At 69.7% G+C, this 115343-nt stretch carries 98 protein-coding genes and 1 pseudogene (2 of these 99 only partly in view); 57 read left to right on the top strand and 42 right to left on the bottom strand.

Going from position 1 to position 115343, the window contains the following annotated elements; translation table 11 throughout:
• The 16 genes from OG828_RS16965 to OG828_RS16890 form a co-directional block, all read left to right on the top strand.
• On the top strand, positions 1-482 hold the 3' portion of the coding sequence (locus OG828_RS16965) for an arsenate reductase/protein-tyrosine-phosphatase family protein (RefSeq protein WP_328356899.1). 187 nt of this gene lie to the left of the window's left edge; 482 of the gene's 669 nt are visible here — the last part of the coding sequence; its start codon lies off the left edge, out of view; the stop codon is at positions 480-482.
• A 155-nt stretch (positions 483-637) separates the two neighbouring features.
• Complete coding sequence (gene glyA / locus OG828_RS16960) at positions 638-1876, top strand: serine hydroxymethyltransferase (RefSeq protein WP_328438524.1); 1239 nt, start codon at positions 638-640, stop codon at positions 1874-1876.
• A 487-nt stretch (positions 1877-2363) separates the two neighbouring features.
• Positions 2364-2819: a hypothetical protein gene (locus tag OG828_RS16955; protein ID WP_328356893.1), complete on the top strand. Its 456-nt coding sequence runs from the start codon at positions 2364-2366 to the stop codon at positions 2817-2819.
• Positions 2820-2899: 80 nt separating this feature from the next.
• Entirely contained in the window at positions 2900-3295 is a 396-nt protein-coding gene (locus OG828_RS16950) for a hypothetical protein (protein ID WP_328438522.1), read from the top strand.
• Between the two features lie 118 nt (positions 3296-3413).
• Positions 3414-3623: a hypothetical protein gene (locus OG828_RS16945; RefSeq protein ID WP_328438521.1), complete on the top strand. Its 210-nt coding sequence runs from the start codon at positions 3414-3416 to the stop codon at positions 3621-3623.
• Positions 3624-3966: 343 nt separating this feature from the next.
• On the top strand, positions 3967-5325 hold the full coding sequence (locus tag OG828_RS16940; RefSeq protein ID WP_328438520.1) for an MraY family glycosyltransferase: 1359 nt from the start codon (positions 3967-3969) through the stop codon (positions 5323-5325).
• A 300-nt stretch (positions 5326-5625) separates the two neighbouring features.
• Positions 5626-6072: a hypothetical protein gene (locus tag OG828_RS16935; RefSeq protein WP_328371913.1), complete on the top strand. Its 447-nt coding sequence runs from the start codon at positions 5626-5628 to the stop codon at positions 6070-6072.
• A gap of 210 nt (positions 6073-6282) precedes the next feature.
• Positions 6283-7128 carry a F0F1 ATP synthase subunit A gene (atpB, locus tag OG828_RS16930; RefSeq protein ID WP_301984304.1) on the top strand — a complete coding sequence of 282 codons (846 nt, stop codon included), beginning with the start codon at positions 6283-6285 and terminating at the stop codon, positions 7126-7128.
• Between the two features lie 75 nt (positions 7129-7203).
• On the top strand, positions 7204-7425 hold the full coding sequence (atpE, locus tag OG828_RS16925) for an ATP synthase F0 subunit C (protein ID WP_004925497.1): 222 nt from the start codon (positions 7204-7206) through the stop codon (positions 7423-7425).
• A gap of 42 nt (positions 7426-7467) precedes the next feature.
• Positions 7468-8019, top strand: a complete 552-nt coding sequence (locus tag OG828_RS16920) for a F0F1 ATP synthase subunit B (RefSeq protein WP_328356878.1) — start codon at positions 7468-7470, stop codon at positions 8017-8019.
• On the top strand, positions 8016-8831 hold the full coding sequence (locus tag OG828_RS16915; RefSeq protein ID WP_328356875.1) for a F0F1 ATP synthase subunit delta: 816 nt from the start codon (positions 8016-8018) through the stop codon (positions 8829-8831). Before OG828_RS16920 ends, OG828_RS16915 begins: the two co-directional genes overlap by 4 nt.
• Before the next feature lie 123 nt (positions 8832-8954).
• The gene (gene atpA, locus OG828_RS16910) at positions 8955-10547 is read left to right on the top strand and encodes a F0F1 ATP synthase subunit alpha (RefSeq protein WP_328356872.1); all 1593 of its coding nucleotides are present in this window, start codon (positions 8955-8957) and stop codon (positions 10545-10547) included.
• A gap of 21 nt (positions 10548-10568) precedes the next feature.
• Positions 10569-11483, top strand: a complete 915-nt coding sequence (locus OG828_RS16905) for a F0F1 ATP synthase subunit gamma (protein WP_328356869.1) — start codon at positions 10569-10571, stop codon at positions 11481-11483.
• Positions 11483-12919 (top strand): F0F1 ATP synthase subunit beta, encoded by a 1437-nt coding sequence (gene atpD, locus OG828_RS16900; protein WP_210572607.1) that lies wholly within the window; start codon positions 11483-11485, stop codon positions 12917-12919. The genes OG828_RS16905 and atpD overlap by 1 nt, the downstream gene beginning before the upstream one ends.
• Positions 12920-13181: 262 nt before the next feature.
• Positions 13182-13556, top strand: coding sequence for a F0F1 ATP synthase subunit epsilon (locus tag OG828_RS16895; protein ID WP_189942660.1), 375 nt, complete (start codon positions 13182-13184; stop codon positions 13554-13556).
• Between the two features lie 129 nt (positions 13557-13685).
• Entirely contained in the window at positions 13686-14132 is a 447-nt protein-coding gene (locus OG828_RS16890; RefSeq protein WP_301984312.1) for a DUF2550 domain-containing protein, read from the top strand.
• Positions 14133-14137: 5 nt separating this feature from the next.
• Here the strand turns inward: OG828_RS16890 and OG828_RS16885 are convergent, their stop codons facing one another.
• From OG828_RS16885 to OG828_RS16875, 3 genes are all read right to left on the bottom strand, one after another.
• Positions 14138-15964 carry a glycoside hydrolase family 18 chitinase gene (locus OG828_RS16885; protein WP_328501612.1) on the bottom strand — a complete coding sequence of 609 codons (1827 nt, stop codon included), beginning with the start codon at positions 15962-15964 and terminating at the stop codon, positions 14138-14140.
• Between the two features lie 163 nt (positions 15965-16127).
• Positions 16128-16769: a response regulator transcription factor gene (locus tag OG828_RS16880; protein WP_328501611.1), complete on the bottom strand. Its 642-nt coding sequence runs from the start codon at positions 16767-16769 to the stop codon at positions 16128-16130.
• Positions 16766-17962, bottom strand: a complete 1197-nt coding sequence (locus tag OG828_RS16875) for a sensor histidine kinase (RefSeq protein WP_328501610.1) — start codon at positions 17960-17962, stop codon at positions 16766-16768. Before OG828_RS16875 ends, OG828_RS16880 begins: the two co-directional genes overlap by 4 nt.
• Positions 17963-18114: 152 nt before the next feature.
• Here OG828_RS16875 and OG828_RS16870 point away from each other — a divergent pair, with 152 nt between their 5' ends.
• A complete protein-coding gene (locus OG828_RS16870) occupies positions 18115-18744 on the top strand; it encodes a hypothetical protein (RefSeq protein WP_328438517.1) in 630 nt (209 codons plus the stop codon).
• A 45-nt stretch (positions 18745-18789) separates the two neighbouring features.
• Here OG828_RS16870 and OG828_RS16865 read toward each other — a convergent pair whose 3' ends face one another.
• The gene (locus OG828_RS16865) at positions 18790-19362 is read right to left on the bottom strand and encodes a cob(I)yrinic acid a,c-diamide adenosyltransferase (RefSeq protein WP_328356843.1); all 573 of its coding nucleotides are present in this window, start codon (positions 19360-19362) and stop codon (positions 18790-18792) included.
• A 163-nt stretch (positions 19363-19525) separates the two neighbouring features.
• Between OG828_RS16865 and OG828_RS16860 the strand changes: the two genes are divergently transcribed.
• From OG828_RS16860 to OG828_RS16850, 3 genes are all read left to right on the top strand, one after another.
• Complete coding sequence (locus OG828_RS16860; protein WP_301984318.1) at positions 19526-20374, top strand: 3-hydroxyacyl-CoA dehydrogenase family protein; 849 nt, start codon at positions 19526-19528, stop codon at positions 20372-20374.
• Between the two features lie 150 nt (positions 20375-20524).
• Positions 20525-20848, top strand: a complete 324-nt coding sequence (locus OG828_RS16855; protein ID WP_210572623.1) for an STAS domain-containing protein — start codon at positions 20525-20527, stop codon at positions 20846-20848.
• Between the two features lie 260 nt (positions 20849-21108).
• On the top strand, positions 21109-23568 hold the full coding sequence (locus tag OG828_RS16850; protein WP_328501609.1) for an ATP-binding protein: 2460 nt from the start codon (positions 21109-21111) through the stop codon (positions 23566-23568).
• 85 nt (positions 23569-23653) lie between these two features.
• On the opposite strand, the gene nucS is transcribed toward OG828_RS16850, so the two are convergent.
• Positions 23654-24325 (bottom strand): endonuclease NucS, encoded by a 672-nt coding sequence (gene nucS / locus OG828_RS16845; protein ID WP_210572626.1) that lies wholly within the window; start codon positions 24323-24325, stop codon positions 23654-23656.
• 244 nt (positions 24326-24569) lie between these two features.
• Between nucS and OG828_RS16840 the strand changes: the two genes are divergently transcribed.
• A complete protein-coding gene (locus OG828_RS16840) occupies positions 24570-24962 on the top strand; it encodes an SCO5389 family protein (RefSeq protein ID WP_210572627.1) in 393 nt (130 codons plus the stop codon).
• An 84-nt stretch (positions 24963-25046) separates the two neighbouring features.
• On the opposite strand, the gene OG828_RS16835 is transcribed toward OG828_RS16840, so the two are convergent.
• The gene (locus OG828_RS16835) at positions 25047-26075 is read right to left on the bottom strand and encodes an LLM class flavin-dependent oxidoreductase (RefSeq protein WP_328501608.1); all 1029 of its coding nucleotides are present in this window, start codon (positions 26073-26075) and stop codon (positions 25047-25049) included.
• A gap of 289 nt (positions 26076-26364) precedes the next feature.
• Between OG828_RS16835 and OG828_RS16830 the strand changes: the two genes are divergently transcribed.
• A complete protein-coding gene (locus OG828_RS16830; protein WP_328356825.1) occupies positions 26365-26697 on the top strand; it encodes an ATP/GTP-binding protein in 333 nt (110 codons plus the stop codon).
• Positions 26698-26705: 8 nt separating this feature from the next.
• On the opposite strand, the gene OG828_RS16825 is transcribed toward OG828_RS16830, so the two are convergent.
• From OG828_RS16825 to mce, 7 genes are all read right to left on the bottom strand, one after another.
• Positions 26706-27572: an ABC transporter permease subunit gene (locus OG828_RS16825; RefSeq protein ID WP_328356822.1), complete on the bottom strand. Its 867-nt coding sequence runs from the start codon at positions 27570-27572 to the stop codon at positions 26706-26708.
• Positions 27569-28828: an ABC transporter ATP-binding protein gene (locus OG828_RS16820; RefSeq protein WP_328501607.1), complete on the bottom strand. Its 1260-nt coding sequence runs from the start codon at positions 28826-28828 to the stop codon at positions 27569-27571. The genes OG828_RS16825 and OG828_RS16820 overlap by 4 nt, the downstream gene beginning before the upstream one ends.
• A gap of 112 nt (positions 28829-28940) precedes the next feature.
• The gene (locus OG828_RS16815; RefSeq protein WP_328356816.1) at positions 28941-29711 is read right to left on the bottom strand and encodes an ABC transporter permease; all 771 of its coding nucleotides are present in this window, start codon (positions 29709-29711) and stop codon (positions 28941-28943) included.
• 2 nt (positions 29712-29713) lie between these two features.
• Positions 29714-30667 carry an ABC transporter ATP-binding protein gene (locus tag OG828_RS16810; protein WP_328356813.1) on the bottom strand — a complete coding sequence of 318 codons (954 nt, stop codon included), beginning with the start codon at positions 30665-30667 and terminating at the stop codon, positions 29714-29716.
• A gap of 164 nt (positions 30668-30831) precedes the next feature.
• A complete protein-coding gene (locus OG828_RS16805; protein ID WP_210572646.1) occupies positions 30832-31770 on the bottom strand; it encodes a cellulose-binding protein in 939 nt (312 codons plus the stop codon).
• Positions 31771-31953: 183 nt separating this feature from the next.
• Positions 31954-35769: a polarized growth protein Scy gene (scy, locus tag OG828_RS16800; protein ID WP_328501606.1), complete on the bottom strand. Its 3816-nt coding sequence runs from the start codon at positions 35767-35769 to the stop codon at positions 31954-31956.
• Positions 35770-35980: 211 nt separating this feature from the next.
• Entirely contained in the window at positions 35981-36421 is a 441-nt protein-coding gene (mce, locus tag OG828_RS16795) for a methylmalonyl-CoA epimerase (RefSeq protein WP_210572649.1), read from the bottom strand.
• Between the two features lie 147 nt (positions 36422-36568).
• Here mce and OG828_RS16790 point away from each other — a divergent pair, with 147 nt between their 5' ends.
• The 4 genes and pseudogenes from OG828_RS16790 to OG828_RS16775 all read left to right on the top strand — a co-directional run bounded on the left by OG828_RS16790 (position 36569) and on the right by OG828_RS16775 (position 40725).
• Positions 36569-37771 carry an acetyl-CoA C-acetyltransferase gene (locus OG828_RS16790; protein ID WP_328356802.1) on the top strand — a complete coding sequence of 401 codons (1203 nt, stop codon included), beginning with the start codon at positions 36569-36571 and terminating at the stop codon, positions 37769-37771.
• 34 nt (positions 37772-37805) lie between these two features.
• The gene (gene meaB, locus OG828_RS16785) at positions 37806-38762 is read left to right on the top strand and encodes a methylmalonyl Co-A mutase-associated GTPase MeaB (RefSeq protein WP_328501605.1); all 957 of its coding nucleotides are present in this window, start codon (positions 37806-37808) and stop codon (positions 38760-38762) included.
• Between the two features lie 227 nt (positions 38763-38989).
• Positions 38990-39313 (top strand): annotated as a pseudogene (locus OG828_RS16780) (winged helix-turn-helix domain-containing protein); the annotation flags it as partial.
• Complete coding sequence (locus OG828_RS16775; RefSeq protein ID WP_328501604.1) at positions 39310-40725, top strand: sensor histidine kinase; 1416 nt, start codon at positions 39310-39312, stop codon at positions 40723-40725. The pseudogene OG828_RS16780 and the gene OG828_RS16775, both read left to right, overlap by 4 nt.
• An 8-nt stretch (positions 40726-40733) precedes the next feature.
• Here OG828_RS16775 and OG828_RS16770 read toward each other — a convergent pair whose 3' ends face one another.
• From OG828_RS16770 to OG828_RS16755, 4 genes are all read right to left on the bottom strand, one after another.
• The gene (locus tag OG828_RS16770) at positions 40734-41210 is read right to left on the bottom strand and encodes a MarR family winged helix-turn-helix transcriptional regulator (RefSeq protein ID WP_210572664.1); all 477 of its coding nucleotides are present in this window, start codon (positions 41208-41210) and stop codon (positions 40734-40736) included.
• A 92-nt stretch (positions 41211-41302) separates the two neighbouring features.
• On the bottom strand, positions 41303-42058 hold the full coding sequence (locus OG828_RS16765; protein WP_210572975.1) for an AIM24 family protein: 756 nt from the start codon (positions 42056-42058) through the stop codon (positions 41303-41305).
• A gap of 35 nt (positions 42059-42093) precedes the next feature.
• A complete protein-coding gene (locus OG828_RS16760) occupies positions 42094-42744 on the bottom strand; it encodes an AIM24 family protein (protein ID WP_328501603.1) in 651 nt (216 codons plus the stop codon).
• A gap of 1 nt (position 42745) precedes the next feature.
• Positions 42746-43378, bottom strand: a complete 633-nt coding sequence (locus OG828_RS16755; protein ID WP_301987603.1) for an AIM24 family protein — start codon at positions 43376-43378, stop codon at positions 42746-42748.
• Between the two features lie 194 nt (positions 43379-43572).
• On the opposite strand from OG828_RS16755, the gene OG828_RS16750 reads away from it, so the two are divergent.
• The 7 genes from OG828_RS16750 (at position 43573) to OG828_RS16720 (ending at position 50836) form a co-directional block, all read left to right on the top strand.
• Positions 43573-43917, top strand: a complete 345-nt coding sequence (locus tag OG828_RS16750) for a DUF3817 domain-containing protein (protein ID WP_328501602.1) — start codon at positions 43573-43575, stop codon at positions 43915-43917.
• Complete coding sequence (locus OG828_RS16745; RefSeq protein WP_328438509.1) at positions 43914-44207, top strand: MTH1187 family thiamine-binding protein; 294 nt, start codon at positions 43914-43916, stop codon at positions 44205-44207. The genes OG828_RS16750 and OG828_RS16745 overlap by 4 nt, the downstream gene beginning before the upstream one ends.
• A 162-nt stretch (positions 44208-44369) precedes the next feature.
• The gene (locus OG828_RS16740; RefSeq protein ID WP_328501601.1) at positions 44370-45122 is read left to right on the top strand and encodes a hypothetical protein; all 753 of its coding nucleotides are present in this window, start codon (positions 44370-44372) and stop codon (positions 45120-45122) included.
• Complete coding sequence (locus tag OG828_RS16735) at positions 45119-45799, top strand: DUF4166 domain-containing protein (protein ID WP_328501600.1); 681 nt, start codon at positions 45119-45121, stop codon at positions 45797-45799. The genes OG828_RS16740 and OG828_RS16735 overlap by 4 nt, the downstream gene beginning before the upstream one ends.
• A complete protein-coding gene (locus OG828_RS16730; protein WP_328501599.1) occupies positions 45796-46446 on the top strand; it encodes a TetR/AcrR family transcriptional regulator in 651 nt (216 codons plus the stop codon). Before OG828_RS16735 ends, OG828_RS16730 begins: the two co-directional genes overlap by 4 nt.
• A 631-nt stretch (positions 46447-47077) precedes the next feature.
• The gene (locus OG828_RS16725) at positions 47078-48889 is read left to right on the top strand and encodes a glycosyltransferase family 2 protein (protein ID WP_328501598.1); all 1812 of its coding nucleotides are present in this window, start codon (positions 47078-47080) and stop codon (positions 48887-48889) included.
• 3 nt (positions 48890-48892) lie between these two features.
• Positions 48893-50836, top strand: coding sequence for a kelch motif-containing protein (locus tag OG828_RS16720; RefSeq protein ID WP_328501597.1), 1944 nt, complete (start codon positions 48893-48895; stop codon positions 50834-50836).
• Positions 50837-50853: 17 nt separating this feature from the next.
• On the opposite strand, the gene OG828_RS16715 is transcribed toward OG828_RS16720, so the two are convergent.
• Complete coding sequence (locus OG828_RS16715) at positions 50854-51858, bottom strand: glycoside hydrolase family 6 protein (protein ID WP_328356761.1); 1005 nt, start codon at positions 51856-51858, stop codon at positions 50854-50856.
• Between the two features lie 103 nt (positions 51859-51961).
• On the bottom strand, positions 51962-52948 hold the full coding sequence (locus tag OG828_RS16710; protein ID WP_328501596.1) for an ArsR/SmtB family transcription factor: 987 nt from the start codon (positions 52946-52948) through the stop codon (positions 51962-51964).
• A 78-nt stretch (positions 52949-53026) separates the two neighbouring features.
• On the opposite strand from OG828_RS16710, the gene OG828_RS16705 reads away from it, so the two are divergent.
• The 6 genes from OG828_RS16705 (at position 53027) to OG828_RS16680 (ending at position 65065) form a co-directional block, all read left to right on the top strand.
• The gene (locus tag OG828_RS16705) at positions 53027-54277 is read left to right on the top strand and encodes an MFS transporter (RefSeq protein ID WP_328501595.1); all 1251 of its coding nucleotides are present in this window, start codon (positions 53027-53029) and stop codon (positions 54275-54277) included.
• A 10-nt stretch (positions 54278-54287) separates the two neighbouring features.
• Positions 54288-54797, top strand: coding sequence for a MarR family winged helix-turn-helix transcriptional regulator (locus OG828_RS16700; RefSeq protein ID WP_328356752.1), 510 nt, complete (start codon positions 54288-54290; stop codon positions 54795-54797).
• A gap of 43 nt (positions 54798-54840) precedes the next feature.
• A complete protein-coding gene (locus OG828_RS16695; protein ID WP_328356749.1) occupies positions 54841-55173 on the top strand; it encodes a DUF3817 domain-containing protein in 333 nt (110 codons plus the stop codon).
• Between the two features lie 73 nt (positions 55174-55246).
• The gene (locus OG828_RS16690; protein WP_328501594.1) at positions 55247-56947 is read left to right on the top strand and encodes an acyl-CoA mutase large subunit family protein; all 1701 of its coding nucleotides are present in this window, start codon (positions 55247-55249) and stop codon (positions 56945-56947) included.
• A 305-nt stretch (positions 56948-57252) separates the two neighbouring features.
• Positions 57253-64635 carry a polymorphic toxin type 27 domain-containing protein gene (locus OG828_RS16685; protein ID WP_328501593.1) on the top strand — a complete coding sequence of 2461 codons (7383 nt, stop codon included), beginning with the start codon at positions 57253-57255 and terminating at the stop codon, positions 64633-64635.
• Positions 64636-64651: 16 nt separating this feature from the next.
• Entirely contained in the window at positions 64652-65065 is a 414-nt protein-coding gene (locus OG828_RS16680; RefSeq protein ID WP_328501592.1) for a hypothetical protein, read from the top strand.
• Between the two features lie 350 nt (positions 65066-65415).
• Here the strand turns inward: OG828_RS16680 and OG828_RS16675 are convergent, their stop codons facing one another.
• The 3 genes from OG828_RS16675 to tnpA all read right to left on the bottom strand — a co-directional run bounded on the left by OG828_RS16675 (position 65416) and on the right by tnpA (position 67421).
• Positions 65416-66141, bottom strand: coding sequence for a hypothetical protein (locus OG828_RS16675; protein WP_328501591.1), 726 nt, complete (start codon positions 66139-66141; stop codon positions 65416-65418).
• 98 nt (positions 66142-66239) lie between these two features.
• Entirely contained in the window at positions 66240-66878 is a 639-nt protein-coding gene (locus OG828_RS16670) for a TetR/AcrR family transcriptional regulator (RefSeq protein WP_328501590.1), read from the bottom strand.
• Between the two features lie 114 nt (positions 66879-66992).
• The gene (tnpA, locus tag OG828_RS16665) at positions 66993-67421 is read right to left on the bottom strand and encodes an IS200/IS605 family transposase (protein WP_328501589.1); all 429 of its coding nucleotides are present in this window, start codon (positions 67419-67421) and stop codon (positions 66993-66995) included.
• Between the two features lie 48 nt (positions 67422-67469).
• Here tnpA and OG828_RS16660 point away from each other — a divergent pair, with 48 nt between their 5' ends.
• The 6 genes from OG828_RS16660 (at position 67470) to OG828_RS16635 (ending at position 73652) form a co-directional block, all read left to right on the top strand.
• Entirely contained in the window at positions 67470-68684 is a 1215-nt protein-coding gene (locus OG828_RS16660) for an RNA-guided endonuclease InsQ/TnpB family protein (RefSeq protein WP_328501588.1), read from the top strand.
• A gap of 248 nt (positions 68685-68932) precedes the next feature.
• Positions 68933-69916, top strand: coding sequence for a tetratricopeptide repeat protein (locus OG828_RS16655; RefSeq protein ID WP_328501587.1), 984 nt, complete (start codon positions 68933-68935; stop codon positions 69914-69916).
• Between the two features lie 649 nt (positions 69917-70565).
• Positions 70566-71198, top strand: coding sequence for a DUF6230 family protein (locus OG828_RS16650; RefSeq protein ID WP_328501586.1), 633 nt, complete (start codon positions 70566-70568; stop codon positions 71196-71198).
• 117 nt (positions 71199-71315) lie between these two features.
• Positions 71316-71861, top strand: a complete 546-nt coding sequence (locus OG828_RS16645; protein ID WP_210581651.1) for a DUF6114 domain-containing protein — start codon at positions 71316-71318, stop codon at positions 71859-71861.
• Positions 71851-73191 (top strand): hypothetical protein, encoded by a 1341-nt coding sequence (locus tag OG828_RS16640; protein WP_328501585.1) that lies wholly within the window; start codon positions 71851-71853, stop codon positions 73189-73191. Before OG828_RS16645 ends, OG828_RS16640 begins: the two co-directional genes overlap by 11 nt.
• 125 nt (positions 73192-73316) lie before the next feature.
• Positions 73317-73652 carry a hypothetical protein gene (locus OG828_RS16635; RefSeq protein ID WP_328501584.1) on the top strand — a complete coding sequence of 112 codons (336 nt, stop codon included), beginning with the start codon at positions 73317-73319 and terminating at the stop codon, positions 73650-73652.
• A gap of 41 nt (positions 73653-73693) precedes the next feature.
• Here OG828_RS16635 and pyk read toward each other — a convergent pair whose 3' ends face one another.
• The 3 genes from pyk to pta form a co-directional block, all read right to left on the bottom strand.
• Complete coding sequence (gene pyk, locus OG828_RS16630; RefSeq protein ID WP_328356716.1) at positions 73694-75121, bottom strand: pyruvate kinase; 1428 nt, start codon at positions 75119-75121, stop codon at positions 73694-73696.
• Between the two features lie 74 nt (positions 75122-75195).
• On the bottom strand, positions 75196-76413 hold the full coding sequence (locus OG828_RS16625; protein WP_328438495.1) for an acetate kinase: 1218 nt from the start codon (positions 76411-76413) through the stop codon (positions 75196-75198).
• The gene (gene pta, locus OG828_RS16620) at positions 76410-78500 is read right to left on the bottom strand and encodes a phosphate acetyltransferase (protein WP_328501583.1); all 2091 of its coding nucleotides are present in this window, start codon (positions 78498-78500) and stop codon (positions 76410-76412) included. The genes OG828_RS16625 and pta overlap by 4 nt, the downstream gene beginning before the upstream one ends.
• A 209-nt stretch (positions 78501-78709) precedes the next feature.
• Between pta and OG828_RS16615 the strand changes: the two genes are divergently transcribed.
• A complete protein-coding gene (locus OG828_RS16615; protein ID WP_328356707.1) occupies positions 78710-79735 on the top strand; it encodes an ATP-dependent 6-phosphofructokinase in 1026 nt (341 codons plus the stop codon).
• A 7-nt stretch (positions 79736-79742) separates the two neighbouring features.
• On the opposite strand, the gene OG828_RS16610 is transcribed toward OG828_RS16615, so the two are convergent.
• From OG828_RS16610 to OG828_RS16585, 6 genes are all read right to left on the bottom strand, one after another.
• Positions 79743-80456: an XRE family transcriptional regulator gene (locus OG828_RS16610; RefSeq protein ID WP_328356704.1), complete on the bottom strand. Its 714-nt coding sequence runs from the start codon at positions 80454-80456 to the stop codon at positions 79743-79745.
• Positions 80457-80791: 335 nt separating this feature from the next.
• Complete coding sequence (locus tag OG828_RS16605; protein ID WP_328501582.1) at positions 80792-81631, bottom strand: carbohydrate ABC transporter permease; 840 nt, start codon at positions 81629-81631, stop codon at positions 80792-80794.
• A gap of 4 nt (positions 81632-81635) precedes the next feature.
• The gene (locus OG828_RS16600) at positions 81636-82583 is read right to left on the bottom strand and encodes a carbohydrate ABC transporter permease (protein WP_328356698.1); all 948 of its coding nucleotides are present in this window, start codon (positions 82581-82583) and stop codon (positions 81636-81638) included.
• A 16-nt stretch (positions 82584-82599) separates the two neighbouring features.
• Positions 82600-83973, bottom strand: a complete 1374-nt coding sequence (locus tag OG828_RS16595) for an extracellular solute-binding protein (RefSeq protein ID WP_328501581.1) — start codon at positions 83971-83973, stop codon at positions 82600-82602.
• 200 nt (positions 83974-84173) lie between these two features.
• Positions 84174-84863 carry a response regulator gene (locus tag OG828_RS16590; protein ID WP_328356692.1) on the bottom strand — a complete coding sequence of 230 codons (690 nt, stop codon included), beginning with the start codon at positions 84861-84863 and terminating at the stop codon, positions 84174-84176.
• The gene (locus OG828_RS16585; RefSeq protein WP_328501580.1) at positions 84860-86491 is read right to left on the bottom strand and encodes a sensor histidine kinase; all 1632 of its coding nucleotides are present in this window, start codon (positions 86489-86491) and stop codon (positions 84860-84862) included. Before OG828_RS16585 ends, OG828_RS16590 begins: the two co-directional genes overlap by 4 nt.
• 187 nt (positions 86492-86678) lie before the next feature.
• Between OG828_RS16585 and OG828_RS16580 the strand changes: the two genes are divergently transcribed.
• Positions 86679-88055, top strand: coding sequence for a cation:dicarboxylate symporter family transporter (locus OG828_RS16580; protein ID WP_328356685.1), 1377 nt, complete (start codon positions 86679-86681; stop codon positions 88053-88055).
• A 115-nt stretch (positions 88056-88170) separates the two neighbouring features.
• On the opposite strand, the gene OG828_RS16575 is transcribed toward OG828_RS16580, so the two are convergent.
• Complete coding sequence (locus OG828_RS16575) at positions 88171-89052, bottom strand: aldo/keto reductase (protein WP_328501579.1); 882 nt, start codon at positions 89050-89052, stop codon at positions 88171-88173.
• 1 nt (position 89053) lies between these two features.
• Positions 89054-89965 carry an NAD-dependent epimerase/dehydratase family protein gene (locus OG828_RS16570; RefSeq protein ID WP_328501578.1) on the bottom strand — a complete coding sequence of 304 codons (912 nt, stop codon included), beginning with the start codon at positions 89963-89965 and terminating at the stop codon, positions 89054-89056.
• Between the two features lie 45 nt (positions 89966-90010).
• Here OG828_RS16570 and OG828_RS16565 point away from each other — a divergent pair, with 45 nt between their 5' ends.
• The 4 genes from OG828_RS16565 to OG828_RS16550 all read left to right on the top strand — a co-directional run bounded on the left by OG828_RS16565 (position 90011) and on the right by OG828_RS16550 (position 93656).
• The gene (locus OG828_RS16565; RefSeq protein WP_328438487.1) at positions 90011-90520 is read left to right on the top strand and encodes an Lrp/AsnC family transcriptional regulator; all 510 of its coding nucleotides are present in this window, start codon (positions 90011-90013) and stop codon (positions 90518-90520) included.
• Between the two features lie 29 nt (positions 90521-90549).
• Positions 90550-90936 (top strand): MerR family transcriptional regulator, encoded by a 387-nt coding sequence (locus OG828_RS16560; protein WP_328371906.1) that lies wholly within the window; start codon positions 90550-90552, stop codon positions 90934-90936.
• Positions 90937-90950: 14 nt separating this feature from the next.
• The gene (locus OG828_RS16555; RefSeq protein WP_328356673.1) at positions 90951-91265 is read left to right on the top strand and encodes a thioredoxin family protein; all 315 of its coding nucleotides are present in this window, start codon (positions 90951-90953) and stop codon (positions 91263-91265) included.
• 168 nt (positions 91266-91433) lie between these two features.
• Positions 91434-93656 (top strand): HelD family protein, encoded by a 2223-nt coding sequence (locus OG828_RS16550; protein WP_328356670.1) that lies wholly within the window; start codon positions 91434-91436, stop codon positions 93654-93656.
• A 21-nt stretch (positions 93657-93677) separates the two neighbouring features.
• Here OG828_RS16550 and OG828_RS16545 read toward each other — a convergent pair whose 3' ends face one another.
• Positions 93678-94886 (bottom strand): ROK family transcriptional regulator, encoded by a 1209-nt coding sequence (locus OG828_RS16545; RefSeq protein WP_328501577.1) that lies wholly within the window; start codon positions 94884-94886, stop codon positions 93678-93680.
• 147 nt (positions 94887-95033) lie between these two features.
• Between OG828_RS16545 and OG828_RS16540 the strand changes: the two genes are divergently transcribed.
• The 5 genes from OG828_RS16540 to OG828_RS16520 are packed head-to-tail and all read left to right on the top strand — an operon-like array spanning position 95034 to position 100313.
• Positions 95034-96371, top strand: a complete 1338-nt coding sequence (locus OG828_RS16540) for an ABC transporter substrate-binding protein (RefSeq protein WP_328438484.1) — start codon at positions 95034-95036, stop codon at positions 96369-96371.
• Positions 96368-97348, top strand: coding sequence for a carbohydrate ABC transporter permease (locus tag OG828_RS16535; RefSeq protein WP_328501576.1), 981 nt, complete (start codon positions 96368-96370; stop codon positions 97346-97348). Before OG828_RS16540 ends, OG828_RS16535 begins: the two co-directional genes overlap by 4 nt.
• Positions 97345-98196 (top strand): carbohydrate ABC transporter permease, encoded by an 852-nt coding sequence (locus OG828_RS16530; RefSeq protein WP_328356659.1) that lies wholly within the window; start codon positions 97345-97347, stop codon positions 98194-98196. The genes OG828_RS16535 and OG828_RS16530 overlap by 4 nt, the downstream gene beginning before the upstream one ends.
• A gap of 51 nt (positions 98197-98247) precedes the next feature.
• On the top strand, positions 98248-99276 hold the full coding sequence (locus OG828_RS16525) for a Gfo/Idh/MocA family protein (RefSeq protein WP_328501575.1): 1029 nt from the start codon (positions 98248-98250) through the stop codon (positions 99274-99276).
• Complete coding sequence (locus tag OG828_RS16520) at positions 99273-100313, top strand: Gfo/Idh/MocA family protein (RefSeq protein WP_328501574.1); 1041 nt, start codon at positions 99273-99275, stop codon at positions 100311-100313. The genes OG828_RS16525 and OG828_RS16520 overlap by 4 nt, the downstream gene beginning before the upstream one ends.
• 7 nt (positions 100314-100320) lie before the next feature.
• Here the strand turns inward: OG828_RS16520 and glgB are convergent, their stop codons facing one another.
• The 5 genes from glgB to OG828_RS16495 form a co-directional block, all read right to left on the bottom strand.
• Positions 100321-102918: a 1,4-alpha-glucan branching enzyme gene (gene glgB, locus OG828_RS16515; protein WP_328501573.1), complete on the bottom strand. Its 2598-nt coding sequence runs from the start codon at positions 102916-102918 to the stop codon at positions 100321-100323.
• Between the two features lie 61 nt (positions 102919-102979).
• Entirely contained in the window at positions 102980-104362 is a 1383-nt protein-coding gene (locus OG828_RS16510) for a maltokinase N-terminal cap-like domain-containing protein (RefSeq protein ID WP_328501572.1), read from the bottom strand.
• Between the two features lie 96 nt (positions 104363-104458).
• Positions 104459-106159 (bottom strand): maltose alpha-D-glucosyltransferase, encoded by a 1701-nt coding sequence (gene treS, locus OG828_RS16505; RefSeq protein ID WP_328438477.1) that lies wholly within the window; start codon positions 106157-106159, stop codon positions 104459-104461.
• On the bottom strand, positions 106159-108255 hold the full coding sequence (locus tag OG828_RS16500; protein WP_328501571.1) for an alpha-1,4-glucan--maltose-1-phosphate maltosyltransferase: 2097 nt from the start codon (positions 108253-108255) through the stop codon (positions 106159-106161). Before OG828_RS16500 ends, treS begins: the two co-directional genes overlap by 1 nt.
• A gap of 254 nt (positions 108256-108509) precedes the next feature.
• Positions 108510-109709: a S8 family peptidase gene (locus OG828_RS16495; RefSeq protein ID WP_328501570.1), complete on the bottom strand. Its 1200-nt coding sequence runs from the start codon at positions 109707-109709 to the stop codon at positions 108510-108512.
• A 218-nt stretch (positions 109710-109927) separates the two neighbouring features.
• Between OG828_RS16495 and OG828_RS16490 the strand changes: the two genes are divergently transcribed.
• Positions 109928-112546, top strand: coding sequence for a glycosyltransferase family 1 protein (locus OG828_RS16490; protein ID WP_328501569.1), 2619 nt, complete (start codon positions 109928-109930; stop codon positions 112544-112546).
• Positions 112547-112549: 3 nt separating this feature from the next.
• On the opposite strand, the gene OG828_RS16485 is transcribed toward OG828_RS16490, so the two are convergent.
• The 3 genes from OG828_RS16485 to OG828_RS16475 form a co-directional block, all read right to left on the bottom strand.
• The gene (locus tag OG828_RS16485; RefSeq protein ID WP_328438473.1) at positions 112550-113059 is read right to left on the bottom strand and encodes a DUF1990 family protein; all 510 of its coding nucleotides are present in this window, start codon (positions 113057-113059) and stop codon (positions 112550-112552) included.
• Positions 113060-113128: 69 nt separating this feature from the next.
• Positions 113129-114790, bottom strand: coding sequence for a M4 family metallopeptidase (locus OG828_RS16480; protein WP_328356629.1), 1662 nt, complete (start codon positions 114788-114790; stop codon positions 113129-113131).
• Positions 114791-115007: 217 nt separating this feature from the next.
• A protein-coding gene (locus tag OG828_RS16475) for a M4 family metallopeptidase (protein WP_328501568.1) crosses the window boundary here: on the bottom strand, positions 115008-115343 show its 3' portion. The gene runs 1716 nt beyond the window's last position; only the last 336 of its 2052 coding nucleotides appear in the window; the start codon falls outside the window, past its right edge; it ends in the stop codon at positions 115008-115010.

The following is a 115343-nucleotide window of genomic DNA, read 5'->3' as shown; positions in this document are numbered from 1 at the left end:
TCGTGGAGAGCGCGGGCACCTGGGGCCATGAGGGCGCGCCCATGGAGGCCAACGCGGAGGCCGTGCTGGCCGAGTTCGGCGCGGACCCCTCCGGCTTCACCGGGCGGGAACTGCTGGACGACCACGTCATCCGCGCCGACCTGGTGCTGACCGCCACCCGCGACCACCGGGCGCAGGTCATCTCCATGGGGCACTCCGCCGGCCTGCGCACCTTCACCCTCAAGGAGTTCACCCGCCTGGTGAAGGCGATCGACCCCGCGACGCTCCCTCCGCTGGAGGACGGCATGGTCGCCCGCGCACGCGCCCTGGTCCGCGCCGCAGCAGCTCTACGCGGGTGGCTCCTGGCCCCCACAGCGGAAGCGGACGAGGTCTACGACCCCTACGGCGCCCCACTCACGTTCTTCCGCTCCATCGGCGACGAGATAAACCAGGCGCTGGATCCGGTGGTGACAGCGCTGACGGGGGTCCCGGCACGGACCTGACGCGAGGGGCGCGTCGGGGAAGGGGCTGAACCAGGTGCTGGATCCGGTCGTCACCGCGCTCACCGGTGTACCCGCCAGGACGTGACGACCGAGCGCCTCTGGGGTCCTGGGCCTACATTGGTGCTACGTCAGTGTCGACGCCCCGGGAGCCCACCATGACGGTCACCCATACCCTCGAGGCCGATGTGCTGCGCCGCCAGGACCCCGAGCTGGCCGGGATCCTGCTGGGGGAGCTGGAACGGCAGTCGACGACACTGCAGCTGATCGCCGCCGAGAACTTCACGTCACCGGCGGTGCTGGCGGCGCTAGGGTCGCCGCTCGCCAACAAGTACGCGGAGGGCTATCCCGGGGCCCGGCACCACGGCGGCTGCGAGATCGTCGACGTCGCCGAGCGCGTCGCCGTCGACCGGGCCAAGGCGCTGTTCGGGGCGGAGCACGCCAACGTGCAGTCCCACTCCGGATCGTCGGCCGTCCTCGCCGCGTACGCCGCCCTGCTGCGCCCCGGCGACACCGTCCTCGCCCTGGGCCTGCCGCACGGCGGCCACCTCACCCACGGCTCGCCCGCGAACTTCTCCGGCCGCTGGTTCGACTTCGTCGGCTACGGCGTGGACGCGGAGACCGGGCTCATCGACCACGACCAGGTGCGCACCCTCGCCCGCACCCATCGGCCCAAGGCGATCGTGTGCGGGTCCATCGCCTATCCGCGGCACATCGACTACGCCCTGTTCCGCGAGGTCGCCGACGAGGTGGGCGCCTATCTCATCGCCGACGCCGCGCACCCGATCGGGCTGGTCGCCGGGGGAGCGGCGCCCAGCCCGGTGCCGTACGCCGATGTCGTCTGTGCCACCACGCACAAGGTGCTGCGGGGCCCGCGCGGCGGGATGATCCTGTGCGGCCACGAACTGGCCGAGCGGGTCGACCGGGCCGTGTTCCCCTTCACCCAGGGCGGCGCCCAGATGCACACCATCGCCGCCAAGGCGGTCGCGTTCGGCGAGGCCGCCACTCCCGCCTTCACCGTGTACGCCCATCAGGTCGTCGCCAACGCGAGGGTCCTCGCGGCGGGACTGGCCGCCGAGGGGTTCGTCGTCACCACGGGCGGGACGGACACGCATCTCATCACCGCCGACCCGGCGCCCCTCGGCGTCGACGGACGGACCGCGCGGGGCCGGCTCGCCGCCGCCGGGATGGTCATGGACTGCTGTGCGCTGCCGCACGGCGACGCCCGCGGCCTGCGGCTGGGCACGGCGGCGGTGACGACTCAGGGCATGGGGGAGGAGGAGATGGGCTCCATCGCCGCCCTGTTCGCAGGCGTGCTGCGCGGCACGGTCGAGAGCCAGCGGGCGCGTGAAGAAGTGCGGGAGCTGGCCGGTAGATTTCCGCCGTATCCGGGTTGAACAAGACGGTCATGCATCGTCGGTAGCGTGCTTGCGTACGCGCGGCAGGCCGCATCGCTGGCGCCCACTGCCCGCTTCCGCTGCCTGGAGGCGAGCCTCCTGTGATCCGCCGGTTACTGATGATCACTGCACGAGTTCGCCCTGCTCCACCAGTTCAATCGCCTCGCCATCCGATGGGAACGACGCCTCGAACTCCACGACGCCTTCCTCTCTCACGAGTGGTATGCGACCGAGATGCCGCACCGAAAGATAGTGACGCGCTTCACACTCCATACGGAGCGTGAGCGGAATCGATCACTCCGTCCCACCTTGCCCCCTTAACCCCATCTTGGATAACCGCGAACACATCAGAGAGTCGCAGGCAGTAAGCAAGGCTGACCGGCGAAGTGCCTAAAACACTGGTCGAGAATGAACTCCCGGTATACGGTTCTGATCGCCGCCGGGAATTGACCACCGCATTGCATGCCTGTGCGACGAAAACGGTTTGGTGTTCCGTAAGACCCAATGGGGGAGAAAAATGTTTCGCAAGCCGCGCCTGCGCCATCTTGTAACTCTGGCGATTGCCGTGCCCACCGCAATGATACTCGCCTCCGGTAGTGCGCAAGCCGCCGGAAACACGACCGTTGTCTACACGGACGATGGGGGCAGCATTATGGGCGGAAAGGCGATCTTGTTTGGCAAGGCGAGCCCGGAACGACTTCAGGCCTGCGATACAGAGACGGATGGCCACAGCGTCATCGCCCTGGTGTCGTGGAACGACAACGGTCCTCGGGGTGCGGAAATCGTAGACTCCGACGGATCGTCGGATTTCTGCGACAACAAGCCCGGGAACATAAAGCAGGTTAATATCCCGGAGGGGACCGCGGTCCTCGTTACGGCGTGCCTTTATGAGTCGGGATCCAAGCAGAGGTGGGACTGCGACAGCAAGACAGGCGCAGCGTGATCAGCAGCCTCTCCGCTGGCGCTGACTCGGATCCGTCCCCTGAAGCACATATTCGCCGCCGAAACGAAAGAGGAACGGCTATGGCTAAATCGTTCACCCGGATTGCAGTTGCCGGCGCATCCCTCGCCTTGGTCTGCGCTGGAGCTACGCCGGCCTGGGCTGCGGATGCGGGAGTTCAGTGGGAAAACAAGGTGATATCCCTTTCCGGCGGGCGAGGCGACATGGCCTTCCATGACGATGGTGACGTTTTCGAGGTCTGTGACACCAAAGCCGATGGCGCGGGTGTCACTGGCTATGTGTACGAGAAGGACCCCGTAACGCTGAATGTCAGGCTGGTACGGTCCGTCAGTGATGGTGGAGACGCCGGCTGCGGCAAGATCAGCAACTACGACGTCGGCAGATGGCAGATTTACATGCTCCTTGAGAGCCATGCTGCTGGTGTGCCCTCCGTAAAATCTGGGTGGTTCAGGGAGTAAGCGACAGAGCCAGAGCCACTTTCAAGTGGCCTGGCGGCCGGTTGCCCCGTCTCTCATACACCGAAGCTCCGGTTGGAGCGGGTGACTTCTCAAGTCGCCCTGCCGAACCGGAGCTTCGATGTGCCGTCAGTCCGCCGACGTCTGCCTGCTCAAGTCGCCCCTGCTCGATCCGCGGCACCGGCGCGGGAAGCGCGTCGCGCCGAGCAAGAGCGCCCGCGGCTCCGACCTGACGGGGGTGACCGTGACCGCAGATGCCCTGCACGGCCGGCGCGGCCACGCCCGCTACCTCGTCGAGGACAAGAAGGCGCGCATCACGCGCTGCGCGTGAAGAAGAACCAGGCCGGTCTATACGAAGGGACACGGCCTCCAAGGCCCGCACCGAGCACGGCCCGGAGAGCATGGCCACCTTGCGCAGCTTCGCGATGAACTGCCTCCGTGCCGCCCGTCCCCTGGCCCTCCTCGGGCTCCACTGACCAGCACAGACGCGCGAACAATCGGACTTTGAAACCGCCTGACGTATGACCGCTTCGATGCAGTCGTGTTCTCACCATTAGTTGGCGGAACGGGACGATACGTCGGCCGCCGGCCGTGCTCACTCCGTGCCGGGCGGGCCAACAGGTGCGGGGGCTAAGGTGTGATGCAGACAGTCCGGTGACATCTGTGGGGAAGCCTTGCGTGAATACCTGCTGACGCTCTGCATCACGGCCGCGGTGACGTACCTGCTGACAGGGCCGGTACGGAAATTCGCGATCGTGGCCGGAGCGATGCCGAAGATCAGGGCCCGTGACGTGCACCGGGAACCCACTCCGCGGCTCGGCGGTATCGCCATGTTCTTCGGCCTGTGCGCGGGCCTGTTGGTCGCCGACCACCTCACCAACCTCAGCGAGGTCTTCGACACGTCGAACGAGCCCAGGGCACTGCTGAGCGGCGCCGCGCTGATCTGGCTGATCGGCGTCCTGGACGACAAGTTCGAGATCGATGCCCTGATCAAGCTGGGCGGTCAGATGATCGCCGCCGGCGCCATGGTCATGCAGGGTCTGACGATCCTGTGGCTGCCCATTCCCAAGGTCGGCACAGTCGCGCTGACCCAGTGGCAGGGCACTCTGCTGACAGTCGCCCTGGTTGTCATCACCATCAACGCGGTCAACTTCGTGGATGGCCTCGATGGCCTCGCAGCCGGCATGGTGTGCATCGCGGCGGCGGCGTTCTTCATGTACGCCTACCGCATCTGGTACTCGTACGGCATCGAGGCGGCTGCTCCGGCGACCCTCTTCTCAGCCATTCTGATGGGCATGTGCTTGGGGTTCCTGCCGCACAACATGCACCCGGCGCGGATCTTCATGGGCGACTCGGGCTCGATGCTCATCGGGCTGGTACTGGCGGCGGGCGCCATCTCGGTCACGGGACAGGTCGACCCGGACAACCTCTTCGGCGGCTCCGAGCGCAGCGCGGTGCACCAGATGGTGCCCCTGTACATCCCGCTGCTGATGCCGCTGACCATCATCGCGATCCCCGCGGCCGACCTGATCCTTGCGATCGTGCGGCGGACCTGGCGCGGCCAGTCGCCCTTCGCCGCCGACCGCGGGCATCTGCACCACCGGCTCCTGGAGATCGGGCACTCGCACAGCCGCGCGGTGCTGATCATGTACTTCTGGTCGGCGCTGATCGCCTTCGGCGCGCTCGCCTACTCCGTGAACTCGGCGTCCTCCATGTGGATCGTCCTCGGTGTGGTCTTCCTCAGCGCCATCGGCCTGGCCCTCCTCCTGCTCCCACGCTTCACACCCCGCACCCCGCGCTGGGCTGAGGCGTTCGTACCGCCGCGGTATCGGCGGAGCGGGGCCATCGCCGAGCCCGCGGCCACCACCCCGCAGACCGCCGCCGAGGCCCCGGCCGACGAACTCCTGCCGGAGGAGGAGCCCCGCACCCCGGTCGCCGCGGGCGTCTCCCGGGTCAACGGAGTCAATGGCTCGACCGCTCTCGGCGCCCGTCCGCGCTTCCTGGACCGGCGCAAGGCCGGTACGTCGCGCTGACGCTCAAGGTAAGAATCTGACTAGAGCATTGCCAACTCGTGGGGGAACGAAGATCCCCAATACCAGACAAAGCGGTGCTGGATCTGCACAGACGCGCAGTGTCACTCTCATGTGTGACACCCAGCACAGCCATTAGGTAAAGACCTCATCAAATAGTTTGTGATACGGTTCACGAGAACCCCGGGACACAGTCGAAGGGCCGCAGTGCGACGGCCCATTGGCGTGAGGACCACTCCCCACCCGGGGCTACGCTCGTCCATGACGACACCCCTGCCCCCCTGCGAAAGCGGAGTTGCCGCCATGCCGTCCAATGACGTCCGGATCCTGCTCCAGGCCGCTGTGCCCACAGCTGCCGTCGGCGCGATCGCCGCCGTCGTCAGCGGCGTGGTCGCCGGTGGCAAAGGGGCGGTCGGGGCCGTCGTCGCGACGCTGGTGGTGATCCTCTTCATGGGGATCGGTCTCTACGTTCTGCAGCGCACTGCCAAATCGCTTCCGCACCTTTTCCAGGCGATGGGCCTGATGCTCTACGCGGCACAGATTCTTCTGCTGTTCATCTTCCTCGCCGCGTTCAAGAACACCACCCTGTTCAACCCCCGGGCCTTCGCCCTCACGCTCGTCGCCGGCACCCTCGCCTGGATCGCCGCGCAGGCGCGTGCCCACATGAAAGCCAAGATTCTCTACGTCGAACCGGACTCGTCCGCCCCCAAGAACGGCGACAAGCCCGAGAAGACGGGGCACTCGTCGTGAGGGGTAGGGCCGGGATAAAGGCGCATGACAGACCCTGCTATCGTCCGGTGCCAACTGCGGCATCGCGGGCGCGGGCATCTGAGCTGACGCCTGCTCACACGCAGGGCGAGATGCCCCACAGCCGCCCCCACATCCGTAACACCAGTCCCGTGCCGAACCGCGGCCGCGTGCCGCGCCGACACAACGAGGTTGCCGTACCTATGCGCCACGATGAAGGAGCCCGCGGTGAGTGCTGACCCGACGCAGGCCCTCGCCTTCGACACGAACTGCCACCTCTTCGACGGATGTGGCTTCGACACTGTCGCCCCGGGCCTGCACTCGTTCCTGTTCGAGCCGCTCATGGGCGACGCGGACGGCAACGCCTTCTATTTCAACAAGCCGATGCTGCTCGCCCTGCTGGGTTCGATCATCGTGGTGGGCTTCTTCTGGGCCGCGTTCGCCCGGCCGAAGGTCGTCCCCGGCAAGCTCCAGATGATCGCCGAAGCCGGCTACGACTTCGTACGCCGCGGCATCGTCTACGAGACGATCGGCAAGAAGGAGGGCGAGAAGTACGTTCCGCTCGCCGTCTCCCTCTTCTTCTTCATCTGGATGATGAACCTCTGGTCCATCGTCCCGGTCGCCGCCTTCCCGGTGACGTCGATCATCGCCTACCCGCTGGTCCTGGCGCTGATCGTCTACATCCTGTGGGTCTCGCTGACCTTCAAGCGGCACGGCTTCGTCGGAGCCTTCAAGAACTTCTCCGGCTACGACAAGTCGCTGGGCGCGGTGCTCCCGCTGTCCATGACCATCGAGCTCGCCTCGAACCTGCTGGTCCGTCCGTTCACGCACGCGGTGCGACTCTTCGCGAACATGTTCGCGGGGCACACGCTGCTGCTGCTGTTCACCATCGCCAGCTGGTACATGCTCAACGGCATCGGTATCGCCTACTCAGGTGTCTCGTTCGTGATGGTCATCGTGATGACCGCCTTCGAGCTCTTCATCCAGGCGGTTCAGGCGTACGTCTTCGTCCTCCTGACCTGCACCTTCATCCAGGGCGCGCTCGCCGAGCACCACTGAGCACCGCCCCGCAACACCCCCATAGCCGTCCGGTGGCCAACCCCCACCGGTCCGTAAAGAGAAGGAAGAACTGGCATGTCCAACCTTGCTGCTGTCACCGGTGACCTCGGTTCCGTCGGTTACGGTCTTGCGGCCATCGGCCCCGGCGTCGGCGTTGGCATCATCTTCGGTAACGGCACCCAGGCCCTCGCCCGCCAGCCCGAGGCGGCCGGTCTGATCCGCGCCAACCAGATCCTCGGCTTCGCCTTCTGTGAGGCGCTCGCCCTGATCGGTCTCGTCATGCCGTTCGTCTACTAAGACGAGCCCTGACGACCGACCCTGTCGACGAAAGGCACTGATGTGAACTCCGCCCTGGTTTTGCTGGCGGCTGAGGGTGAGAAGGAGAACCCCCTCATCCCGCCGTGGCCGGAAGTTGTCATCGGCCTCATCGCTTTCGTCATCGTCTTCGGCTTCCTCGCCAAGAAGCTCCTCCCGACCATCAACAAGGTTCTGGAAGAGCGTCGCGAGGCCATCGAGGGCGGTATCGAAAAGGCCGAGGCCGCGCAGACCGAGGCCCAGAGCGTCCTTGAGCAGTACAAGGCCCAGCTCGCCGAGGCCCGGCACGAGGCCGCGCGACTGCGCCAGGAGGCGCAGGAGCAGGGCGCCACGCTCATCGCCGAGATGCGCGCGGAGGGCCAGCGGCAGCGTGAGGAGATCATCGCCGCCGGTCACGCGCAGATCGAGGCCGACCGCAAGGCCGCCTCGTCGGCGCTGCGCCAGGACGTCGGCAAGATCGCCACCGACCTGGCCGGCAAGCTCGTCGGCGAGTCCCTCGAGGACCACGCCCGGCAGAGCCGTGTGATCGACCGCTTCCTCGACGAGCTCGAGGAGAAGGCCGAGGCCACCCGATGAACGGAGCGAGCCGCGAGGCCCTGGCAGCCGCACGCGAGCGTCTCGACGCGCTGACGGACAACACGTCCGTGAACGCCGGCTCGCTCGCCGACGAGCTGGCCGCCCTCACCGCGCTGCTGCACCGCGAGGTGTCGCTGCGTCGGGTCCTGACCGACCCGGCGCAGACCGGCGAGGCCAAGGCCGACCTGGCCCAGCGCCTCATCGGCGGTCAGGTCAGCGGCGAGGTCGCCGACCTGCTGTCCGGCATGGTGCGCTCCCGCTGGTCGCAGTCGCGCGACCTGGTGGACGCACTGGAGGAGCTGGCCAACATCGCCGACTTCACCGCCGCCCAGAAGGCGGGCACGCTCGACGATGTCGAGGACGAGCTGTTCCGGTTCGGCCGGATCATCTCCTCCAACACCGAGCTGCGCGCCGCGCTCACCAACCGGTCCGCGACGACCTCCGCCAAGAGCGAGCTGCTGCGCAGCCTGCTCGGTGGCCGGGCCGCCGCGACCACCGAGCGTCTGGTGACGCGCCTTGTGACCGTGCCGCGGGGACGTAGCCTGGAAGCGGGACTGGAGTCCCTCTCCAAGCTCGCCGCCGAGCGCCGCGACCGGATGGTGGCCGTGGTCACCTCGGCAGTACCGCTGAGCGACGGCCAGAAGCGGCGCCTGGGTGCCGCCCTGGCAAAGCTCTACGGCCGTCCGATGCACCTCAACCTGGACGTGGACCCCGACGTTCTCGGCGGGATCCGGGTGCAGGTCGGTGACGAGGTCATCAACGGCTCGATCGCGGACCGCATCGAGGACGCCGGCCGCCGCCTGGCGAGCTAGCAGCAACTTCATAAGCAGTACGTGTACCTACGGCCCGGTTGGGCCGTGCAGAGGATTCCTGGGGGTCGCCCCCAGACCCCCAAGTTGAAACTTCGGGCCCAACAAGGAGAGCAGGGAACCCAGATGGCGGAGCTCACGATCCGGCCGGAGGAGATCCGGGACGCGCTGGAGACGTTTGTCCAGTCGTACAAGCCGGACGCGGCCTCGCGCGAGGAGGTCGGTACGGTCACCCTTGCCGGCGACGGCATCGCGAAGGTCGAGGGTCTTCCCTCGGCCATGGCCAACGAACTGCTGAAGTTCGAGGACGGCACCCTCGGCCTCGCGCTCAACCTGGAAGAGCGCGAGATCGGCGCCATCGTCCTCGGTGAGTTCAGCGGCATCGAGGAGGGCCAGCCGGTGCAGCGCACCGGTGAGGTGCTCTCCGTGGCTGTCGGCGAGGGCTACCTCGGCCGCGTGGTCGACCCGCTCGGCACCCCGATCGACGGCCTCGGCGAGATCGAGACCGACAGTCGCCGCGCCCTCGAGCTGCAGGCCCCGGGCGTCATGGTCCGTAAGTCGGTGCACGAGCCGATGGAGACCGGCTACAAGGCCGTCGACACGATGACCCCGATCGGCCGTGGTCAGCGTCAGCTGATCATCGGTGACCGGCAGACCGGCAAGACCGCTCTGGCCGTCGACACGATCATCAACCAGCGCGACAACTGGCGCACGGGCGACCCGAACAAGCAGGTCCGCTGCATCTACGTCGCCATCGGTCAGAAGGGCTCGACCATCGCCTCCGTGCGTGGTGCCCTCGAAGAGGCCGGCGCTCTGGAGTACACGACCATCGTCGCCGCCCCGGCGTCCGACCCGGCCGGCTTCAAGTACCTGGCGCCGTACACCGGTTCGGCCATCGGCCAGCACTGGATGTACCAGGGCAAGCACGTCCTGATCATCTTCGACGACCTCTCCAAGCAGGCCGACGCCTACCGCGCCGTGTCCCTGCTGCTGCGCCGCCCGCCGGGCCGTGAGGCCTACCCGGGTGACGTCTTCTACCTGCACTCCCGTCTGCTGGAGCGCTGCGCGAAGCTGTCCGACGAGATGGGCGCCGGCTCGATGACCGGTCTGCCGATCGTCGAGACCAAGGCCAACGACGTCTCGGCGTTCATCCCGACCAACGTCATCTCCATCACCGACGGCCAGTGCTTCCTGGAGTCCGACCTGTTCAACGCCGGTCAGCGTCCGGCCCTGAACGTCGGTATCTCGGTCTCCCGAGTCGGTGGCTCCGCCCAGCACAAGGCCATCCGGCAGGTTTCCGGCCGTCTGCGCGTGGACCTCGCCCAGTTCCGTGAGCTGGAGGCGTTCGCCGCCTTCGGTTCCGACCTGGACGCCGCGTCGAAGGCGCAGCTGGAGCGCGGTCAGCGCATGGTCGAGCTGCTCAAGCAGCCGCAGTACCAGCCGATGGCCACCGAGGACCAGGTCGTCTCCATCTGGGCCGGCACCACCGGCAAGATGGACGAGGTGCCGGTGAACGACATCCGCCGCTTCGAGAAGGAGCTGCTGGAGTACCTGCACCGCAAGGAGCAGGGCCTGCTCACCTCCATCCGCGAGGGCGGCAAGATGTCCGACGACACGCTGCAGGCCCTGGCCGACGGGGTCGCGGAGTTCAAGAAGCAGTTCGAGACCTCGGACGGCAAGCTGCTGGGCGAGGAATCGGCCGTCAGCGTCTCCAAGTGACGTAAGGAAGGGACCTGACTCATGGGAGCCCAGCTCCGGGTCTACAAGCGTCGCATCCGATCCGTCACCGCGACCAAGAAGATCACCAAGGCGATGGAGATGATCGCCGCCTCGCGCGTCGTCAAGGCGCAGCGCAAGGTGGCGGCGTCCACGCCGTACGCGCGGGAACTGACCCGCGCGGTCACGGCGGTCGGTACCGGCTCGAACACCAAGCACCCGCTGACCACCCAGGCCGACACGGTCACCCGGTCCGCGGTGCTGCTCCTGACGAGCGACCGTGGTCTCGCCGGTGCCTTCAACTCCAACGCCATCAAGGCGGCGGAGCAGCTGACCGAGCGCCTGGAGCGCGAGGGCAAGCAGGTCGACGTCTACATCGTCGGCCGGCGCGGTGTCGCCCACTACAACTTCCGTGAGCGCAAGATCGCGGAGTCGTGGACCGGGTTCACGGACCAGCCGTCGTACGCGGACGCCAAGAAGGTCGCGGCCCCGCTGATCGAGGCCATCGAGACGGAGACGGCCGAGGGCGGCGTGGACGAGCTCCACATCGTCTACACCGAGTTCGTGTCGATGATGACGCAGACGGCGCAGGACGCGCGCCTGCTGCCGCTCAGCCTCGAAGAGGTCGCACAGGAGGCGCCGAAGGGCGAGATCCTCCCTCTGTACGACTTCGAGCCCTCGGCGGAGGACGTCCTCGACGCCCTGCTGCCGCGGTACGTGGAAAGCCGTATCTACAACGCGCTGCTCCAGTCGGCCGCTTCGAAGCACGCCGCCACGCGGCGCGCGATGAAGTCGGCCACCGACAACGCCGGCGACCTCATCGAGAACCTCACCCGGCTTGCCAACCAGGCCCGCCAGGCCGAAATCACCCAGGAAATCAGCGAGATCGTCGGAGGCGCGAGCGCCCTGGCCGACGCGACCGCGGGGAGTGACTACTAATGACCACCACTGTTGAGACCGCGACGGCTACGGGCCGCGTCGCCCGGGTCATCGGCCCGGTCGTCGACGTGGAGTTCCCCGTCGACGCGATGCCGGAGATCTACAACGCCCTCCACGTCGAGGTCGCCGACCCGGCGCTCGCGGGCGAGAAGAAGACGCTGACCCTGGAGGTCGCCCAGCACCTGGGTGACGGCCTGGTCCGCGCCATCTCCATGCAGCCCACCGACGGCCTGGTCCGTCAGGCGCCGGTGACCGACACGGGCAAGGGCATCACCGTCCCGGTCGGCGACTTCACCAAGGGCAAGGTGTTCAACACCCTCGGTGAGGTGCTGAACAGCGACGACACCTACGACGGCGAGCGGTGGTCCATCCACCGCAAGGCCCCCGCCTTCGACCAGCTCGAGTCCAAGACCGAGATGTTCGAGACCGGCCTGAAGGTCGTCGACCTGCTGACCCCGTACGTCAAGGGCGGCAAGATCGGTCTGTTCGGTGGTGCCGGTGTCGGCAAGACCGTGCTGATCCAGGAAATGATCATGCGTGTCGCCAACCTCCACGAGGGCGTCTCCGTCTTCGCGGGCGTCGGCGAGCGCACCCGTGAGGGCAACGACCTCATCGCGGAGATGGAAGAGTCCGGCGTTCTGGACAAGACCGCGCTGGTCTTCGGTCAGATGGACGAGCCCCCGGGCACCCGCCTTCGTGTGGCCCTGGCCGGTCTGACCATGGCGGAGTACTTCCGCGATGTGCAGAAGCAGGACGTGTTGTTCTTCATCGACAACATCTTCCGCTTCACCCAGGCCGGTTCCGAGGTGTCCACCCTGCTCGGCCGTATGCCGTCCGCGGTGGGTTACCAGCCGAACCTGGCGGACGAGATGGGTCAGCTGCAGGAGCGGATCACCTCGACGCGTGGTCACTCGATCACCTCGATGCAGGCGATCTACGTCCCCGCGGACGACCTGACCGACCCGGCCCCGGCCACCACGTTCGCCCACCTCGACGCGACGACGGTTCTCTCCCGTCCGATCTCCGAGAAGGGCATCTACCCGGCCGTGGACCCGCTGGACTCCACGTCCCGCATCCTGGACCCGCGCTACATCGCGCAGGACCACTACGACGCCGCCATGCGCGTCAAGACGATCCTGCAGAAGTACAAGGACCTCCAGGACATCATTGCGATCCTCGGTATCGACGAGCTGGGCGAGGAGGACAAGCTCGTCGTCCACCGTGCCCGTCGCGTGGAGCGCTTCCTGTCCCAGAACACCCACGCCGCCAAGCAGTTCACCGGCGTGGACGGTTCGGACGTACCGCTGGAAGAGTCGATCGCCGCGTTCAACTCGATCTGCGACGGTGAGTACGACCACTTCCCGGAGCAGGCGTTCTTCATGTGCGGTGGTCTCGAGGACCTGCGCAAGAACGCGAAGGAGCTGGGCGTCTCCTGAGCGAGCGCCTGCGGCGGGCTGAACTGGTCTCGCAGCAGGAACCGCCTCTTGGGTGAGAGGGGTGGAGCGGCGCCTCGCGGGCTTGCCCTGCGGGGTGCGGTCCGCCCCTCTCATCACGCCTACGCTGCATTGCCTGGGGGCCAACCCCCAGACCCCCGGCCGAGCCCTGGGGCGGGGCCCGACACCTTGGTGCTCGGCGCCCCACTAGACTTGTACCTAACACCCGGCGATAAGAGCCGGGTGGTGACCCGAGGAGCCACCCTTGGCTGCTGAGCTGCACGTCGCGCTGGTCGCGGCCGACCGAGAGGTCTGGTCCGGCGAGGCCACCCTGGTCGTCGCGCGCACCACGTCCGGCGACATCGGCGTCATGCCCGGTCACCAGCCGCTGCTCGGTGTGCTGGAGTCGGGCCCGGTGACCATCCGTACGAGTGATGGTGGGACGGTCGTCGCCGCGGTGCACGGCGGTTTCATCTCGTTCGCGGACAACAAGCTGTCGTTGCTGGCCGAGATCGCCGAGCTGTCGGACGAGATCGATGTCCAGCGCGCCGAGCGAGAGCTCGAACGCGCGAAGGCGGAGGGCGATGCCACCGCCGAGCGGCGCGCAGACGTACGACTGCGTGCGGCGGCGGCGAGCTGACACCGCTCACCGTGTGATGACGTCACTCAGCCGCGGCTGGAACCGGAGCGATCCGGTACCAGCCGCGGCTGAGGCGAATATGGGTGTTTTTTCCATTCCGTTACCGAGGAGACGAGGAGGTCGGTGCCGATGGTCCTCGCTCTGACTGTGTGCGGAATTGTCGTCGCCCTCGTGGTGGTGGGGCTGTTCGTCTTCGGCCTGCGCCGCAGGCTCATCCAGCGCTCCGGCGGCACCTTCGACTGCTCCCTGCGCTGGGACGTCCCGGAGAAGACCGACACCAGCGGCAAGGGCTGGAGCTACGGCGTCGCCCGCTACAACGGCGACCGCGTCGAGTGGTACCGCGTCTTCTCCTACGCCTACCGCCCCCGCCGCATCCTGGAGCGCGCCGCGATCGAGGTCGCCGGCCGCCGCCTCCCCGAGGGCGAGGAGGAGCTTGCGCTGCTCTCCGACGCGGTGATCCTCACCTGTCTGCACCGGGGCACGCGCCTGGAACTCGCGATGAGCGAAGACGCGCTGACCGGTTTCCTCGCGTGGCTTGAGGCAGCCCCGCCCGGTCAGCGCGTCAATGTTGCTTAACGGGTCTACTTCAGCCCGTTGTTGATCGCGGTCAGCAGCTCGCCATTGCCGGTGTCACCGCTGAACTCCCAGAAGAACGCGCCGCCGAGGCCCTGGTTCTTGGCCCACGTCATCTTTCCGGCGATCGTCGACGGGGTGTCGTAGGACCACCAGTTGTTGCCGCAGTGCGCGTAGGCGGTCCCGGCGATGGTGCCGGTGGCGGGGCAGGAGTTCTTGAGCACCTTGTAGTCCTCGATGCCCGCCTCGTACGTTCCCGGGGCCGCGCCGGTCGCCGTGCCGCCGGGGGCGGACTGGGTGACGCCGGTCCAGCCGCGGCCGTAGAAGCCGATGCCGAGGAGCAGCTTGGCTGAGGGGACGCCCTTGGCCTTGAGCTTGGCGATCGCGTCGGCGGAGTTGAAGCCCGCGGCCGGGATGCCGGAGTACGAGGTCAGGGGCGAGTGCGGAGCGGTCGGGCCGTCCGCGTCGAAGGCGCCGAAGTAGTCGTACGTCATCACGTTGTACCAGTCGAGCGAGGCCGCGGCGCCGCCGTAGTCGGCCACGTCGAGCTTGCCGCCGGAGGAGCCGTCGCCGGTGATGGCGGCGGTGACGAGGTAGTTGGAGCCGAACTCCGTGCGCAGCGCCGACATGAGGTTCTTGAACGCCGCCGGCCCGCTGGTGTCGCAGGTCAGGCCGCAGGCGTTCGGGTACTCCCAGTCCATGTCGATGCCGTCGAAGACGTCGGCCCAGCGCGGGTCCTCGACGACGGCCTTGCAGGACTTGGCGAACGCGGCCGGGTTCTGTGCGGCCTGGCCGAAGCCGCCGGAGTAGGTCCAGCCGCCGAAGGAGTACAGCACCTTGATGTGCGGGTACTTGGCCTTGAGCTGGCGGAGCTGGTTGAAGTTGCCGCGCAGCGGCTGGTCCCACGTGTCGGCGGTGCCGCTGACGGACTGGTCGGCGGTGTAGGCCTTGTCGTAGGCGGCGTAGGTGTCGTCGACGGTGCACTGACCGTTCTTGACGTTGCCGAACGCGTAGTTGATGTGCGTGATCTTGGACGCCGAACCCGAGGTCACCAGGTTCTTGACGTGGTAGTTGCGGCCGTAGACACCCCACTCGGTGAAGTAGCCGAGCTTGACCTTGTCGCCGGTCGGCGGGGGTTCGGTGGTGCCGCCGGTGGTGCGGACCGCGCGGGCGCCGGAGACCGGGCCGGTCTGGTCGGCGGTGTCGCGGGCCTGGACGGTGTAGGAGTAGTCGGTTCCGGCGGTCAGGCCGGTGTCGGTGTACGACGTCGAGGTCACCGTCGCGACCTTGGTGCCGCCGCGCAGGACGTCGTAGTTCTTGATGCCCTTGTCGTCGGTGGCCGCGCTCCAGCTCAGTCTCACCGAGGTGTTGGTGATGTCGGAGGCGGCCGGGGTGCCGGGGGCGGACGGCGGGTTGTCACCGGGGACCGTGGGGCCGCCGTCACAACTGCCGCTGTTCAGCTTGCAGTTGGCGGGGGCGCCGGAGCCCTTGCCGTTGAAGCCGAAGGAGATGGAGGCGCCGGGGGAGAGGGTGCCGTTCCAGGACTTGTTCTTGGCGGTCCAGTGGGTGCCGGAGGAGGTGACGTCGGCGTCCCAGGCAGAGGTGACGGACGTGCCGGAGGGGAAGTCCCACTCGACGGTCCAGGAGTTGATGGTGGTGTCGCCGGTGTTCTTGACGGTCCACTTGCCCTCGAAGCCGGTGCCCCAGTCCTGGGTCTTGGCGTAGGTGGCGGTGGCGGAGGTGGCCGCCTGGGCCGGGCTGGCGAGGCCGACCAGTCCGGCGAGAGGGAGCAGCAGGGTCGCGAACCCTGCCACGACTCTGTGTCTGAAGCGCATCGTGCGCCTCCTCAGGGGGTGTTGGGGGCGGGACTGAGCCTTCACGCCCACGGTGCCGCGAGAATAGAAAGGTCTGGACCACAGGTCAATAGGTCCAGACCAGTTGGTCTTGAATGGCTCTGGAGCGGCTCTTGATCGGCTCCTGCGCGGCGGCCCCGTTCCGCTAGATCCCCAACTCCTGTGCCAGCACCGCCGCTTGCACCCGGCTGCGCAGCTCCAGCTTCCCCAGCAGCCTGCTGACGTGCGTCTTCACGGTCGCCTCCGCCATGTCGAGGCGGCCGGCGATCTCGGCGTTCGACAGTCCCTCGCCGAGACAGGACAGCACCTCGCGCTCGCGCCGGGTGAGGGTGTCAAGCGCCGCCGGTTCGGGCTTCGGTTCCCGTGCGGGGCGGGCGGCGAACTCGGCGATCAGGCGCCGGGTGACGGCCGGGGCGACGATGCCCTCGCCGCGCGCCACCGTCCGTACCGCGTCCAGCAGATCCTTGGCGTCGGTGTTCTTGAGCAGGAAGCCGGACGCGCCCGCCCGCAGCGCCCCGAAGACATACTCGTCGAGGTCGAAGGTGGTCAGGACCAGCACATCCGCCAGCCCTTCGGCCACGACCTGCCGGGTCGCCGACACCCCGTCCAGGCGCGGCATCTGAACGTCCATCAGCACCAGGTCCGGCCGCAGTACACGGGCCCGCGCGACCGCCTGCTCGCCGTCCGCCGCCTCGCCGACCACCTCGATGTCGGACGCGCTGCGCAGGATGAGGACGAGACCGGCGCGCACGGCCGACTGGTCCTCGGCGACGAGCACTCGGATCATTCGGGGTCTCCTTGCGGATGGTCGGTGACGGGGAGCGTGACGTGTACGGCCCAGATCTTGCCGTCCGCGGAGTCCTCGGGGCCCGCCTCGAACGTGCCGCCCAGCAGGGCCGTCCGCTCCCGCATGCCGACGAGTCCGGCGCCGGAGCCGGGGGCACGGGGGCCGTCCTGACGGCCGTACGGGCTGATCGCGGCGATGGCCAGCGAGCCGTCCCGCTGCCTCAGGGTGACCGTGACCCGGCCGGGCCCCGCGTGCTTGAGGGCGTTGGTCAGGCACTCCTGGACGATGCGGTACGCCGCCAGCTCCACCGGGGCGGGGAGGGAGTCGGCGTGCTCGGTGTCGAGGCCGACGTCGAGGCCGTTGGCGCGGGCGCCCTCGACCAGCGAGCCGAGCCCGTCGAGCGTCGGGGCCGCGGTGGGTTCCAGGTCGCCGCTGTCGTCGCGCAGGATGCCGATCAGCCGCCGCATCTCGGCGAGCCCTTCGACGCTGTTCTCGCGGATGACGGCCAGGGCGTCCTGGGTGGTCTTCGGGTCGTCCAGGGAGAGCGCGGCGGTGGAGTGGATGGCGATCGCGGAGAGATGGTTGGCGACCATGTCGTGCAGCTCCCGGGCCATCCGGGCGCGCTCGGCGGTGACCGCCTGGGTGCGGTCCATCTCGGCGAGCAGCGCGGTCTGCTCGGCACGCAGCCGGGCGGCCTCGGCGGCGTCGCGGTGGTTGCGGACGATCCAGCCGGTGGCCGCGGGGGTGTACGCCACCAGCCCGACGACCACGCCGACCAGCAGCGCCTCGGGCTTGCGCCAGGTGGCGAGGGACACCAACGTCCCGACCACCGTCATCACCCCGGTGATCCACAGCACCCGGCGGGCGGCGGCGGGTGGGCTGTACAGGACGGCCGCGTAGACCAGGTCCGTGAACATCACCCAGGTGACCAGGTTGCCCTGGGTGATGGTGTCGACGGTGAGCGCGGCGACGCCGATGAGGAGGCCCGTACGCGGACAGGTGCGGCGCAGCAGCTCGCAGCCCGCCATCACGACGAGCGGTACGAGGATGGGCCAGCGTCCGTCCCAGAGGATGATCGGATCCCTGGGCCCCCGGACGCCGAGGCCCACGCCCCAGAGCAGCAGCCCGCCGAGCAGACCGGCGCAGGCGATGCGCACGTCGTCCGGGTGCGGGCGGGGGAGCGGGACGGCCATGACTCCATCCAACACGGCGCCGCGCTTGGGCGCCTGATGCCCGGGAACGGTCCGGGACTGCATCTTTCGATGTACGGGGAGTTCGTCACCGGCGACGACGCAACGGCCCCGGCCCGCCGGGAGCCTTGAAGGGTGACCGAAGGGAGTGAGCCGTGATCGTCGCGTTGATCATCGCCTGTGAGGTGGGGTTCTGGGTGCTCCTCGCCCTGGGCCTGGCCGTCCGCTATCTGCTGAAGTGGCGCCGTACGAGCGTGGTGCTGCTGCTGTGCGAGCCCGTGCTCGAGCTGGTCCTGTTCGTCGCGACGGCGATCGACCTGAAGAACGGCGCCGAGCCCAGCTGGGAACACGGCGTGGCGGCGCTCTACATCGGCTACACCGTCGCGTTCGGCCACTACACGATCCGCTGGCTCGACGGCCACGCCGCCCATCGCCTGGGCGGCGGCCCGCCCCCGCCGAAGCCGCCGCGCTACGGCCGCGCCCGCGCCCGGCACGAGGCGAAGCTGTGGCTGCGGGCGGTGTTCGGCGGCGCGGTGGCCCTCGCGCTCCTCCAACTCGCCGTCTGGTACGTCGGCGACTCCGGGGACGTCAGCTCCCTGCGCTCCTTCCAGTGGGTGGCGGTGCGCACGGTCGGCATCTACGGCCTGATCGCCCTCTCCTACACGGTCTGGCCCCGGAAGGAACCGGCGTCAGCGCTCCCCACCCGGGACCCACAGCACGTCCCCGACGTCCTTGTTGGCCGTCCGCGCAAGGATGCTGCATCTCCCGGGGGACACTCCAACTGATGGCCGCTGCGCGGCGGGCCGGACCCCCGGCCGGAGGGCGTTTCCTCAGCGTTCGCCGCCGGGGACCCACAAGACGTCTCCCGCGCCCTTGTTCGCGGTCCTCGCCAGGATGAAGAGCAGGTCCGACAGCCGGTTGAGGTAGGTCGCGGTGAGGGGGTTCATGACCTCTCCGTGCACCTCCAGCGCGGCCCACGTCGACCGCTCCGCCCGCCGTACGACCGTGCAGGCCTGGTGGAGCAGGGCCGCGCCCGGGGTGCCGCCGGGGAGGATGAAGGAGCGCAGCTTCTCCAGCCGTTCGTTGAAGCGGTCGCAGTCCGCCTCCAGCTTGTCGATGTAGAACTGCTCGACCCGGAGCGGCGGGAACTCGGGCTTCTCCACCACCGGCGTCGACAGGTCCGCCCCCACGTCGAACAGGTCGTTCTGCACGCGGGTGAGGACCTTGACGATCTCCTCGTCCAGCCCGCCCAGCGCGATCGCCGTCCCGATCACCGCGTTCGCCTCGTTGGCGTCGGCGTACGCGGAGATCCGCAGATCCGTCTTGGGCACCCGGCTCATGTCCCCGAGGGCGGTGGTGCCCTGGTCGCCGGTCCTGGTGTAAATGCGCGTCAGATTGACCATATGGCCAGCGTAGTTACAAGTCGGCGGTACTCCACGGTGTGATGTGCGTCAGGAGACACGTGACGCGCGTTACTAACCGATCACACAGCGCCCTCACTGCCGCTAGGGTCCGCCCGAGAGGCATAAATAAAGAGGCTGTGAGTATTCAAAGGGGAGTCGCACAGTGGCACGGAAGCTCGCCGTCATCGGCGCCGGCTTGATGGGTTCCGGCATCGCCCAGGTCTCCGCGCAGGCGGGCTGGGACGTCGTTCTGCGCGACGTCACCGATGAGGCGCTGAAGCGGGGCACCGACGGGATCAAGGCGTCGTACGACAAGTTCGTGAGCAAGGGCAAGCTGGAGGCGCACGACGCCGACGCCGCCCTCGCCCGGATCACCGCGACCACCGATCTGGACGCCGCCGCGGACGCCGACATCGTCGTCGAGGCCGTCTTCGAGAAGCTGGAAGTCAAGCACGAGATCTTCCGCGCCCTCGACAAGCTGGTGAAGGACGACGCCGTCCTCGCCTCCAACACCTCCGCCATCCCGATCACCAAGATCGCGGCCGTGACGGAGCGCCCGGAGCGGGTCGTCGGTACGCACTTCTTCTCACCGGTGCCGATGATGCAGCTGTGCGAGCTGGTCCGCGGGTACAAGACGAGCGACGAAACCCTCGCCACCGCACGGGAGTTCGCCGAGTCCGTGGGCAAGACCTGCATCGTCGTCAACCGGGACGTCGCCGGGTTCGTGACCACCCGTCTGATCTCCGCCCTCGTCGTCGAGGCCGCGAAGCTGTACGAGTCGGGCGTCGCGACCGCCGAGGACATCGACCTCGCCTGCAAGCTGGGCTTCGGCCACGCGATGGGACCGCTGGCCACCGCCGACCTGACGGGCGTCGACATCCTGCTGCACGCCACCAGCAACATCTACACCGAGTCCCAGGACGAGAAGTTCGCTCCGCCCGAGCTGATGCGCCGGATGGTTGACGCCGGTGACATCGGGCGCAAGAGCGGGCAGGGGTTCTACAAGCACTGAAACCGCACATGCCCCTGGAGCATCACTCCGTGGGGTGAATTCGGTATCGGTTCGCTTACAGATGGCAACCTCGGACCGCTTCTCACAGTCAGAGGTTGCATCACCGGGCATCACCACGCGGAGACAACAGACGCACCACGGGGAGCGCATATGTTCATCAGGGGCGACCACGCCGAGCTGGTCGTCGGGGGCCGCCTCGACGTCCGCAGCGCGGCGGACGCCCGTACGGTCCTGCACTCGGCCGTCGACGACGGAGCCGGCGATCTGGTACTGGACCTGTCCGAGCTGGACTCCTGGGACGCCACCGGACTCGGTGTGATCATGGGGGCCCACCGACGGGCCGGCCGCTGCGGCCGGCGCCTGGTGCTGCGCGACGTACCGCCGCAGATGCAGCGCCTGCTGGTGGCGACCCGGCTGCACCGGATCCTGGCGATCGAGGGCGGCATCGGGGTGGAGTCGCTGCCCCGCGTGTGACACCCGGCGTCAGTGGTACGCGGTGGGTCGGACGTTGCGGATGTGACACGTACGGCGCGCACAATCCTCACGAGACCGCGACGTCCCGGACCGCGCGGGACCCCGGACTGTCGTAGATACTGTGCGAAGGTTTAGGGTTCGGTCGCCCGCTCCCAGTCATCCCTTCGAGCGGGCCCGGACCAGAAGCGATACAGCGCGGTGTGCAACAGGCCGGGAGGGGCCGGTGCCGGCACACGACGCTTTTGGGGGGCTTGGAACCTATGGACTCGAACAACCGGGGACTCGAGGAGTACGGCCGCGACGGCGACGGTGACACACCGCCCCAGCGCCAGCCCAGGGAATCCCTCTCACCGGACTTCGGACAGCACTCACCCGCACTCGCCCGCACCGTGCAACTCGTGTCGGGCGACTTCCTGCTCACCGTCAATCCCGTCGACGGCAGCGAGATCGAGGCCTGCCCGCCGGGCGAGCGGCCCAGTCGGCCCGCCAAGTTCACCGCGGCCGAGCGCGCCGAGGTGGACCGCGCGGCCATGCCGCCCGTACCGCCCGGTCCCAGCCGGCCCGCACAGCCGCTGCTGGCCCGCCAGGAGGAACGCGAGCGGCTCGTACGGCTGCTCGCCCGCGGCCGCTCCGTACGGCTCACCGGCGCCGCCGGCTCCGGCCGCACCGCCCTCCTCGACGTGGTCGCCGAGGACTGCGCGGACCTCGCCCCCGACGGCGTCGTCCGTCTCAACGGCAACCACCGCACGCCGAACGACCTGCTCCACGACCTCTTCTACGCCGTCCACAACGCGCCGCTGCACCGCCCCGACCGGGACGAACTGCGCGAACTCCTCCGGGAGGTCGGCGCGGTCGTCGTCCTGGACGACATCGAGTTCGGCGGCGCCGCGCTCGACGAACTGCTGGACGCGACCCCGGAGTGCGCCTTCCTGATCGGCGCCACCCCGGACGTGCCCGCGCCGTCCGCCGACTCGGCCGTCGAGGAGGTCTTCCTCAGCGGCCTCGACCGCGCGGGCGGGGTGGAACTGCTCGAGCAGGCCGTCGGCCGTGTCCTCACCGAGGACGAGGCGAACTGGGCCGGCGACCTCTGGTTCGAGTCCGAGGGGCTGCCGCTGCGCTTCGTCCAGGCCGGTGCCCTGCTGCGCCAGCGCGACGGACTGCGCGCCGGCGCCGAGGCCTTCGACGAGTTCGGTGTCTTCCAGGACGCCCCGGTCGACGCGCCCTTCGAGGCCGGCGACGGTCACGACGTACCGCTGCCGTCGCTCGCCGAGGGAGCCGCGCCCGCCGCGCTGCTCGCCTCCCGGCTGAGCGAGTCGGCGCGGGCCACCCTGCGGTTCGCCGTCGCGCTCGGCGGCGAGGTGCCGCACCAGGCGCATCTGCCCGCCCTCGTCGGCGACACCCACGCGGACGCCGCCCTCGGCGAGCTGCTGAGCTGCGCCCTGGTCTCCCCGGTCGGCTCCCGCTACCGGCTGGCCGCCGGGGTGCAGACCCAGCTCGAGGCCGTCGGATACGGCGACGACGTACCGGCCCGCGCCCTCACCGCCGCCCAGCACTACGCCTGGTGGGCCGGACATCCCTCGGTCACCCCGGAGCGGGTGTGCGCCGAGGCGGACGCCGTGCTCGCCGCTCTCGGTGTCCTCGCACCGGTGACCACGCCCCCGGCGGAGGGGGAGGAGAGCGTCACCGTGCAGCTGGCCCGCACGGCCGCGCCCGCGTTCGCCGCGGGCCTGCACTGGAGCGCTTGGGAGCGGGCCCTGCGCTATGGCTCCGAGGCCTCCCGGCTCACCGGCGAGGTGTCCGAACAGGCCTACTTCCACCACGAGTTGGGCATCCTCGCGCTCTGCGCGGGACAGCTCGACCGGGCCCGCGCCGAGCTGGAGGCCTCCATCGGCCTGCGCGGAGCGGTCGCCGACAAGCGCGGCACCGTCGCGGGACGCCGCGCCCTCGCCCTGGTCGCGGACCGCTCCGGCACGCCGATCGGTGTCGCCGCCATGGCCGGGGAGGAGGTGCCGGACGCCCGCTACGAGGAGTCGCAGTCACCGCCCGGCGGCACCCCGGCGGCGTTCCCGCCGCTTCAGCCGCCCGCCTCCGAGCCCGCGACCCTCGTCACCCACCGCTCCCCATCCGGCCCGGCGGCGCACAAGGGCCGCGGCGGCCTCCGTGGCCTCGCCCGGCGCAACCTCGTGGCCGCCGGCGCGGGCGTCCTCCTCGCGGCCGTCCTCGGCACGGTCGTGACCCTCGGCGCCACCTCCGACAACGACCCGACCACCCCGTCCAACGAGGTCGGCCCCAACCCGTCCGTCAGCCAGGGCGTCGGCAACGACAGCATCGGCGCCGACAAGGCGGACGACAACGAAGACGACGACGACTCCGGTGGCGTCGGCGCGGCGACCGGTACCCCGACCGAACCGGCGCCGACGGACACGGACACGGGCGAGCCTTCGGACGACCCGAGCGGGACGAAGAAGCCGGGAGGCGGGGGCAACACGTCGCCGTCGCCGACGAAGACCCCGTCAGACACGCCTACGACGAAGCCGCCTACGTCTTCGAAGCCGCCGACGTCTCCGACTCCGACGCCGACTCCGACGTCTCCCAGCCCGACGCCGACCACATCCATGCCGTCGCCGCCCCCGTCCAACTCCACCACCGCCAGTTCAAGCGCCCCCGCCGAGACCACCAGCGAGGCAAGCAGCCCCAGCAGTTCGGTCGACGGCATCTGACGTCCCGCGCAGCGCACGAGGGCCGGGTCCGTTTCACACGGACCCGGCCCTCGTCGTCGTAGAAAACTCGGAAACCTCAGAACCCTCAGAACAGCCGCAGCTTGTCGTCCTCGATGCCCCGCATCGCGTCGTAGTCCAGGACCTGGCAGCCGATGCCGCGGTCGGTGGCGAGGACGCGGGCCTGGGGCTTGATCTCCTGGGCGGCGAAGATGCCGCGGACCGGGGCGAGATGGGGGTCGCGGTTGAGGAGTTCCAGGTAGCGGGTGAGCTGTTCCACGCCGTCGATCTCGCCGCGCCGCTTGATCTCGACCGCGACGGTCTGGCCGTCGGCGTCGCGGCAGAGGATGTCCACGGGGCCGATGGCCGTCATGTACTCGCGGCGGATCAGGGTGTAGCCCTCGCCGAGGGTGTCGATGCGGTCGGCGAGCAGTTCCTGAAGGTGTGCTTCCACGCCGTCCTTGATCAGGCCGGGATCCACGCCCAGTTCGTGCGAGGAGTCGTGCAGGACCTCCTCCATGGTGATGATGAGCTTCTCGCCCGCCTTGTTGATGACGGTCCAGACGCCTTCGTCGTCGCCCTCGCCCTCTTTCAGTGTGCAGGGCGGCGACATCCAGTTCAGAGGCTTGTAGGCCCGGTCGTCCGCGTGAATCGAGACGCTGCCGTCCGCCTTCACCAGGATCAGGCGGGGCGCCGAGGGGAGATGAGCGGTGAGCCGGCCCGCGTAGTCGACGGAACACCGGGCAATGACGAGACGCATGGTCGGCAACGCTACTCGACGGCTCCCTGTGCACGCGATTCGCCCTGGTGTACCCCTGTTCGTTTGTGGCCGATTGTGCGCCTATTGAGACCGCTGCATGTACGCAATCTGCTGGTGCCGTCACCGTACGTTGCTTACCGTATTAAACGGGAGGTCGCGGTGTGTGTACGCAGCGTGCTCGGTATCGCGAACTCCCTGCCCTGTCCGGCAACCCCTGTGATCCGGGGGTGCGAGAGGAGAACCCATGTCGCTCGACGTCTCACCGGCCCTACTCGAACAGGCCGAGCGAGGCGAGGTCGACGAAGCGGAATTCGTCGACTGCGTCCGGACCTCCCTGCCCTACGCGTGGGAGATGATCAGCTCCCTGGTGGCCCAGCTGAAGGTGGACGGCGGTGCGTTCGCCGACAACCAGACGCCCCCGCCGGACGAGCAGGCACGCGGCCAGCTGCTGCGTGCGCTTGCCAGTGACGCGATCCGCGGCGCGCTGCAACGGCACTTCGGTGTCCGGCTGGCCTTCCAGAACTGCCACCGGGTGGCGGTGTTCCCGCTCGACTCCTCGGTCGACGAGAAGCTGGCCCGCTTCACCTCGGTCCGCAGTCAGCTGCTCAATCAGTCGCCGGAGTTCCGGGACTGCTGAGGAGCGAGCCGCTTTGCTTGCCGCTCCGTACGCGGGAGGTGCATTCAGTACTGGAGCGGCAAGCTCCCCGCCGGGCAGGCCCGTTCACCCGAGGTGCGGGAGCACTTCGGCGCCGAGCCGGCGGACGTTCTCCTCGGTGGCCGCGAGGTCGCCCGAGCCTTCGACGAGCAGCGCGAAGCGGTTGATACCGGTCCGCTCGCTGGTCGCCGCGAGGCGGTCGGCGCACAGCCGCGGGGTGCCCACCGGGTGCAGTCCGCAGAGGAGTTCAGTGTAGGCCAGCGGGTCGCGCATCTGCCGCGCCCGGCCGTCGACCGTCACGTGGGCGTCCAGGCCCTGCTTCAGCCAGCCCGGCATCGCCTTCAGCAGCGTCTCCACCGCTTCGGAGCGCCGGTCGGCGATCTGGCAGATGCCGGCGGAGACATGGGCCGCGCCGAGGATCTCGTCCGCCGGCCGCCCGCACGCGCGCGCGTGCCCTCGCCACAGGGCGATCATCTCGGCCTTCTCCTCGTCCCCGACGTGCATCCCGAGCAGCATCGGCAGCCCGCGCTCGGCGGCCAGCCGCACGCTCGCCGGTGAGGTGCACGCGAGGACGACCTCGGGGCCCGGGGCGCCGGTCAGGGACTCCGACGGCCTGGGTACGACGGCCACTTCACGGAAGGCGAAGCGGTCCCCGTCCGCCCCCACCGAGGGTTCGCTGAGCCAGCGCAACAGCAGATCGAGTGATTCCGGGTACGCCTTCTCGTACGCCTTCAGACCCGAGCCGAACACCTCCAGGTCGACCCAGGGCCCGCCGCGCCCGACGCCCAGCGAGAAGCGCCCGCCGCTCGTCATGTGCAGCAGCGCGGCCTGCTCGCCGAGGGCGACGGGGTGGACGGTGGGCAGCACGCTGACCGCCGTACCGACCCTCAGGCGTCGGGTGCGGCCGAGCAGTAACGCGGCCAGCGTGATCGCCGAGGGGCAGGTGCCGTACGGCACGAAGTGGTGCTCGGCCAGCCATACCGCGTCGAGCCCCGCCTCCTCCGCCACCTCGGCCGAGCGGACCGCGCGGTGCAGCGCCTCCCCCTGGCCCTGGCCCGGGAACTGGGCCGCCAACACGAAACTTCCTACGCGCATTGCTTTTCCTGCTTCCTTGGCTCCGACACGGAGCTCCCCCACCGGGCATAACCGTCTGACACGTGCCGAGGACACGGCCTGGCGAAGAGATTTGCGGATTGTCTGGAGAATCGATCAAGAAACGGGCCGAGGACGGTTCGAGGACGGGTCGAGGAGGGGTCGACAGGGGATCGGGAAGGGAAGGGCCTGGAGGGGGACTTGCGATGATTGGTGCTCTACGCGTACCCCTGACTGCGCCGCGTAGGCTGTTTCTGGCCCGTGCTTCCTGTATAGCCCCGTGAGGTGTTCCGTGTCCCCGCGTCGCAACCGACCCAAGGGCAGTGAGTCGTCCGGCCGGAGCGCCGAGGACGACCGGCCGGGCCGGTACGGCGGCTGGGAGTCGAGGGAGAGCTGGCGGGGCGAGGAGTGGAACGTGCGGCACGTGGCCGGGGCCAGTGCGCAGGGCAAGATGTACCGCTGCCCCGGCTGCGACCAGCTGATCCCCTCCGGTGTCCCGCACGTGGTCGCCTGGCCGGACCACTCGGGCGTCGACGACCGCCGCCACTGGCACAAGGCGTGCTGGAACGCGAAGGACCGCCGCACCACACGGGTGCAGCGGTCCAGGAACGCGCCGAAGTTCTGACGGGACTCTCAGACGTCCCGCCGCTCCAGCAGGGCATAGGCACCGACGAACGCCACTGCCGTCACGCCGAGGACGATCCACAGCGGGTCCCAGCCGGACGGGCCGGTCTCGGTGAGGGAGTTGGAGTAGAAGACGCTGAGCTGGTTCGGGATCGAGTACTCGAACAGGGCTTCCTGCAGGTCCCGCAGCGACTGCGAGAACATGAACAGCGCGATGACCAGCGGGGCCAGGACGACGCCGATCATGACGGTGATGGCGCCGGCCGAGTGCCGGATGATCGAGCCGATGATGAGCGAGAGCAGTCCGAGCAGCGCGATGTAGAGGGACACACCGAGCGTGCCCTTCAGCCATTCTGCGCCGGACGGATCCCGTGCGTCGGTCACCATGCCCACCTGGGCGACGGCCACGAACGTGGTCGCCACCAGCGTCACCACGAACGCCACCGTGAAGAACACGATCGCCTTCGCGGCCATCACCCGCCCGCGCGAGGGGCACGCGGTCATCGTCGTACGGATCATGCCCGTGCCGTACTCCGAGGCCGTGGTCAGCACCCCGAGGGTGATGATGCACATGACGCCGAGGAGCACTCCGAAGAAGCCCAGGGCCAGCGGGTTCTCGTCGCCCAGGCCGCTGTCGGCCGCGTTGGCGACCAGCGCGCCGGCCGCCAGCCCGATGCCGACGACGAGCAGCACGAACACGCCCAGCGTCCACATCGTGGAGCGCACCGACCGGATCTTGGTCCACTCCGAGGCGAGGGCGTGCCCGAGGTGCGTCCGGACGACGGGGATCGGCGAGGTGTACGTCGGGTACGGCGAACCGGGGGCAGCCTGCCACGCGGGCGCGGCCTGCTGCGTCGGGGGCTGGGGCGTGCTCATCGGGCGTCCTCGGGCTTGGTCGGGGCGGCGGCGGGCTGCGCGGGGGCGGCGGGGGGCTGGGCGGGCGCGGCAGCGGGCTGCTGGGGTGCGGGCGCCGACTGCGAGGGCGCGGGCTGCTGAGCCGGCGGCGCGGGCTGGGCGTACGGGTTGGGCTGTCCCGGGCCGGGGGCGGCAGGAGCGCCGTACAGGCCCTGTCCCTGCGCGGCCGGCGGGGCGAACGGCTGCCCGCCCTGCTGGGGCGGCGGCGGGGCGTACCAGCCGGGCTGGCCCTGGCCCGGTACCGGCATCGGCGGCTGCGCGCCGGGCGGCAGGGGCTGCATCAGCCCCTCCTTCTGGTCGACCGTCGAGCGGTAGTCGACGGCGCCCTGCGTCATCCGCATGTACGCCTCCTCCAGCGAGGCCTGGTGCGGCGACAGCTCCCACAGGCGTACGTCCGACTCGTGCGCGATGTCGCTGATGCGGGGCAGCGGCAGCCCGGTCACCCGCAGCGCGCCGTCCTGCTCGGGCAGCACGTGCCCGCCCGCCTCGGTGATCGCGGTGGTCAGCTTCTCGCGCAGCTGCGGCTCGGTGTCGGGCGTGCGCACGCGCGCGAAGTCGGCGGAGTTCGCCGAGATGAAGTCCGTGATGCGCATGTCGGCGAGCAGCTGCCCGCGGCCGATCACGATGAGGTGGTCGGCGGTCACCGCCATCTCGCTCATCAGGTGCGAGGAGACGAAGACCGTACGGCCCTCCGCCGCGAGCGCCTTCATCAGGTTGCGCACCCAGAGGATGCCCTCGGGGTCGAGGCCGTTGACCGGCTCGTCGAACAGCAGCACCTGGGGGTCGCCGAGCAGCGCGGCGGCGATGCCGAGGCGCTGGCCCATGCCGAGGGAGAAGTCCTTGGAGCGCTTCCTGGCCACGTCCTGCAGGCCGACCACGCCGAGCACCTCGTCCACGCGGCGGGCCGGGATGCCGGACAGCTGGGCGAGGCAGAGCAGGTGGTTGCGGGCGGCCCGGCCGCCGTGCACGGCCTTGGCGTCGAGCAGCGCGCCGACCTGGCGGGGGGCGTTGGGCAGCTTGCGATAGGGGTAGCCGCCGATCGTCACCTGCCCCGAGGTGGGGTTGTCCAGGCCGAGGATCATCCGCATCGTCGTCGACTTGCCCGAGCCGTTCGGCCCGAGAAAGCCGGTGACGGCCCCGGGCCGCACCTGGAAGGAGAGGTTGTACACAGCGGTCTTGTCGCCGTAGCGCTTGGTCAGGCCGACTGCCTCGATCATGCTCCGCACCCATCAAAAAGGTTCAGGACAGCGGGGCACACGCCCCCCGTAAGGGTTAGGAGGATATCCGGGCACTGACGGTTCCCTTCAAGATGAAGCAAAACCGTAAGGTTCAGGCGTCCCGTTTCTTCAGCAGTACATAACCGCCCACAAGCGCCACGACCACCCACAATGCCATGATCGCGAGCCCGCCCCAGGGGCCGTACGGGGCGTCGTCGTCGACCGGTGTGACCACCTGCATGATCTTGCTGCCGGCCTGGTCGGGCAGGTACTGGCCGATCTTCTTCGTCGCCGAGACGTTGCCGAGGATGTTGGAGATGAGGAAGAAGAACGGCATCAGGATGCCCAGCGACAGCATCGGTGAGCGCAGCATCGCGGCGACGCCCATCGAGAACATCGCGATGAGGGTCATGTAGACCCCGCCGCCGATGACCGCGCGCAGCACGCCCGGGTCGCCGATGGAGGCCTTGAGGTCACCGAGCATCGCCTGTCCCAGGAAGAACGTGACGAAGCTGGTGACGAGGCCGACGGCCAGGCAGAGGCCGGTGGCGACCGCGATCTTGCTGACCAGGAAGGTGCCGCGCTGCGGCACCGCGGCCAGCGAGCTGCGGATCATGCCGGTGCTGTACTCGTTCGAGACGACGAGCACGCCGAACACGATCATCGCCAGCTGACCGAGGCTCATGCCCGCGAAGCTGATGAAGGTCGGGTCGAAGGAGAGCTGGTCCTGCCGGCTCATGTTGTCGAACTCGCTCTTCGACAGGGCCGAGATCAGGATGCCGAGGCCGATGGTGACCACCACGGCGAGGGAGAGCGTCCAGACGGTGGACGCGACGGAGCGGATCTTCGTCCACTCGGAGCGGATGACCTGGGTCGCCGCCATGCTCAGGCCTCCCTGTTCCAGCCGTTGCCCCACGGTTCTTGCCGGGGGGCTTCGGAGTGTGCGTGGTATTCCACCGATTCGGCGGTCAGCTGCATGAACGCCTCCTCCAGGGAGGCCTGCTGCGGGCTCAGCTCATGCAGCACGATCTGGTGCTGCGCGGCCAGCTCGCCGATCTGCTCGGACTTGCTGCCGTCCACCTCGAGGGTTCCGTTGCCGGTCTCCACGACGGTGACCCCGGCTCCGTGCAGCACATCGAGCAGCCGCTCGCGCTGCGGAGTGCGGATCCGGACGTACGACCGGGAGTTGCGGGCGATGAAGTCGGCCATGGTGGTGTCGGCGAGCAGCCGGCCCTGGCCGATGACGACGAGGTGGTCGGCGGTCAGCGCCATCTCGCTCATCAGGTGCGAGGAGACGAAGACCGTACGGCCCTGTGCGGCCAGCGACTTCATGAGGTTGCGGATCCAGTGGATGCCCTCGGGGTCGAGCCCGTTGACCGGCTCGTCGAACATCAGGATCCGCGGGTCGCCGAGGAGCGCGCCGGCGATGCCGAGCCGCTGGCCCATGCCCATCGAGAAGCCCTTGGTCTTCTTCTTCGCGACCGCCGTCAGTCCGACCGTCTCCAGCACCTCCCGCACCCGGCTGCTCGGAATGCCGTTGCTCTGCGCCAGGCACAGAAGGTGGTTGTAGGCGCTGCGCCCGCCGTGCCAGGCCTTGGCCTCCAGCAGGGCGCCGATGTACGTCAGCGGATCCTTCAGCTGGTCATAGTGCTTGCCGTCGATGCGGACGTCCCCGCCGGTGGGGTGGTCGAGCCCGAGAATCATCCGCATGGTGGTGGACTTGCCCGCACCGTTCGGCCCGAGGAACCCCGTGACGATTCCCGGTCTGACGGTGAAGGAGAGGTTGTTGACCGCCACCTTCTCGCCGTACCGCTTGGTCAGCCCCTCGAGCTCAATCATGCGGCCACGCTAAATCGGGCGTTCGGCGGATGCCACCCGGACTGGCAAACCGAAGCCGACGGATGTGGCAACAATCGCCGAAGCCGTCACCCGCGAAGCGGATGTGACAAAGGCCCGCATCCCCTGCGCAGGGATGCGGGCCTCGGCCGTACTAACTCACTCGCTCACCGGGTCTGCTGAGCCGGCACCCCGCGGGAGATCGGCTCGTCCTCGGCGGCGGGCGCACCGGTCGCGGCCACCGCGGCACCCGTGAGGGTCGCCAGCATCTCGCGCACGTTGGTCAGCTGGGCGTTGATGCTGTCGCGGCGGTTGGTGAGGGCGGCCAGCTCGCGCTCGGATTCCGAACGGATGCGGTCGGCCTTGGCGTTGGCGTCGGCCACGATGTCCTCGGCCTGGCGCTGAGCCGTCTCCACCGTCTGGCGGGCGCGGCGCTCGGCGTCCGTGCGCAGCTTCTCCGCCTCCAGGCGCAGCTGCTCCGCGCGGTGCTCGATCTCGGCGAGACGCTTCTCGGCCTTGGCCTGACGGGAGGCCAGGTCGCGCTCGGACTGCTCGCGGCGCTTGGCGAGGTTCGTCTCGAAGTCGGCGGCGGCCTGCGCGGCCTTGGCGCGGGTCTCCTCGAAGAGGGCGTCCGCCTCCTCGCGCTTGGACTGCGCGTCCTTCTGCGCCTCGGCACGCAGCTGGGCGGAGTCACTCTTGGCCTTCTCGACGATCCGGACGCCTTCGTCCTCCGCCTTGGCCTTGCGCTCCGCAGCGAACGATTCTGCGTCGTTGCGGACCTGCTGGGCCGACGACTCGGCGAGTTCGCGGTGCTGTTCGGCTGCGCGGCGGGCCTCCTCGCGCAGATCCTTGGCCTCTTCCTCGGCGAGGCGAAGGATCTTCTCGACTCGCGCGCCGAGGCCCGCGTACGACGGCTCGGCGTCGTTCACCTGAGCCTGGGCGTTCTGCGTTTCGAGGTGGAGCTCCTCGATGCGCTTTTCCAGAGCGGTGATGCGGGCGAGAGCGCTGTCACGGTCGGAGACGAGCTTGGAGATCCGTTCGTCCACCTGAGCGCGGTCGTACCCACGCCGCACAAGCTCGAAGCCGTAGGGGGAAGTGTCGCTCATGGGGTTCCTGTCGAAAGAGACCGGTGAGGTGATAGGTGGAATCCTAGGGGCCGAAGCGGTGTGTCATCGAGCGGATGCGTGTTTGATCTGGAGAATGACACCCCTTTTGGGTGGCTAACCCTCAGACGGCTTGCCAAAGACTTGGTCAAAGGCCCCAGAAGACACCGAAACTCCTCGACTGCGCTAGCTCTCCGGCGACTTGCCACCCGATCGGGGGGCGCCGACCGTCGCACCCGCCTTGACCGCGCCGTCCTTGCCCGCGGACGGCGCTTCGAAGGACTCGAGCGCCTCCAGGACGTCCTGGACGCGGGAGATCTCGGCGTTGATGTCCTCGCGGCGCCGCACCAGCGTCTCCAGCTCGCGCTTGCCCTCCTCGACCGTGCGCTTCGCCTCGCGGATCGCCTCGGCCTTGAGCTCCTCGGCCTCCCTGACGAGCGTCGCCTTCTTCTGCTCGGCCTCCTTGAGCAGCCCCTCGGCCTTCTTGACCGCGGCGATACGGACCTTGCCCGCCTCGGAGTTGGCCTCCGAGACCAGCTCCTTGGCCTTCGCCTGCGCCTTGGCGAGCTGTTCCTCGGCGGCCTTGATGAGCGCGTCGCAGCGGTCGCCCGCCGACTTCATCGTCTCGGCCGACTCACGGCGGGCCCGCTCGTGCAGTTCCTCGATCTCCGTCGTGATGCGGTCGCGCAGCTCCTCGGCGCGCTCCCGGATCGCGGTGGCGTCCCGGCGGGCGCCGACGAGCAACTCGTCCGCGTCCGTACGGGCCTTCTCCACCATCGCGTTGCCCTCGACGGTCGCCTCGGACACCAGCCGGTCGGCCTCGCTGCGGGCGGCGCCGACCATCGTGTCGGCCTGCGCCTCCGCCTCGGCCGTCGTCTTGTGCGCCTGCTGCTGCGCCTCGGTGAGCAGCTTGTCCGCCTCGGCCGTGGTCTCCGTGATGAGCTTGTCGACCTGCTCGGCGGCCTCGGAGCGCCGCTTGTTGGACTCCTTGCGGGCCTCGTCGAGGGCGCGCTCGGCCTCCTCGCGTGCGCCGTTGACCAGCCGCTCGGCCTCCGCTTCGGCCTCCGCCTTGACCCGCGCCGACTCGGCCCGGACCCGCTCGGCGTGCTGCTGGGCCGCGCCGACGGTGTCGGCGGCCTCCGCGCGCAGCCGCTCCGCGTCGCTGGTCGCGTCCGACAGCCGCTGCTCGGCCTGGGCGGCCGTCTCCGTGGCCAGCCGCTCCGCCTCGGACCGCGCCTCGGTGATGAGGGTGTCCGCCTGCGTCGCCGCGTCCGACCGGATGCGGTTGGCGTCCTCGCGGGCGTCCGCCCGGGTGCGCGAGGCGTCCTGCTCGGCCTGCTCGGTGAGGTCCGACACCTCGGTGCGCACCCGCTGGGCGTGCTCGGCCGCGTCCGAACGCAGCCGCTCCGACTCCGCGATCGCCTCCGAAACGGTGCGCTCCGCAAGGGACTTGGCGGCCTCCGTCTCCTCGGCAGCCTCGCGCCGGACACGGCCCGCGTCCTCGCTGGCCCGCTCCCGCTCGGCGTAGGCGTCCGCGCGAACCCGGTCGGCCTCCTCCTGCGCCTCGCGCCGGGTACGGTCCGCCGCGTGCTCGGCGGCGGAGCGCAGCCCGGTGATCTCCTCCTGGGCCTGCTCGTGCAGCCCGACGACCGAGTCCCGTACCTGCTGGGCGTGTTGCTCGGCGGCCGACACCATCTCGGTCGCGCGCCGGTCGGCCTCCTCGATCAGCCTCAGCGCCTCGGTCTGCGCCTCCTCCACGCGGTTGCGCGCGGAGGCCAGCAGCTCCTCGCTCTGCTCGCGGGCCCGCTGCCGCTCCTGGTCCGCCTCCTGACGCGCGGAGCCGAGGAGTTCCTCGGCCTCGCGGCGGCGCCGGGCGGCCTCCTCCTGGGCGGCGGCCAGCGTCTCCGTGGCCTCCGTGCCGAGCCGCTCGGCGGCGGCCTGTGCCTCCGCGCGGACCCGGTCGGCGGTGTCCTGGGCCTCCGACTTCAGCCGCTCGGCCTCCGCCGCGGCCTCCGACCGCAGGCGTACGGCGATGGCCTCGCCCTCCGCGCGGGAGGCGGACGCGTCCGACGCGGCCTCGTCCCGCAGCCGTTCGGCCTCCGCCTCGGCCTGCGCCTGGAGCGTACGGATCCGTTCGGCGGCCTCGGAGCGCAGCCGCTCCGTCTCCTCGGCGGCCTCGCGGCGGATCCGCGCGGCCTCCTCGCGGGCGTCGGCCAGCGCCTGCTCTGCCGCCGCGAGCCGCTCCTCGGCCTCCGTGTGCAGCAGGGCCAGTCCCTCGGCGGCCTCGGCGCGGCGGGCCTCTATGGCGCGCTCGGTCTCCTCGCGCAGCTCACGCGAGGCCCGCTCGGCGTCCGCCTTGATGCCCTCGGCCTGCTCGACGACCTCCTCGCGGTGCCGCTCGGCCTCCTGGCGGGTGCGCTGCAGGGTCTCCTCGGCCTGACGGCGCAGCGTCGTCGCCCGCTCGATCGCCTCCGTACGGACCTTCTCGCTGTCCGACTGGGCGGTCTGGCGCAGCTCGTCGGCGTCGGCCCTCGCCTTGGAGAGCAGCTCCTCGGCGGTCTTGGCCGCCTCCTCGATCTGCTGGACGGCCTCCTTGCGGGCCTCCGCGCGGATCTTCTCGCCCTCGGCGACCGCGTCGGCGCGCAGCTGCTCGGCCTCGCCGCGCAGCCGGCGGGCCTCCTCCTGCAGCTCGACCGTCTTGGCGCGGTACTCCTTGGTGTCGTCCTTCGCCGAGCCCTTGAGCTGCTCGGCGATGTCATGCGCCTCGGCGCGCAGCCGGTCGGCCTCGGCCTCCGCCTCGCGGCGGATCCGCTCGGCCTCCTCGGCAGCCGCCTTGGTGGTGTTCTGCGCGTCCTCCTGCGCCTTGTTGAGGACGTCCTCGGCGGTCTTGGCCGCCTTCGACAGCTGGGTCGCGCTCTCCTCGGCGGTGAGGGTGCGGGCCTTCTCGGCGGCTTCCTCGACGATCCGCTCGGCCTCGGCACGGGCGTCCGAGACGATCTGCTCGGCGTCCGTCTTGGTGGCCTCGGCCTCCTTGGTGGCCTCGCTGACCAGCCGGGCGACCTGCTCCTTTGCCGTACGCGTGCGCTGCTCGTTGGCCGCCTCGGCGCTGGAGAGGGCCTTGGCGGCGGCCTCCTTGGCCTCGGTGAGCACCTTCTCGGCCTCGGCCTGCGCCGTGCGCAGCGCCTTCTCGGCCTCCGCCATCCGCTGCTCGGCGGCCCGGCTCATCTCGGTGGCCTGACGGCGGGCCGACTCCGACTCGTTCGTCGTGGAACTGCGCAGCTGCTCGGCGTGGTCCGTGGCCTCCTGGGCCTGGGTGGACGCCGCGTTCAGCAGCCGCTCGGCGTCCGTGCGGGCGCGGCGCAGCAACTGCTCGGCCTCCGCGCGGGCCGTCTCGGCCTCGCTGGTCAGCCGCTGCCGGGCCTCGGCGGTGAGCCGCTCGGCCTCGGCGCGGGCGGTGGCCATGGCCTTCTCGGCCTCCGCGCGGGACTCCTCGAGGAGCCGGCGGGCCTGCTGCTCGCTGCGGGCGCGCAGCTGTTCGGCCCATGCCACGTTCTCGTTGACGTGCGACTCGACGGTCTGCCGGCGCTCGGCCAGCTCCTGGTCGAGCTGCTGGCGGCGGGTGACCGCCTCCTGGTGCAGCTCCGCCTGGAGCCGGGCGGCCTGCTCGGCGTGCTCCTGGAGGATCCGCTGGGTCTGCGCCCGGGCCTGGCTCATCTCCCGCTCGGCGTCGAGCCGCAGCTGGTCGGCCTGCATCTGGGCGTTGCGCAGCAACTGCTCGGCCTGGTAGCCGATGTCGCCGCCCTCGTAGGCGGGCCGGGACATGAGGGTGCGCCGCGCCTCGTGCAGCTTGGCGCGCAGCACCTCGACCTGGTAGCCGAGGTCCTCGGCGTGCTGGATCGCCTTTTCCCGCTCGGTCTTCAGCCGATCCATCTCGGCCTCGAACCGAGAGAGGTGGTCGACGTCAGCCGCCGGCTCTCGCTCCTGGCTTTCGTAGCCCCGCACTGCGCGGTCCCATCCGTCCCCTGGTCGCAAGTCTCTCCAAACGAGCACCGTCCATCCGCCGAACGGGGCCCCCGGGGAATGGTGTCAGATCAACGGCGGAGCACGGGCTGCCGCCCCGACGCTCGCCCCCCGAAACCCGGACCCCGGCCAGCGGTCACCACAGGGTTGAGCGGCGACCGCCCCCAACCCTACCGGCCCATATGTACGGCGGTCAGTGCTCAGGTGACTCAACAGGCGCCGAAGTGACCAGTTCTGTCAGGACGCCATGGCAATCCTTTGGGTGCAGGAACGTGATCCGTGACCCCATGGAGCCGCGTCGGGGCTCTTCGTAGAGCACGCGTACGCCCTTGTCCTTGATGTCCGCGGCGTCGGCGTCGACATCCGCTGTGCCGAAGGCGATGTGGTGGACGCCCTCCCCGTTCTTCGCCAGCCACTTCGCGACGGTGGAGTCCTCGCGGGTGGGCTCCAGGAGCTGGAGGTAGGACGCCCCGCCGTCGGACGTATCGTTGATCTTGAGCATGGCCTCGCGTACGCCCTGCTCCTCGTTGATCTCGGAGTGGAACACCTCGAAGCCATACGTGGCCCGGTAGAACTCGACGGTCTTGTCGAGGTCGAAGCAGGCGATCCCGATGTGGTCGATTCGCGTCAGCATGAAGTCAGTGCAGCGCTACGGGAGCGGTTACGCAACGTGCGCGCGATCACACCGACTGCCGGATGACGCGGTGGACTACCGCTCAGTACATTCGAAGTAAACCCTCGTTCACTCCTCAGCTGTGCAGCTGAAAGGGGATCGCACCTCATGTCTGGAACGAACACCACGACATCCGTCATCGTCGCGGGTGCCCGCACTCCGATGGGCCGGTTGCTCGGCTCGCTCAAGTCGTTCTCCGGGGCCGAGCTTGGCGGCTTCGCGATCAAGGCCGCCCTCGACCGTGCGGGGATCGGCGGCGACCAGGTGCAGTACGTGATCATGGGCCAGGTGCTCCAGGCCGGGGCAGGGCAGATCCCGGCACGCCAGGCCGCGGTCAAGGCGGGCATTCCGATGAACGTCCCGGCGCTCACCGTCAACAAGGTGTGCCTGTCCGGCCTCGACGCGATCGCGCTCGCGGACCAGCTGATCCGCGCCGGCGAGTTCGACGTGATCGTGGCCGGCGGTCAGGAGTCCATGACCAACGCCCCCCATCTGCTCCCGAAGTCCCGCGAGGGATACAAGTACGGGGCGATCGAGATGCTCGACGCCATGGCGTACGACGGTCTGACCGACCCGTGGGAGAACGTCCCCATGGGCCAGTCGACCGAGAAGCACAACACGAAGCTGGGCATCGCGCGCCCCGAGCAGGACGAGATCGCCGCCCTGTCCCACCAGCGCGCCGCGGCCGCCCAGAAGAACGGCGTCTTCGAGGCCGAGATCACCCCGGTCGAGATCCCGCAGCGCAAGGGCGAGCCGGTCGTCTTCAGCCAGGACGAGGGCATCCGCGCCGAGACGACGGCCGAGTCGCTGGGCAAGCTGCGCCCGGCGTTCGCCAAGGACGGCACGATCACCGCGGGTTCGGCCTCGCAGATCTCCGACGGTGCGGCGGCCGTGGTCGTGATGAGCAAGACCAAGGCGCAGGAGCTGGGCCTCGAGTGGATCGCCGAGATCGGCGCCCACGGCAATGTGGCCGGTCCGGACAACTCTCTCCAGTCGCAGCCGTCGAACGCGATCCTGCACGCCCTGAAGAAGGAGGGCCTGGAGGTCGCGGACCTCGACCTCATCGAGATCAACGAGGCGTTCGCGGCGGTCGCCGTCCAGTCAATGAAGGACCTCGGAGTGTCCAGCGAAAGGGTGAACGTCAATGGTGGCGCGATCGCCCTGGGCCACCCGATCGGCATGTCGGGCGCCCGCCTCGTGCTGCACCTGGCGCTGGAGCTGAAGCGCCGGGGCGGCGGTGTCGGCGCAGCCGCGCTGTGCGGCGGCGGCGGGCAGGGTGATGCGCTCGTCGTGCGGGTACCCAAGGCCTGATGTCGATTTCGAAGGCGAGCTGAACGGAGCTGTGATGCAGGACGTCTCCACGCTGGTGGCCCAGGCCAGAGAAGGCCGGCCGCGGGCCGTGGCCCGGCTGATCTCCCTGGTGGAGGGGGCGTCCCCGCAGCTCCGCGAGGTCATGACGGCGCTGGCCCCGTTGACGGGCAACGCGTACGTCGTCGGCCTCACCGGCTCACCGGGTGTCGGCAAGTCGACATCTACGTCGGCGATGGTGACGGCGTATCGCAAGCAGGGCAAGCGGGTCGGCGTGCTCGCCGTCGACCCGTCCTCGCCGTTCTCCGGCGGCGCCCTGCTCGGCGACCGCGTCCGCATGTCGGAGCACGCCTCCGACCCCGGCGTCTACATCCGCTCCATGGCGACGCGCGGCCACCTGGGCGGCCTCGCGTGGTCCGCGCCGCAGGCGATCCGCGTACTGGACGCGGCCGGCTGCGACGTGATCCTGGTCGAGACCGTCGGCGTCGGCCAGTCGGAGGTCGAGATCGCCTCGCAGGCGGACACGAGCGTGGTCCTCCTGGCCCCCGGCATGGGCGACGGCATCCAGGCGGCCAAGGCCGGAATCCTGGAGATCGGCGATGTGTACGTCGTCAACAAGGCCGACCGCGACGGCGCCGACGCGACCGCCCGCGAACTGAACCACATGCTCGGCCTCGGCGAGTCCCGGGGCCCGGGCGACTGGCGCCCCCCGATCGTCAAGACGGTCGCCGCCCGTGCCGAGGGCATCGACGAGGTCCTCGAAGCGCTGGAGAAGCACCGCGCCTGGATGGAGGAGCACGGCGTCCTCGCCGAGCGCCGCCTCGCCCGCGCCTCCCGCGAGGTCGAGACCATCGCCGTCACCGCCCTCCGCGAACGCATCGGCGACCTCCACGGCGACCGCCGCCTGAGCGCGCTGGCGGAGCGGATCGTGGCCGGGGAACTGGATCCGTACGGGGCGGCGGACGAGCTGGTGGCGGGGATCACGGCGGGCTGACGATCGCTACGCGGCCGGCGCCTTCAGCGGACGGCCGGAGCAGCGCCCCCGAAGGGGCGCGGGGCTGTATCGATATGCGGCTCCGCCGCGTGGGCGCGACCAGCCACGACGGGCCCGCAGCCGAACGACGGCCGAGCGTTCGTCAGTCGTCGCTGCGGTCGTCGTGGTCGTCGTCGGCACGGTCCGACTTGTCGTGACGGTCGTCGGTGTCGTCGTCCGCCCTGCCGGCCCTGATGCGGCGACGGCAGGGCGCCGGGGCCTCGCCCGTGCACGTCCACGGCGAGCTGAAGGTCGACACCGCCGCCCGCCGGGTCTTCCTGGCAGAGGACGAAGTCGCTCTGACCGCCAAGGAGTTCGCGGTCCTGGAGCAGCTCGTGCTGCGGGCCGGCGAGGTGGTGTCCAAGGCCGAGATCCTGGAGCACGTCTGGGACTTCGCGTACGAGGGCGACCCGAACATCGTCGAGGTGTACGTCAGCACCCTGCGGCGCAAGCTGCGCGCCGGGCTCATCCGGACGGTGCGCGGCGCCGGCTACCGGCTGGAGACGGCGTGAGACGACGGCTCTTCGGCTCGGTACGCTCCCGGGCGACACTCGGCGCCACCCTCGTCGTCGCCGTGGCACTGCTCGCGGCCGGTACCGCCGTCCTGCTGTCCCTGCGGTCCAACCTCGTCGGCGAGGCGGGCACGCAGGCCGAGCGGTCCGCGCGGGAGGTGGCCGCCGACCTCGCGGCCGGGACGGCGTACGACCAGCTCTCCCTGGACGACGACCAGCCGGTCCAGGTCGTCGACGCGGACGGCAGGCTCGTCGCGGCCAGCGAGAAGCTGGAGCGGATCAGCGGGACGGGCACGGACGCGGTACGGCCGCAGACGCCGGGGCGCAGCCCGGTGGCGGGCGACGACGACGATGACGACGACGCCGACGACCAGTCCCTGGAACCCGGTGAGATCGGTCGGAATGCCAAGTTCCACGACGGTTCCGCGACCATCGAGGGGGAGACGGCCGACTACCGGTTCGCCGAGGTCCCTGTGGAGGTCCCGGGCAAGGGTGCGCTGACCGTCTACGCGGGCGCCCCGCTGTCCGCCGAGCAGAGCGCCGTCAACACCGCGCTGACCGTCATGCTGATCGGCTTCCCGCTGCTGCTCGGCGTCGTCGCGGGCGTGACCTGGCTGGTCACCCGGCGTGCGCTGCGCCCGGTCGAGGGCATCCGCGGCGAGATGGCCGCGATCACCGCCTCCGAGGACCTGGCGCGCCGCGTGCCGGTGCCGGACACGCACGACGAGGTGGCCAGGCTCGCCCGGACGACGAACGAGACGCTGGCCGCCCTGGAGGCCTCCGTGGAGCGCCAGCGGCGGTTCGTCGCCGACGCCTCCCACGAGCTGCGCAGTCCGATCGCGTCGCTGCGCACCCAGCTGGAGGTGGCCGCCGCCCACCCGGAGTTGCTGGACCTGGACGGGGCGGTCGCCGACACCGTACGACTGCAGCACCTGGCCGCCGACCTGCTGCTGCTGGCCCGGCTCGACGCGGGGGAGGGGCCGGCCGGCACACGGGTGGACCTCGCCGCGCTGGCGCGGGAAGAGGCCGCCGGCCGGGCAGGCGTGACGGTCGAGGCCGCCGATGCGGTGGAAGTGGCTGGATCACGCGGGCAGCTGGGGCGGGTGCTGGCCAATCTGCTGGACAACGCGCAGCGGCACGCCGGATCGGCGGTCACCGTGGCCGTGCGGCGGGACGGGGAGCGTGCGGTGGTCGAGGTGGCCGACGACGGTGACGGGGTGCCGGAGGCCGACCGGGAGCGCATCTTCGAGCGGTTCGTACGGCTGGACGCCGCCCGCAGCCGTGACGACGGCGGCGCGGGGCTGGGCCTCGCCATCGCCCGGGACGTCGCCGTACGCCACGGCGGCACGCTCACGGTGCGGGACGCACCGGCAGGCGGAGCCCTGTTCGCACTCCGCCTGCCGCTTGCCTGATCAGGGCGTCAGGGGCGCCCTCGCTGCCCGCGCAGGTGCTCTGCGATCGGCTTCAGCGCCTTGTCGAGCTCGGTCAGTGCCTCGGGGGACAGCAGATCGATGAAGTGCCTCCGCACAGACGCCACATGATGGGGCGCGACCTTCTGCATCGTCTCCATGCCGTGCTCGGTCAGCACCGCGTACAGCCCGCGGCGGTCGGACTCGCAGTTCTCGCGCCGCACCAGGTCCGCGTTCTCCATGCGGGTGATCTGGTGTGAGAGGCGGCTCTTGGACTGGAGGGTGGCGGACGCGAGGTCGCTCATCCGCATCCGTACGCCCTCCGACTCGGAGAGATTCACCAGGATCTCGTAGTCGTTCATCGTCAGGCCGAACGGCTGCAGGTCCTTCTCGAGCTGGTACGTCAACAGCCTGTTGACCTCCAGGTGGGTGCGCCAGGCGCACTGCTCCGCATCGGTCAGCCAGCGCGTGGCCGTCTCGGTCTCCATGAATGAAGTCTACCTAAAATGTTGAAAGGCGAACTAGTGAGGGTGGTGTGACTGCGTGCACGCGTTCGACGTCACACTCCGCAGACTACCGCTCACAGCCCGAAGCGACGCTGGAGGTCCCCCAGCTGTCCGGGAAGACGCGGTGCGCCGGCTTGCTGTCCGGGCCCTGTCTGTCCCCCATGGCCACCGGGTACGCCGGCCTGCTGCGGGACCGCCCCCGTGGCCTGCTCGGCCATCAGGGTCTCGGTGGACTGCAGCAGGACCGTACCCGCTCCCACGAACTCGAACTGATGCTCCTCTCCGGAGGCCCCGCCGAGGCCCGTCATCGCACGTAGACCGCCCATCAGGCCCGTCATATAGCCGTGGTCGTAGTGATGGCACGGCGACGGGCAGTCGGCCCAGCCGACGAGCGCCTGCGGGTCCACCCGGATCGGCGGTTCCATGAACACCACCGGGCCGTTAGATGCGGCTATGAACTTGCCGGTTCCGATCAGCGTCAGAAAACCCGGAACGATCGACTGCTTGAGCGCGAGACTTGGCTGAAAAGCGAGGAGGTTGCCCGAGCGAATGGTCAGATTGCCGTTCTCGAGGTCGTACGGATTCACGTCGAAGGCCCGGTCGGCGAGGAGCATCTTGCCCGAACCCTCCGCCACGACCCAGTCGCTCGCGTGCAGAGGCGAATGAAACGACGTACGGACAAGACGGTCCAAACGGCCGTGCCCGATGCCGTTGAAGTCGATCGAGCCGTAGTAGGCGATCATCTTCCCCTTCTGCAGGAACCACTGGGAGCCCTTGAGCTCCACGCAGAAGGTGTACGCGTTCACGTTGTCGTCGGCGGGCAGGGTCATCGGGTCGTGGACGACGACGCCCGGGGTTCCGTAGGTCACAGCTTCTCCTCCGAGGCCTGGACGTACACCGCGCCGTTGCCGCTCAGCTCCAGCTGGAACGCCTCGCCGGAGCCGCGGCCCACCATGTCCCGCCAGCCCAGGGCCGTGGACAGCTTGTTGCGTACGTCGCCGTGGTGGGCGACGTAGGCTTGCGGGTCGACATGGACGGGACGCTGGGGGGTGATCGGTATCTCGAAGACACCGCCGTGCGCCATCACCGCGACCGCGCCCTGCCCCTTGAGGGTGGTGGTGAACAGCCCCTGGCCCGACACCTGGCCCCGCACCATGCCCATCACGCCGCCCTGCGACCCCAGGAACATCGTGCCCTGCTGAAGCGTGCCCTCGAAGGCGAGCAGCCGGTCCGCCTCCACACACAGCGTGTCGCCGGCGAGGTGGATCACCTGGACGTGGTGGCCGCCGTGCCCGAACAGCACCGTGCCGCTGCCCTCGACGGTCATCAGGGGCGTGTCCTCGTTGGCGACCCGGCGCCCGATCATCGACATGATCCCGCCCTGGCCCCCGGCCGTGTTGGGCGTGAAGGACACCTCTCCCTTGTAGGCGAGCATGGCGCCGCGCTGGCTGAACAGCCGCTGGCCGGGCATGACGGTCGCCTCGATCATTTTCGAGTTGATCTCACGGAAGCCCATGTCACACATCCCCCGCGACGGTGTTCCGCTCACTGGGCTGGACATACACGAGCCCATCGCCCTCGAAGCGGATCTGGAAGGCCTCACCGCCGCCCTCGCCCATGAACGTGCGGAACGTCACACCCGACTGGAACGACTGCCGCAGATTCCCCTGATGCGCCACATAGGCCCCCGGGTCGACGCTCAGCGGATACTGCGGGCTCACCCGCAGCGCCACAGCCGGCCCGTCGGACATGATCGCCGCCTGACCGTGGCCCTCAACCGTCGTGGTGAACAGCCCGTTGCCCTGCGAGGCGCCGCGCACCCCCGTGAAGGACGTGCCCGTCCGCAGCCCGGAGTCGGTCGCCAGCAGGTTGCTGGACTCCACGTACAGCTTGTCCCCCTGGAGACTCACGAGGTTGATCTCGGACGCCCGGTCCGCGAACCAACAGGTCCCCTGCCCCCTCACCTCCATCACCGTCATCTGCTCCCCGGTGATCCGCCGCGTCACCATCCCGCGGATGCCCTCACCGCCGCCGCTCAGCTTCTTGAAGGCCATCTGCCCGTCGTACGCGACCATCGAGCCGTTCTTCGCCTTCACGGCGTCCCCGGTCATGTCGACGGCGAGCACCTTGCTGCCTTGAAGTCGGAACATCGCCACGGTGCGAAGGTAGCCGCAGCCGGTGTCCACCAACAGGTCCCACGGGTGGAGATCGACCCTGACCGCACCCCTAGGGGCGGAGCGGGCCCCACCCCCGGCCACGCGCACCCACAGTCGTTTGCCACAATGGGAGGACGTTTGTGCTCGTGTTCACAAGCAGTCGACGCCTCTCCCACCGAAGGTGACCCGTGGACCTCAAGACCGCCGCCGCCCTCCGCCGCCTCCGCCTCGTCTCGGTCCCCGAGGCGGTGTCGTTCCTGATCCTGCTCCTCTGCTCGGTGCTGAAGCGGACCACCGAATTCGACGCCGTCCGCCCGATGGGCATGATCCACGGCGTCCTCTTCATCCTGTACGTGATCTTCTGGGCGGACGCCTGGAACCGCACCAAGTGGCCGAAGAAGACGGCGGCGCTCTACTTCGTCCTCTCCGTCCTCCCGGCCGGCGGCTTCTTCGCCGAGCGCAAGCTCAAGCGCGAGGCCGAGAACGCGGTGATCGCCTCCCGCGCCCGCAACGAAGGAATCGTGAACGCGTGATCGTCGCCTTCTCCGTGACGCCGCTGGGTGTCGGCGAGGACGTGGGGGAGTACGTCGCCGACGCCGTCCGCGTGGTCCGCGAGTCGGGCCTGCCCCACCGCACGGACGCGATGTTCACCTCCGTCGAGGGCGACTGGGACGAGGTCATGGACGTCGTCAAGCGAGCGGTCGCCGCCGTAGAGCAGCGCGCCCCGCGCGTGTCCCTGGTCCTCAAGGCGGACATCCGCCCCGGCGTGACCGACGGTCTCACCTCCAAGGTGGAGACGGTGGAGCGACACCTGGCCGAATAGCCGGCACGCACACCAGCACCGAACCCCGGCCCGACACGGGCCGGGGTTTTCTCGCCCCATCCCTTTGAGCGATCGCTCAAACAGCTGCTACGCTCCCGCCCAAGACAGTTTGAGCATCCGCTCAAAAACAAACCCACTCCGCGCTCACCAGGGGGATGAACGATGGGTCTCTACATAGAGGCATTCATACGCGCCGACCTCGACGACCTCTGGACCCACACCCAGGACCCCTCCCAGCATCAGCGCTGGGACCTCCGCTTCACCGAGATCGACTACCTCCCGCGCACCGAGGGCGAGCCGCAGCGCTTCCGCTACGCCACACGCGTGCTGCCCTTCCTCACCATCGCCGGCACCGGAGTCTCGGCCGGCGAGAAGGAACGCCCCGACGGCACCCGCACCTCGGCCCTGCGCTTCGCCTCCCGGCACCCCCTCTCCCTCCTCGCGGAGGGCAGCGGCTACTGGCGCTACGTCCCCGACGGCGACGGAGTCCGCTTCCTCACCGGCTACGACTACCGCCCCCGCTGGGGCGCCGTCGGCGCACTGGTCGACCGCCTGGTCCTCCGCCCTCTGATGGGCTGGGCGACGGCATGGTCCTTCGACCGCCTACGCCTCTGGCTGGAGCGCGGGATCACCCCCGAGCGAGCCCTCCTGAACTGGCTGGCGGAGATGACCGTACGAGCCCTGATCCTCACGCTCTCGGCCACGGCCCTGCTCAAGGCCTCCTCTCTCACCCTCTTCGGCCCGTTCGCGCCGACGATGGCGTACGTCTACCCCCTCTTCCTGACGCTCGCCATCTGCACGGCCCTCCTCAAGTCCCCCCTCGCCTGCACGCCCGCCGCCCGCCGCTGCCTGCGCACCCCGCCCACGCGCGCGGGTGCCCCGCGTGTCCTGCGCACGCTGAAGGAGCTGTCATGACGTCGATCTTCCGCGCGGTGATGGGCACGGACTTCGACCGCCTCCACCCCCAACTGCAACGCCGCTTCTCCGTGGGCCTCTCAACCGGCGAGGCGTGTACGGGACAAGGCGTCATGGACCGCATCTGGCACGGCGGCCCCTGGCTCAAACCCTTCCTCACGCTCGGCACCACCCGGAACATCCTCGTCCCGCGCACCGGCCGGAACGTCCCCTTCACCATCGAGAACGTCCCCTACGTGGACACCTACGGCCGTGAGACGGTGACCTTCGTGCGCACCTTCGACCTGCCCGGCGGCCCCCGCCGCTTCGACGCCCAGATGGTGCTGAGCCCCAAGGGCGACCGCATCCTCGACTACCTCGGCACCCACCAGCACCTGGCGACCGACCTCCACTTCACCGCGGAGCCCGACGGCTCCCTCCTCATCAGCTCAGGCGAACACCGCTTCCGGGAGGGCCCGGTGGACGTACGCGTCCCCGAACTGATCGGCGCGACGGCGCAGGTACGTGAGAGTTACGACGACGACACGGCCCGTTTCCGCATCCAAGTCCAGGTCGTGAACCGCTACTTCGGCCCGCTGTTCGGCTACGAGGGTTCATTCAAGGCGACGTACACAAACACACAACGATGCGGTGTACGCCCCGGACTCCGCCCCGTCCGCGAGGAGTCACGCGCATGAGCCCCGAGACGGCGAAGTCCCTCGAAACCAAGACCAAACTCCTCGAGGGCGCGCTGCGGACGCTCACCGAGCAGGGCATCGCCAAGACCTCCGCCCGCACGGTGGCGGCCGCCGCCGGGGTCAATCAGGCGCTGGTCTTCTACCACTTCGGTTCGGTGGACGAGTTGCTGGCAGCGGCATGCAGATACGGCGCGGAGCAGACAGTGGCGCGCTACCGCCCCCGCCTGGCCACCGTCACGTCCCTCTCCGAACTCCTCACCGTCGGCCGGGAGATCCACGAACAGGAACGCGCCGGAGGTCATGTCGCCCTCCTCGGCCAGCTCCTCGCCGGCGCCCAGACCCACGAGAACCTCGGCCCGGCCACGGCGGCGGGGCTCGACCTGTGGATCGTCGAGATCGAGAAGGTCCTCACCCGGGTCCTGACGGCGACACCCTTCGGGGAGTTCGCGAACCCCGCGGGGCTGGCGCGCGCGGTTGCCGCGTCCTTCGTAGGCATCGAACTGTACGAAGGGGTGGACGCGGCCGGGGCGACCGCCGCGCTGGACGCCCTGGAGCAACTCGGGTCTCTCGTCGGGGCGTTGGAGGAACTGGGGCCCGTCGCGCAACGAGCAGTACGCCACCACCTACGCCGGACCAGCCGACGCTGACGCCCCGGCACCCGGCGCGGTGGCTGGGGTGGGGGCGTTCGCGCAACCCGGCGCTGACGGGGCACCGCCTGCGCCCACCCGTGCCGCCCCAGGCGGCACGCATGCCCGCAGCTTGGGCGGGACAGCAGCCCGCAGCTGGGGCGGGCACGGCCGACCGCCCCAGCGTTCCGCGCACCCGCAGTCGCCCACGCGCCCGGACGGCCCGGCGTCCTGCTGCGCACGCGACCACGGACCCGCGGTCGCCCACGGCGGGAAGGGGACGCGGTGGGGGTGTCCGCCCGCAGCGGTTGTCGCGTCAACACGGGCACCTCTGTCACCGACCGAGCCGCGACGTTCCGAGGACGGACACCCCCACCGCGGCCCCGACCCACCCCACACCGAAGGCGCTACGCGCACCCCCACTCACCCGCACCCCCCGCCGGGAGGCATCCCACCGACCCCGCCGCACAGACCCCACAACCTGCACCCCCGCCGCCGCCGCAAGCACCCCCACAACCCCGCACCCCCATACCCGCCCCACCGCCGGAGGCACCGGCACCCACCTGGACGCGTCCAGTTCGACACACCCCCAAAACTCCACTTTTGTATGGGTATCGACTAGTTCGATCACCCCACACAACTGGAGGACGCTGTGCGGCAGCCGGAGGGCTACGACTACGACACCCACAGCCGACTGGCAGGACCGCTCACGGAGCCGTCGGACAAGGCGTACCGGGTCCAGTACATATCGCTCCTCGCCCGCGAGCCGCACCGAATACGGGCGATCCTGCTCATGACCCTCGCGCCGATCCTCACCGGCGCCCTCCTCGTGTACCTCGTATGGCCCAGCCACTGGGTGGACCGCGACGGCGGCGACGAGTGGCTGGCCGCCCTGGACGTCACCATGCTGATATCCATCGGCCTCATCGAGCTTTTCATGGTCGTCAACGTCGCCTCCGTCGCCCACGCCACCATGGTCGCCCGCGACCCCGTCCCGGTCTTCCCCGAACCCGGCACCCGCGTCGCCTTCCTCACCACCTACGTCCCCGGCAAGGAACCCCTAGACATGGTCCGCGCCACCCTCGAAGGCGCGACCCGCATCCACCACCCCGGCCCCCTCGACGTCTGGCTCCTCGACGAGGGCGACGACGCCCAGGCCAAAGCCCTCTGCACCGAACTCGGCGTGCGGCACTTCACCCGCCGAGGCGTCCCCGAGTGGAACCGACCGGACGGCGTCCACAAGGCCCGCACCAAGCACGGCAACTACAACGCCTGGATCGCGATGCACGGCGCGGAGTACGACTTCTTCGCCTCCGTCGACACCGACCACGTCCCGCTCCCCAACTTCCTGGAGCGGATGATGGGTTACTTCCGCGACCCGGACGTCGCCTTCGTCGTAGGCCCCCAGGTGTACGGCAACTACCACAACCCGGTCACCAAGGCGGCGGAGTCCCAGCAGTTCCTCTTCCACGCGCTGATACAACGCGCGGGCAACCGCTACCGCGCCCCCATGTTCGTCGGCACGAACAACGTCGTACGCATCGAAGCCGTGAAGCAAATAGGCGGCCTCTACGACTCGATCACCGAGGACATGGCCACCGGCTTCGAACTGCACCGCACCCGCAACCCCCGAACCCGCAACCACTGGCGCAGCGTCTACACCCCCGACGTCCTCGCGGTCGGCGAGGGCCCCGCCTCCTGGACGGACTTCTTCACCCAGCAGATGCGCTGGTCACGCGGCACCTACGAGACGCTGATCAAGCAGTACTGGAGGGCCCCGGGCAAGATGCCCCCCGGCCGCTTCCTCTCGTACACGCTCATGCTGGTCTACTACCCGATGACGGCGGTCAACTGGTTCCTCGGCATCCTCAGCTGCGTCCTGTTCCTCTGGTTCGGCGCCTCCGGCACCCAAGTCGCCGCCTCGGTCTGGCTGATGCTCTACAGCGACGCCGCCGCCCTCCAGATCGGCCTCTACCTCTGGAACCGCCGCCACAACGTCTCCCCGCACGAACCCCAGGGCTCCGGCGGCCTGGCCGGCATGGCGATGTCGGCCCTCTCGGCGCCCATCTACCTCAAGTCCTTCGGCGAGGCCGTCCTCCGCCGCCCCAGCCGCTTCGTGGTGACACCGAAGGGCGACGACGCCAGCCCGGACCGCCTGCTCACCTTCCGCATCCACCTCTTCTGGGCGGGCCTTCTCGCGACCTCCCTCACCGCGTCCGTGATCCTCGACAACACGCACGCGGCGATGCGCACCTGGGCGCTCCTGGCCACGGCGATCTCCCTGGCACCGGTCGCCGTATGGTGCTCCACCCTGCTCAAGGAGCGCAGGCAGCCCCCGCCGCTGCCCGTCCTGCACGCCCCGCCCCGCAGAGGCGAAGAAGCCGAACCCGCGCTCGCCGGCAACAGCGCGGGCGCCACGGTCTCCAGCACCACGGTCTCCAGTTCCACGACGGGAGGCAACTAGGCCATGCCCTACAAACCCTCGCAGAAGACCAAGAAGACCGTCCTCGGCATCGGCGGCATCGCCGTCCTGCTCAGCCTGAACGCCCCCGCCGCACTGGACTTCGCGGGCGAGCGGTACCACGCGTACAAGATCGCCCAACCCGGCTACCGGGCCCAGTACGGCAGTTGGAGCCAGGTCGACATCCCCGAGGAGTACCGCACCAACGCCATCCACGCGGCGCTTCTGCACACCGGCAAGGTCCTGATCGTCGCGGGCTCCGGCAACGAGCAGAAGAAGTTCGACAAGGGCGAGTTCGACACCGTCCTGTGGGACCCGAGGACCGACACCTTCAAGAAGATCCCCACCCCCGACGACTTCTTCTGCGCCGGCCACGCCCAACTCCCCGACGGCCGCCTCCTGGTGGCCGGCGGCACCGCCCGCTACGAACTCCTCGACGGCGAGGTGGAACGCGCCGCCGGCGGTATGCGCGTGAAGAACGAGAGCCCCGACAAGGAGGTGTTCCTGAAGAGGGGCACGGTCTTCCGCTCTCCCGCCGGAGTCGAGTACGTCTCCCGCTTCGACGTCACGGTCCCGAGAGCCCAGGCGGTCACCGACCGCCGCACCGCCCGGACCCGGGTCACCGCGAGCGAGGTCCGCGTCTTCGTGGAGGCCGCCGAGAAGGGCCCGCTGTCCGTCACCGAGAACCAGGCCCAGTACGAGATCGTCGGCCTGACCGGCAAGGACGCGAACAACACCTACGGCCTCTCCGAGCGGATCAGCTTCGACAAGCAGGACTTCCAGGGCATCCGCGCCGCCTACGAGTTCGACCCGAAGTCCGAGCGGTACGTCCCGGTCGACCCGATGGACAAGGCCCGCTGGTACCCGACGCTGGTCGGCCTGGAGGACGGCCGGGTCCTCGCCGTCTCCGGCCTGGACGACCTGGGCAAGATCGACCCAGGTGACAACGAGATCTACGACCCCAAGACCAAGAAGTGGTCACCGGGCCCCAAGCGGTACTTCCCGACGTACCCCGCCCTCTTCCTCACCAAGGGCGGCAAGCTCTTCTACCCGGCCTCGAACGCCGGTTACGGCCCCGCTGACAGGGGCCGCAAGCCGGGCCTGTGGGACCTGCGGACCAACACCTTCCAGTACGTGCCGGGCCTGCGCGACGCCGACCAGACCGAGACGTCGGCCTCCCTCCTGCTCCCGCCCGCGCAGGACCAGAAGGTGATGATCCTCGGCGGCGGAGGCGTCGGCGAGTCCAAGAAGGCGACCCCGCGCACCGCCGTCATCGACCTGAAGAAGGACAACCCGGTCTTCGAGGACGGCCCCGACCTTCCCCAGGGCACCCGCTATCTGAACAGCGTGATCATGCCCGACGACACCGTCTTCACCTCCAACGGCTCCGCGGACTACCGGGGCCGCAGCGCCAGCAACATCCTCAAGGCGCAGTTCTACGACCCGAAGGCCAACGCCTTCCGCGAGGCCGCCGCACCGACGGTCGGCCGCAACTACCACTCCGAGGCGCTGCTGCTGCCCGACGGCCGGGTCGCCACCTTCGGCTCCGACCCGCTCTTCGACGACCAGCAGAACACCAAGCTGGGCCACTTCGAGCAGCGCATGGAGATCTTCACGCCGCCCGCCCTGCACAAGAACGGCAAGCAGCGCCCCGTACTCGACCGAGGCCCGCAGACACTCGACAGCGACCACCGCGCGACATTCACCACCGCCCACCCCGAACGGATCACCGCCGCCCGGCTCATGCGCCCCAGCGCGGTCACGCACACCACGGACGTGGAACAGCGCTCCATCGCACTCGACCTCACCAAGACCGGCACCTCGGTCACGGTCGACGTACCGAAGGACCCGACCCTGGTCCCGCCCGGCTGGTACATGCTCTTCGTGACGGACGCGCAGGGCACACCGTCGGAGGCGAAGTGGATCCAGGTGAAGCAGCCGACCGACTAGCCACGTGAAGCAGCCGACTACGCCTGGGAGTTGCGCGCCAGCCCCAGCGCGTACTCCGGCCACCACTGCCCCGCCGCCGGCCCGCCCCCGCACGTCCCGTCCGACTCCCCGGGCCGCTTGACCCAGAGATAGGCGTCCAGGGCGGGCTCGCCGGTGTCGAAGGTGGGCGGGGTGCCCAGCGCCCTGCCCGGCGGGTTGCACCAGGCGCCGGGCAGGGGCCCCTTGCCGTTGCGGCTGGTGTCGATGACGAAGTGCTTGCCGCCCAGGTCCTTCGAGAGCTTCAGGCCGTACTTCTTGGTGACCTCGTCGGTCTGGAAGTTGGAGACGTTGAGGGCGAAGCCGTCGGCGCGCGCGACGCCCGCCCGGTACAGGCGCTGGACCAGCTGGGCCACCTTCGGGGGCTCCTTGATCCAGGCCGGGTTGCCGGCGTCCAGGTACACCTTCGTGTTCGGCTGCCGCTTCAGCCGGTCGATCGCCTCGCCGAGCAGCTTCTCGCGCTCACCGTGGTACTCGCCGGGCGTGCAGCCGTCCACGACATGCGCGACCGCGTCGGGCTCGAGCACCACCACGGCCTTCGCCTTGCCCAGCGCGGCCGCGAACTTCCCGATCCAGGCCCGGTAGGCGCCCGCGCTCGTGGCCCCGCCCGCCGAGTGCTGCCCGCAGTCCCGGTGCGGGATGTTGTACGCCGTGAACACCGCCGTCCGCCCTTCCTGGAGCGCGGCCGCGGCGGCCGAGCCGACCACCGCCGTCGGGTCGGTTTCACCGGCCGGCCAGAGCGCGACGGGCCGCTCGGCGATCCGCCTCAGCAGTTCGGCGTCCTCGGTACGGCCTTCCTTGCGCCACGTCTCGATCTGCTGGGCGGCCGGGCTCGCCGGGTCGACCCAGAACGGCGAGGAGCCGGGATCCGCCTTCCCGGAGGCGGCGCCGGCGACGGAGGCCTCGTCGATGTCGGCCGCGGACGTGCAGCCCGCCGCGAGTCCGAGCACCGCGAGAGCCGCGAGGGCGTGGATCAGCCGGGGCATGCTGCTCCCTAGGGCGAAAGTGACGTTCAGTTACAATTCATAAGCAATCGTTGCATAGCTGTGCGAATCACGATGGAAAAGACATGGCCGCGCCAGGCCCCGGCTAGTGATCACCGCCGCCGGACGCCAGCGCCATCCCCAGCGGTGTCTGCTCGTACAGCACCTGATGCCCATACCGCCGCGCGCTGAGCAGCCCGGCGTCGCGCAGCACCGTCAGATGCGCCGAGACGGACGACGGGGCGAGGCCGAGCCGGTGGGCGAGGGCGGTCGTGGTCGCGGGTTCGTCGAGCGCGGCGAGGACGATCGCCCGGCCGCGTCCGAGGAGTCGTACGAGCGCGTCCGGCGTCCGTCCGTCCGGCTCCGCCCACAGACCGCCGATGCCACGCGCCGGATAGACCAGCGTGGGCTGCCAGGGCGGATCGAAGGTGCTGACGATGTCCGGCCAGACGAAAACGCTCGGCATCAGGACCAGGCCCTGTCCGCCCAGCCGTCGTTCGTGCTCGCCCCGCGTCTGAACCGTCAGCGTCCTGGCCTGCCAGCCGCAGCGCCGGTTGATCTCCGGCAGCAGCCCGCCCAGGCCCACCTCGGCCAGCCGCCGCGAGTGGAACGCCACGTCCGCCTCCAGCAGTGCCCGCAGCCGAGGCCAGTCCGGTTCGACGAGCGTGTGCCAGACCTCCTCCAGGGCGTCCGACAGCTCCCTGATCATCCGCGCCGGATCCGCCAGCCAGGCCCGGCCCCGAGGCGACTGAAGCGCGCCCGGGGTGTCCGCGAGGGACTTGGCCGTGTCCGCGCGGGCCGCCTCGGGATCGGCGGCGCGCACCGCGGCGATCTCCTCCTCGAAGGTCGCCGCCGCGGTCGGCGGCGGGCACAGCCAGTCGGGGGAGTGGCCGCGCTGCGGCATCAGCAGCCACAGGGGCGTCAGGTCGAGCCCGGCCGCGGCCGTACGGATCCGGCGCAGCCAGAGCGCGTGATAGCCGTGCCGCTCGGGTCGCTTGAGCGTGCGCACCGCGTCCTGCGTCTCCCACAGCGGCGATATGGCGAAGCGGCAGCGGAGGAAGTCGTCCTCCCCGAAGTGCAGACGCGACGGCACGACCCGAGCACCCCCCGGAAGATTCGGCTGGAGCCGAAACTCTACGGTCCCGCGCCCGGCACCAGCAGTCTGCTGCCCATGCCGGACCAGACCCTCGTCGAACCCACGCCCCTCGGCTACGGCCGTCTCTTCGCCGTCCACGAGTTCCGCGCCGTCTTCGCCGCGCACGCGCTCTCCCTGCTCGGCCTGGTCGTCAGCGAGCTGGCGCTGTCCGTCCTCGTGTACGACCTGACCGGCTCGCCCCTGCTGAGCGCGCTCACGTTCGCGCTGGGCTTCCTGCCGTACTTGGCGGGCGGAACCCTGCTCGCCGGCGTCGCCGACCGCTTCCCGGCCCGGCGGGTGCTGGTGGTGTGCGACCTGGTGTGCGCGGGGTGCGTGGCACTGATGGTGCTGCCGGGCGCGCACATCGCCGTCCTGCTCGCGCTGCGCTGCGCTGTCGCGGTCGTCTCGCCGGTGTTCCAGGGCACCCGGATGGCGACCCTCACGGACATCCTCGGCGACGGCGACCTGTTCGTGCTCGGCCGCTCCCTGCTGCGGATCGTCTCGCAGAGCGCGCTGCTCGCCGGGTACGGGCTCGGCGGCCTGCTCCTCGTCGTGGTCTCCCCGCGCCAGGCACTCCTGATCACCGTGGGCACTTTCTGCGCCTCGGCCACCCTGCTGCGCTTCGGCACCAGGCGCCGCCCCGCGCGGGCGGGCGGCGGGAGCACCCTCATGAAGGACTCCCTCAAGGGCGCCCGCCAGGTGCTCGCCGACCGCCGGGTCCGTGTCCTGCTCCTCCTGTTCTGGCTGCCGCCGATGTTCACCGTCGTACCGGAGGCGCTGGCGGCCCCGTACGCCGACGACCTCGGCGCCGGTTCGACCGGCCTCGGACTGCTGATGTGCGCGCTGCCGGTCGGCACGATCGCCGGCGAGCTGTACGCGGGCGCCCGGCTGCGCCCCGCCGCCCGCGAGCGGATCACGCTCCCCCTGGTCTGCTGCACCCTCCTGCCGTACGCCGGCTACGCCCTGCACCCCGGCCTCGCCGTCTCCCTGCTGCTCCTGCTGGTCTCCGGGGCGGGCTCGGCGTACACCCTGGGCCTGGACCAGTGGTTCGTCCGGGCCGTGCCCGACGAGCTGCGCGGGCGGGCGATGACGCTGCTCACCGCGGGGCTGATGACGATCCAGGGCGTCGGGATGGCGCTGGCGGGCGTCGTCGCGGAGTTCGCCGGGGTCACCGGGACGGTCGCGGGCGCCGGGATTCTGGGGACCGTCTGCTGTGTGCTCCTCGCCGCCGAGGCCCGGCGGACCGAAGGGCGAGACGGGGCTGACCGCCATATGACCGGCCGGTAAGGTCTGGGGCGTGCCGAAGCCGCTCAGCCTTCCCTTCGACCCCATCGCCCGCGCCGACGAACACTGGAAGCAGCGCTGGGGAAACGTACCCTCCATGGCCGCGATCACCTCGATCATGCGGGCCCAGCAGATCCTGCTCGCCGAGGTCGACGCGGTGGTCAAGCCGTACGAGCTGACGTTCGCGCGCTACGAGGCACTGGTGCTGCTCACCTTCTCCAAGGCCGGCGAGCTGCCGATGTCCAAGATCGGCGAGCGGCTCATGGTGCATCCGACGTCCGTGACGAACACGGTGGACCGGCTGGTGAGGTCGGGCCTGGTGGAGAAGCGGCCCAACCCGAACGACGGCCGCGGCACCCTCGCCACCATCACCGACAAGGGCCGCGAGGTCGTCGAGGCCGCCACCCGCGACCTGATGGCGATGGACTTCGGACTCGGGGTGTACGACGCCGAGGAGTGCGCCGAGATCTTCGCGACGCTGCGGCCGCTGCGGGTGGCCGCCGGCGACTTCGAGGAGGGGTAACCCGGGGCAAGATCTCCCGGAACCGGCCGTTACGCTCGACGGCATGAAAAAAAGCGTGCTGACCCGCTACCGCGTCATGGCCTACGTCACCGCCGTCATGCTGCTCGTGCTGTGCACCTGCATGGTGTTCAAGTACGGCTTCGACATGGGCGAGGACGTCACCTTCGTGGTCTCGCAGGTCCACGGCATCCTCTACATGATCTACCTGGTCTTCGCCTTCGACCTCGGCTCCAAGGCCAAGTGGCCGTTCGGCAAGCTGCTCTGGGTGCTCCTGTCGGGAACCATCCCCCTCGCCGCGTTCTTCGTGGAGCGCAAGGTCACTCGCACGGTCGAGCCGCTGGTCAGCGGGCCCGTTCCGGCCGCCGCGAAGGCGTAGCCCCACCGCCGTACCCATTCGTACGGCGGTCTGCCATCGACATTTACTTGGACGTCCTAGTAAATTCGAAGGTATGGACGCTGACGCCATAGAAGAAGGCCGCCGTCGCTGGCAGGCTCGCTACGACGCCTCGCGCAAGCGCGACGCAGACTTCACCACGCTCTCCGGCGATCCCGTGGAGCCTGTCTACGGGCCCCGGCCAGGGGACACGTACGAGGGCTTCGAGCGGATCGGCTGGCCCGGGGAGTACCCCTTCACCCGCGGTCTCTACCCGACCGGCTACCGCGGCCGCACCTGGACCATCCGCCAGTTCGCCGGCTTCGGCAACGCCGAGCAGACGAACGAGCGCTACAAGAAGATCCTCGCCAACGGCGGCGGCGGCCTGTCCGTGGCCTTCGACATGCCGACCCTCATGGGCCGCGACTCCGACGACCCGCGCTCCCTCGGCGAGGTCGGCCACTGCGGGGTGGCCATCGACTCGGCGGCGGACATGGAGGTCCTGTTCCAGGACATCCCGCTGGGTGATGTCACGACGTCGATGACGATCAGCGGCCCGGCCGTCCCGGTCTTCTGCATGTACCTGGTGGCGGCCGAGCGACAAGGCATCGACCCCTCCGTCCTCAACGGCACGCTCCAGACGGACATCTTCAAGGAGTACATCGCCCAGAAGGAGTGGCTCTTCCAGCCCGAGCCACACCTGCGCCTCATCGGCGACCTGATGGAGCACTGTGCGTCGAAGATCCCCGCGTACAAGCCGCTGTCCGTCTCCGGCTACCACATCCGCGAGGCCGGATCGACGGCCGCGCAGGAGCTGGCGTACACCCTTGCCGACGGCTTCGGCTACGTCGAACTGGGCCTCTCCCGCGGCCTGGACGTGGACGTCTTCGCCCCCGGCCTCTCCTTCTTCTTCGACGCCCACGTCGATTTCTTCGAGGAGATCGCCAAGTTCCGCGCCGCGCGGCGCATTTGGGCGCGCTGGATGCGGGACGTGTACGGCGCCCAGTCCGAGAAGGCCCAGTGGCTGCGCTTCCACACGCAGACCGCCGGCGTCTCCCTGACGGCGCAGCAGCCGTACAACAACGTGGTCCGTACGGCGGTCGAGGCGCTGGCAGCGGTGTTGGGCGGCACCAACTCCCTCCACACCAACGCCCTGGACGAAACCCTCGCACTCCCCTCCGAGCAGGCCGCCGAGATCGCCCTGCGCACGCAGCAGGTACTGATGGAGGAGACCGGCGTCGCCAACGTGGCGGATCCGCTGGGTGGTTCGTGGTTCGTCGAGCAGCTGACGGACCGGATCGAGGCCGAAGCCGAGAAGATCTTCGACCAGATCAAGGAGCGGGGCCTGAGGGCCCACCCCGACGGCCAACACCCGATCGGACCGATCACCTCCGGCATCCTGCGCGGCATCGAGGACGGCTGGTTCACCGGCGAGATCGCCGAGTCCGCCTTCCAGTACCAGAAGTCCCTGGAGAAGGGCGACAAGCGGGTCGTAGGCGTCAACGTCCACCATGGCTCGGTCACCGGCGACCTGGAGATTCTGCGGGTGAGCCATGAGGTGGAGCGCGAGCAGGTCCGGACGCTGGCCGACCGCAAGACCGCCCGCGACGACGCGACGGTGCGCTCCACGCTGGACGCGATGATCGCGGCGGCACGGAACGGCGGCAACATGATCGAGCCCATGCTGGAGGCGGTGCGCGCGGAGGCGACGCTGGGGGAGATCTGCGGGGTGCTGCGGGAGGAGTGGGGGGTGTATACGGAGCCTGCCGGGTTCTGAGGGCGGGGTAAAGAGATGTTCAAATGAACGTCTCTTCTGTCCCTTGTGATGCGATCTGGTGATCTTAGTGAAGATCCCGTGACCTTCCCGTGAAGGGGTATGTCGTGAGAGCGTCGCTGCGTAAGCGGCGGCGCCGGTTCGTGGGGGGCGATCGCTGGCGCGTGCCGCACCGGGGGGTGTCGTAGGCGACAGTTCTGCTGTCATGCCCATGCTTGATGCTGCCGAACATCGAAGAGATTGTTGGGCACACCTGCATGCCATTGTTCAGAGACGTCCGCAGACGCCGACGAGGTTTATGCGATGCCGTGACGAGAGGCATCAGCGGGACGGCTCTCGTCACCGCGGCGGCCGTACTGATGGGGCTGGTCCAGGCCTCACCGGCGGCGGCAGACACCACGCCGGAAGAGGACGACGGGTACTACCGCAACAGCGTCGGCGAGACCCAGCGGCTCGACCGCTGCCTCACCGGGGTGGCGCTGCACTACGGCGGCGCCAAGATGAAGGCCAAGGCCATCGAAGGCCTGACGGGCACCGCGGAGCAACTCCGTGCCGTCGTCGGTGAGGTCGGCTCGATGGGCCTGTACCCGCTGGGCGTGGCCAGGGACGCCGACACCGAGGCCTCCTTCGGCTACCGCGACGCGTCCAACGCCCGCACCGACGCGCTCAACACTGCCAACAAGCCCTACGTCGAATCCGCGTACACCAGTGACGACATGGAGTGGCACGCGCCCAAGTTCGACGCGGACGTACGCCAGTTCACCCTGTTCACGCAGGGGGAGATGGCGGGTCGGCTCGGCTGGGACGGTCACACGAAAGCCGGTGCCGAGGCCGTCGCTCGGGCCAGGGAGATCGCCGCGCAGGTCAACGGCCAAGACACCTGGAACGACGCTGCCGCGGCGGACATGCTCAGTGATTCCGAGCTGAGCAACACTCTGTACTTGCGCGGCACCACCGCCAGCGACATTGCGTCCTACCTGCGGCACGGCGGCTTCCTCGGTTCAGCGCCCGCCGAGGGCTCGGCCGAGTACCGCATCGAGGTCGAGGCACTCAAGCAGGCCTGGGCCACATGCGACAGCCAGAACCCGGTCGACGCCCGGCGTGTGCTCAACGGCCCGGTGATGACGGCGATGGGCGAATGGGAGGTTGAGTACGCCTCCCAGGCCACGCCGCGCGCCACCATCATCCAGGCGGAGGCGGACGCCGCAAAGGCCACCCGCGAAGCCACCGATGACATGGTCGAGGCGATCGGGCAGGCCTGGCTGGCCGAGCAGATCCTCAACTGGCGCAAGTACTGGCAGGACCGGCTCGCTGCCGACCCCGACTCCCTCGGACAGCCCGACCAGGCGCTATACGACCAGGCCGACGCCGACTTGGCCCGTGCCCGTGGCAACGTGGCCGCACTCGTCACCTCGGCCGAGCAGTACGCTGCGACCGCTGCCAGCGCCGCCCAGAAGGCCGCGACCGCCCAGCAGGAAGCCTGGGCCATCGCCGACACGGACAACGTCCCGCGCGGTCGTGGCCTTATGTACGCCCAGCAGTCGGTCCAGGTCGCCCGCGCTTCCGGAGCCGCCGCCGAGGCCGCTGCAAAGGCGACCCGCACTGCGCTGGAGGCCGCCAACGCCACTGTGGCCGACAGCGACACCCTGCTGGCCAAGGCACAGACCGAATCACACGCGATCAACACCGAGTTCCGCCGGATCGCCGCGCAGGAAGCCGCCGCCCAGGCGAAGGCCGCCGCCGACACCGCGGACGCCGACGCCAAGGCTGCCGCCAACAGTGCCGCCCAGGCGAAGGCCGCCCAGGCCACCGCTGAGACGAAGGGCGAGAAGGCCCGCGAGGCCGCCGCCACCGCGCAGACCCAGCGTGCAAAGGCCGAACTGGAGCACGCCACGGCCGTTGCTTCCCGTGTCACGGCCGCCGCCGAGCGCACCAAGGCGCAGGAGGCCGAAACCCGGGCGGAGACTCAGAAGACGGTCGCCGAGGAGGCCAAGACGGCCGCTGAGACGGCCGCCGCGACCGCCAAGGACAAGCGCACCACGGCCAACGAGAAGGCCAAGGCCGCGAAGGCTGCGCGCGAGGCCGCCGTAGCCGCCGCACAGAAGAAGCAAGCCACCGCTGCTCGCGCCGCAGCTCTGCAGGCCGCCGCCGCTGCTGCTGGAGGCACCGAAGCGGCCACCGAGACCCGTGAGGCGGCCGACAAGGCACGCAGCGCCGCGGACCAGGCGGCGACCGCCGCCACCGCCGCGCAGACCGCCTCCCAGGAGGCCACCACGGCTGCGGTGACTGCCCGCTCCGCCGCCACCAAGGCGGAAGCCGCCGCGGAACGCGCCCAGGCCGGCGCCGGCGGGGCATGGTCGGCGTACCTGACGGCGACCGGTGCCGCCGCGACCGCGCACGCCGAGGCTGCCAAGGCCTTGGACGCATCCCAGGACGCCTCCTTCCGGGCCGACAGCGCCGCCACAGCCTCGGCGAACGCCACCGAACTGGCCAAGAAGGCAGGCGAGGAGTCCGCCGCCGCCGGTACCGAGGCAGGCGCCGCTGTCAAGACTGCCGCGACCGCGGCCGGCCGCGCCTACGCCGCCGGACAGTCCGCGCTCGCCGCCCGCGACAGCGCGAACGACGCCATCGCCGCGGCCAACGAGGCCGTTGCGGTGGGAACTCCGTATCGGGAGAAGGACGCTTCGGCCGCGTTCGCCGTACTCGTCGGCCAGTCCTCGAAAACGCTCGCGGAGCAGCAGGCCGCCGCAGCCGAGGCCAAGGCCGCCGAGGCCACCGAAGCCGCTCAGGCCGCACAGCGGGTGGCCGACCAGGCGATCGGCGACGCCAAGCTGGCCGCCGAAGCCGCCGCTCAGGCCGCCGCGGACTCGGCCCGCGCCGCCCGGGCCGTGACCCGGGCCCAGACGTCCGCGACGGAGGCCGCGACCGCGCAGAAGGCAGCGCAGAAGGCCGCTGAAGCCGCCTCCGGGTACGCCCAACAGGCAGGTACGGACGCCGTCAGCGCCCGCCTCACCGCCAACGACGCAGAGACCGAGGCCACCCGGGCCGACCGCGAGGCCACCGAGGCGGAGCGCGACGCCGTGACGGCCGGGGACGCCGCCGGGCGGGCGGCGGGCTCCGCCAGTGACGCCGAGAACGCGGCAACGAAGGCGGAGCAGGACGCCAAGGACGCGGAGACGAAGGCGGCCGACGCCGCCGCCGACAGCACCGCGGCCGAGGACGCCGCCGCCAAGGCCGAACAGGAACAGCGCGAACAGAACGAGGCCGACCTGGAGGAAGCCCTCGAGGACGGCAACACGCCCATCAAGGGTGGTGCCAACAACTGGCCCGCCCTCGGGAAGCAGGAGGAGCAGATCCTCCTCGCCGAGTGTGGTCAGACCTGCGTCGATGAGTACCGCGACGGACTCGTCGCTGTATCGGTCGACGTCGTCGAGTGGACAGCCGCCAACGGTGGTCAGATCCTCCTCGACCAGCTCGGCGCCACCAAGGTCAAGGACTGCTTGGCTCTGGACGGCACCGAGAGCTGCCTGTGGTCTCTGGTGGACATTCCGTCCTCCGCCGTGATCGTTGGCCGGATCCCCGCCCTCTCCGAGGCCATCGAGAAGGTCAGCACCGGCATTCGGCAGATCTTCATCGACGCCTACGACGCCCAGCGCAGGCTCACCGAGTTGACCCAGGTCATCAGCGACGTCCGCAGCACGCCTCGCCTGGAGCAGTGCGTGGCTGGTGTCGCGCTGCACGTCGGCGGCGCCAAGATGAAGGCCAAGGCCATCGAGGGCCTGACCGGCACCGCCGACGAACTGCACGCCGTCGTCGGGGACATCGGCTGGATCGGACTCGAACCCCTGGGCCAGGCCAGCGACCAGGACCGCACCGCGGCCCGCGCCTACCGGGACGCCTCCGCCGCCCGCAAGGCCGGTCTGCAGGACGCCAACAGGCCGTACGCGATGACGTCGTTCAGCGACGACATCTCACTGCACGCACCTGAGTTCGACGCGGATGTCCTGCAGTTCACTCTGTTCACACAGGAGAAACGCGCTGGCCGACTCGGCTGGGACGGCCACAGCAACGCTGGCGCCGACGCGGTCGGGCGGGCCAAGGAGATCACCGAGGAGAACCAGGGCAAGGATTCCTGGAACGACTACGCGGCGGGAGCCATGCTGCGTGAGTCGAGCCTCAACAACACCCGCTTCTCCGGCGGCACCACTGCCACCGACATCGCCTCCTACCTGAGGCACGGAGGCTTCCTCACCGAGGCGCCCGGTGCAGACTCCGCCGAGTTCCGCTTCGAGGTGGAAAACCTCAAGCAGGCGTGGTCGTCCTGCGACCACCAAGACCCGGTCGACCCGCACAACGCCCTCGCCGCGGTCGTCTCCCAGGCGACCGCCGAATGGAACGCGGAGTACGCCGCCCAGGCCGCTCCGCGCGCCGCGATCATCCAGGCCGAGGCCGACGCGGCGGCCGCCACCCGCGCCGCCACCGACGACATGATCGCAGCCATTGGCCAGGCGTGGCTCGCCGAGCAGATCCTGCTCTGGCAGAAGTACTGGCACGACGAGCTGAAGGCCGACCCGAACAGCATCCACAAGCCCAAGCAGAAGCTGTTCGACCAGGCCAACACCGACCTCGCCCGCGCCCGCGGCAAGGTGCAGGCCCTGGTTGCCTCCGCCAAGAAGCAGGCCGCCGCCGCGTCCGCCGCCGCCACGCGCGCGGTCACGGCACAGCAGCAGGCCTACAACATCGCCGACGCCAACCAGACGCCGCGCGGCCGGGGCCTGAGCTACGCCCAGCAGTCGGTGCAGGTGGCCCGAGCCTCCGGGGCCGCCGCGACCGCCGCCGCCAAGGCGACGGAGACGGCCCTGAACGCGGCCAACGCCACGGTCTCCACCTCGCAGGCGCTGCTGGCGCTGGCGAAGACCGAGGCGCACGCGGTCAACACCCAGTTCCGCCGCATCGCCGCCCAGGAGGCCGCCGCCCAGGCGAAGGCCGCCGCCGACAGCGCCGACGCGTACGCCACCTCCGCCGCCAACAACGCGGCCACCGCGAAGAAGGCCAAGGAGGACGCGGCCCGCGAGGAGAAGGAGGCCCGCCAGGCCGCCGCCGACGCGCAGCGGACCCGCGCCGTCGCCGAGCTGGAGCGCGCCAACGCGGCGGCCTACCGGGCCACCGCCGAGCACGAGCGGGACATCGCCTCCGGCCACGAGGCCGACGCCGTCGCCCAAGGCCGGATCGCGAGCGATGCCCGCGGCTCGGCCGAGGCGTCCGGCACGGTCGCCTCCAACAAGCGGAAGGTGGCCGAACAGGCCGAGAGGGACGCCGTCGCTGCCCGCGACGACGCCCTGGAGGCGGAGCAGCGGCGCGATTCGCTGATCGCGAAGGCCGAGGCCCTGGAGGCAAACGCCGCCGCCGACGAGGGGACGGAGGCGGCCACGGCGTCCCGTGCCGCCGCCACCGACGCCCGCTCGGCCGCGAACACCGCCACCACGGCGGCCACCAATGCCCGCGCGTCGGCGAACGCGGCCACGGCCGCCGCCGTCAGGGCGCGCGAGGCCGCGACCCAGGCACAGGGTGCCGCGTCCCGGGCCCGGGCCGCGGCCGACGCCACCTGGGCGTCGTACCTGGTCGCCGCCGGTTCCGCCGCGACCGCGCACGCGAAGGCGGCCGAAGCCATCGACGCCTCCGAGGCGGCCGCGGCCGACGCGAAGGGCGCCAAAGAGGAGTCCGATAAGGCGAAGGCGGCGGCCAAGACCGCCAAGACCGAGGCTGCGGCCGCCCGTACCGAGGCGCAGCAGACCGCGAACTGGGCGGCGGTGACCGCCGGCAAGGCCCAGGCGGCCGTGGCGTCCTCGCTCGCGGCCCGCGACTCCGCCGCCGCCGTGACCCGGCCGGCGCAGGAGGCGATCGCCCTCGGCACGCCTTACCAGGAGGAGGACAGCTCCGCCGCGTTCGCGGTCCTGACGGGGCAGTCGTCCCTGACGGTGGCCCAGCAGCAGGCGGCCGCCGCGGCTGCGACGGCCGGTCTCGCCGAGAAGTTCTCGGCCGAGGCGAAGGCCCTCGCGGCGCAGGCCGCGGCCGACATGAAGCTGGCCCTGGAGGCGTCAGCCGCTGCCGCTGCCGACGCGCTGCGCGCCGCCAAGGCGTACCAGCGGGCGCAGGCCTCGGCCAACCAGGCCGCGGCCGACGCCAAGGCCGCGCAGGGCTCGGCTGAACGCGCAGACGGCTACGCGATGTCTGCCGGTGAGGACGCGTTGGCGGCGAACTGGGCGGCGAACGAAGCCGAGCAGGACGCCGTCGCCGCCGACAACGCGGCGACGGAGGCGGAGAAGGACGCCGCCCACGCCCGCAAGGTCGCCAGCCAGGCGGAGACCGACGCGGCCGCCGCCCGTACCGCCGCCAACAAGGCGGAGGTCGACGCGGCCGCCGCCGAGAAGGCCGCCGCGGGCGCCCGTGAGGCGGCCGAGGAGGCCCAGAGCGCGGCGGACCGGACGGAGACGACCGGTAACACCGAGCAGATCCAGCAGGGCGTCACCACCGGCATCGGCGGGGTGTGGGCCGTCCTCGACCACATCGAGTACATCGGCGACCCGAAGAACGTCGTCAAGGAGAACTGCAACCCGATCCTCCACTTCGGTGACTGCAAGATCACGGCGGACGTCACGTACAGGTCACACGTCGAGCTGTACATGTGCCTGGCGGAGTCGTTCACGGGCAACTGCCCAGCCGCCGACACGCTCTACCTCGGCCCCGAGGTGACCAAGCCGGAGACGAAGAAGCTCAGCTACACGCTGACGATGACCGAGTTCAACTCGGGCATCGACCCGATCGACGTCCTCCTCGGGGACTTCATCGGCTGCGCCAAGCTGATCACGCCGGGTCTGTCCGGCGGAAGCTGGGGCGACTGCGCCTGGGCGGCCAGCTGGTTCGTCGCGGGCGTGATCTTCCGGACGGCGAAGGCCGCGGTGATGGCGATGGACGCCGCCATCAAGACGGGCGTCGGGTTCATGGCCGCCTTCCAGTCGCTCCGCACCATCGGTCTGACCGAGGCCGCCGTCCAGGGCATCGTCCGCCGGATCTTCCAGCGGGTCGGTGTGGCGTGCGAGGTGGCGGACACCGCGACCTTCAAGGGCGCGTCGTACTCCGTCATGGCGGCGTCGTCCGACGACGAGATCGTCAAGAAGTGCCAGGAGATCCTCAAGGATCTCGTGAAGGACGGTGATCACATCGTCCTCGGCATCAACGGTGGCAAGAACAACCCCGGTTCGGACAATCTGGCCCCCGTTGTCGGTGGCCAGACCTTCAACGGCAAGCCCTACGACATCGAACTGCCCGAAAGCATGGGCCAGGGGGTGCGCCCCATCTGGACGGTGGGTGTGGAGCGGGCGGTGAGCAACCCCAACGTGAAGATCACGGTGTCCCTGGACGGCGTCGAAGGCGCCAAGGACTTCAACGACGCGCTGAAACTGCTTCTGGCACGAGGGGAGACGATCCCGGGCGGCGAATGGAAGCTCATCCGGTCCACCGGCTACGGAACCGCGTGGGAGATGATCAAGCTCCGTTCGGCAGTCCGACGGGGAGAGCGTAACTGGAGGTCCATCGAGTGGCGCATCTGGAACCCTGAGAGGAAGAAGTACGACGTCGTTGAGCCGGAGCGCTTCAGGTATCCCAACGGAGAGCTGGTGCCCGACGAGTGAGAAGGAAAGAGTGGTCATGACGGATTTCGTCCGAGAGGGGCGGCTCTTCAAAGTGAGCGGGTTCAACCCCTCGCACCGCCAGCTCTTCCTGACCAGTGAGGCCCTGCGCGAGGACCGGACTACGACGAGGGTCGAGGTCTATATCGGGCATGTGGAACTGATGTTCCTGAAGCCTTTCTACGGGAACGGACTCCACATCCGACGGGCGACCGCCGAGGAGTTCGCCGTGCTCAGCGAACGGCACGGCATTCCGGCGGAGGACGCCGCCTACACCTGGATGCTGGAGCAAGACGGCGACAGTTTCGTCGTCGGCGGTCACCCGTCCTGGCGGGAGGCGGAGTACAAGCTGATGGTCGACCGGACGTCGTTGTACGACGCGAGCAAGCCCTGGCCGCCGGAGTACCCGGTGGAATCGGGGCACGTCACCTGAGTGAAAAGGGAAGGGGCCTCCCCGGTGCACAAAGCACCGGGGAGGCCCCTTCGTTTTGCATTCCCGCGTACCCGCTCAGAGGGGGATCGCCGCCCGATTCTGGTCCGGCATGTTGGCGGTAACCAACGGCTTCATCGCCCAGTGTCGGACCTTCAGGCCTTCGACCTTGTCCCTCTTCGCTGCAGGCGGATATCAGGAGAGCGCTGGACAGGATGGCGGCCGCAGTAGGTAGCCTTCGTTGGCGAGTTGGAACAGTCGATTACGCGTGTACGCAAATTGGATCGGTGATGTCGGTCATTCCCTCGCCCTGACGTCTGTGGACAACTTCTCCGAGAACCGGAATTATGTCGTCAGCCCAGCTTCTCCAACTGCGCCTCGATCGCCGCCTCCGGAATCGCGCTCTTCTCCGGTGTCAGCATGTTCACCCCGTAGAAAGCGGCGATCACCCCGCCCTTGCGGACGATGGTGTATGTCATCGGCACGGACTGCTTGGCGACGACGTTCGTGATGCGGTAGCCGACCGCCTCGTCGCCGAGGGACGGGTCCTTGAGCTGTTTCACGTTCTTGTAGGTCAGGCCCAGTGTCTTGAAGCCCTTGGCGCACTTCTTCAGAGACGTGCGCAGTTCGGACATGACGCGCTCGGCGTTCTTCTCCGAGTGGGAGGCCAGCCACATCGAGCCGACGGTGGCGTTCGTGGCCTGCGAGGGATCCAGGGAGCGGTGTTCGGTGCTCACCGCCTTGATGTGGGTGTAGCCGCCAGCGAGGCTCGCGAGGGGCTGGCACTCGGGCTTGTCGGCCTCCATGTCCTGTCCCGCCACCGCGTCGGCCTCGGCTATCTTCTTGAATTCGAAGCCCGTGCTCTTCCCGGAGATCGCCGCCTTTTCCAGCGACTGCGGGTCCATCGCCCCGATGCGCTTCGCCTCGGCCGCGGCCTTCTCGTCCGCGCTCGTCGGCGAGGTCTTCGCGCTCGGCGACGCCTTTTTGTCGGCCGAGTCGTCGGAATCGCCGCTGCACGCGGATATCACCAGCAGCGCCGGCAGCGCGGCGGTGACCGCGAGAGCCTTTCGTAATCTCATGCTCATTCCTGACATTTCTCACAGGGTAAAGCGTTGGCGGAAGCATCTTACCGACGGAATGCAGCTTTCCTCATTACGTTTTGACTACTGCGTTTCGGCTACACGGACCCGTCCGCGTCCGCGGCCCCCGGAAGTCCCAGCAGCAGCACGCGCGTCAGGCTGCGCACCCATGCCGCGTCGGCCGGCTCCGAGCTCACCAGGCAGCGGTGGACCACCGAGCCGGCGACGATGTCGAAGATGAGGTCCACGGTTCGGGCGGCATCGAGTGGGTCGGTCTCCGGGGGGAGTTCGCCGCGGGACTGGGCGCGGGAGCGGCCCTCCAGGACCAGCCGCTTCTGCCGTTCGACGATCGACTCGCGGATGCGCCCGCGCAGCGCGTCGTCCCGTGTCGACTCCGAGATCACAGCCATGAGACCGCTCTGCGCCTCCGGCCGCGCCAGGATCGCCGCGAACTGCAGCACCACACCCTCGATATCGGCGGCGAGGCTGCCGCGGTCGGGGAGTTCGAGTTCGTCGAAGAGCTCGGCGACCGCGTCGACCACGAGTTCGTTCTTGCCGGCCCAGCGGCGATAGAGCGTCGTCTTCGCAACCCCCGCCCGCGCCGCCACGTCTCCTAAGGTGAGCTTCGACCAGCCCAGCTCCACCAGGGCCTCCCGCGTGGCCGCGAGGATCGCGGTGTCCGCGGCGGCGCTGCGCGGGCGTCCTGTGGCCCGTGGGGCGGAAGTGGGGCTCTGCATCCCCAGACCATCCTTGATCTTGCGTGGGTGACCCCGGCTTCAGCCGGGGAGGGAAACGCATCTTCGGCCCGGAGGCGCGAAGCGCCGGCGTTCGCGTCGCCTCTGGGATGACGGTCAGGTGGGCCGTTTCTGGCTTTCGATGTACTGGCGGATCACGGTCAGTGGAGCCCCGCCGCAGGACGCCGCGAAGTATGAGCGGGACCAGAATACGGAGCCCATGCCGATGTGGTTGATCCGGCCGGTGTATTCGGCCCGCAGGTAGCGGGAGCTGACTCCCTTGAGGCTGTTGATCAGCTTCGACAGGGCGACCTTCGGCGGGTAGTGCACGAGAAGGTGCACGTGGTCCTGCTCGCCGTTGAACTCCCGCAACTGCGCATCGAAGCTGACGCACACCTCACGCATGATCTCCTCGCACCGCTTGAGCATGGCGTCATCGAAGACTTCGCGCCGATGCTTCGTGACGAACACCAAGTGCGCGTGAAGGCTGTAGGTGACGTGACGTCCCGTGCGGACATCGGGGTTTGGTTCCCAGCGCGGTGACATACGCCAAGTGTATTAAGCTCTTCGAGCCGAAGTGGAAAGGGGGGCCGGATGATCCGTGCGTACAAGTTCCTCATGCGGCCCACCGCGGGCCAGGCCGCTGCGCTCGCCGCGATGCTGGCTGATCACTGCTCGCTCTACAACGGCGCGTTGCAGGAACGCCGGGACGCCTACCGGCACGTGTCGAAGACGAGCGTCACGTACGGGCAGCAGTCCGCGCAGCTCAAGGAGATCCGCGCCTTCGACCCGGAGCGTCAGGGCCGCTGGTCTTTCTCCTCCCAGCAGGCGACGTTGCGCCGGCTGGAGAAGGCGTTCCAGGCGTTCTTCCGTCGGGTCAAGGCCAGTGAGACCCCCGGCTATCCGCGTTTTCGGGGTGTCAACTGGTTCGACACGGTGGACTTCCCCAAGGACGGGGACGGCTGCCGCTGGGACTCCACCCCGCACGATCGGGTCACCCGAGTCCGCTTCCAGGGCGTCGGCCACGTCAAGGTCAACCAGCACCGGCCCGTGGTCGGCAAGGTCAAGACCGTGTCCGTCAAGCGCGAGGGCAAGCGCTGGTACGTCGTGCTGACCGCCGAGCAGGCCCAGCCCGAGCCGCTGCCCCCGACGGACAGCGTGGTCGGCATCGACATGGGCATCGCCTCATTCCTCACCACCTCAGGCGGTGAGCACGTCGCCAACCCCCGTCACGGTCGCAAGGCCGCCGCGAAGCTCGAAGCCGCGCAGCAGGCCCTGTCCCGTTTCCCGCGCGTGCGCCGCGACAAGCGCACCGCCAACCACCAGCGGGCCGTGGACCATGTCGCCAAGCTGCACCGCAAAGTCCGCCGCCAGCGGCTCGACCACGCCCACAAGGCCGCTCTCGACCTCGTGCGGGAACACGACTTCATCGCGCACGAAGACCTCAAGATCCGCAACATGGTCAAGGCCCCCGCGTCGAAGTCTGACCCAGACCAGCCGGGCAGCTTCCTGCCCAATGGTGCCGCGGCGAAGGCCGGGCTCAACCACTCGATCTCGGATGCCGGATGGGGGGTGTTCCTGACGATTCTGCACGCCAAGGCTGAAAGCGCCGGACGGGAAGTGATCGCCGTGGACCCCCGCAACACCTCCCGGACTTGCCCCGAATGCGGGCACGTCTCAGCGGAGAACCGGCCCACCCAGGAGAAGTTCCACTGCGTTTCCTGCGGCCACTGGGCGCACGCGGACACGGTGGGCGCCCTGAACGTTCTACGGGCCGGGCTGGTCCGTCGCGACGCCAATCCGGCATAGCGAGAAGCCCCCTCATTCATGAGGGGGAGGAGTCACAACCGGCGGTTCCTGTGAGGCGTGAGGCCAGAGGCCGAGGCCGTGAGGGAGATCACCGGGGCGGAGTACCGCGGAGGCACTCGGTGCCATTACGCTACGGGTCGTAGCGAAACCATTGGCGTGGGGTGGGGACCCGGCGTCGAAACGAAGACTGTGCGACCGGCTTTCTCAACGCTTTTCACACACACGCGAGAACGGGGGAGGATAGACGCATGCAGCCACGGAACATGTCCATGAGCGGAGTCGTCGACCTCGCCGCGGTGAAGGCGGCCCAGGAGGCCAAGGCGAAGGCGGAGCAGGCGCGCGCCGAAGCGGCCCGGCAGGGCGGCGGGGGAGGAGCCGTCTCCCCGGCCGACCTCGTCATCGATGTCGACGAGGCCGGATTCGAGCGCGATGTCCTCCAGCGGTCCACCGAGGTACCGGTCGTCATCGACTTCTGGGCCGAGTGGTGTGAGCCCTGCAAGCAGCTGAGCCCGGTCCTGGAGCGGCTGGCCGTCGAGTACAACGGGCGCTTCGTCCTTGCCAAGATCGACGTCGACGCCAATCAGATGCTGATGCAGCAGTTCGGGATCCAGGGGATTCCCGCCGTCTTCGCCGTGGTGGCGGGACAGGCGCTGCCGCTCTTCCAGGGGGCCGCCGGCGAGGCGCAGATCAGGCAGACGCTCGACCAGCTCGTGCAGGTCGCCGAGCAGCGGTTCGGCCTCACCGGCCTGGCCGTCGACCCCGAGGCCGACCCCGGCGCCGCCGAACAGCAGCAGGCTCCCGCGGTACCGGCGGGGCCGTACGACGCCCTGCTGGAAGCCGCCGTACAGGCCCTGGACGCGGGCGACTTGGGCGGTGCCGTACAGGCGTACAAGAACGTGCTGAGCGACGACCCGGGCAACATGGAGGCCAAACTCGGCCTCGCCCAGGCCGAGTTGCTCCAGCGGGTGCAGGGGCTCGACCCGGCGCAGGTGCGCAAGGACGCCGCCGACAAGCCGGGTGATGTGCGGGCGCAGGTCGCCGCCGCCGACCTGGATCTGGTGGGCGGTCATGTCGAGGACGCGTTCGGACGGCTCATCGACACCGTGCAGCGCACGGCGGGCGAGGAGCGGGAGGGCGTACGGGTGCGGCTGCTCGAACTCTTCGAGGTGGTCGGCGCCGAGGATCCGCGAGTCGTCGCGGCGCGCAGGGCGCTGGCGCGCGCCCTGTTCTGACCGGGGCGAGGGCCCTGTTCTGACCAGTCGCTAAACGCCGGGGCATGTGATGCCCGAGTGAAAGATTCGCCGACAGGGGACCAGTGCGGCCGCGCTTTACCAAATCTTGGTAATCGCGGCCGCTGTTACTGCGAGTAAGTCGGAGCCGTTGATCTGTCGGAATCTGTCCAACGATCAACGGCTTTGTCCATCCCCCAGGATCCACCCAGCGTTGCCACCCGAGACCCGAGGGTCGTTGTTCGGTTATCCGGCCGTTACTAGTGAGTAACGAACCCCCTTGTGCGGGCGGCGAGAATGCACCACGATCGGCGACGCTCGGTCCATTCCCGTACCCCGACAGCCGGTTGGGTCGACGGGAGTCAAGGGTCCCCACCGAGTAGAGCCGGCGGCAGTGGCGCCGGCTCTTGGGCAGGGGGGTCTTCGCTTACCGGCGAAGCCTGTCCAGCAAGGTTGTGCGTGATGCGTGTCAGGCGCGACCAGTGGTTGTCGCTCGGGGGTGATCGCCGGTGATCGAGGCGCGTTTCGCGCTTCCGGGCGCGGGCGCTCCCCTTCCCGAGGACGTAGCACTTCTCCCATCCCTGCCCGGCTGGGCCGTCGACTCGACAGGCGCAGCCAGGGCCAGGAGATGTACGTCCGAGAAGGAGGAAATATGGAGTCCCAGGTGCGTGGCGGGACCAGATGGAAGCGGTTCGCTGTGGTGATGGTGCCCAGCGTCGCCGCCACGGCGTGTATAGGTATCGCTCTCGCGCAGGGCGCCCTCGCCGCGTCGTTCAGCGTGTCGGGGCAGTCGTTCAAGGTCACGGCCGACAAGCTCGTCGGCAAAGGCTTCTCCCAGTACGGGGCCATTGACGCGGGGACCACCCTCGACGGCAAGAACACGGCTCACCCTGTCGCGGTCTCGGCCTTCAAGACGGCCTCGATCACGAACATGTGCCAGTCCGTGGTCACGCCGAACATCCCGCTGCTCGGTTCCGTCAGCCTGACGCTGAAGGCGGGCGGCGGCGGTACGCCGGTCAAGGCCGAGAACCTGTACATCGACGTCGAGGAGCTTGAGGCGAACGCCGTCTTCAAGAACATCGACATCGGCGTTGCCGCCAAGGACGCCAAAAAGGGTCCTGGCATGAAGGAGAACGAGACATCGAACCCGTTCGGGTTCGCGCAGCAGGCCGACGAGGCCACGCTGACCGACGTGAAGCAGACGGCGTGGGCGACCACTGCCGGAACCTTCAAGCTCAGCGGCCTGAAGATGTCGCTGTCGACGGGTGTCAAGGAGTGCTACTAAGCACTCCATGACGGGCGGGGGAGCCGATGGCGCCCCCGCCCGTCACCGTAGAAGCGGAATCTTCACACCCAGTACAACTCACCACCACAGCAAAGCCGCACCAGGGAGCTGTTTTCCATGAGCGCCGAGACTCCTGCCGCCACCGGCCAGTTCAGCCGCCGGAGGCTGCAGTTCCGCGCCTGGCGGGGCACCCGGCCGTTCTGGGCCGGGCTGTTCGTCCTCCTCGGCGGAATCCCTATCGCTTACTTCCCGTACGCCAATCTGAAGATCGGGCATCTGACGCTGGCGATGGCGACCACCGCGGGCGCCGGGTCCCTGATCATCGGCGTGCTGCTCGTCGTGCTCGGCATCAGCCTCTGGTTTCAGAAGCACGTACGCACCTTCGCGGGCGTAGCGGCGATCCTGCTGGCCCTGGTCTCCATCCCGGTGTCCAACATTGGTGGCTTCCTCATCGGCTTCCTGCTGGCGATGGTCGGCGGCGCGATGGCAGTGGCCTGGGTGCCGGGTGAGCCGCCGGCGCCGGAGGCGGAGGAGACCGGGAAGGGCGAGGGCGACGCGCCCGAGGGCCTGACCGGTCCGAGCGCCGATCCGCTGGGTGAGCCGATCGACCTGTCAGGAACGAGCCCGGCGAACGGGGCGAACGGGAGGCACAGTGCCGGCTGACGAGGTGACCCACGGGACTGAGGTGGACAAGTCCCGTGTGAGAACCGGGCCGCGCCATGCGGCACCCAAGAAGCCGCTGTTCACCAGGTTCCAGATGCCGGCCGGGAAGGCGATAGCCCTGGCGGCGATGCCTACGGCGGTCCTCATGGGGATGGGGTTCACACCGAAGCTGGCACTCGCCGAGGACCAGCCGACGTCCAAGAGCCTCACGGCGGACGAGTACAAGGAATGTGTCGCGGCCCTCGAGGACGAGGCGTCGGCGAGCGCTAGCCCGTCGCCGTCCGCCTCGGCGAGCGAGTCCGAGGAGGCGGAGCCGTCGCCGTCGGAGTCCTCGACCGGGGACACCGGGACCTCGGACTCCACGGAGGGCAACTCCTCGCAGGGCAACTCCTCGGGCGGCAAGGACTCTTCGTCGGATTCAGGTTCCGACGACGAGCCCACGCCGACGCCGTCGGCCTCCGCGAGCGGCTCGGGCGACTCGGAGTCGGGCGGCGACGCCGCCACGCCGAGCCCCTCGCCGTCGGAGAGCGGCGGCGGCCTGCTGGAGGACATCGGCGACGCGATCTCCGACATCTTCACCGGCGGTCAGGACGCGTCGGCGAGCGCGAGCCCGTCACCGTCCGCCACCCCGTCGGCGTCCGCCTCCGAGAGCGCCAAGTCCTCGTCGTCCGACGCCGTCAAGGAGACCACCGAGAAGGTCACCGACACGGTCGAGGACACCGTGAAGGACACGACCGACACGGCGTCGAAGGCGGCCGAGGAGAAGCAGGAGGCGGTCAAGGAGGCGGCCGAAGCGGCCGGGCAGGCCACCGAGTCGGCCACCCCGAGCCCGTCCGCGAGCGCCACCCCGGACGCCGACGGCTGTCCGGTCGCCACGGACGAGGAGGGCGGCGTCGACAACACGGTGCCGCTGCCCGACGACCCCTGGTACCTGGACGCCAGTTCGTTGACCCTGAGGGGTGCGGACTACCAGGGCATCGTCGAGGTGAGGACCGCCAACGGCACCAAGAAGAAGGTGCTGAAGTACGTCATCTCAGACGGCACCGACATCGGCGACCTGCACCAGACGGTCAAGGACAAGCAGTCCGGCAAGACCTACCACGTGCAGGCGGCCAAGGGCTCGACGTCCACGATCACCGGCGGCAAGACGGTGATGTACACCGAGAGCATCTCCGGCAACCTGCTCGGTCTGATCCCGCTCACCTTCGACCCGGAGCATCCGCCGCCGCTGAACATCCCGCTCATCATCTTCACCAACGTGAAGGTCGTGCAGGCCGGCCAGTTCGGCGGCGACCTGACCGTCCCCGGCCTGCACAGCTGGCAGGACTGAACGCCGGGACCGGCCGAAGCGCCACCCTCTTGAGTCCTCTCCGGGAGCCGCAAAAGGCTGTGCCCCTGCCGGGTTTCGACCCGGCAGGGGCACAGTCGTGTTGACCGCTTACAAGGGAGAGACACTTGAGAACACAGCTGAAGCTGAGCAGCGGGGGGTACTACGGTGACACGGAGCTGACCCGGTTGGTCGGCGCGGGTCGGGAGCCGGTCGAGGCCCTTGTGGAACGCCTGGCCGGACGGCACACGGAGTCACGCGACTTCCGCCTCACCATCGAGGAACTCCACATGGTGCACAGCGCGTTGACCGCCGCGCCCACCATGTTCCTCGAGCGCGGTGGCCTCTTCTCGGAGGAGCCGTTCAACATCCGCCTGGGCTTCTATCGGGAGAACTTCTACGCCCTGGCGTCTGCCGTCCTCCAGGCGGTGGCCGAGGCCGTGACACCACGAGGGCGCCCCTGACCCAAGAGGCGCCCTCTCAAGCCCCTTGCAGGGCACCCGCGTTACTTAGCCGCCCCGCCCAAGTGATGCACCCGCACCATGTTCGTCGTCCCCGGCACCCCAGGAGGCGACCCCGCGGTGATGATCAGAGTGTCGCCGGCGTTGAAGCGGCCCAGCTTCAGGACCTCGCCGTCGACCAGGTCGACCATCTCGTCGGTGCTGTTGACGAAGGGGACGACGTGGGACTCGACGCCCCAGCTGAGGGTGAGCTGGTTGCGGGTGGACTCGTCCGTGGTGAAGGCGAGGATCGGCTGGGAGGCCCGGTAGCGGCACAGGCGGCGGGCCGTGTCGCCGGACTGGGTGAAGGCGATCAGGCCCCTGCCGCCGAGGAAGTCGGCGATCTCGCAGGCGGCGCGGGCGACCGAACCGCCCTGCGTGCGCGGCTTCTTGCCGGGGACGAGCGGCTGGAGGCCCTTCGACATCAGCTCCTGCTCGGCCGCGACGACGATCTTCGACATCGTCTTGACCGTCTCGATCGGGTAGGCGCCGACCGAGGACTCGGCGGACAGCATCACCGCGTCCGCGCCGTCCAGGATCGCGTTGGCCACGTCGGAGGCCTCGGCGCGGGTCGGGCGGGAGTTGGTGATCATCGACTCCATCATCTGGGTCGCCACGATCACCGGCTTGGCGTTGCGCCGGCACAGCTCGATCAGGCGCTTCTGCACCATCGGGACCTTCTCGAGCGGGTACTCGACGGCCAGGTCACCGCGGGCCACCATGACGGCGTCGAACGCCATCACGACGCCCTCCATGTTCTCCACCGCCTGCGGCTTCTCCACCTTGGCGATGACGGGGACCCGGCGGCCCTCCTCGTCCATCACCTTGTGGACGTCCTCGACGTCCTTGGCGTCCCGCACGAAGGACAGGGCGACCATGTCGCAGCCCATGCGGAGGGCGAAGCGGAGGTCATCGACGTCCTTGTCGGACAGCGCCGGGACGTTGACGGCCGCGCCGGGCAGGTTGATGCCCTTGTGGTCGGAGACGACACCGCCCTCGATGACGATGCTCTTGACCCGCGGGCCCTCGATGTCCAGCACCTTCAGCTCGACGTTGCCGTCGTTGATCAGGATCTGGTCGCCGCGGGAGACGTCACCGGGCAGGCCCTTGTAGGTCGTCCCGCAGATCTGCTTGTCGCCCGGGACGTCCTCGGTGGTGATGACGAACTCGTCACCGCGCTCCAGCTCCACCGGGCCCTCGGCGAAGGTCTCCAGCCGGATCTTGGGGCCCTGCAGGTCGGCGAGGACGCCGATCGCGCGGCCGGTCTCCTTGGACGCGGCGCGGACACGGTCGTACCGGCCCTGGTGCTCGGCGTGGGTGCCGTGGCTGAAGTTGAAGCGGGCCACATTCATGCCGGCTTCGATCAGCGCGACGAGTTGTTCATGGGAGTCGACCGCGGGGCCGAGAGTACAGACGATTTTCGAACGGCGCATGGGGGCGATCCTATCGGTTTGTTTCGCTGCGGAATATTCCGTCTGGCGGAAAGTGCAAAGGGGCGGGATGCCGCTCAGGTGAGATTCCGAGAATCGTTTACGAGCGCGTACGTCTGTGTCGCAATCTCCAGTTCCTCATCGGTCGGCACCACGGCTACGGCGACCCGCGCGGACTCCGGCGAGATCAGCCGCGGCTCGTCACTCCGTACGGCGTTCAGCTCGCTGTCGACGGCCAGTCCCAGCGCCTCCAGGCCCGCCACGGCAGCTTCCCGCACCGGGCTCGCGTTTTCCCCGACTCCCGCTGTGAAGGCGACCGCGTCCACCCGTCCGAGTACGGCGTAATAGGCGCCGATGTACTTCTTCAGCCGGTGAATGTAGATGTCGAAGGCCAGCTTCGCCTGTTCGTCACCTTCGTCGATCCGGCGGCGGATCTCCCGCATGTCGTTGTCCCCGCACAGACCGATCAGCCCACTCTTCTTGTTGAGAAGAGTGTCGATCTCGTCCGTGGACATTCCGCCAACACGCATCAAATGGAAGATGACGGCAGGATCCATGTCCCCGGACCGCGTACCCATCACCAGCCCCTCCAAAGGCGTCAGCCCCATGGAGGTGTCGACACATCGACCGCCCTCGACCGCCGAGGCGGACGCCCCGTTTCCGAGGTGCAGGACGATCACATTGACCTCGGAAGGGTCCTTGCCCAGCAGCTTCGCGGTCGCCCGGGAGACGTACGCGTGCGACGTCCCGTGGAAGCCGTACCGGCGGATCCGGTGCTCGTCGGCGGTCTTCACGTCGATCGCGTAGCGCGCCGCCGACTCCGGCATCGTCGTGTGGAACGCGGTGTCGAAGACGGCGACCTGGGGCAGGTCGGGGCGCAGCGCCTGGGCGGTGCGGATGCCGGTGAGGTTGGCGGGGTTGTGCAGCGGGGCGACCGGGATCAGCCGCTCGATCTCGGCGAGGACGGCGTCGTCGATCACGGTCGGCTCGGTGAAGAGCTTCCCGCCGTGCACCACCCGGTGGCCGATCGCGGCCAGCTCCGGCGAGTCGAGGCCGAGCCCGTCCTTCGCCAGTTCTTCCGATACGGCCTTCAGCGCGGCCTCGTGGTCGGCCATCGGGCCGGTCCACTCACGGGACTCGCCGGTCGCGAGGGGGGTGTGCTTGAGCCGCGACGTCTCCTCACCGATCCGCTCGACCAGGCCCACCGCCAGCCGGCTGCCGTCGCGCATGTCGAGCAGCTGGTACTTCACCGACGAGGAGCCGGAGTTGAGGACGAGGACACGCGTCGAGCTCACTGTGCGGTTGCCTTCTCGCTGGGGGTCTGGGCCTGGATCGCCGTGATGGCGACGGTGTTGACGATGTCCTGGACGAGGGCACCGCGGGAGAGGTCGTTGACCGGCTTGCGCAGACCCTGGAGGACCGGGCCGACGGCGATCGTGCCGGCCGAACGCTGCACGGCCTTGTAGGTGTTGTTGCCGGTGTTCAGGTCGGGGAAGATCAACACGCTGGCCTGACCGGCGACTTCGGACTCCGGCAGCTTGGTGCGGGCGACGGTCGGCTCCACGGCGGCGTCGTACTGGATCGGCCCCTCGATCTTCAGGTCGGGACGCCTCTCCCGTACCAGCTCGGTCGCCTCGCGCACCTTGTCGACGTCGGCGCCCGAGCCGGACGTACCGGTCGAGTACGACAGCATCGCGATCCGCGGCTCCACGCCGAACTGCTGGGCGGTCGCGGCGGACTGGATGGCGATGTCGGCGAGCTGCTCGGCGTTCGGGTCGGGGTTGACTGCGCAGTCGCCGTAGACGAGGACCTTGTCGGCGAGGCACATGAAGAAGACGGAGGAGACGATCGACGCGTCCGGCTTGGTCTTGATGATCTCGAAGCCGGGGCGGATCGTGGCCGCCGTGGAGTGGACCGAGCCGGACACCATGCCGTCGGCCAGGCCCTCCTGCACCATCAGCGTGCCGAAGTAGTTCACGTCGGAGACCACGTCGTACGCCAGCTCCACCGTCACGCCCTTGTGGGCGCGCAGGGCCGCGTACTGCTCGGCGAAGCCGTCGCGCAGTTCGCTGGTGGCCGGGTCGATCAGCTGGGAGTCGCCGAGGTCGATGCCGAGGTCGGCGGCCTTCTTGCGGATCTGGTCGACCGGGCCGAGGAGGGTGAGGTCGCAGACGCCGCGGCGCAGCAGCACCTCGGCGGCGTGCAGGACGCGGGGCTCGGTGCCCTCCGGGAGGACGACGCGGCGCATGTCGGAGCGGGCCTGTTCGAGGAGCTTGTGCTCGAACATCATGGGGGTGACGCGGTCGCTGCTGGGGGCGCTGACCCGCTTCAGCAGGTCGCCGGTGTCGGCGTACCGCTCGAACAGGCCGAGCGCGGTCTCCGCCTTGCGCGGGGTGGCCGCGTTCAACTTCCCTTCCAAACCGAAGAGTTCGGCGGCGGTCGGGAAACTGTTGCCGGAGACCGAGAGGACCGGGGTTCCGGGGGCGAGGCGGGCGGCGAGGGTGAGGATCTCGTCGCTGGGCACTTCGTTGAGCGTCAGGAGTACGCCGGCTATGGGCGGGGTGCCGGCGCTGTGCGCGGCGAGCGAGCCGACGACCAGGTCGGCGCGGTCGCCCGGCGTGACGACCAGGCAGCCCGGGGTCAGGGCGCTCAGGAAGTTGGGCAGCATCGCGCCGCCGAAGACGAAGTCGAGCGCGTCACGGGCGAGCCCGGAGTCGTCGCCGAGCACCACCTTGGCACCGAGGGCGTGACTGATCTGGGCGACGGTCGGCGCGGAGAGGGCGGGCTCGTCCGGCACGACGTAGCAGGGCACCGGCAGCCGGTCGGTGAGCCGTTCGGCGATGCCGTCACGGTCCTCGCGGGCGACCCGGTTGGTGACCATGGCGAGGACGTCGCAGCCGAGGCCGTCGTAGGCGCGGTAGGCGTTGCGGGTCTCGGCGAGCACGGACTCGGCGCTCTGCCCCCGGCCGCCGACCACCGGGATCACGGACGCGCCGAACTCGTTCGCCAACCGGGCGTTGAGGGACAGCTCGTCCGGGAACTGGGTGTCGGCGTAGTCGGTGCCGAGGACGAGGACGACGTCGTAGTCCCGGGCGACGAGATGGAAGCGGTCGACGAGGGTGGAGACCAGCTCGTCGGCTCCCTGCTCGGCCTGGAGCGCGGACGCCTCGTGGTAGTCCATGCCGTAGACCGTCGCCGGGTCCTGCGAGAGCCGGTACCGGGCGCGCAGCAGCTCGAACAGCCGGTCCGGTCCGTCGTGGACGAGGGGGCGGAAGACGCCCACCCGGTCGACCTGCCGGGTCAGCAGTTCCATGACCCCCAGCTCGACGACCTGGCGGCCGTCGCCGCGGTCGATACCGGTCACGTACACGCTGCGCGTCACGCGTGCTCTCCGTTTCGTCTGCTGGGGTGTGTTTTGGCCTGTTTTATGGCTCACAAAAATCGCCCACCGGGGTGAGCAGAACCCTCTTGACAATACCCTTGTCGGTGGATAAGGCGCCCGCCGGCTTTGGGGAAGTCGGGTCCCCCTGGGCGACGTGAAACAATCGGACTGGCTCACCGGTGTCAACAGCGAGCAGGAGACACAGCACGATGCGTATCGGAGTTCTCACCGCAGGCGGCGACTGCCCCGGCCTGAACGCCGTGATCCGGTCGGTCGTGCACCGAGCGGTCGCGCACTACGGCGACGAGGTGATCGGTTTCGAGGACGGTTACGCGGGACTGCTCGACGGCCGCTTCCGCAACCTCGACCTGGACGCGGTCAGCGGCATCCTCGCCCGCGGTGGCACCATCCTCGGCTCCTCCCGCCTCCAGCGCGACCGACTGCGCGAGGCCTGTGAGGGGGCCGAGGACGAGATGCGCGAGTTCGGCATCGACGCGCTCATCCCGATCGGCGGCGAGGGCACGCTGACGGCGGCACGCATGCTGTCGGATGTGGGCCTGCCGGTCGTCGGCGTACCGAAGACGATCGACAACGACATCTCGTCCACGGACCGCACCTTCGGCTTCGACACGGCGGTGGGCGTGGCCACGGAGGCGATGGACCGCCTCAAGACCACCGCCGAGTCGCACCAGCGCGTCATGGTCGTCGAGGTCATGGGCCGGCACGCCGGCTGGATCGCGCTGGAGTCCGGCATGGCCGCCGGCGCCCACGGCATCTGCCTGCCCGAGCGGGCCTTCGACCCGGGCGACCTGGTCAAGATGGTCGAGGAGCGCTTCGCCCGCGGGAAGAAGTTCGCGGTCCTGTGCGTGGCCGAGGGCGCCCACCCCGCCGAGGGCAGCATGGACTACGGCAAGGGCGCCATCGACCAGTTCGGCCACGAGCGCTTCCAGGGCATCGGTACGGCGCTGGCGTACGAGCTGGAGCGGCGGCTCGGCAAGGAGGCCAAGCCGGTCATCCTCGGCCACGTCCAGCGTGGCGGCGTACCGACCGCGTACGACCGCGTCCTCGCCACCCGCTTCGGCTGGCACGCGGTCGAGGCCGCGCACCGGGGCGAGTTCGGCAAGATGACCGCGCTGCGCGGCACGGACATCAAGATGGTGCCGCTGGCGGAAGCGGTGACCGAGCTGAAGACGGTGCCCAAGGACCGTATGGACGAGGCGGAGTCGGTGTTCTAGACACCCTTCACACGCCCGGCGAGCGATCACCGACCCTGGTCCAGAAGAGGTCGAGGATCCGGTCGAGGAACTCGCGGCCGTACCGGTCCGAGCCGTCGCTGCCGCCGCCCCAGCTGAGCGTGGCGACCATCCGCCCCTGATAGTCGTCGTACAGCTCCTGGAGCGTGACCTCCAGGAGCCGCCGGTCCAGGGGCAGCAGCTTCGCGACCGGCCGGACGTACGCCTGCCAGCGTGTCGTCACCGCGCTGCGCAGCAGCTCGGCGAGCTTCGGGTCGCGGCCGGTGACGGTGGCGAAGTCGGGGATGGACAGGTCGAGCAGGGAGGCGAGGACGGCGGCTTGACGGTCGGTGCCGCGCCAGTCGCCGGTCTCCTCCATCCGCAGATACGCCGCGAGTTCAAGGCCGAGGGTACGGGCGACGTCGTCGGGCGCGATCCCACGGGCGATGCGGTGCTCGCGCAGGGTCCGCGGCTGCCCGATCAGCTCACCCTGCGAGCACCACAACACGCCCGCGAGCGCGCTGAGTTCGGAGCTGGTGGGGGAGAGGGTGCCGTGTTCCCAGGCGATGACGAGATCCGGGGTGGCGTACGGCATGCCGTACGAGGCCTGCAAGTCGCGGGCGACATGTTCGGGGCCCATGCCGAGGGCGGCACGGAGTCTTTGGGCGGCGGTGGCGTTGAAGGGAGGACCGGGCTGGTTCGGCAGAGCGGGGGGTCGGCGCACGCGCCACAAGTTAGGGGCGCGACGCTGCGGTGACTACGGTCTGTTCGGCCAGGATCACGGATTGTAGGAACGTACGGTTTCGGTCAGGTGTCCGAAACTGTCGAGGTGGCCGAAGGGTGCCCGGTGAGGTGCCGGTACGGTCCTCCGGTCGCCCCGGATGCGGGCGGTCGCCTTGGGAATGGCAAGGTAGAGGGGCATATGCGCGCGCCTTGCCCCGTGCCGCCGGTCCGGCACTTCGTGACGGCGGGTCCGGTGGCTCGCTTCCCCACGCACCGCACGGATCGCACATCTGTCGGGCATGTGCGGGGGAAAGCCCGCGGCGCAAACCGAACCCCTCACCCCTTGACCGCCCCGCCCAGCGCGAACCCGCCCCCCAGCCGGCGGGCGACCAGTACGTACAGCAGGATCACCGGCGTCGAGTAGACGATCGAGAACGCCGCCAGCTGCCCGTACACGACCGTCCCACGGTTGCCGAAGAACTCGTTGATGCTCACCGCCGCCGGCATCTGGTCCGGCGTGAGCAGCAGCATGAAGGGGACGAAGAAGTTCCCCCACATCATCACGAACGAGAACACGGTCACCACCGACACCCCGGGCCCCATCAGCGGCAGCACGATCCGGATCAGCGACTGGAAGGACGACGCCCCGTCCGTCCACGCCGCCTCCTCCAGCTCCTTCGGCACGCCATCCATGAAGTTCTTCATCAGCCAGATGGCGAAAGGGAGTTGGGAGGCGGCGAAGAAGAAGATCGTGCCCTGCATGGTGTCGATCAGATCGACCTGCACGAACAGCGCGTACACCGGCACCATGATCGCCGTGATCGGCAGGCTCGTCGCGAAGAGGATCGTCAGCAGGAAGGGGCGGTTCAGGCGGGAGCGGAAGCGGGACAAGGGGTACGCGGCCAGTGCCGCGCAGACCACCGTCAGCAGGGTCGCGCCGCCGCACAGGATCAGGCTGTTCAGCAGCGGTGTGAAGGTGATGTCCTGGGTCAGGATCGCGTCGAAGTTGTCGAAGGTGAGGCCGTCGGGGGCCTTCACCTGAAGGTTCGCGTCTGGGTCCACGGCGGACAGGACCACCCAGGCCAGCGGCAGGCAGAAGGCCGCGGCGACCACCAGCAGACCCGCGTCGGCGGCCAGCTTGTGCCGCTTGCGGCGGGATGTGAGCGTGAGTGCCATGGCGTCAGACCTCCGTCCGCAGCAGGCGCATGTACACGAGGGAGAAGGCGGAGCCGACCAGCAGCAGGAGCAGGGCGACCGCGGTGCCGTAGCCGATCAGGCTGTTCTGGAAGGCCTGCTCGTACATGAACAGCGGGAGCGTCTGGCTCTTGCCGCCCGGCCCGCCCCGGGTCATCACCCAGATCAGGCCGAAGACGGACAGCGTCTGGAGGGTGTTGAGCATCAGGTTCGTGCCGATCGAACGGCGGATCATCGGCAGCGTGATGTGCCACATACGGCGCCAGCCGCTCGCGCCGTCCACCTCGGCGGCCTCGGTGATCTCTTTGGGGATCTCGTTCAGCGCGGCCGAGTAGACCAGCATCGAGAACGCCGTGCCGCGCCATACGTTCGCGAAGGACACCGCGAGGATCGGCAGCGTGAACAGCCAGTTCTGGGAGGGGAGATGGAGCCAGTCCAGGATGGCGTTCAGCGTGCCCTCGCGGCGGAAGAACGCGTACAGCAGAAAGCCGGCGACCACCTCCGGCAGCACCCACGCCGTGATCACGATGCCGCCGACCAGGGTGCGGACGGGTTTGGAGGCGCGTTGCATCAGCGCCGCCAGCGCCAGCCCCAGCGTGTTCTGGCCGACCAGTGACGACAGCACCGTGAACACCAGCGTCAGCCATACGGCGTTGAGGAACGCCTCGTCCTGGAACGCCTTGCGGAAGTTCTCGAACCCGACGAACGACGACTCGGCCTGTCCGGTGAGCTGGAGGTCGGTGAAGGCGATGTAGGCGCAGTAGGCGATCGGGCCCGCGAGGAAGAGGACCAGCAGGACGAGGGCGGGGGAGACGGGGAGGGCACGGGTCAGGGTCCGGCGTAGCTGGTTGCCCGGTGGCGCGGGGGGTGAACCCGGCGGGCCCGGAGGGGACTTGGCGGTCTCCGGGCCCGCGTGCGGTGCGGCGGCTGTCATGTGCGGTCGCCGCCGTTCACTTCTCGACGACCTGGTCGTCGGTGGCCGCCTTGAGTGCCTCGTCGTACCCGCTCGCCGCCTCCTCCACAGACATGTCCCCCGTGGTCACGCCCTCCATCGCCTCCTGGACGGCGGTGGACACCTGCGGATACGCCTTGAAGGCGGGCCGGTAGTGCGTGCTGGAGACGAGGTCGGTGAAGAACTTGATGCCGGGCTGCGCCTTGACGTACTCGGGGTCGGCGGCGACGTCCTTGCGTACGGCGATACCGGAGTTGGCGATGTACCACTTCTTGGCGTTCGCCTTGGTCTGCATCGTCTCGATGAACTGGAAGGCGAGATCGGGGTTGGCCGCCTTGTCCGGGATGGCCCAGGTCCAGCCGCCGGACATGCTGACCTTGCCGGGTGCCTGACCGTTCTGCGTGGGCATGGCGGCGAGTCCGAGCTTCTCCGACCACTCGGGCCACTCGTGCCCGCTGCCCTCCAGCCAGTCCTGCGGAAGCCAGGAGCCGTCGAGGTTGATGCCGAGCTTGCCCTCGGGAAGCAGTTCGCCGCGGACGCGGGTGGGGAAGTTCGGGTCGAGGGCGTCGGCGACGTCCGGGCCGAGCTTCTCCTTGTAGACGGTCTCCACGAACGCCAGCGCGTCCTTGAAACCCTGGCTGCCCGCGATCCACTTCTTCGACGACTCGTCGTACAGCGGATCGGACGTGCCGTCGTTCGTGCCGTACAGCAGCATCTCGAAGCCCTGCATCGTCGCGGCCTCGCCGACGGGCTTGCCCGTGTAGACGTTGAGCGGGGTGACGCCGGGGACCTTCTCCTTGATGGTGCGGGCCGCTTCGAGGACGTCGTCCCAGGTCTTCGGCTGCCAGTTCGCGGGCAGGCCGGCCTTCGCGAAGATCGCCTTGTCGAACCAGAGTCCGCGGGTGTCGGTACCGTCCGGGACGCCGTACGTCTTCCCGTCCTCGCCCCGGGCCGCGGCCTTCGCCGTGTCGATGAACTGGTTCCAGTCCGGCCACTTGGCGAGATAGTCGTCCAGGGGTTTCAGGTACCCGCTGATGATGTCGGAGTTGATGAGGAAGGTGTCCTCATAGACCAGGTCGGGGGCCGTCTTGGGGGAGCGGAGCATCTGCTGGACCTTGGTGTAGTACTCCGCGTCCGGGGCCTTGATCGGGATGAGCTCGACCTTCTTGCCGGGGTTCTCCTTCTCGAACTGCTTCTTGATGTCCCCGAGGAACGTGTCCAGCACCTTGATGTTGTTGTCGGTGGACTGCTTGAAGGACACCTTCACGGTGTCGGGGTCACTGCCGGATCCACCGCCGCAGGCGGTGAGAGAGGCGGCGGCGAGGGCGGTGGCTACGAGGGCGGGCAGAACGGCGGTGGGGCGCACGGGCATGACCTCCTACGGGCTCACTTCGTCGTGGCGCCGGGATGGCTGCGAGGTGAACGTAAGAGGAGTGGTCTAGTCAGGTCAATGACCTTGCGGTAACGCTCCGCTGGGGGCGCGGTGAGAGTCCTCGGGCCGGTGGGGGCTGGTCGCGCAGTTCCCCGCGCCCCTTACGGGGCGCTTGCAGCACCGGACTCGATCAGAGCCGCTTACTGGCCCTTCACCCAGCGGTACTGCAACTCCGGTCGCCCGACGGTTCCGTACTGCGGGCTCCGGGCCGCCCTTCCCGCGTCCACCAGGTGTTCCAGGTAGCGGCGGGCGGTGATGCGGGAGATGCCCACCTCCTCCGCGACGCCGGTCGCCGTCAGGCCGTCGGCGCAGTCGCGCAGGACCACCGAGACCCGCTCCAGTGTGGGGGCGCTCAGCCCCTTCGGCAGGGCGGCCGGGCTCGGGGCGCGCAGGGTCGCCAGGGCGCGGTCGACCTCGTCCTGGCCGCTCGCCTCGCCCGCCGCCGCGTGGAACTCGGCGTATCTCACGAGCCGGTCCCGCAGGGTGGCGAAGGTGAAGGGCTTGAGGACGTACTGCACGACGCCCAGCGAGACGCCCTCGCGGACGACCGTCAGATCCCGTGCCGACGTCACCGCTATCACGTCCGCGTGATGACCGGCCGCCCGCAGTGAGCGGGCCAGCTGCAGCCCGTGCACATCCGGCAGGTGCAGGTCGAGGAGCAGCAGATCCACCGGCATACGGTCCAGCGCGCGCCGCGCCTCCGCACCGGTGTGCGCCTTGCCGACCGCGACGAAGCCGGGGACGCGGCCGACGTACATGACGTGCGCGTCGGCGGCGACCGGGTCGTCCTCCACGACCAGGACTCGGATGGGCTGCTGGGCCGCTGTCATCCGACACCTCCCGTCACCGCACGCTCGGACACCGGGCTATTCAACGGCAACCGCACCTGGAACCGGGCGCCGCCCCCGGCCGCCTCCGTCACCGTCAGCTCTCCCTGGTGCCGGGTGACCGCCTGCCGTACCAGGGCCAGGCCGAGACCCCGCCCGCCCGGCCCCGCCGGCTTGGTCGAGTAGCCGCGCTGGAAGACCTCCTCCGCGTGCGCGGGATCGACGCCCGCACCCGTGTCGGACACCCGCAGCACCAGCTCCGAGCCGCCTTCCGTGTACGCCGTCACCGTCACCCGCGCCCGCACGCTGCCCTGCGCCGCGTCCACCGCGTTGTCGATCAGGTTGCCCAGGATGGTCACCAGGTCCCGCGCGGGCAGGGACTCAGGGAGCAGCCCGTCGTCCATGCGGCTGTCCTCCGACACCACCAGCTCCACGCCCCGCTCGTTCGCCTGGGCCGTCTTGCCGAGCAGCAGGGCCGCGAGGACCGGCTCGCTCACCGCGGCCACCACCTGGTCGGTCAGCGCCTGCGCCAGCTCCAGCTCGGCCGTCGCGAAGTCCACGGCCTGCTGCGCGCGGCCCAGCTCGATCAGCGAGACCACCGTGTGGAGCCGGTTCGCCGCCTCGTGGGCCTGCGAGCGCAGCGCCTGGGTGAAGCCGCGTTCGGAGTTCAACTCGCCCATGAGGGACTGGAGTTCGGTGACGTCGCGCAAGGTCACCACGGTTCCGCGGCGCTCCCCGCCCGACACCGGTGAGGTGTTCACCACGAGCACCCGGTCGGCGGTCAGATGCACCTCGTCCACCCGGGGCTCCGACGCGAGCAGCGCGCCGGTGAGCGGCGCGGGCAGTCCCAGCTCGGCGACCGAGCGGCCGATCACCTCCTCGCTCACCCCGAGCAGCTCCCGCGCCCCGTCGTTGATCAGCGCGACGCGGTACTGCCCGTCGAGCATCAGCAGACCTTCGCGTACGGCGTGCAGGGCGGCCTGGTGGTAGTCGTGCATGTTGCTCAGCTCGGCCGCGTTCATGCCGTGGGTGTGGCGGCGCAGCCGGGCATTGACGACGTACGTGCCGACCGCGCCCAGGGCGAGCGCGCCGGCCGCGACACCGATGAGCGCGGTCAGCTGGCCCTGGACCCGCTTGCTGATCGCCTCGACCTTGATGCCGGCGCTGACCAGTCCGACGACCTTCCCGCCGTCCTCGACCGGGGTGACCGCCCGCACCGACGGACCGAGCGTGCCCGTGTAGGTCTCGGTGAAGGACTCGCCCCGCAGCGCACGGGCGATGTGACCGAGGAACGGCTGGCCGATCTGGGCCGGGTCGGGGTGGGTCCAGCGGATGCCCTTCGTGTTCATGATCGTCACGAAGTCGACGTCGGCGTCCTCTATGACCTGCAGCGCGTACGGCTGGAGCCGGGCGCTGGGGTCGGGGGTGCGGATCGCCTCCCGCACGGAGGGGGAGTCGGCGACCGAGCGGGCCACCCCCATGGCCTGGCGCCGCGCCGCGTCCTCGGCCTGGTCGCGGTCGCTGACGTAGGTGAACAGCGCATACCCGAGGACCACGACCGTGAGCAGCACGGCCTGCACGGCGAAGAGCTGGCCGGCCAGGCTGCGGGGGAGCGGGAGGCGCACGTGCATGTCGTCAGTGTGCCCCCCGGGTTAAGCATGAACTAAATGAACGGAAGGGTGACCGCCCTCACAGGGCGGGAGATAGTCACGGCAGTCCGCAGGGCACCACCCCCGGGCAGATCCCCATAAATCTCCGCAATCTCCCGGACGTGAGCCGCACGCCGGTGATGCCGACGACGACGTCAAGGAGGCCGCTGTGACCAGCGCAGCCGATAAGGCACCTGCCGCACCCCGAGCCAAACGGGACCGGACCCACTACCTCTACATCGCGGTGATCGCCGCGGTGGCCGCAGGCATCACCGTCGGTCTGGTCGCCCCCGACTTCGCGGTCGAGCTGAAGCCGATCGGTACCGGCTTCGTGAACCTGATCAAGATGATGATCTCGCCGATCATCTTCTGCACCATCGTGCTGGGCATCGGCTCGGTACGGAAGGCCGCGAAGGTCGGCGCGGTGGGTGGCATCGCGCTCGCCTACTTCACGGTGATGTCGCTGGTCGCGCTCGGCATCGGCCTGGTCGTCGGCAACATCATCGACCCGGGTACGGGCCTGGCGGTCACCGACGCGGTCAAGGAGACCGGTCAGGCACAGGTCACCGAGGCAAAGAACACCGAGGAGTTCCTGCTCGGCATCATCCCGACCACGATCGTCTCCGCGTTCACCGGCGGCGAGGTCCTGCAGACCCTCCTCGTCGCCCTCCTCGTCGGCTTCGCGCTGCAGGCCATGGGGGACACCGGCGCACCGATCCTGCGCGGCGTCGAGCACATCCAGCGCCTCGTCTTCCGCGTCCTCGCCATGGTGATGTGGGCCGCCCCGATCGGTGCCTTCGGTGCCATCGCCGCGGTCACCGGCTCCGCGGGTCTCGACGCGCTCAAGAGTCTCGCCGTGCTGATGCTCGGCTTCTACACCACATGCTTCCTGTTCGTCTTCATCGTGCTCGCCGCACTGCTGCGAGTGGTGGCGGGCATGAACATCCTCTCGCTCTTCAAGTACCTGGGCCGTGAGTTCCTGCTGATCCTGTCCACCTCCTCGTCCGAGTCCGCGCTGCCGCGGCTCATCGCGAAGATGGAGCACCTGGGTGTCAGCAAGCCGGTGGTCGGTATCACCGTCCCGACCGGCTACTCCTTCAACCTCGACGGCACCATGATCTACATGACCATGGCGTCCCTGTTCATCGCCGACGCCATGGGTACGCCGATGTCGGTCGGCGAGCAGATCCCGCTGCTGCTGTTCCTGCTGGTCGCCTCGAAGGGCGCGGCGGGTGTCACCGGCGCCGGGCTCGCCACCCTCGCGGGCGGCCTCCAGTCGCACAAGCCCGCCCTTGTGGACGGCATCGGTCTCATCGTCGGCATCGACCGCTTCATGAGCGAGGCCCGCGCCCTGACGAACTTCGCGGGCAACGCGGTCGCCACGGTGCTGATCGGTACGTGGACCAAGGAGATCGACCGGGAGCGCGTCGACCAGGTCCTCGCCGGCCACGCCCCGTTCGACGAGCAGACCCTGCTGGACGACGGCCATGGCACACAGGACACGGTGCCCGAGCAGGGCGGCGAGAAGGAGCTGGCGAAGGCCTAGCGGAAAGCTCCCCCTACCCCGAGCGGCCAGGTGCTCCCCCGTAGCCTGGCCGCTCGGCCTGTTCCATTGCCCTTTCCGGAACGGTCTCTTGCCCCAAAGGGCAGAGCCAGTTGCCCTAACCCGCGTCCAGCCGGGCCAGCTCCTCCGCGCTCAGCACCAAGTCCGCCGCTGCCGCCGAGTCCCTGATCGTCTCCGGCCGGCTCGCGCCCGGGATCGGGATCACCGTGGGGGATGCGGCCAACAGCCATGCCAGGCAGATCTGTTGGGGACTGACCCCGCGCTCCCTCGCCACGGCGTGGAACGCGCCGAAGCGGTCAGTCCCCTCCAGGCGGGACGGTCCGTCCAGCGAGCTGCGGGAGATGCCGCCGAGGGGGCTCCACGGCAGGAACGCCAGTCCCAGCTCGGCGCAGAGCCGTAGCTCCGCCTCGCTGTCGCGCACGGCCGGCGAGTACTGGTTCTGCACCGAGACCAGCCGGTCCCCGAGGATCGCGTGGGCCCGGCGGATCTGGCCCGCGTCCGCGTTGGATACCCCCGCCAGTCGGATCTTGCCCTCGTCGAGCAGTTCACGCAGCGCGCCGACGGACTCCTCGAAAGGGACCGAGGGGTCCGGCTTGTGCAGCTGATAGAGGCCGATCGCGTCCACCCCGAGCCGCTTCAGCGAAGCCTCGGCGGCGGACTTCAGATGCCGCCTGGAGCCCGTCACCGTCCAGGTGGCGTCGGCGGGGCGGCCGCGCCCGCCCTTCGTGGTCACCAGCACGTCCGCCTTGTCACCGCCGTATGTCGCGAGGGCCCGGGCGACCAGCTGCTCGTTGTGGCCGGGTGCGTCGCCGGGCAGGTGATAGGAGTCCGCCGTGTCCAGCAGCGTCACGCCCGCGTCGAGCGCCGCGTGCACCGTGGCCAGGGCGCGTGTCTCGTCCGGGCGGCCCTCGATGGACAGCGGCATGGCGCCGAGCCCGACCGCGCTCACGCGCAGGCCGCCGAGTGTGCGGTACCGCATGTCAGTCGCCCTTTCCCAGCGTCTCCGCGACCGCCTTCGGCAGCCACTGCCGTACGTCGCCGAAGGTGAAACCGAGGCGGGTGGCCCGGGAGTTGTCCATGCCGTAGGAGCGGAAGAAGGAGAGCGGCGAGACCTCGCCGACCTCCACCCACTGGAGGACGACCTCGCCCTCGGGCAGCCGCGCGCTCACCGCCTTGCACAGCTCATCGGTGGTCACTACGCCGTGGGAGGCGGCGTTCACCGGACCGGTGAAGTCCTCGCCGGCCGCCCACACCAGGAAGTCGGCGATCTCCTCGACGTGGATATAGGTGGCGGGCTGGTTCGCGGCGGGCACGGCGATCGGCTCACCGGCCCGGATGCGGGAGGCGTAATGCTCCAGCCTGCCCGTGAAGTCGTCGTCCCCGCCCAGCACGTGGGCCACCCGGACGGCCGCGTACGGGAACTCAGGGGCGGCGGCGAACACGGCCTCGGCCTGCCGCTTGCCCTCGCCGTAGTGGTGGTCGAGGAACTCCGGGTCGTCCCAGGGGAGTTCGAGATCGACGGGCATCTCGCGAGCGTCGACGGCGTCTTCCCGTACGAGCGCGATCGAGTCCTCGTACTCGTACACCTCGACCGTGGACGTCATCACATACCGCCGGGTGCGGCCGGCGAAGACCCGGCGGGCGAGCGCCGCCTGCCGTGGGGTGTAGCAGACCTGGTCGACGACGACGTCGAAGGTGCGCGAACCGAGCGCGTCCGTCAGGGACTTCTCGTCGTTCCGGTCGGCGACGAGGTGCAGCGCGCCGGGCGGAGGCGCCGACGAGCCGCGGTTGAGGACCGTCACCCGGTCCCCGGCGGCCAGCAACCGTGCGACGAGCCGCTTGCCGAAATAGCGGCTCCCGCCGATGACCAGTACCTCTCGGGCGTTTTCCATGACCATAATTCTCCCGGCGTATCCGCACGTCCTGAAGGGGGAAGCATGGGAGTTCCGGCCGCAGCGCCGAAAGAACCTCGGCATCTGCGCACGACGGCCGACGAAACGTCGGTGGCCTTCGACGCGCTGGACCGGCAGATCCTGGAACTCCTCCAGACCGACGGCCGGATCAAGCTCAGCGAGCTGGGCCGCCGGGTCCGGCTCAGCCCGGCGGCGGTCACCGAGCGGGTGCGGCGGCTGGAGGCGGCGGGTGTGATCAGCGGCTACGGCGCCCATGTCGCCCCGGCCCGCCTCGGCTACGGCATCCAGGCGTTCATCCGCGTGAACCCGCACGGCGGCTACAACCTCAAGCACCCCAGGACCCTGGAGCTGATGGAGCGTCCCGAGATCACCGAGGTGCACCATGTGGTCGGCGAGGACTGCTGGATCCTCAAGGTCGCCGTCCGGGACACGGTCCACCTGGAGGAGGTCCTCGAAGCGGTCTCCGCCCTGGGCCGCACGACGACGTCGATCGTCCTCACCTCCCCGGTGCAGCGGAAACCGCTGTTGCCTTGACGTCGGCGTCAAGGACTACGTTCGTGGGCATGCGAATCGGCGAGCTGGCTGCACGGGCCGGGACCACGACGCGGACGCTGCGGTACTACGAGTCGCGGGGGCTGCTGCCCGCGCGGCGCGGGAGCAACGGATACCGGACGTACGACGAGGACGACCTGAAGCTGCTCCGGCAGATCCGGACGCTGCAGGACTTCGGGTTCGACCTGGAGGAGACGCGGCCCTTCGTGGAGTGCCTGCGCGCCGGGCACTCCGAGGGCGACCAGTGCCCTGCCTCTATTGCGGTCTACCGCCGCAAGCTGGACGAGCTGGACGCGTTGATCGGCGAGTTGCGGGCGGTGCGGGCGAAGATCGGCGTACGGCTGGCCCTGGCCGAGGGTGAATCACCGTTGTGCGAACTGGGAGGGCAGGGGTTGTGATCAAGGCGGCGGGTGTGGCCGAGGTGACGGATGCGGACTTCGAGGCGGAGGTGATCGGGGCGGAGCTGCCGGTGCTGGTCGAGTTCACCGCCGCCTGGTGTCCGCCCTGCCGGCAGATGGGGCCGGTGCTCAGCGCGCTCGCCGCCGAGCAGGGCGAGCGGCTCAAGGTGGTCCAGCTGGACGTGGACACCAACCCGGAGACCACGAACGCGTACAAGGTGCTGTCGATGCCGACCTTCATGGTCTTCCGGGGTGGCGAGCCCGTGAAGGCGATGGTGGGAGCCCGGCCCAAGCGCCGGCTCCTGGAGGAGCTGGCGGACGTCATCTGACCTGACGCAATACAAAGAAATCCCCCGGGCAATTGCGTCCCGGGGGATTTCTTTGCGTATACTCAATGGTTCGCGACTTCAGGGCAATTGAGTCGCGGAGAAGTTCAACGAGCACAGTATATCCGGGCGGGAGTGGAATTGTCAAACAGCGAATTTCCAGACGATGAAATGCGCCGCGAGCAGGAATTCATCGACAACCTGTACGCGCGTGTGGACGCGCTGCGCGGCCACACCGAGGACTCCGTCACGGACGCGCTCGCCCAGGGCAACACGCCCATGCAGGCCCGCCTGGAGCGGGACATCCTGGTCGCCGAACGCTCGGGTCTGCTCGCCGCGCTGAACGCGGTGGACGGCTCGCTCTGCTTCGGCCGGATCGACCTCACCTCCGGCGTGAGCCACCACATCGGCCGCATCGGCCTGCGCACCGACGACGCCGAACGCACCCCGGTCCTGATCGACTGGCGAGCCGATGTCGCCCGCCCCTTCTATCTGGCCACCGGCCACACCCCGATGGGCCTGCGCCGCCGCCGGCACATCAGCACCGACGGCCGCCGGGTCACCGACCTGCACGACGAGTTCCTCGACGTCGGCGACGCCACCCGCACCGGCCACGAGGACCCGGCCGGCGACGCGGTCCTGCTCGCCGCGCTCAACTCGGCCCGCACCGGCCGGATGACCGACATCGTGCAGACCATCCAGGCCGAGCAGGACGAGATCATCCGCGCACCGCACCGCGGGGTGCTGGTGGTGGAGGGCGGCCCGGGCACCGGCAAGACGGCGGTGGCCCTGCACCGGGCGGCCTATCTCCTCTACGAGCACCGCGAACTGCTCGCCAAGCGGGCCGTCCTGATCGTCGGGCCCAACCCCGCCTTCCTCGGCTACATCGGCGAGGTGCTGCCCTCGCTGGGCGAGACCGGCGTGCTCCTCGCGACGGTCGGCGAGCTGTTCCCCGGCGTGAAGGCGACGGCGACGGACACGCCCGAGGCGGCGGCGGTGAAGGGCCGCGCGGAGATGGCCGACGTACTGGCAAGGGTCGTACGCGACCGACAGGCCCTCCCCGACCCGGTGATCGCCATCGCGCACGACCGCGAGATCCTGATGCTCGACGACGGCCTGGTCGGCGTCGCCCGCGAGCGCACCCGCGCCGCCAAGCTCCCGCACAACGCGGCCCGCGAGCACTTCGAGGGCCATGTCCTCAACACGCTCACCGAGCTGTACGCCGAACGCGTCGGCACCGACCCGTACGACGGCACGAGCCTGCTCGACGCCGCCGACATCACCCAGATCCGCGACGAACTCGCCGAGAACCCCGAAGTCTGGTCCGCCATCGACCAGTTGTGGCCCAGGATCACCCCGCGCCGCCTGGTCGCGGACTTCCTGGCCGAGCCCGAGGGGTACGTCTCCGACACCGACGCGGCCGCCATCCGCCGCCCGGTCACACGCGCGTGGACGGTGGCGGACGTACCGCTGCTCGACGAGGCGGCCGAACTGCTGGGCGAGGACGACCGGTTGGCGCGGCGTCGGGCGGAACGCGAGCGGGAGAGGCAGGTGTCGTACGCGCAAGGCGTGCTGGACGTGTCGTACGCGTCCCGTACCTACGAGTTCGACGACAAGCACGACGAGGACTCCGAGGTGCTGTCCGCTCACGACATCATCGACGCCGAGCGGTTTGCCGAGCGCCAGGAGGAGGACGACCACCGCAGCGCCGCCGAGCGCGCGGCGGCCGACCGGACCTGGGCGTTCGGGCACATCATCGTCGACGAGGCGCAGGAGCTGTCGCCGATGGCGTGGCGGCTGCTGATGCGGCGCAGCCCGACCCGGTCCATGACGCTGGTCGGCGATCCGGCGCAGACGGCGGAGGCGGCGGGGGTGGGTTCCTGGGCGAAGATCCTGGAGCCCTATGTCGAGGACCGCTGGGAGCACACCCGCCTCGGCGTCAACTACCGGACGCCCGCCGAGATCATGGACGTGGCGGCGGCCGTCGTACGGGCCGAGCATCCCGGCTTCGAGCCTCCGAGTTCGGTGCGGTCCACGGGGGTACGGCCCTGGGCGCGCGCCACCGACGACCTGCCCGAAGCCGTGGCCAAGGCGGTCGGGGAACTCACCCCTGCCGAGGGCCGCCTCGCGGTCATCGCCCCGCGCGACCTGCACCGCCGGCTGGCCGCCCGGCTGGACGGAGTGACGGCGGACGCGGAGCCCGACCTGACCCGAAGCGTCGTCCTCCTCGACCCCCGGCAGTCGAAGGGCCTGGAGTTCGACTCGGTGCTGGTGGTCGAGCCCGCGCACTACGGCACGAGCGACCTGTACGTCGCGCTGACCCGGGCGACCCAGCGGCTCGGGGTGCTGCACACCGGACAACTGCCGAAGGCGCTGGCCGAGGCGTTCGGGTAGGAACGCCCCCGGCCCCCTGGCCTATGCCTTCCCACCACCCGACCGGGTCGGCATGACAGGAAGGCTGGTGGGGCGGGTGCGCAGCACCTCTTCGACCGAGGAGAGGGCGAAGCGGACCGCGCCGGTGATGACGGCCTCGTCGCCCAGGGCGGACAACTGCCACCGCGGCAGGTCGACGAGGAGCTTGCCGGCTTCCTCCTCGGCGGCGCTCAGCAGGAGTTCCGCCGCGGGCCGCAGGCCGGGGTCGGGGAAGAGGCTGGTGCCGAGCACGACCAGTGCCGGGTCGAGCGCCAGCAGCACGGGGGCGATCCCGGCGGCCAGTCTCCGCCCGTACGACGTGATGGCCGCCACCGCGTCCGGGTCCGGGACCAGGGGTTCGAGGCCGGGCTGTGACGAGGCGCTGCCGGGGAAGCGGATGAAGCCGATCTCTCCGGCCGCGCCGCGGTGTCCGCGCAGCAGGCGCCCCCCGGTGATGACACCGGCACCGAGGCGTTCGCCGAGCAGCACGAAGACCATCTCGTCGGCCGCGCCGCCGACCCCGCGCCACTGCTCGCCGAGCGCGGCGAGGTTGGCGTCGTTCTCCACGGCGACCGGGCAGCCGAGGGCGTCGCGGAGGACGGTGACGATGTCCGCCTCGGCCCAGTCCTTGAGGTTGTCGGCCTGCCGGATGCGGGTGTTGCTCCGGTCCACCAGGCCGGGGGTGCCCACGGTCGCGGCCCACACCCGCCGGGCGTCGGCTCCGGAGCGCTCGATCACGCGCCGCACCACCGCCACGGCGGCGCGGGCGCGGGCCGGGCCACCCAGGTCGGCGCGGACCGCCTTGCGTTCGACGGCCACGGGTCGGCCGTCGAGGTCGGCGAGGCAGACGCTCACCGAGCGGGCCCGTACGTCCACGCCGACGACGAATCCGGCGTGCGGGCAGAAGCGGAAGCGGCGGGCCGGGCGGCCGGGCGACCGCTGGCCACGGGCGGAGACGGCCGGGGCGACCTCGATGAGCCCGCGGTCGGTGAGTTCCTCGACGATCGCCTCGACGGTGGGGCGGGAGAGCTTGGTCGCCTCGGCCAGGGTGGAGAGTCGGGGGTGCGGGTCGGCCGAGCGGACAGCGGCGAGGATGGCCGCGGCGTTCGTGGCGCGCAGGTCCGCCACGCCCACCACCGCGGGCAGTTCACGGTCGGGGGAGTGCGGCTGCGGCAGCCCGCCGAGCGGCCACCGGTCCCTGGACGTGGCCAATGATCAACCTCCTGTGGAGCGGCGCGGGGACCGGTGCGGACCGACCCGACGATAACAATCCAGCCATGAGTCCTTGACGCGTACCGGGCTCGCTCTGATTATAAAACGCAACTGCGTTATCGAACTAATCGAACGCCAGGAGCCCCCGTGAGCCCCAGCCCGTCGTCCCTGTCCAGACGTACCTTCCTCGCGGCCACCGGCGCGGTCGGCGCCGCGGCACTCGCCGCGTGCAGCGACCTGACCCCGGGCGCCTCGTCCGCCGAGAAGAGCAGCTCCGGCCCCGTCTCCACGGCGGTACCGGCCGACAAGATCACGCTGGTGGTCGCCGACGCCGACGACACCACCATGACCCCTGGCCTGATCGCGGCCTTCCGCGCGAAGCACCCCAACATCACAGTCAAGCGCCAGTACACGGGCTGGGACGACTACCTCAAGAGCATCAACACCACCATGTCGGCCGACAGCGCCCCCGACATCGCGCAGTTCACCTCCGGCATGCAGAACCTCGTCCCCGGACGGCTGCTGCTCAAGGTCGGCGCGTACGGCAAGGCGTACGGCTGGGCCGAGAAGTTCCCCGGCCTGGACCAGATCACCCTCACCCCGGACGGCAAGACCGTCGGCACCGGTGACCTGTACGGCGTCGGCGCGGGCCTGTCCTTCGAAGGCGTCTACTACAACAAGGCCAAGGCGCGGAAGCTGGGCCTGACCGTCCCCCCGGCCACCCTGGAGGACCTGGAAGCCCTGTTCGCCAAGGCCAAGGCGGCCGGTGAGACCGCGCTGGTCGCCGGCAACCTCGACGGCGGCCTCAACCACCCCTTCAACGTGCTGCTCTCGGCCTATCTCACACCGAAGGACCGCGAGGCGTGGGCCTTCGGCCACACGAGCGCCACCATCGTGCTGCCGGAGGCCGAGAAGGCGGCCGAGACGCTCCAGCGATGGGTCGACAAGGGGTACGTCACCCCCAAGGTCAACGGCGTCAGCGACAACGACGCCACCGCCGCGTTCGCCAAGGGCGAGGGCGTCTTCCGGATCAGCGGCAACTGGGCGGCGGCCGCGGTGGCCAAGGGCCTGGGGGAGGGGGCCGGGTACTTCAACATGCCGCCCGTCACCGCGGGCGGGAAGGTCCGCACCACCGGCGCCGGGGTCTACTACTGCGTGTCCGGCAAGTCGAAGAACGCCGCCGCGGCCGCCGCCTTCCTCGACTTCGCCGCCGGTGCCGAGGCCGCCGCGATCACCGCCAAGGCGGGCTTCATGGCTCCCGACGCGGGCGCCATGCCGAGCCAGAGCGGACTGCTGGGCGATGTCCAGACGGGCTGGCAGACCGTCGTCAAGGACGCCGGCCTGCAGCCGTTCATCCAGAACGCCTCCAGCCCGACGATGGGCGACACCCTCACCACCCAGCTGCAGTTGCTCGCCGGAGGCAAGGCCACCCCTGAGAAGTTCCTGGCCGGCCTCCAGACGGACTTCGAGAACTACCACAAATGACCACGGCCGACCGACTGACCGAGCCCGCCCCCGCTCCCCGCACCGCGCGTCCGGCGAAGCGGGGAGCGGGCCCCGCCGTGCGCCGGCGCCCCCGCACGGTACGGTCCGGCCGCCGCCGGCGCCGGGCCGTGGCGTTGCTGTACCTGCTGCCGGCTCTGCTGCCCTACACGCTCTTCGCCGTGCTGCCGCTGCTGCACACCGCGTACCTCTCCCTGTTCGACTGGGACGGGGTGACCCTGCCGTCCTTCGTCGGAGTCGACAACTACCGCCGTATCGGCACCGACCCGCAACTGCGCGCCGCCGCCTGGCACGCGGGCGCCCTGATCCTGTTCTTCTCCGTCCTGCCGATCTGCGTGGGGCTGGTCTCGGCGGCGATCGTGTCCCGGCGTGCCGGGCGCAGGGGTACCGCCCTGGTGCGCACGGTGCTGTTCCTGCCCCAGGTCATCCCGCTGGTCGCGGTCGGCATCCTCTGGCGCTGGGTGTACGGCGAGGACGGCACCCTCAACCAGGCGTTGCGGACGGTCGGCCTCGGCGGCCTCACCGACGCCTGGCTGGGCAGCTTCACCTGGGCCCTGCCGGCCGTCGGACTGATCGGGACCTGGGTCGTCTCGGGCCTGTGCATGGTGCTGTTCCTGTCCGGGACCCAGCGCATCGACCAGGAGATATACGAGGCGGCACGGATGGACGGGGCGGGCCCCGTACGCGAGTTCACGGCCATCACCGTCCCGCTGCTGCGGCCGGAGTTCGCCATCGCGCTGTCCATCACCGTGATCGCCGCCCTGTCCAGCTTCGACCTCATCTACATCACCACCGGCGGAGGCCCGGGCAACAGCACCGTCGTCCCCGGCATCCTCATCTACCGCCTCGCCTTCGGGGGCGGCGCCGTCGGTGTGGCCAGTGCCCTGGCGATCGTGCTGACGGTGGTCATCTCCCTCGCCGTCCTGGTGATCAACCGGCTGTCCAGGGAGGCACCGTGACCTCGACGACCTCACCGGCCTCGACGACCAGAGCGGTCACCGGGCGGCTGGCGGCACCCCTCGTGCTCGCGCTGTTCATGGCCGCCGTCCTCGTGCCGTTCGCCTCCCTGCTGCTGGCCTCCCTCCAGCCGGCGGGCGCTCCGCTGACCGGCTTCGCCCTGCCCGACGGGCTGCACTTCGAGAACTTCTCCCGCGCCTGGTCCGCGGCGGGCTTCGGCACGCTGCTGCGGTCGAGTGTGGTGATCGCGCTGTGCGTGGTGCCGGCCGCGGTGGTGTGCGCGACGCTGGCCGGGTACGCGCTGGCGACCCTCGAAGTCCCAGGCCGCGGAAGGCTCTACGCGTATCTGCTGCTCGGCCTGTCCATCCCCACCGAGGGCACGATCATCCCGCTCTACTACGACATGCGTGCCCTGGGACTGACCAACACGGTGCCCGGACTCGCCCTCGCGGAGATCGGCGCGTTCATGCCGTTCGGGGTGTTCTGGATGCGCGCCCACTTCGCCACCATGCCGCGCAGCCTGATCGAAGCGGCCCGGCTGGACGGCGCCTCGTCGTGGGCGACCCTGTGGCGGATCCTGCTGCCCAGCTCCCGCCCGGCGGTGACCACGCTGGGCGTCCTGTACTTCGTGTGGAGCTGGAACCAGTTCCTGCTCCCGCTGATCCTCATCCAGGACCCGGCCCGCCGTACGGCCCCCGCCGGACTGGGCTTCTTCACCGGGCAGTACGGCGTCGACGTGCCGCTGCTCGCCGCCGCCACCCTGATCGTGATCGCCCCGGTGGTGCTCGTCTACCTGTTCTTCCAGCGGCACTTCATCAGCGGCGTACTCAGCGGCGCCCTCAAGGGCTGACCACACAGGCCGTACAGAAGACACCGGACATACAGGAGGTCGGAGAATTTCATGGCAGAACTCGAAGTCGCGCTGATCGGCGCGGGCGGCATCGCCCGCACGCATCTGCCCGCGTGGGTCGCCCTCGGCGCGCGCGTACGCCTCTACGCCCCCGACGGCCAGGCACCCGCCCTGGCCCGCGAGTTCGGCGCGACGTCCGTGGGCTCCCTGCGTGAGGCGATCGCCGGGGCAGGCGTGGTGGATGTGTGCACGCCGACCGACACCCACCGGGAGATCACCCTGGCCGCCGTCGCGGCCGGGGCCCACGTCCTGTGCGAGAAGCCGCTGGCGCTCGGCGCGGCCGAGGCCGCGGAGATGGCCGACGCGGCGGAAGCGGCCGGGGTGCGGCTGTACCCGGGACACGTCGTGCGCTACTTCCCCGCCTACGCCCGCCTGCGCGCCCTCGTCGCCGGGGGCGGCCTGGGCCGGGTGGCGGTCGCCCGGTTCACCCGTACCGGCCGCTATCCCACCTGGAGCGGCTGGTTCGCCGACCCGGCGCGGTCCGGCGGGATCCTGACGGACCAGATGCTCCACGACATGGACATGGCCCGCTGGCTCTTCGGAGACGTCGTACGGGTCCACGCCCGGCAACAGGGACATCTCACCGCCCCGGCCCCGGAAGGGGCGGTCGCCACCGGAACCGCCGTCCTCACCCACGAGGGCGGCACTCTCACCCAGGTCGTAGGGGTGTGGGGGCCGCCCGCGACGCCCTTCCGCACCACGTTCCACGTGTCGGGCACCGGCGGTACCGTCCAGCACGACTCCCTGGCCCACCTCGACCTGCGGATCACCGGCGCGGCGTCCGGCGGCCCGGCGGACGGCATACCGGGCTCAGACTTCGGGGAGTCGCCCTACCTCACCCAGATCCGCGAGTTCGCCGAGGCGTTCGCGGGCGGTCCGGAACCACGGGTGAACGGCCGGGACGGTGTGGCCGCCGTCCGCATCGCCGAGGCGGCGGCAGAGTCGGCCCGCACCGGACGGACCGTGGACCTCGCCCCGCAGGCAGCAACCACCGTACCCACAGGGGGAATCGACCAGTGAGAGTCGCCGTACTGTCCTTCGCCCACGTACACGCCGCGACCTACATCGGGCTGCTGCGCGACCGCGAGGACATCGAGTTGATCACCGCCGACCCCGACGCCCCGCCGGACGACCCCACCCGCGGCCGGGACCTCGCCGAACGACTGGGTGCGGCGTACGTCGACACCTGGGACGAGGTGTTCGCTCTCAGCCCCGACGCCGTCCTGGTCACCAGCGAGAACGCCCGGCACCGGCACCTGGTCGAACGGGCCGCCGCGAGCGGGGCGCACGTGCTCTGCGAGAAGCCCCTCGCGACGACGGAGGCGGACGCCCGGGCCATGATCGACGCCTGTGCACGCGCCGGGGTCGGGCTGATGACCGCCTATCCCGTACGGTTCAGCCCGGCCTTCGTCGCCCTGCGCCGCGTGCTGGCCGACGGCCTGCTCGGCGGGCTGATCAGCGTCCACGGAGCCAACAACGGCTCGAACCCGGCCCGTTCGCGTCCCTGGTTCGCCGACCAGGAACTGGCGGGTGGCGGAGCGCTGGCCGACCACACCGTCCACCTCGCCGACCTCGTGGACGCACTGCTGGACGGCGAGCAGGCGGCGGAGGTGTACGCCCAGGCCAACAGCATCCTGGACGACGGCGGCCCCGCACCGGACGTCGAGACCGCGGGCCTGGTCACCATCCGCTACCCGGGCGGGGTGGTCGCCGCCGTGGACGCCAGCTGGAGCCATCCGCCCGACCACCCGACCTGGGGCGGGCTCGCCATGACCTGCGTCGGAGAGAAGGCGATCGTGGAGTTCGACGCCTTCCCCCCGCTGCTCGGCGGCTTCGACTCCGCCACCGGCCGCGACCGCTGGGAGGCGGGCGGGGCCGATCTGGACGCCGCGATGCTCGACGAGTTCCTCGACGCCGTACGCACCGGACGGCGCCCGTCCCCCGACGGTGAGTCGGGCCTGCGCACCCTCCGGATTGTGCTGGCCGCCTATGAGTCCCTGCGTACCGGACAGCCCGTGGCACTGTCGGATGCCGCCGTCGGGACGACAGCCGACTGACGACCGGCTAGGCAGGCCGCAGCCACACCGTCGCCAGCGGTGGCAGGGTCACGCGGATGCTTGCCGCGCGGCCGTGCCACCCCTGTGGCTCCGGTTTGATCGGGTCGGGGTGGGTGACGTCGCTGCCGCCGTACTTCGCCGCGTCCGTGTTGAGGGTTTCGTGCCAGGCGGGGATGGTGTCGGGGACGCCGAGGCGGTAGTCGTGGCGGACCACCGGGGAGAAGTTGGAGACCGAGAGGAGCGGGACGCCCTCCGTGTCGTACCTCAGGAAGGCGAAGACGTTGTCCTCGGCGGCGTCACCGACCACCCACTCGAAGCCGGACGGTGCGGTGTCGAGCTGCCAGAGGGGCGGGGTGGCGCGGTAGACGGCGTTGAGGTCGCGGACCAGGTCCCGGACGCCCCGGTGGTCGGCCTCCGCGCCGTACGCCGGGTCCAGCAGCCACCAGTCGGGGCCGTGTGCCTCGGACCACTCGGCGCCCTGGGCGAACTCCTGGCCCATGAACAGGAGTTGTTTGCCGGGGTGGGCCCACATGAAGCCCAGGTAGGCGCGGTGGTTGGCGCGCTGCTGCCACCAGTCGCCGGGCATTTTCGATACGAGGGACCGTTTGCCGTGGACGACCTCGTCGTGGGAGATCGGCAGGACGTAGTTCTCGCTGTACGCGTAGACCATCGAGAAGGTCATCTCGTGGTGGTGGTGCTTGCGATGGACCGGCTCGTGGGCCATGTAGTCCAGCGAGTCGTGCATCCAGCCCATGTTCCACTTCAGGCCGAAGCCGAGGCCCCCGAAGCCGCCCGGGCCCATGTGGTGCGTGGCGCGGGTGACGCCGTCCCAGGCGGTCGACTCCTCTGCGATCGTCACCACGCCCGGCACCCGCCGGTAGACCGTGGCGTTCATCTCCTGGAGGAAGGCGACCGCGTCCAGGTTCTCCCGGCCGCCGTGCTCGTTCGGCAGCCACTGGCCCGGCTCGCGCGAGTAGTCGAGGTAGAGCATGGAGGCGACGGCGTCCACCCGCAGCCCGTCGATGTGGAACTCCTCGCACCAGTAGATGGCGTTGGCGACCAGGAAGTTGCGCACCTCGCGCCGGCCGTAGTCGAACTCGAGGGTGCCCCAGTCGGGGTGGGCGGACCGCAGCGGGTCCTCGTGCTCGTACAGCGTGCGGCCGTCGAACTCGGCCAGTGCCCAGTCGTCACGCGGGAAGTGCGCCGGAACCCAGTCCATCAGGACGCCGATGCCGGCCTGGTGCAGGGCGTCCACCAGGTACTTGAAGTCGTCGGGGGTGCCCAGGCGGGCGGTCGGTGCGTAGAAGCCGGTGACCTGGTAGCCCCAGGAGCCGCCGAACGGGTGCTCGGCGACCGGCATCAGCTCGACGTGGGTGAAGCCGAGGTCCTTGACGTACGCCGGTAGCTGCTCGGCCAGTTGACGGTACGTCAGGCCGGGGCGCCAGGACGGGAGATGGATCTCGTAGACGGAGAAGGGCGCCTCGTGGGCGGGGACCTGAGCGCGCCTGGCCAGCCACTCCTCGTCGCCCCACTCGTGGTGCGAGGCGTCCACGATGGAGGACGTGTTCGGCGGGGTCTCCGTGCGGCGGGCCATCGGGTCGGCGCGCAGGGTCCTGGAACCGTCGGGGCGGGTGATCTCGAACTTGTACAGCTCACCCTCTCCTATGCCGGGCACGAACAGCTCCCAGATCCCGGACGAGCCGAGCGAGCGCATCGGATACCCGGTGCCGTCCCAGAAGTTGAAGGTGCCGGCCAGGCTGACGGCCCGCGCGTTCGGCGCCCAGACCGTGAAGCGGGTTCCGGCCACGCCCTGGTGCGTCATCGGCTGCGCGCCGAGCGCCGTCCACAGCTGCTCGTGCCGGCCCTCGCCGATCAGATGCAGATCGAGATCGCCCAGCGCGGGCAGGAAGCGGTACGCGTCCTCGGTGTCCTGGACCGTCCCCTCGTACGCCACCAGCAGGCGGTACGCCGGCACCTCCCGCAGCGGCAGCAGCCTTGAGAAGAACCCGTCACCGTCGTCGTGCAGCTCCGCCCGCAGATCACCGGCGACGACCGTCACGGACAGCGCATACGGCCTGAAGGCACGGAACGCGACACCGCCGGGGACCGGGTGGGCGCCGAGCACGGAGTGCGGGGAGTGGTGCGTGCCGCTCAGCAGGCGCTCGCGGTCACCGGCGTCGAGGGCGGGTGCCTCCGGCGGTGGAGCGGAGTTCGGCGCGGGTTCCTTCTCGGCGGTGACCATCGGCGTGGCCTTCCGGACGGCCGCTTTCTGCGCCGGGATCTTCTTGGCAGCAGCCTTCTTCGTGGTGGTCCGCTGAGCCGGGGGCTTCTGCGCGGCAGCTTTCTGTGCGAGGGCCTTCTTCGCCGTGGTCTTCTTGGTCTCCGTGGTCTTCTTGGAGTCCGCCTTCTTCGCAGCCTTCTTCGTCGCCGCTGTCTTCTTCCCCGCGGTCTTCTTGACAGCCGCCTTCTGTGCCGTGGCCTTCTTGGCCGTTTTCTTGGCCGCCTTCTTCGCAGGCGAAGCCGCCTTCGCCGCCTTCGTCTCCTGCGCGGCGCTGTTCTGCTCTGCGCTCTTCTTCGAATCGTCGGACGGGGTGCGGGGGGTCACGGGCGGCGCCTCCTCGGCGAAGATCAAGTGAGGTGGGTCTGGTGTGTCTGGTCGGGGTGGGTCAGTCGGACGCGGCGAGGCGGCGTACCGCGGACATCGGTACCGGGAGCCAGTCGGGGCGGTGCCGGGCCTCGTAGACGACTTCGTAGATCGCCTTGTCGGTCTCGTAGGCGCGCAGCAGCACCGCGTCGGTGCGTGGATCGCCGCCGCCGGCCTCGGCGTACCCGGCGCAGTAAGCGGCCCGGCACGTCCGTGCCCAGTCCGGTGCGGGCGGGTCGGCCGAGTGGGCGGCGTAGTCGAAGGAGCGGAGCATCCCCGCGATGTCCCGCACGGTCGGCTGCGGCATCCGGCGTTCGGCGAGCGGCTTTGACGGTTCGCCCTCGAAGTCGATCAGCCGCCACTGACCGGCGGGCGAGCGCAGGCACTGGCCGAGATGGAGGTCGCCGTGGATGCGCTGGGCGGTCCAGGTGCGGCCCTCGGCTGCCAGGCCGGCCAGCGCCTCGAAGGCGGAGCGCAGCCCGGGCGCGTACGGACGCAGCGTCGGCACCGCCTGCGCGGCCGCGTCGAGCCGCTCGACCATGCCGTCGACCAGCAGCTCCAGCTGCGCATGGCCGAGTGTCACCGTGGGCAGTGCCCGGGCCAGCGCGGTGTGCACCTCGGCCGTGGCACGCCCCAGCGCCCGGGCCTCGCCGCCGAAGTCCTCGCCCTTCGCCAGCTCGCGCAGCGCCAGCTCCCAGCCGTCCGCCGCACCCTGTATGAACGGCTGGAGCACGCCCAGCACATACGTCTGGTCGGCGAGGTCCGCCAGCATCCACGCGGTCGGCGCGGGCACCCGGGGGCAGTCCTCGCGGGCCAGCGCCAGCGGGAGCTCCAGGTCGGGATTGACGCCGGGCACGATCCGGCGCAGCAGCTTGAGAATGAACGTATCTCCGTAGACGACCGACGAGTTGGACTGCTCGGCGGTCACCAGCCGGGGCACCAGACCGGAGCGGATCTCCTGGTGCACGTCGCGTTCGAAGCGCAGGGGGCCGACGCGGGCGCGGGTGCGCAGCGCCTCCAGGAGCACATCGCCCGGCCGGGGGTCGTAGAGGGCGTCGTACACCGTGCGTCCGGCGAGCGGGCCCTCGGTCACATGCCCGATCAGCGCGGGCGCCAGCCGCGGCGGAAGCGCCTCGCGCTCCCCTATCAGCAGCTGGTAGCAGTCTCCGGGGTGGGGCGGGGCGCCCAGCGTGAGCGGCTGGTGGGCGCGCACCAGCAGATGGTGCAGGCCCAGCTTTCCGCCGGCCGGCAGCAGCTCGGTGGCCGCCACCGGCGAGAACCCGGTGACCGGGCGTCCCTTCCCCGCGAACCAGCGCTGTCGCGGCAGCCACTCCCTGAGCAGGGGATCCAGTGACGCAAGGAGACCTGACTCGGTCGTGACGGAACGGGTGACGGCTTCCGACATGGCGTCGCGTCCTTTCCCCGGAGTGGTCGGGGTGTTACTGATGCGTGCCCCGGGCGGGACGGGAGAAACCGCCCCGCCCGGGTTGTTCGGCGGTGGCTACACGGGGTCCTTGCGCAGCCGGAACCAGTAGAAGCCGTGACCCCCGAGGGTCAGCAGGTACGGCAGGTCACCGACGGCCGGGAAGCGCACGCCGCCGAACAGCTCGACCGGGTGGCGTCCCTTGAACCGGCTGAGGTCCAGCTCGGTGGGCTGGGCGAAGCGGGAGAAGTTGTTCACGCACAGGACGAGGTCGTCCTCGTACTCCCGCAGGAACGCGATCACCGCCGGGTTGGAGGACGGCAGCTCGGTGTACGAGCCGAGGCCGAACGCCGGGTTCTGCTTGCGGATCTCGATCATGCGGCGGGTCCAGTGCAGCAGCGACGAGGGCGACGACATCGACGCCTCGACGTTGGTGACCTGGTAGCCGTAGACCGGATCCATGATTGTCGGCAGGGACAGCCGGCCGGGGTCACAGGACGAAAAACCTGCGTTGCGATCGGGTGTCCACTGCATCGGCGTGCGGACGGCGTCGCGGTCGCCGAGCCAGATGTTGTCGCCCATGCCGATCTCGTCGCCGTAGTAGAGGATCGGCGAGCCCGGGAGGGACAGCAGCAGGGCCGTGAACAGCTCGATCTGGTTGCGGTCGTTGTCCAGCAGCGGGGCGAGCCGGCGGCGGATGCCGATGTTGGCGCGCATACGCGGGTCCTTCGCGTACTCCGCCCACATGTAGTCGCGCTCCTCGTCGGTGACCATTTCCAGGGTCAGCTCGTCGTGGTTGCGCAGGAAGATGCCCCACTGGCAGTTGGCGGGAATCGCCGGGGTCTTGGCGAGGATTTCCGAGACCGGGTAGCGGGATTCCCGGCGTACGGCCATGAAGATCCGTGGCATCACCGGGAAATGGAACGCCATATGGCATTCGTCACCGCCCGACGCGTAGTCGCCGAAGTAGTCGACGACGTCCTCCGGCCACTGGTTCGCCTCCGCCAGCAGCACCGTGTCCGGGTAGGAGGCGTCGATCTCCTTGCGGACCCGCTTGAGGAAATCATGGGTCGCCGGAAGGTTCTCGCAGTTGGTGCCCTCCTGCTGGTACAGATACGGCACCGCGTCGAGGCGGAAGCCGTCGATACCGAGGTCCAGCCAGAACCGCAGGGCGGAGATCATCTCCTCCTGCACATTGGGGTTCTCGTAGTTCAGGTCCGGCTGGTGGGAGAAGAAGCGGTGCCAGTAGTACTGCTTGCGGACCGGGTCGAAGGTCCAGTTGGAGGCCTCGGTGTCGACGAAGATGATCCGGGCGTCCTGGAACTGCTTGTCGTCGTCGGCCCAGATGTAATAGTCGCCGTAGGGACCGTCGGGGTTGGCGCGGGACTCCTGGAACCACGGGTGCTGGTCGCTGGTGTGGTTCATGACGAAGTCGATGATGACGCGCATACCGCGCTGGTGGGCGGCGTCGACGAATTCCACGAAGTCGGCGAGGTCGCCGAATTCCGGCAGGACGGCCGTGTAGTCGGAGACGTCGTAGCCGCCGTCCCTGAGCGGTGACTTGAAGAACGGCGGCAGCCACAGGCAGTCCACGCCCAGCCACTGGAGATAGTCCAGCTTGGCGGTGATGCCCTTCAGGTCGCCGACGCCGTCGCCGTTGCTGTCCTGGAAGGAGCGGACCAGGACCTCGTAGAAGACGGCTCGTTTGAACCAGTCGGGGTCGCGGTCCCTGGCCGGAGTGTCCTCGAAGGTGTCCGGGACGGGCTCGTTGACGATCATTATGTGGGTGACCCTCCGATCTGCGGGGTGGACGGTCGCAGGACGGTCAGGATGTGCGCGGGCCTCCTGCCCGGCTCGAGACGCACATAGTTGGCCCTGCCCCAGTGATAGGTCTCGCCGGTGAGCTCGTCGCGCACCGGCACGGACTCGTGCCAGTCCAGCCCGAGTTGCGGCATGTCCAACGAGACCGTGGCCTCCTGGGTGTGGTGCGGGTCGAGGTTCGCGACCACCAGAACCGTGTTCGATCCGCTCCGCTTCGAGTACGCGATCACCGAATCCTGGTCGGCGTGGTGGAAATGGATATCGCGCAATTGCCGCAGCGCCGGATTCGCCCGGCGGATGGTGTTGAGCTGGGTGATCAGCGGGGCGATGGTGGTCCCCGCGTGTTCGGCCGCTTCCCAGTCGCGGGGCTTGAGCTGGTACTTCTCCGAGTCGAGGTACTCCTCGCTGCCCTCGCGCAGCGGCACGTTCTCGCACAGCTCATAGCCGCTGTACACGCCCCAGGTCGGCGACAGGGTGGCCGCCAGCACCGCCCGCACCTCGAACGCCGGCCGCCCGCCGCGCTGCAGATACGCATGGAGAATGTCCGGCGTATTGACGAAGAAGTTCGGCCGCATATACGACGCCGCCTCACCCGACAACTCGCTCAGATACTCCGTCAGCTCCTGCTTGCTGTTGCGCCAGGTGAAATACGTGTACGACTGCTGGAACCCGATCTGCGCCAGCGTGTGCATCATCGCCGGACGGGTGAACGCCTCCGCCAGGAAGATCACATCCGGGTCGGTCCGCCCGATGTCCGCCAGCACCCGCTGCCAGAACACCACCGGCTTGGTATGCGGATTGTCCACCCGGAAAATCCGCACCCCGTGCGCCATCCACAACCGCAACACCCGCAGCGTCTCCGCGACCAGCCCGTCCATGTCCGCGTCGAACGCGACCGGATAGATGTCCTGGTACTTCTTCGGCGGATTCTCCGCATACGCGATCGACCCGTCCGGGCGGTGATGGAACCACTGCGGATGCTTGTCCACCCACGGATGATCCGGCGAGCACTGCAACGCGAAGTCCAGCGCCACCTCCATCCCCAGCGCACGCGCCTGGCCCACGAACCAGTCGAAGTCCTCGAAGCCGCCCAGCTGCGGATGGATCGCGTCGTGCCCGCCCTCCGGCGACCCGATCGCCCACGGCACCCCCACATCCTCAGCAGACGGGTTGAGGGTGTTGTTGCGGCCCTTGCGGAACGTGGTCCCGATCGGATGGATCGGCGGCAGATACACCACGTCGAAACCCATCGACGCGATCACCGGCAGCCGCCGCGCGGCCGTCCGGAACGTCCCGTGCGGCTGCTGGGGCGTGCCCTCCGACCGCGGGAAGAACTCGTACCACGACCCGAACAGCGCCCGCTCCCGCTCCACCAGCAACGGCAACGGCTCCGACGCCGTCACCAACTCCCGCAGCGGATACCGCCCCAGCACCGCGTCGACCTCGGGTGTCAGGGCGGCGGCCAGCCGGGAGGAGGCCGGACGGGTCTCGTCCTTGAGGGCGTCGACGGCAGCGAGGAGAACCTCGCGCTCGCCGCCGGCCCTGGGCACTCCGGTGGCGGCACGTTCGTACAGCTGGGCGCCCTCCTCCAGGACCAGGTCGGTGTCGATCCCGGCCGGGATCTTGATGTGGGCGTGGTGCCGCCAGGTGCTGATGGGATCGCCCCAGGCCTCCACCGTGAACGACCACAGGCCGGTCCGGTCGGCGACGACCTCGGCTCCCCAGCGGTCGGTCCCCGGCGCGAGCTCCCGCATCGGGGTCCACGGTCCGGGCCGGCCGTCCGGATCCTTCAGTACGACATTGGCGGCGACCGCGTCATGGCCCTCGCGGAACACGGTGGCCGAGACCTCGAACGCCTCACCGGTGACGGCCTTCGCGGGCCGGCGCCCGAGCTGGACGATCGGGCGGACGTCGAGGACGGGTATGCGCCCGACGCCGGCCGTGCCGCCCGCGGAGGGTGGCTCCGGGGCCGGTGCGGCGGCGCCGTCGGGGCGCGTGGCAAGTGATTCGGTGCTGGTTGTCGGGGGTGGTGACGAGTGGTGCGTGGCGGGCATGACCGCTCCTGTCCGCGTCAACGTTGGGTGCGGGCGGATGGGGGTGGGGGAGGTGGTCCTGCGGACGTCTTCCAGGGTGCTGCTGTGGCATGACAGTGGTGTGACTGTGGCGTGTACCGCAGGAGCCTTCCCACCCTATTCGGGTGGGCAATCCGGCACTTTGGTAACTACTCACGCGTATGTCTACACACAAGTCCGGCCCCGTTCGAGAGGAACGGAGCCGGTCCTGGGAATCTGAACGCAACTTGTCGCAATCAGCGCGGTACTTGCAGGAGCCTGTTCGGCGAACCGAGGCCCCGCCCGGAGACCTTGCCGGACACCGCCCCGGAAGCCATCGCCTTGGCGACCTGTGCAGGCGGCGCCTTCCGGTGGTCCGCGAGATACAGCGCGGCCACGCCCGCGGCGTGCGGCGCCGCCATCGACGTACCGGAGTAGGTCACCCGGCCGGTGTTGCTCGCGATGGACGCCGAGGTGATCGACACGCCCGGGGCGAACAGGTCGAGGGCGGAGCCGAAGTTGGAGAAGCCCGCCCGCGCGTCCTTCTTGTCGCTCGCGCCGACCGTGATCGCCTCCCGTACGCCCGCGGGGGAGTAGAGGGAGGCCGGCAGCCCGTCGTTGCCGGCCGCGACGGTGTACGTCACGCCGGACCTGATGGAGTTGCGTACGGCCGCGTCGAGCTGGGCGTTGTAGGCGCCGCCCAGGCTGAGGTTGGCGACCGCGGGCTTCCTCGCGTGCTTCGTCACCCAGTCGATGCCCGCGATGACCTGGGCCGTCGTGCCCGCGCCCGCGTTGTCGAGGACGCGTACGGCGACGACCTTGGCCTTCTTGGCGACGCCGTAGGTCTTGCCCGCGGCGATGCCGGCGACATGCGTGCCGTGTCCGTTGCCGTCCCCGGCGGACTTGTCCTTGCCGACGAAGTCCCAGCCGTAGCTCGCCCGTCCGCCGAAGTCCTTGTGGCCGATCCGGATGCCGGTGTCGATGACGTACACGGTCACACCGCTGCCCGCGGACTTGGGCGAGGTGTACGACTTGTTCAGCGGCAGGTTCTTCTGGTCGATGCGGTCGAGCCCCCAGGAGGGCGGGTTCCTCTGCGTGAGGTCCAGGGTCACCCGGGTGTCCTGGACGACCGAGGCGACGCGGGAGTCCGCCGCGAGCCGCTTCGCCTGTCTCTCGTCGGCCCGTACGGCATAGCCGTTGAGCACCGTGCCGTAGGTGTGGCTTATTTTCGCCCCGTACTTTTCGGCGAGGCTCTTTCCGGCCGCCGACGGAGCCGTCGTTCCCCCCTTGAGCGTGACCAGATAACTTCCGCCCACGGAGCCGGGTGCACCGGCGCCGAGTATGTGCCCCTCTGGTGCGGCGTGCGCGGGCAGGGTCGTGGCCGAGATCGCCGCGGCACAGGTCACCGCGGTCAGGCCCCCCACCCAGCGCAGACGCCGAGTTCGCGTCCGTGTCATGTTCGGGTCCCCCTCCTCAACTCCACTGGGCAGCCTCTCGTGCGGTGTGAAGCACCACAAGATGGCCTGGGGTGAGGGAATCGGCCATATCGGTCATGGGGTATCCGTGTCGTTTGCGCAGAGTGGTCCAGCCCCGCTGTGGGAGCAACACCGGTACCGTCGTCGGGGACGCTGACGCACACCGCCGTGCGTCATCCAGCGAAGCGTTGAGGTGGAATGTGAAGGCGATCCGTCGATTCACCGTCCGACCCGTTCTCCCCGAATCCCTCCAGCCGCTCAGCGATCTCGCGCGGAATCTCCGCTGGTCCTGGCATACGGAGACGCGCGACCTCTTCCAGTCCGTCGACCCGGAGCGCTGGGCCGCCTCCGACGGCGATCCGGTACGTCTCCTCGGCAGCGTGCCGACCGAGCGGCTCGCCGAACTCGCCGAGGACCGCCCCTTTCTGCGCCGCCTCAGCGCGGTCGCCGACGACCTGAACGACTATGTGACCGGCGACCGCTGGTACCAGACCCAGTCCGCCGAACTGCCCACCGCCGTCGCCTACTTCTCCCCGGAGTTCGGCATCACGGCCGCCCTGCCCCAGTACTCCGGCGGTCTCGGCATCCTCGCCGGCGACCATCTCAAGGCGGCCAGCGACCTGGGCGTCCCGCTGATCGGCGTGGGCCTCCTCTACCGCCACGGCTACTTCCGCCAGACCCTCTCCCGGGACGGCTGGCAGCAGGAGCACTACCCCGTCCTCGACCCCAACGAGCTGCCGGTCGCCCTGCTCAAGGAGCCCGACGGCACCCCCGCCCAGGTCTCGATCGCCCTGCCCGGCGGCCGCTCGCTGCACGCCCGCGTCTGGCTCGCCCAGGTGGGCCGGGTCCCCCTGCTGATGCTCGACTCGGACGTCGAGGACAACGACCACGGCGAACGCGGCGTGACCGACCGGCTCTACGGCGGCGGCAGCGAGCACCGGCTGCTCCAGGAGATGCTGCTGGGCATAGGAGGTGTCCGGGCGGTACGGACGTACTGCCGCCTCACCGGCCACCCCGCGCCCGAGGTCTTCCACACCAACGAGGGCCACGCGGGCTTCCTCGGCCTGGAGCGCATCGCGGAACTCGTCGACGGCGGGCTGGACTTCGAAGCGGCCCTGGAGGCGGTCCGCGCGGGCACCGTCTTCACGACCCACACCCCCGTCCCGGCCGGCATCGACCGCTTCGACCGCGAACTGGTCGCCACCCACTTCGGCCCCGGTGCCGAACTCCCGCGCATCGACGTCGAACACATCCTCCACCTCGGCATGGAGACCTACCCGGGCGGCGAACCGAACCTCTTCAACATGGCCGTGATGGGCCTGCGCCTCGGCCAGCGCGCCAACGGCGTCTCCCTGCTGCACGGCCATGTCAGCAGGGAGATGTTCTCCGGGCTGTGGCCGGGATTCGACCCCGACGAGGTGCCGATCACCTCGGTGACGAACGGCGTGCACGCCCCGACCTGGGTGGCCCCCGAGGTCTTCCGGCTGGGCGCGCGGCAGATCGGCGCCCAGCGCACCGAGGACGCGCTGACCGTCGGCGGCTCGGACCGCTGGGACGCGGTGGCGGAGATCCCGGACCAGGACATCTTCGAGCTGCGACGGGTCCTGCGTGAGCAGCTGGTCGTGGAGGTACGGCAGCGGCTGCGGGCCTCCTGGCGGCAACGCGGGGCCGGGAGCGCCGAGCTGGGCTGGATCGACGGCGTGCTGGATCCGGACGTGCTGACGATCGGGTTCGCGCGGCGCGTCCCGTCGTACAAGCGGCTGACGCTGATGCTGCGCGACCGCGACCGGCTGATGGACCTGCTGCTGCACCCCGAGCGGCCCATCCAGATCGTGGTTGCCGGAAAGGCGCATCCGGCGGACGACGGCGGAAAGCGGCTGGTGCAGGAGCTGGTCCGGTTCGCGGACGACCCGCGGGTGCGCCACCGCATCGTCTTCCTGCCCGACTACGGCATGGCGATGGCGCAGAAGCTCTACCCCGGCTGCGACATCTGGCTGAACAACCCGCTGAGGCCGCTGGAGGCCTGCGGCACCAGCGGCATGAAGGCGGCGCTCAACGGCTGCCTCAACCTGTCCGTGCTGGACGGCTGGTGGGACGAGTGGTTCCAGCCGGACTTCGGCTGGGCCATCCCCACGGCGGACGGCACGAGCACGGACCCGGACCGGCGCGACGACATAGAGGCCTCGGCGCTGTACGACCTGCTGGAACAGCGGGTGACCCCGCGCTTCTACGAGCGCGGACCGGGCGGGCTGCCCGACCGGTGGATCGAGATGGTCCGCCAGACCCTCACCCTGCTCGGGCCGAAGGTGCTGGCCGGGCGCATGGTGCGGGAGTACGTCGAGCGGCTCTACACCCCCGCCGCACACGCGCACCGCGCGATGACGCCGGACTCCGCCCGGGAACTCGCCGTCTGGAAGCGGCGGGTGCGGTCGGCCTGGCACGCGGTGACCGTCGACCATGTGGAGACGTCCGCCGCCTCGGCCACCGCCGAACTCGGCACGACCCTCGGTCTGCGGGTCCGGGTCGGCCTCGGCGACCTCGCACCCGACGACGTGGAGGTGCAGGCGGTGTCGGGCCGCGTCGACCCGGAGGACCGGATCACCGACGCGGCGACGGTGCCGCTGAAGCCGGTCGGCGGGCCGGATCTGGACGGGCGGTGGGTGTACGAGGGTCCGCTCTCCCTCGACCGGACCGGGCCGTACGGCTACACGGTGCGGATTCTGCCCGCGCACCGGTTGCTGGCGTCGAGCGCGGAACTGGGACTGCTGGCGGTTCCTTCGGAGGACGTCGTGGAGGGGGCGGGCCTGCTGATGAGGTGACCCTCAGAACTCCTCGTGCGGTGCGCACAGCCTGCGCAGGGTCGCGCCGAGCCGGCGGGCGTACGCATGCTGCAGTCCCCGCGTCGCCGGACCGCCCGCCCGTGCGTACCACTTCGCGCCCCGGCTGAAGGCGGACACCGTCAGCCAGACGGTGCCGTCGCCGGTGCGTTCGACGAGGAAGGCCTCCTCGCCGCACTCGGGGTGGCCGGTGAGGGTGCCGTACGCCCAGCCGGCCCTGCGGTGTTCCTCCACCGTCCACACCACGCGGCAGGGGGCCTTGATCAGGCCGGCGAGGGTGACGGTGACGTCCACGCCGGGTTCCGCGCGCTCCGCGCTCGCCTCGATGCCGACGCCCATGGCGCGGTGCATCTCCCAGGTCAGGACCGCCTCGGACGCGCGGCGGAAGACCGGCTCGCCCTCGCCGATGCGGGTGCGGACGTTCATGGGGTGGAAGCCGGGCGGGCAGAAGCCGCGCTCACGGGTCGCGCCGACGTCGTCGTACGTGAAGGACATGGGAGCCAAGCCTAGGGCGGCACCCGGGAATGCCTTCGTTCCGGGTGCCGCCTGTCAACTTCGTGTCACTTAACTGACATTGACCGCGCTCCAGGCGGCGGCCACCGTCTTGTACTCGGTGCTGTCGGATCCGTACAGGTCGGACGCCGCGCTCAGGGTCGCCGTGCGGGCGCCCGCGTACTTGGTCGTCGAGGTCATGTATTCGGTCAGCGCCTTGTACCAGATCTGGACGGCCTTGTCCCGGCCGATGCCGGTGACGGTGGAGCCGTTGGAGGTCGGGGAGTCGTAGCTGACCCCGTTGATCGTCTTCGCGCCGCTGCCCTCGCTCAGCAGGTAGAAGAAGTGGTTCGCCGGGCCCGAGGAGTAGTGGACGTCCAGGCCGCCCAGCGAGGAGGACCAGCTGTCGGCCGAGTTGCCGTCCTTGCTCGGCTTGTCCATGTGGCGCAGCGGGGAGCCGTCGCCGTTGATGTCGATCTTCTCGCCGATGAGGTAGTCGCCGACGTCGGAGGAGTTCTTGGCGTAGAACTCCACCGCCGTGCCGAAGATGTCGGACGTGGCCTCGTTCAGGCCACCGGACTCGCCGCTGTAGTTCAGGCCCGCCGTGTTCGAGGTGACGCCGTGGGTCATCTCGTGCCCGGCCACGTCCAGCGAGGTGAGCGGCTTGACGTTGCCCTCGCCGTCGCCGTACGTCATGCAGAAGCAGCTGTCGGACCAGAAGGCGTTGACGTACGCGTTGCCGTAGTGGACGCGCGAGTAGGCCGCCTTGCCGTCGTTCTTGATGCCGCTGCGGCCGAAGGTGGTCTTGTAGAAGTCCCAGGTCTCCTGCGCGCCGTAGGCGGCGTCGACGGCAGCCGTCTGGTCGCTGGAGGAGCTGCCGAACGTGCCGGTGCCCCAGGTGTCGTCGGCGTCGGTGAACAGCGTGCCGGTGCCGGAGGTGCCACGGGCCAGGTTGTACGTCTTGTGGCTGCCGCGCGAGGTGTCGTTCATCTGGTACGTCGAACCCGACAGGACCGTGCCGAGGGTGACCGTGCCCGAGTAGCCGCTCTTGCCGGTGCCCGTCTCGATGCCCTGGTACTCGTACAGCTTCTTGCCGGTGGCCGCGTCGGTGATGACGTGCAGCTCGTTCGGCGTGCCGTCCTCCTGGAGGCCGCCGACGACCGTCTCGTAGGCGAGGGTCGGCTTGCCGTCCGCCGCCCAGACGACCTTGCGGGGCGCGTTCTTCGCCTCCGACTTGGTGGAGCCCGCGGCCTTGGCGAGCTTGACGGCCTGCCTCTCGGCGGCCGTCTTGGTGACCTCGGGGGACAGGTCGGCGACCTTGATGGCCGCCTTCGTCGCCTTGGTGACGCCCTTGGTCTTGCCGGACGCGGCCTCGTGGACGACCAGGTCGCCGCCGAGGACGGGCAGGCCGGCGTAGGTGCGCTCGTAGCGGGTGTGGACGGTGCCGTCGGCGTCCTTGATGACGTCTCTGACGACCAGCTTCTCCTTGGCGCCGAGGCCTATCTCGTCGGCCGTCTCCGTCGTGGCCGCGTCCGCCTGCTTGATGAGGGCGGTGCGGGCGGCCGGGGTGAGGGCCATCGGGACGGCGGCGACCTTGTCGGTGCCGGACGGCTCGGGCTCGGCGGAGGCACCGGTGGTCAGACCGGTGGTGAGGAGGGCTCCGGCCGCGACCGCGGTGGCGATGGCCAGAGTGGTGCGCTTGTGACGCGCGTAGTGGGGGGTCTGGCGGGGCACACAAGCTCCTTATGTGGGGGGTTGCTTGAGAAGTTGTGCGGCGGGTGGGGGAAGAGTGACATCAGAGGCGCGTACATGTCAGGACCCCGAAGTGATGTTGGCCGAAAGTCGACTGTCCGGTAAACGTTTCGGGAATATGAACGCGGGTGCCGCCCCGGGGAGTTGAACCACCGGGACGGCACCCTGACTGCGAGCTGCGCTGTGCGGCCTTATGGGTTTACGGGAACGTCAGTTTCCAGCTGTTGATGGTGCCCGTGTCCACGGCCGCGTTGTCCTGGACCCGCAACTGCCAGGTCCCATTGGCGACTTCGGAGGAGGCGTTCACCGTGTACGTGGTGTTGAGGTCGTCCGAGCTTCCGCCGGCGCCGTACGCCTTCAGCGTGTACGCCGTGCCGTCGGGGGCGACCAACTGCACCTGAAGGTCACCGATGTAGGTGTGCGTGATGTCCACCGCGACCGCGAGGTTGGAGGGGGCGTTGCCCGTCCGCCCGGACACGGTGATCGACGACGTGACCGCGGCCCCGTTGTCCGGAATCGCTACGTCCGCCTCGTT

The sequence above is a fragment of the Streptomyces sp. NBC_00457 genome, assembly GCF_036014015.1.
Classification (GTDB): Bacteria; Actinomycetota; Actinomycetes; order Streptomycetales; family Streptomycetaceae; genus Streptomyces.
This window is presented reverse-complemented; position numbering and strand designations above follow the sequence as displayed.

What these genes read in the sequence shown, in the direction of transcription:
- OG828_RS16535 (WP_328501576.1), top strand. Translation starts at nt 96,368, where the DNA reads ATGACCACGGCCGACCGACTGACCGAGCCCGCCCCCGCTCCCCGCACC.
- OG828_RS16715 (WP_328356761.1), bottom strand. Translation starts at nt 51,858, where the DNA reads ATGCCCCGGCTGATCCACGCCCTCGCGGCTCTCGCGGTGCTCGGACTC.
- OG828_RS16560 (WP_328371906.1), top strand. Translation starts at nt 90,550, where the DNA reads ATGCGAATCGGCGAGCTGGCTGCACGGGCCGGGACCACGACGCGGACG.
- OG828_RS16585 (WP_328501580.1), bottom strand. Translation starts at nt 86,491, where the DNA reads ATGCACGTGCGCCTCCCGCTCCCCCGCAGCCTGGCCGGCCAGCTCTTC.
- OG828_RS16820 (WP_328501607.1), bottom strand. Translation starts at nt 28,828, where the DNA reads ATGATCGAGGCAGTCGGCCTGACCAAGCGCTACGGCGACAAGACCGCT.
- OG828_RS16770 (WP_210572664.1), bottom strand. Translation starts at nt 41,210, where the DNA reads ATGGAGACCGAGACGGCCACGCGCTGGCTGACCGATGCGGAGCAGTGC.
- tnpA (WP_328501589.1), bottom strand. Translation starts at nt 67,421, where the DNA reads ATGTCACCGCGCTGGGAACCAAACCCCGATGTCCGCACGGGACGTCAC.
- OG828_RS16570 (WP_328501578.1), bottom strand. Translation starts at nt 89,965, where the DNA reads ATGGAAAACGCCCGAGAGGTACTGGTCATCGGCGGGAGCCGCTATTTC.
- OG828_RS16705 (WP_328501595.1), top strand. Translation starts at nt 53,027, where the DNA reads ATGCCGGACCAGACCCTCGTCGAACCCACGCCCCTCGGCTACGGCCGT.
- OG828_RS16645 (WP_210581651.1), top strand. Translation starts at nt 71,316, where the DNA reads ATGAGCGCCGAGACTCCTGCCGCCACCGGCCAGTTCAGCCGCCGGAGG.
- meaB (WP_328501605.1), top strand. Translation starts at nt 37,806, where the DNA reads ATGCAGGACGTCTCCACGCTGGTGGCCCAGGCCAGAGAAGGCCGGCCG.
- OG828_RS16675 (WP_328501591.1), bottom strand. Translation starts at nt 66,141, where the DNA reads ATGAGATTACGAAAGGCTCTCGCGGTCACCGCCGCGCTGCCGGCGCTG.
- OG828_RS16755 (WP_301987603.1), bottom strand. Translation starts at nt 43,378, where the DNA reads ATGTTCCGACTTCAAGGCAGCAAGGTGCTCGCCGTCGACATGACCGGG.
- OG828_RS16720 (WP_328501597.1), top strand. Translation starts at nt 48,893, where the DNA reads ATGCCCTACAAACCCTCGCAGAAGACCAAGAAGACCGTCCTCGGCATC.
- OG828_RS16760 (WP_328501603.1), bottom strand. Translation starts at nt 42,744, where the DNA reads ATGGGCTTCCGTGAGATCAACTCGAAAATGATCGAGGCGACCGTCATG.
- OG828_RS16915 (WP_328356875.1), top strand. Translation starts at nt 8,016, where the DNA reads ATGAACGGAGCGAGCCGCGAGGCCCTGGCAGCCGCACGCGAGCGTCTC.
- OG828_RS16810 (WP_328356813.1), bottom strand. Translation starts at nt 30,667, where the DNA reads ATGATTGAGCTCGAGGGGCTGACCAAGCGGTACGGCGAGAAGGTGGCG.
- OG828_RS16735 (WP_328501600.1), top strand. Translation starts at nt 45,119, where the DNA reads ATGACGTCGATCTTCCGCGCGGTGATGGGCACGGACTTCGACCGCCTC.
- nucS (WP_210572626.1), bottom strand. Translation starts at nt 24,325, where the DNA reads ATGCGTCTCGTCATTGCCCGGTGTTCCGTCGACTACGCGGGCCGGCTC.
- OG828_RS16935 (WP_328371913.1), top strand. Translation starts at nt 5,626, where the DNA reads ATGCCGTCCAATGACGTCCGGATCCTGCTCCAGGCCGCTGTGCCCACA.
- OG828_RS16670 (WP_328501590.1), bottom strand. Translation starts at nt 66,878, where the DNA reads ATGCAGAGCCCCACTTCCGCCCCACGGGCCACAGGACGCCCGCGCAGC.
- atpA (WP_328356872.1), top strand. Translation starts at nt 8,955, where the DNA reads ATGGCGGAGCTCACGATCCGGCCGGAGGAGATCCGGGACGCGCTGGAG.
- OG828_RS16945 (WP_328438521.1), top strand. Translation starts at nt 3,414, where the DNA reads ATGTGCCGTCAGTCCGCCGACGTCTGCCTGCTCAAGTCGCCCCTGCTC.
- OG828_RS16500 (WP_328501571.1), bottom strand. Translation starts at nt 108,255, where the DNA reads ATGCCCGCCACGCACCACTCGTCACCACCCCCGACAACCAGCACCGAA.
- atpB (WP_301984304.1), top strand. Translation starts at nt 6,283, where the DNA reads ATGAAGGAGCCCGCGGTGAGTGCTGACCCGACGCAGGCCCTCGCCTTC.
- OG828_RS16950 (WP_328438522.1), top strand. Translation starts at nt 2,900, where the DNA reads ATGGCTAAATCGTTCACCCGGATTGCAGTTGCCGGCGCATCCCTCGCC.
- OG828_RS16880 (WP_328501611.1), bottom strand. Translation starts at nt 16,769, where the DNA reads ATGATCCGAGTGCTCGTCGCCGAGGACCAGTCGGCCGTGCGCGCCGGT.
- glyA (WP_328438524.1), top strand. Translation starts at nt 638, where the DNA reads ATGACGGTCACCCATACCCTCGAGGCCGATGTGCTGCGCCGCCAGGAC.
- OG828_RS16695 (WP_328356749.1), top strand. Translation starts at nt 54,841, where the DNA reads ATGAAAAAAAGCGTGCTGACCCGCTACCGCGTCATGGCCTACGTCACC.
- OG828_RS16600 (WP_328356698.1), bottom strand. Translation starts at nt 82,583, where the DNA reads ATGACAGCCGCCGCACCGCACGCGGGCCCGGAGACCGCCAAGTCCCCT.
- OG828_RS16730 (WP_328501599.1), top strand. Translation starts at nt 45,796, where the DNA reads ATGAGCCCCGAGACGGCGAAGTCCCTCGAAACCAAGACCAAACTCCTC.
- OG828_RS16660 (WP_328501588.1), top strand. Translation starts at nt 67,470, where the DNA reads ATGATCCGTGCGTACAAGTTCCTCATGCGGCCCACCGCGGGCCAGGCC.
- OG828_RS16485 (WP_328438473.1), bottom strand. Translation starts at nt 113,059, where the DNA reads ATGTCCTTCACGTACGACGACGTCGGCGCGACCCGTGAGCGCGGCTTC.
- OG828_RS16525 (WP_328501575.1), top strand. Translation starts at nt 98,248, where the DNA reads ATGGCAGAACTCGAAGTCGCGCTGATCGGCGCGGGCGGCATCGCCCGC.
- OG828_RS16825 (WP_328356822.1), bottom strand. Translation starts at nt 27,572, where the DNA reads ATGAGCACGCCCCAGCCCCCGACGCAGCAGGCCGCGCCCGCGTGGCAG.
- OG828_RS16850 (WP_328501609.1), top strand. Translation starts at nt 21,109, where the DNA reads ATGGACTCGAACAACCGGGGACTCGAGGAGTACGGCCGCGACGGCGAC.
- pyk (WP_328356716.1), bottom strand. Translation starts at nt 75,121, where the DNA reads ATGCGCCGTTCGAAAATCGTCTGTACTCTCGGCCCCGCGGTCGACTCC.
- OG828_RS16855 (WP_210572623.1), top strand. Translation starts at nt 20,525, where the DNA reads ATGTTCATCAGGGGCGACCACGCCGAGCTGGTCGTCGGGGGCCGCCTC.
- OG828_RS16650 (WP_328501586.1), top strand. Translation starts at nt 70,566, where the DNA reads ATGGAGTCCCAGGTGCGTGGCGGGACCAGATGGAAGCGGTTCGCTGTG.
- OG828_RS16890 (WP_301984312.1), top strand. Translation starts at nt 13,686, where the DNA reads ATGGTCCTCGCTCTGACTGTGTGCGGAATTGTCGTCGCCCTCGTGGTG.
- OG828_RS16835 (WP_328501608.1), bottom strand. Translation starts at nt 26,075, where the DNA reads ATGCGCGTAGGAAGTTTCGTGTTGGCGGCCCAGTTCCCGGGCCAGGGC.
- OG828_RS16595 (WP_328501581.1), bottom strand. Translation starts at nt 83,973, where the DNA reads ATGCCCGTGCGCCCCACCGCCGTTCTGCCCGCCCTCGTAGCCACCGCC.
- OG828_RS16615 (WP_328356707.1), top strand. Translation starts at nt 78,710, where the DNA reads ATGCGTATCGGAGTTCTCACCGCAGGCGGCGACTGCCCCGGCCTGAAC.
- atpD (WP_210572607.1), top strand. Translation starts at nt 11,483, where the DNA reads ATGACCACCACTGTTGAGACCGCGACGGCTACGGGCCGCGTCGCCCGG.
- OG828_RS16905 (WP_328356869.1), top strand. Translation starts at nt 10,569, where the DNA reads ATGGGAGCCCAGCTCCGGGTCTACAAGCGTCGCATCCGATCCGTCACC.
- OG828_RS16765 (WP_210572975.1), bottom strand. Translation starts at nt 42,058, where the DNA reads ATGACCCTGCCCGCCGACGACAACGTGAACGCGTACACCTTCTGCGTG.
- OG828_RS16805 (WP_210572646.1), bottom strand. Translation starts at nt 31,770, where the DNA reads ATGAGCGACACTTCCCCCTACGGCTTCGAGCTTGTGCGGCGTGGGTAC.
- OG828_RS16865 (WP_328356843.1), bottom strand. Translation starts at nt 19,362, where the DNA reads ATGGTCAATCTGACGCGCATTTACACCAGGACCGGCGACCAGGGCACC.
- OG828_RS16840 (WP_210572627.1), top strand. Translation starts at nt 24,570, where the DNA reads ATGTCGCTCGACGTCTCACCGGCCCTACTCGAACAGGCCGAGCGAGGC.
- treS (WP_328438477.1), bottom strand. Translation starts at nt 106,159, where the DNA reads ATGATCGTCAACGAGCCCGTCCCGGACACCTTCGAGGACACTCCGGCC.
- atpE (WP_004925497.1), top strand. Translation starts at nt 7,204, where the DNA reads ATGTCCAACCTTGCTGCTGTCACCGGTGACCTCGGTTCCGTCGGTTAC.
- OG828_RS16575 (WP_328501579.1), bottom strand. Translation starts at nt 89,052, where the DNA reads ATGCGGTACCGCACACTCGGCGGCCTGCGCGTGAGCGCGGTCGGGCTC.
- OG828_RS16605 (WP_328501582.1), bottom strand. Translation starts at nt 81,631, where the DNA reads ATGGCACTCACGCTCACATCCCGCCGCAAGCGGCACAAGCTGGCCGCC.
- OG828_RS16495 (WP_328501570.1), bottom strand. Translation starts at nt 109,709, where the DNA reads ATGACACGGACGCGAACTCGGCGTCTGCGCTGGGTGGGGGGCCTGACC.
- OG828_RS16655 (WP_328501587.1), top strand. Translation starts at nt 68,933, where the DNA reads ATGCAGCCACGGAACATGTCCATGAGCGGAGTCGTCGACCTCGCCGCG.
- OG828_RS16740 (WP_328501601.1), top strand. Translation starts at nt 44,370, where the DNA reads ATGGGTCTCTACATAGAGGCATTCATACGCGCCGACCTCGACGACCTC.
- OG828_RS16885 (WP_328501612.1), bottom strand. Translation starts at nt 15,964, where the DNA reads ATGCGCTTCAGACACAGAGTCGTGGCAGGGTTCGCGACCCTGCTGCTC.
- OG828_RS16680 (WP_328501592.1), top strand. Translation starts at nt 64,652, where the DNA reads ATGACGGATTTCGTCCGAGAGGGGCGGCTCTTCAAAGTGAGCGGGTTC.
- OG828_RS16550 (WP_328356670.1), top strand. Translation starts at nt 91,434, where the DNA reads ATGCGCCGCGAGCAGGAATTCATCGACAACCTGTACGCGCGTGTGGAC.
- OG828_RS16590 (WP_328356692.1), bottom strand. Translation starts at nt 84,863, where the DNA reads ATGACAGCGGCCCAGCAGCCCATCCGAGTCCTGGTCGTGGAGGACGAC.
- OG828_RS16790 (WP_328356802.1), top strand. Translation starts at nt 36,569, where the DNA reads ATGTCTGGAACGAACACCACGACATCCGTCATCGTCGCGGGTGCCCGC.
- mce (WP_210572649.1), bottom strand. Translation starts at nt 36,421, where the DNA reads ATGCTGACGCGAATCGACCACATCGGGATCGCCTGCTTCGACCTCGAC.
- OG828_RS16815 (WP_328356816.1), bottom strand. Translation starts at nt 29,711, where the DNA reads ATGGCGGCGACCCAGGTCATCCGCTCCGAGTGGACGAAGATCCGCTCC.
- OG828_RS16690 (WP_328501594.1), top strand. Translation starts at nt 55,247, where the DNA reads ATGGACGCTGACGCCATAGAAGAAGGCCGCCGTCGCTGGCAGGCTCGC.
- OG828_RS16875 (WP_328501610.1), bottom strand. Translation starts at nt 17,962, where the DNA reads ATGGCCGTCCCGCTCCCCCGCCCGCACCCGGACGACGTGCGCATCGCC.
- OG828_RS16565 (WP_328438487.1), top strand. Translation starts at nt 90,011, where the DNA reads ATGGGAGTTCCGGCCGCAGCGCCGAAAGAACCTCGGCATCTGCGCACG.
- OG828_RS16510 (WP_328501572.1), bottom strand. Translation starts at nt 104,362, where the DNA reads ATGTCGGAAGCCGTCACCCGTTCCGTCACGACCGAGTCAGGTCTCCTT.